Source organism: Tropicibacter sp. Alg240-R139, from assembly GCF_900537075.1.
Taxonomy (GTDB): domain Bacteria; phylum Pseudomonadota; class Alphaproteobacteria; order Rhodobacterales; family Rhodobacteraceae; genus Falsiruegeria.
Genome location: NZ_UNRA01000001.1, coordinates 285,069 through 398,396 on the forward strand (window position 1 = coordinate 285,069; position 113,328 = coordinate 398,396).

Below are 113,328 nucleotides of genomic sequence, written 5' to 3' on the forward strand. Positions count from 1 at the left end.
CAATGACGGCAATGGCAAAGGCCACCGTCCGTTCGGGCGGTGAGCGCAGCTTTTCGAATACCTGCGTCAGGCTTTCGCCTTGGGCAAGCGCACTCAGCGCGTCGGTGATGCGGGACCAAAGAGACATGATGTCACCCTATCGCGGTAAAAACCCTATGTCAGGTGCGTCTTAGTTGCACTTGGATCAAGGCCCTACGTCAAAAATTTTTGCATCAAAATCAAGTCTAAGAAACCGCCTGACTTCCAGCCAACCCGCGGCAACCTTCCAACTTGCTGGAACCCAAGAGCTGCGTGAAAGGCAACACCGGTCGGGTTGCTGCTGCTGACACCCGCGACGAGCACATGAACGCCATCGTCCCGGGCCACCGTTTCCAGCGCATCCATCAAGGCGCGCCCCACACCTGACCCTCGCGCTTGCGGAGCGAGCTGGATCGAATGCTCTTTGGTTCGGCAATAACCCGGACCGCCCCGAAATGCATCATAAGTTGCAAATCCCGCAACGATCCCGCGCATGTCGACCACCAGAAAACGCGGACCACGTTTGACGATGGTTTCCGTTATCTCGACAGGCGTCTTCTCGATCGTGGTAAAGGTGATCGTGGTGTCGCGGATGATGGTGTTGGTAATCTCTGCGATGGCTTCGCCATCCTCAGGCCGTGCTTGCCGGATTATCATGTCAGCACCCGAAGGCCCGAAGGGGTCATGATCTCGATCCTCATTGCGGGTTCGCCAGCTTCGACAATGATGCGCTCATCACCCGTCAGTTTCGCGACAAGCCTACCGAATTCTTTGTTTTCGGGATGCGTAAGAAGCAAGCGTTCCACTTGGCACCCCGAGGGCGTCATACCGCCGACCGGTGGTGTGCACTGCCACTGCAAAACCGCAGGAAATAAGTTGTCAAACGGCAGAACACCGTCTGAAGGGACTGTCATAAGCCACCGCAAGTCGCCTCGCTGCATTTCGACAATGCGCTGTGCATGATCTGGCAAAAGCGCCCTCTCCTGCGTTAGGTCCCCGGCGCGCAAGATCCAGTTTCTCAGGCGTGCCGACCCCTGAAACTGGTCCAGAGCAAACCACCTTGGTTGTTCCTGCGGTGCTGCGGCCGGATCAACTGCGATGGCCTCCAGATACACCCCCCCCTCAAGCCCGATCAAGCGGTTGTGCGTGGCGTACCGTGGGTGTCGCCCACCAGACCCCATCGACACGCCAAGCGCCTCCTCGACATGGGCCACAGCCTCTTCCAGAGTGGCGCCTGCAACAGCGAAATGGTCCAGCTTCATGCCTGTTCCTCCTGCCTAGACCATATTCACGAAAAAAGCAGCGCGCCAAGGCCCGCTGCTTCTTCTTGTTTTAAATTCGAATAGGGGTGAATGCCCTTAGTCACGCCCTCCGCCGATCAGCTTCAGGATATCCTGGGCCGCCTCGGGGATGTTGGTCCCCGGCCCAAAGATCGCCTTGACCCCGTTGTCATAGAGGAACTGATAGTCTTGTTGCGGAATCACCCCACCACAGATCACGATGATGTCTTCGGCGCCCGCCTTTTTCAGCTCTTCGACCAGCTGTGGCGCAAGCGTCTTGTGACCCGCGGCCTGGCTGGAAATGCCGACGACGTGCACGTCGTTGTCGACCGCGTCCTGCGCGGCCTCGGCTGGGGTCTGGAACAGAGGGCCGACGTCGACATCAAAACCAATGTCCGCAAACGCAGTCGCGATCACCTTGGCACCGCGGTCGTGGCCGTCCTGGCCCATTTTGACCACCAACAGACGCGGGCGGCGTCCTTCGGCCTTGGCGAACTCATCAATGCTTTTCTGGATTGCGGCAAAGCCTTCGTCGCCCTCATAGGCGGCACCATAGACACCGGCCAGCGTTTTCACTTCGGCGCGGTGACGACCGAATTGTTTTTCCATCGCCATGCTGATTTCTCCTACAGTTGCCCGGGCACGCGCAGCTTCGACCGCCAGTGCCATCAGATTGCCTTCGCCAGAAAGCGCGCCCTGCTCAAGCGCCGCAAGGGCGCCCTCGCAGGCCGCGGCATCACGCGTTCCGCGGATGCTCTCCAGCCGTGCCACTTGCGACTCTCGCACCGCGTGGTTGTCCACATCCAGGATGTCGATCGCCTCTTCCTGCTCTTTGCGGTACTTATTGACGCCGACAACCACCTCTTCACCCCGGTCGATCATCGCCTGACGGCGCGCTGCGCTTTCTTCGATGCGCAGCTTGGGCATGCCGGATTCAACCGCCTTCGTCATGCCGCCCATCTCTTCGACCTCTTCCATCAACGCCCAGGCCTTTTCGACCAGCTCATTGGTGAGGCTTTCGATGTAGTAAGACCCCGCCAGCGGGTCGACTACATTGGTCACACCGGTCTCTTCTTGCAGCACCAGTTGGGTGTTGCGCGCAATTCGGGCAGAAAAGTCCGTTGGCAACGCAATCGCCTCGTCTAAGGCGTTGGTATGCAGCGACTGCGTTCCGCCCAAAACCGCCGACATCGCCTCATACGCGGTGCGGACCACGTTATTGTACGGGTCCTGTTCCTGCAGCGACACGCCCGAAGTCTGGCAGTGCGTACGCAGCATCTTGGAGCGTTCGTTTTTGGCTCCGAACTCGGTCATCACGCGATGCCACAGCGTTCGGGCCGCGCGCAGCTTCGCAATCTCCATGAAAAAGTTCATGCCGATCGCAAAGAAGAACGACAGTCTGCCCGCGAATTTGTCCACATCCATGCCCGCATCAATTGCTGCCCGCACGTATTCGCGACCATCGGCCAGCGTATAGGCCAGTTCCTGCACCAGGTTCGCCCCGGCCTCTTGCATGTGGTAGCCCGAGATCGAAATCGAGTTGAACTTGGGCATCTCGTTGCTAGTGTATTCGATGATGTCCGAGATAATTTTCATCGAAGGTTTGGGCGGGTAGATATAGGTGTTGCGCACCATGAACTCTTTCAGAATGTCATTCTGAATGGTGCCCGCCAGCAGGCCCTTGTCATGGCCCTGCTCTTCGCCCGCTACAATAAAGCTCGCCAAGATCGGGATCACCGCACCGTTCATGGTCATCGAGACTGATACTTTGTCGAGCGGAATACCGTCAAAGAGGATCTTCATGTCCTCGACACTGTCGATGGCCACGCCGGCCTTGCCCACGTCACCCTCAACACGGGGGTGGTCGCTGTCATAGCCACGGTGCGTCGCCAGATCGAAAGCCACCGATACGCCTTGTTGACCGGCGGCCAAATTGCGGCGGTAGAAGGCATTCGATTCCTCAGCCGTTGAAAAACCGGCATATTGGCGGATGGTCCAGGGTCGGCCTGCGTACATGGTCGCCTTGACGCCCCGGGTGAACGGGCCCACGCCGGGCACTGTGCCCATATGCGGCAGGTCTGCGGTGTCTTCTTCGGTATAGAGCGGCTTGACGTCGATGCCTTCCAGCGTCGTCCAGGTCAATTCGTCAACCGGGCGGCCACGCAGCTCTTTTTCAGCCAGCGCCCGCCATTCGTCGGTCTTGGTCATTGCGTCTTCCTCTTGTTCTGTTCTGTGTTGGCGGGGTTTGTCCCACCGGTTTTTTGTCTGGGTCATAGACCAACCAGGCCGTTCCATCGGCGCCAGAGGTCAACCACATCAAATCGTCTGCATATGCTTCGCGCAGGGCTGCGGTTTGGCGTTCGGTGAACGGCTGCCAACGACCACTGCCCTTGGGCAGTTTGCGCGAGATGCTGCGCGGCAGGCTACGCCGCAAGACCGGCAAGCGCGGCGTTGCGTTCAACCGAACGTCGCCCCGCGCGGGCGGCACCGCACAGCCCAGAACCGAGCGCAGCTGCGCATCCGGTCTGCCTTGAAAGGATTCAAACGGCAGCACCCACAGGCGTGCGTTCGGTACAGCGCAACTGACGTCTGTGACAACGTCGCGCCAGGTGCGCAGCCCATAGGCCATCCGATCCAACGCCTCGGCATCCGGCACCCCGCGCCCACGGGTCAGCCCATAGCCAAGCGCTGATGCCCAATACAGATCGAGCCCACGAATGTTTAGCATGACATCCGTGATCCGCCCATCAAAGGCCTCGCCGTAACGCGCCATCCGTTCGCCTGTGCCCAGGTACAGTGCCTTGTCGCGAAGGTTCTGGCGGACCGAGCCCAGCATGTTCTCCTCGCTGACAACAAGACGTTTGGCACCGCGGGCGGCACAACTGTCCATATTGATCTGTACCCGACCGGCTCCGCGCCGTTGGCGGTTCTTGCGCAGGTTCGGCAGCGTGTCCGGCACGATTCCGTTAAACAGACCATTGCGCGTCCGATAGGGCCCCCAAAAGACTGTCCCGGCCTGTCGAAGCTTTTCGGCGTTCCCGCGCATGTAGTCCTGAAAAGTAGTGGTCGCGCAACGATGTGCGCCGATGTGCAGAATAACGTCCATTAGCTCGCCTTTGTCCAAAGCCGCGCGCGGCGACCGGTTCCGGGGGTATTCAATGACAGTCATGCCCAACCCCTGACGAAGCGATTAACGTTAAACTTTTTGGTGATGGCGTGCAGATCAGTGGTCGCAATCGGCGACCGAGGGTCTATATTCAACCCAACAGGAGATCCAATGACCCGCACATTAGCCCTTGTTTTATCGGTGTTATTTCCGATCACCTCGCTGGCCGCAGACGCCACGCAATCAAGCGAGGCTGCCTTTGTGCAGCCCGCTGGTGACAGCGATTTAAGTGAATTTTTATGGACAAAGCGGCCCGTCGTCGTCTTTGCTGACACCGATGCCGACCCACGGTTCCAGCAACAGATCGACATCCTGATGCAGGGCGAGGCCGAGATGCTGGAGCGTGACGTGGTCGTCCTGACTGACACCGACCCAAGCGCGCTTTCGGCGCTGCGCACCAAGCTGCGGCCGCGTGGCTTCCAATTGGTGCTGATCGGTAAGGACGGCGGCGTCAAGCTGCGCAAACCGTTCCCATGGAGTGTTCGAGAACTCAGCCGGTCCATCGACAAATTCCCGCTACGAGAGCGTGAAATCCGCGAGCGGCGCGGGCTGAACTGAACCCGTCCTACCAATTGCACACGGGTATGTGTTGCCCCGGCAAGGCCCGCCGGGACACCTGATGTGTATACGCAAATATCACGTAACCGCTGCAACATAAGGCTTATTCGAATTCCATGATCACGTCATCAACCGCGAGGCTATCGCCCGCGCTTGCGTTGATCTTGGAGACGACGCCCTTCTTCTCGGCGCGCAGGATGTTTTCCATCTTCATCGCCTCGACAGTGCAAAGCGCCTGACCCTCTTGAACTTCGTCGCCCACCTCGACGTCGACCTTTACGATCAGGCCTGGCATTGGGCAAAGCAGCAATTTGGATGTGTCCGGCGCGACTTTTTCCGGCATCAGCGCGGCCAGTTCCGCCTGACGTGGGGTACGCACATGCACGGTCAGGTCGGCTCCGCGCGAACGCAGACGGAAACCACCCGAGACCTTGCCAACCTTGAGCACCAGCGGGTCGCCATCGACGTCCAGCTTTGCCAGTTGATCACCAGGTGTCCAGTCCGAGGCAACGCGGTGCGCTTTTCCATCTGCGAAGGTTACGGTTGATCCCTGCTGATCAGCGGCAATGCTTACTTCAAAGCTTTGACCTTGCAGCGACACCACCCACTCGGTGCCCACTTTGCGTTCGTGATTGTCCATCCGGCCCGACACACGGGTGCGGCGGATTTCGGCAACACGGTGCATGGCTGCAGCCGAGGCCGCGATGCGGCGCAGGTCGGCCTCAGGCAGTTCAACGCCCTGGAACCCTTCGGGGTACTGTTCTTCGATAAACGCAGTGGTCATGGCCCCGTCGATAAAGATCGGGTGGTCCATCACAGCCGAAACAAACGGCAGGTTGTGACCGATGCCCTCGACCTCAAAGCTGTCGAGCGCCACGCGCATCGCTTCGATTGCCGATGCCCGGTCTGGCCCCCAAGTGCAGAGCTTGGCGATCATCGGGTCGTAATACATGCTGATCTCGCCGCCGTCATAGACACCGGTGTCGTTGCGCACTGCGGTCTTGCCTTCAGGCGCATCACCGTGCCAGGTGCCGTTGGCCAACATCGGACCGGCTGCGACCTCTGCCGGGGGACGATAGCGGGTCAAACGGCCTATCGACGGCAAAAAGCCGCGATAAGGGTCTTCGGCATAAAGACGGTTTTCGATGGCCCAGCCGGTCAGGGTAACGTCGTCCTGAGTAATGCTCAGCGGCTCACCACTCGCAATTCGGATCATCTGTTCGACCAGATCGACGCCAGTGATCAGCTCGGTCACAGGGTGTTCCACCTGCAGACGGGTGTTCATTTCCAGGAAATAGAAGTTCTTGTTGCCATCGACGATGAATTCCACCGTGCCGGCGCTGGCATAGCCCACGGCCTTGGCCAGAGCGACCGACTGTTCGCCCATCGCCTTGCGGGTCGCCTCGTCCAGGAAGGGCGATGGTGCTTCTTCAACCACCTTCTGGTTCCGGCGCTGGATCGAGCACTCTCGTTCGCCCAAGTAGATGCCGTTTCCGTGGCTGTCACAAAGCACCTGAATTTCGATGTGGCGCGGTTGGGTCACGAATTTTTCGATAAAGATCCGGTCATCCCCGAACGAATTCGCCGCCTCGTTCTTGGACGACTGGAAACCCTCGCGCGCCTCGTCGTCGTTCCAGGCGATCCGCATGCCTTTGCCGCCGCCGCCAGCAGAAGCCTTGATCATCACCGGATAGCCGACCTCATTCGAGATCTTGACCGCGTCTTCGGCATCTTCGATCAGACCCATGTAACCGGGCACAGTCGAAACGCCCGCCTCCTGGGCGATCTTTTTCGAGGTGATCTTGTCACCCATCTTTTCGATCGCGCCTTTGGGGGGGCCAACAAAGGCAACACCGGCATCAGCCAACGCCTCGGCAAAGCTCGCGTTTTCCGACAAGAATCCATAGCCCGGGTGCACCGCTTGCGCGCCGCTTTGCTTGATCGCGTCCATCACCTTGTCGATGACGATATAAGACTGGTTCGCGGGCGGCGGGCCGATGTGGATGGCCTCGTCCGCCATTTCCACGTGCAGAGCCTGCTTGTCCGCGTCCGAATAAATAGCGACGGTGGAAATGCCCATCTTGCGCGCGGTCTTGATGACGCGGCAGGCAATCTCGCCCCGGTTGGCGATCAGGATCTTGTTGAACATGCGATGTCCTTTGTCTTGGGTGTTTGAGAACGCAAAACGCCGCCCCGGGCCCGACGGACCAAGGCGGCGTTGTGCGCGTGTTTGATCAGACCGCGAACGGCCTGGATGTTGCGTGCAACTGAGGCGTCAGTTGCAGGTGTTTTGTGTCTTGCAATAGATGACGTTGGCCGCAGCACCGGCTGCCGCACCCAGCACCGGGTTGCCGTCAACCGCGAGCGAGCCCAGGAACCCTGCTCCACCGCCATAAAGCGCTTGTTCTGTTGGGTTGTCGCCACAGGCCGCCAAACCGGCGCAAAGTGCCAAAGCCACCCAGATCCCTTTTGCTCGCATCTTGCCCATCCTTCTTTTTGTTCTGGTGTTTGCGCGCTCAGATGAGGGGCATTGCTCCCCGCCTGCAAGACCACAAACCGGTCAGCAAGGACATGCGCAAAACCCTGCCGAACAGCGGGTTCAGAATAGGCAGAAAAAGGGGCGGGCAGATGTGAAAGATCACAGCTGGCCCGCCCTTGAGAAGGGGTACGGAATAGATGGTGTGCAGATGACGCAGGCATTGTCGTGCCATCCACAAAGGCCACGCTGCCCCAACGACAGGCGCACGCCAAGCCCGATGCCTGACGCATGGCCCGATGGGCCGCTTTCTGCCGAATTTGGGGGAACGCTTGCAGATTCATGCCGATCAGCCTCCGAACACGTCCGGAAAGGACACGCGTGCGACATCCAAGTTGATCACCAAAAGCGCATCATAGCTTTCGGGATCAAACGGGTCTTCGGCTGCGATCACTTCGCGCCCGAATAACCAGCTTAAACGGCCCGCATCCAGGTTGCCGCGCTCGAACGGCTGATCGCCAAATGCTTCCCACAACGCCTTCATGAACCCTGTATCAGCACGGCGGTCCGGCGGCCTGCGGTCGCGAAAACGCTCGCGCACAGTGATCGCTGTGACGCCCTTGGGATTGGGGCGGCGGATGGTGAATTGAAAATCGGTGCCCGGAAGGCGGCCAGGAAAACCGCGATGTTTCAGCATGACACGGCCCCCCGATTCAGGGCGGTCAGCTGGAGTGGGATCGGCCCAAAGGCCGACCCCATGACCAGTTTATTTGAGTTTACCGGTGTAGACCGGCTCGGTCGAGATGGGCTCGACCACGACGAACTCTTCTTCTTGCGAGTTGTCGCATGCCGCAACGGCGCCGACAAAGGCGACCATTGCAAGGAATTTGATGCTCTTGGACATCCGTCTCTCCTGGTTAGGTTATCGAAACCTGTAGAGGGTGTTACCTCCACCTGCCTCAGTTCCGAGGTTTCGGCCCCCTTGTGGGAACCGGGCCTGACCATACTGGAAATCATGTCGGAAATATATCCGAAGCGCGTCAAGTCTGTGTGCTGTGACTCCAAAGCCTCAAATCCTTTGTTTGGTGAAGTTCGACCCGCAACATATTGTGGTGTCATTAAAACTCCTCCCAGATACAGTCGGCATTTTCCAGTCGATAAGCTTCGAAAAATTGGGTTACATCCGGTGCGTTCTCACCAAATGCCACCGCCTTGTCGGACAGGGAAATCACGACGCGCGCGGGAACCAGCTCGCGTTGAGCGACATAAGGCACCGCCAATGTCGCGCACAGATGATCCATATCGACGGCCGAAACATCGTAACCTACACGCCCGACCGTCTGGCCGATGTTGGGCGCAACAAAGCGGAACCGCAACCACAGCTCGCCGGGATTTTCATCCAGCAGAACATTGTCCAGATAGACCGGCTGGCCCGATGGTACGGGCAACGAGGCTTCGGCAGCGACATGGGATGTGGACACCAAGGACAGAACCGCAAATGCGCAGCCCCAGCCTCGCCAATAGCGAGCTCCTCCTGCTGGGGCTGCGTGCGCGACGCATTCCGCGTGCGCGGTTCTATCTTTACGTGCGCGGATCATGGATCAGATTCGTCCTTGGTGTCAAACTGAGATGGCGACGTGATCTCGATTAATTCCATGTCATCGGAATGGCGAACCTCACGATGCTTGATGCCGGGGGGCTGCAAGACACAGGATCCTTCGCGCAGGACATGTTCGCCCTGCCCTTCGTATTCAAAGGCAACCCAACCCTTGGTGACATAGACCATCTGAAAGTCCAGCTCGTGGCTGTGCCACGCGCCGGGGCTTTCCATTCCCGGCACGGCGCGGATCACATGCGCGCCAAACTTTCCCTTGGTCGCCGAGTCGATGCCCAGATCACGATATTCGAAAAACGCACGCAGCCCCTGCCCCACAAACTTGCCCTCATCGGCGTGGGAGATGGTGAATGCCTGATTTTTCCAAAGCGGGGTCATGAAACGGTCCTATGCGGCGGTGTGCACTCGCTCGGGTGGGTGCGAATGCACCCGCCTTGGGGCGGGCGGGTGCATGCCGTCGCTTACGCGACGGTGATTCAATCACAACGGGATGTTGTCGTGCTTCTTCCACGGGTTCTTCAGCTGCTTGTTGCGAAGGCTGGCGAACGCGCGGGATACGCGGCGGCGCGTCGAATGAGGCATGATCACCTCGTCGATGAAACCACGTTCAGCCGCCACAAACGGGTTGGCAAACCGCGCTTCATAATCCGCTGCATGCGCCGCGATCTTGTCCGCATCGCCCAGATCGGCGCGGTGGATGATCTCGGTCGCGCCCTTGGCACCCATCACAGCAATCTCGGCTGTGGGCCAAGCATAGTTGAAGTCGCCGCGCAGGTGCTTGGACGCCATAACGTCATACGCGCCGCCATAGGCCTTGCGGGTGATCACGGTCACTTTTGGCACGGTCGCTTCGCCGTAAGCAAACAGCAGTTTGGCACCGTGTTTGATGACGCCGCCGTATTCCTGTGATGTGCCCGGCAAGAAGCCCGGAACGTCAACCAGCGTCATGATCGGGATTTCGAAACAGTCGCAAAAGCGCACAAACCGCGCGGCCTTGCGCGAGCTGTCGATGTCCAGACACCCGGCCAGAACCATCGGCTGGTTGGCAACAACACCAACGGTCTGCCCCTCAAGGCGGATGAACCCGGTGATGATGTTCTTGGCGTAGTCTTTCTGAATCTCGTAGAAATCGCCCTCATCCGCCACTTTGGCGATAAGCTCTTTCATGTCATAGGGCGTGTTCGGATTTTCCGGCACGATGGTGTCCAGCGAATTCTCGATCCGGCCCGGTTCGTCAAAGAACGGGCGTACGGGTGGTTTTTCGCGGTTGTTGAGCGGCAGAAAGTCCACCAGACGGCGCACTTCGGCCAAAGCCTCGACATCGTTTTCGAACGCGCCGTCGGCCACGGACGATTTCTTGGTGTGAGTTGACGCCCCGCCCAGTTCCTCGGCGGTCACGACCTCGTTGGTGACGGTCTTCACAACGTCAGGGCCAGTCACGAACATGTAAGAGGTGTCTTTGACCATGAAGATGAAGTCGGTCATCGCAGGCGAATAGACTGCGCCACCAGCACACGGCCCCATGATCACGCTGATCTGCGGCACCACGCCGCTGGCCATGATGTTGCGCTGAAACACTTCGGCGTAGCCTGCGAGCGAATCCACACCTTCCTGAATGCGCGCCCCACCCGAGTCGTTCAGGCCAATGATCGGCGCGCCATTCTGGATCGCCATATCTTGAATCTTGCAGATTTTCTGCGCGTGGGTTTCCGACAGCGAGCCGCCGAACACGGTAAAGTCCTGAGAGAAGACGTAGACCATGCGGCCGTTGATGGTACCCCATCCGGTGATGACACCGTCGCCTGCATGCTTTTGATTTTCCATACCAAAATCGACACAACGGTGCGCGACAAACATGTCGAACTCTTCAAAGCTGTCTTCGTCCAGCAGCAGTTCGATCCGCTCGCGCGCAGTCAGCTTGCCGCGCGCGTGTTGCGCATCAATGCGTCGTTGCCCGCCACCCAGACGCGCGTCGTTGCGGCGATCTTCAAGCTCGGTCAGGATATCTTTCATGGCGATGGTCCTCTGTGAAATTTTGCTGGACCATATAGGCTGCCCGACCGGAACCAAAGGAATATTCAGCAAATTTGCAAACTCAACAAGAGTGCATCCGTGCTAAATGCAAACTTGTTAATTGTCATGTCAACGCAACGTATCCCGTGGACCTTTGGGCACGACAAGAATAAATGCGATGTATGCAATCCAAGTCTCAAACCAAGACACCGTCGAGTTCGGGGCGCACGCCGCCCACCATCGCAACACTGATCCTGTTGTCAGGGCTATCGGCTTTGGGCATGAACATTTTTCTGCCCAGCCTGCCGAACATGACCGAGCACTATCAGACGGATTATCGCCTGATGCAGCTTTCCGTGGCTCTGTATCTGGCTGTGAACGCAGCGCTGCAGGTTGTGATCGGCCCCATCGCGGACAAGGCCGGGCGGCGTCCCGTTATCCTGTGGGGGCTCGCCCTGTTCTTGTTGGCGACACTTGGGACAATCTTTGCCCCGACAGTCGAGATCTTTCTGTTTTTCCGCATGTGTCAGGCTGTGGTCGCTGTGGGCATCGTCCTCAGTCGCGCAGCTGTGCGCGACATGTACGAGCAGGATCAAGCGGCTTCGATGCTGGGTTATGTCACCATGGGCATGGCCGTCGTTCCGATGATCGGCCCAGCCATTGGTGGTGTACTGGACGAGACATTTGGATGGCAGGCGAACTTCTGGCTGCTGTTCTTGCTGGGCATTTTGACGTTAGCGTTGGTGTATGTGGACTTTGGCGAAACGGCCCTGAAGAGCGGAAAAACCTTGGCCGCACAGTTCCGCGAGTACCCTGAGCTTCTGACCTCACCACGTTTCTGGGGCTATTCCCTTGCGTCTGGCTTCTGCTCGGGCTCCTTCTTTGCCTACTTAGGAGGCGCGCCTTTTGTCGGAACCGAAGTGTTCGGAATGAACCCTGCTGAAATGGGGCTCTACTTCGGAGCTCCAGCCATCGGATACTTTTTTGGAAATTTCATCAGCGGCCGCTATTCCATGCGGTACGGCGTGAACAACATGGTAATGTGGGGGTGCTGGCTAAACGCATTTGGCATTGCACTGTCCCTTGTCGTGATGATGATGGGGCTAGGGTCAGCGCTTACCTTCTTTGGCTTCATGACCGTTGTGGGGCTGGGCAACGGCATGGCCATCCCCAATGCGACTGCAGGCGCGCTATCGGTGCGTGTTCATCTTGCGGGCACAGCATCCGGCCTGAACGGAGCCATCATGCTGGGCGGTGGTGCTGCGCTAAGTGCGCTCGCTGGCTTCCTGCTGACTCCTGAAACCGGCGCGCTGCCGCTTTTGTGGTTGATGCTGATCACCAGCGTGTTGGGTATTTTGGCGATCCAGGTCGTGATCTGGCGTGAGCGCCAGCTGGGGTTATGAGCTGAGACCAGCAAAAATCCGAGAAATCCACGCAACCACCACTTGGACACGTTCAAGGTCTCGCAGCTCTTTGCGGACCATCAGCCACACTTCGCGTTTTGGCAAGACGCCGTGGGCAAAAGGCACCTCGGCCAACCGCGCGTCATCGTCCCCGATGAATCGGGGCAACAGCGTCCTGCCCTGACCTGCGCAGACCAACCGAAACAGCGTTTCTGCGTCATTGACCGTCACCGGGCAGGCCCCGTCAACCTTAGCTGCCTTTTCGATCGCCGCAGCATGTGACAGATACTGCATTCGCGGCTCATATCCGACCCATCGGCTGTCTGCAGACGCCCCCTGTGCTGTGTACGCGGCATATTCCAGCTCTCCCAACCTGCGGGTCAACACGCTTTGCCCCCCTTCGGTCGGTCGCGCCAGACGCAGCGCTATGTCCGCTTCTCCACGCAGCAAACTCAGATCGCGCGCTTCCGATATTAACTCTAACCGCAGCCCTTGTGAGGTTGCGTGCAAATCTGGCAACGCGGGCAGCAGCATGCGATTGATGACCAAGGGTACTGCCGTCAGCCGAACGGTTCCCAACTGCGCGTCGGTTCCGACCTCAGCCAACGTGTTCACCGATTGCATTTCGTCCCGCATGACCTCGGCGTGACGATGCATCGAGCGCCCAAATTCGGTCAGACATAATTCTGCACCGCTGACTTCGACCACCGCACGCCCAAGGCTACGCTCCATCGCGCGCAGGCGTCGCGAGACGGTGGTTTTGTCCACCCCTAACTGTCGGGCCGCACCTTTCAGGCTGCCCGCCTGTGCCACGGACAGAAGATATCGCATGTCATCCCAGCTCATGACTGCAAACTTGCATCATCAGGCGGCAATTTTCCACCCTTTGCAGCGTGTTTGCCGCCAGACATTCTAGACCCACCCAATCAGAAAGGGCACGAACATGCTGTACTGCGTTATCTTTGCGGACAATCCAGGCCAAGAACACCTGCGACAGAGGCACATGGCCGATCACCTTGCTTTCCTCGCAAAGCTTGGGCCTCAAATGATCGGCGCCGGGCCGCTTTTTGACGGCACTGAAGGACACGGCGGCATTTGGCTGGTCGAGGCCGGCAACCCCGCTGACGTCCAAGCTCTGGTCGAGCAGGATCCGTTTTGGCCCACTGGCCTGCGCAAAAATGTTCAGATTTTGGAATGGCGGCAGGTGTTTCGCAATGGTCAACGGGTCTAGGGTTGCCCCTGGAACTTTGCAAATGTAGCCTACCCACAAAGTAAAACTGCAAATCCCCAGGCACCCAACCATGGCCACCCAAAAACTCTACGCTGGCGCCAAGCTGCGCGAGATTCGCACGCGTCTGACGCTGACGCAAAAGGATTTTGCTGCCAAGCTGGGCGTGTCGCTGCCCTATCTCAACCAGATGGAAAACAACAACCGACCGGTTTCGACCACGGTAGTTCTGGCGCTGGCGCAAGAATTCGGGCTGGATGTGACCGAGCTGAGCACCGGCGACAGCGAGCGGCTGGTCAGCGACATGCGCGAAGCACTGGCCGATCCGATCTTTGCCGACACGATGCCGCCCCTGGCCGACCTGCGCCTAACCGCTTCAAACGCTCCGGCCCTGGCGCGCGCCTTTATCGAACTGCACAAAAGTTATCGCCAGACCCACGAACGGCTGGCCTCACTGGACGAGGCATTGGGACGCGAAGATGCCCGTATTCAGGCCAGCCCCTGGGAAGAAGTGCGCGACTTCTTTCACTATTGCGACAACTACATCGACGCAGTTGACCACGCGGCTGAACGGTTCTCGGCGCAGGCCAATGACGCCAGCGACGTGCGCACCGCCGCACTTGGCAGCCTATCGGCGCGCGGCATTCAGGTTAAGCTGACAGATATTGAGGCTTTGCGTAGCTTCGACACCAAAGCCCGAGTGCTATATCTGTCTTCACGCTCCTCGCCGCAAACGCAGGTCTTTCAGACGCTCCTGCAAGTGGCACTGATCAGTCAGGACAAGCTGCTCGAAGCGACGTTGGACTTCGCCCGTTTTCACAGCGACGAAGCACGCGCCATCGCCAAGATCGGGCTGGCCAACTATTTCGCCGGGGCCGCGCTGATGCCCTATGGCACCTTTCTGGCAGCGGCTCGGGACAGCCGCCACGACCTGGAACTGCTGAGCGCCCGGTTTGGCGCGTCCATCGAACAGGTCGCGCACAGGCTGTCGACGATGCAGCGCCCCGGCGCCAAGGGCATTCCTTTCTTCTTTGTCCGCGTTGATCGGGCGGGCACCATTACCAAACGCCATTCGGCCACGCGGTTGCAATTTGCCCGGTTCGGCGGCGCCTGCCCGCTTTGGAATGTGCACCGGGCCTTTGAAACCCCCGGCCACTTCCTGAGACAATTGGCTGAAACCCCGGATGGCGTACGCTATATCTCTCTGGCGCGTGACGTGTCGAAACCCGGTGGCTCATTTGGCGCGCCGGTCCGCCGTTACGCCATCGCCCTGGGTTGCGAGGTGCGCCACGCAGATGCGCTCGTTTATGCCGATAACATGGATGTCACCAATGCAAGCGCCTATGAGCCGATCGGCATTTCGTGCCGCATCTGCGAGCGCCAGCATTGTCACCAACGCTCGGTCCCGCCTCTGGAACGCCGCCTGACGATCAACGCCAATGAACGCGGCACACTGCCCTATGAAGTGAACTAGCACCTCACACTACAACTGCAAATCGCGCGCTATTTGCCGCGTAACGCGATCATTTGCGCTCTTCACCTCAAGTTACCTTTGCGAAACCGCCACAATTCTATAAGAGCGAGCAAACGACTCAGAAAAGCAGGCGAATGTTCGACACATCCTCTTCGCGGCCGCAGCCCGAAATCCGAGCCGCAAGAGACTGGATCAAGGTCCTCTCGCAGTATCGTACACCCAACGCAGGCCGCAGCTGGTTAGAGCTGGCGGTGACCGCGGGACCTTTTGTATTGCTGTGGGCCTTGGCCTGGTGGGCGCTGTCTGTCAGCTATACCTTGGCCGTGGTCATCTCGGTGGTCAACGCGGGCTTTCTATTGCGGCTGTTCACCATCCAGCACGACTGCGGCCATGGCGCGTTTTTTGAAAATCGCCCTCTCAACGATTGGCTGGGGCGGATCTTGGGTGTTCTGACCCTGACCCCCTATGATGTCTGGAAGCGCTCGCACTCGATCCACCACAGCGGCGCAGGCAACCTGGCGCGGCGGGGAATCGGTGACATCCACACCGCCACGTTGGCCGAATACCGCGAGATGAGCCCCACAAGCCAGCTGATGTACCGCCTTTATCGCAACCCTATTGTGCTCTTTGGCTTTGGCCCCGGCTATCTGTTCTTTCTGCAAAACCGCCTTCCCTTGGGGTTCACGCATCAAGCCAGATATTGGGTCAGTGCCATGAGCACCAATGTGGCCATTATCGCGGCCTTGGCTGTGATCTGGTATTTTGGCGGCTGGATGCCGATCCTGCTGATCTTTGTGCCCAGCACCCTGCTGGCCGCCACCGCGGGGATGTGGCTGTTCTATGTCCAGCACCAGTTTGAAACCGCCCACTGGGACACAGACGACGACTGGCAGCTGCACGATGCGGCCTTGCACGGCAGCTCGCACTATATCCTGCCCCCCGTGTTGCAATGGCTCAGCGCCAACATCGGCATCCACCATGTGCACCACCTCTACAGTCGTATCCCGTTCTACCGTTTACCCGAGGTTCTGCGTGATCACAGTGTACTGGCTGAAAGCAATCGCATGACAATCCGCGAAAGCCTGAAGAGCGCGCGCTTGCACCTGTGGGACGAAAACTCCCGCCGCCTGCTTTCATTTGCGCAGGCCCACGCACTGACTGACTGACCGGCGTAATAATACGGGGCTCATCCAAACGCCGCGGAACTGTACGAGATTGCCCCCGACAAGATCGCGATCATCATTGATGATACATTCCACAATGCCTGGCCGAATTCTAGGTCCCGTTGACAAATGGCGGAACCATCGGCGGATTGACGTGATGTCGACGAAACCGAGATGATCGAACGTCTGGCCGGGCGTGGTTTCAGGTCGCACCGGCAGACCGGCGGCATTCACCCGGAGATGGATCTTGGTCGTGAAGCCCCCCTTTGGCGCCCGCGGCCTCCCTCTTGGAACATTGCTGACGCAATGCCCTGCCGTGCAGCGGATGATGCGCGCGAACCACGGTGCTGTCGACCATTTGCAAGGCGTCAGGAACGATCCTGCTCTCGGTCAGCGCCTCCAGGATCTGTTCCCAGAAGCCGACGAGTGTCCAACGCCGGACCTGCCGATAGGCACTCGACCATTTCCGGAACTCTTCAGGAAGGTCCCGCCACGGCGCGCCGGTACGTGCTATCCAGAAAACGCCATCAAGAACAAGGCGGTGGTTGGTGGGTTTGCGTCCATTTGGGGCGCGAACGGAAAGAACGAACTGTTCAAAGATCGCCCACTCCTCATCCGACATCAAGAGTCGTGCCAAGCTGGTCTCCATCGCAGATACCAGCTTGAATTATACTCAAAGCCTGATGTGAACCCTTTTTGGCAACACGGCCTAGGCAGTTCGGTCAATTCTGCGCATGTCGGCGATACAGAGTTCCAAAATTGGCAACGTCGGCACGTACGGTACTTGTCGGGTCAACACATTCATGGGCTGTACACTTAATAAGTGACTGAAAAAGGTCAGTTGGGTCCGGCCGGGATTCCGGTGGGTTCAACTTTACAAAATCTTCTGTCTGTACCTTGCAGCGATTCATGCCTTTAGCAGCATCTACAGGACGGGCTCTGAATGGGTATTCGCCGCACAAAACTTCAACGCCTCTTCCGTGGCATCGGTTGATTCGAACAAGGCCGGAAAAGAGGCCGATCCTTCGGCCTCTTTCAACATTTATCTATGGGACCCTGGTTTAAGCGCCCCTTTTGATTTTCTCAGTCAGCTCTTACGCCTTGGACAGGATACCCCAGATCTCGTCTTTCAGAGCAGCGCGTTTTTTGCGCATGTCCACCTCGGCCAGTTCCTCCACCGGCTCCACATTAGTCTCGGCACGGTGCACGGCGCGGTTGATCTCGTGATACTCATCCGCCAGCCGGGCGAAATGTGCGTCCGACTGTTTCAGCGCGCTCATCGCGTCGACCTTATCGGGAAATTCTTCGGCCAGTTCGTGCGGGGTGTGAGACATCTGTTCGCTCCTTTTTTTCGGTTCGAGCAGAGCCTACATCAACGCGGTCCAAACCCACATTGACCCGGATCAAATGCGCGGGGAAAACCCATCTTTTGGCGACTAATTTTTGGCCGCACGCCAGCCTTCCCTGCGCGCCTCATCCGCCGAGCAGAACCACCGTTCGCCCTTTGCCATGCTTATCCGCGTCCGCGCATAGTACGACTGGCCGGGGCGGTGAAAAATCCGCTCACCTTTGGCTGAAATGTTGCCTTTTATTGCACAGTTCGCTGGTTTGTCTGACGTTTGCTTTGCCGCGCGGTGATCCCACGGGAGGGCGATGCGCGCTGCATGCAACCCGACTGCCGCCGATTTGGCGCGAATTTCTGCTCCAACATAGTCTGTTGAATATTTACGGAAAGCAAAGGCCAGCCCGTACGACACTATTGCCTGGCCCACATCATTACCCTGAACCGAGCAACGCGCGACGGTGCGCCCGTACCGGTCCTGAGTTACCGAAGTACACTGAGCTGCTTGCCCGCCATAGAGGTTACGCACTTGCTGCGTCGCCCAAGCACCACATTCCCACCCTTGCCCCGAAACCCGAGTACAAGTCTGATCCAGTTCGGGTGCGTCGATACCGTGCAAACGCACGCGGGTGCCGCCAACATCCCAGGTGTCGGCATCAATGACACGAGCAGGGCCGGACAGGTCAGCAAAGCCAACCACCGGCACAAAGGCCAGAACAAAAGCAAAACAAATTCTTAACATGTCTCTGATATGCGCCCCCGAAAGGGCGCATTCAACACGTGCTGTTAAGAAAGGTTAACGCCCGCTGTCACCTTTGTGCGGTTTCCCAGTTCGGGTTGATCCACGGTGCATCATTGGCCCGCGCCAGCGCCTCGCGCCCCAACAGGTGATCCGACATTTTCTCGCCCACCAAGATCGATGGCGCGTTGAGGTTGCCGTTGGTAATGCGCGGAAAGATCGAGCTGTCCGCGACGCGCAGACCATCCACACCAATCACCCGCCCCTCGGGGTCGACCACGGCGTTTGCATCATCTGCACGTCCCATCCGGCAGGTGCCGCAGGGGTGATAGGCGCTCTCAACGTGTTCCTTGATGAACCCGTTCAACTCCTCATCGCTTTGCAGCGCATCGCCCGGCTGGATCTCGTGCCCTGCGAAGGGTTCGAATGCCTCTTGTCCGAATATCTCACGGGTCAGGCGGATACAGGTGCGGAACTCTGCCCAGTCTTGTTCATGACTCATATAGTTGAACAGGATCTTGGGCGCATCCTCGGCCCGATTTGATCTCAGCGTGACCGCGCCGCGCGATTTGGACCGCATCGGGCCAACGTGGGCCTGGAAGCCGTGTCCCTCAGCCGCAGCCTGCCCGTCATAGCGCACCGCCATCGGCAGGAAATGGTACTGGATATCGGGGTATTGTACACCTGCTTGCGACCGGATGAAGGCCGCGCTTTCAAACTGGTTCGAAGCCCCCAAGCCGGTCTTGGTGAACAGCCATTGCGCCCCGATGGCCCCTTTCGAGATCAGGTTCCAATGCTTGTAGAGCGTGATCGGTTGGGTCGCGGCCTGCTGGATGTAAAGCTCCAGATGGTCCTGCAGGTTCGCGCCCACACCGGGGCGATCCGCAACCACGTCAATGCCATGCTCGGCCAGATGCGCGCCCGCTCCGATGCCCGACAGCATCAGCAGCTTGGGCGAGTTGATGGACGAGGCCGCCAATACCACTTCGCGCCGCGCGCGGATGATTTCTGACTTACCGCCCCGGACGACTTCAACGCCGGTTGCACGCCCCTCTTCCATCACCACACGGGCGGCCAGCCCCTTGACCAGATCACAATTCGGGCGTTTCAAAGCAGGCCGCAGATAGGCGTTGGCAGCGGACCAACGGCGGCCCTTGTAAACCGTCTGCTCCATCGGACCAAAGCCCTCTTGCTTCTCACCGTTATAGTCGCTGGTGACTTCGTATCCGGCCTGCTGACCAGCATCGACAAAGGCCTTGAACAGCGGATTTGCGCGCGGGCCGCGTGTCACATGCAGCGGGCCATCGGTGCCGCGCCACGTGGGATCGCCGCCATGGCCGCCATCGTGCCAGGTTTCCATCCGTTTGTAGTAGGGCAGCACGTCGGCATAAGACCAGCCATCGGCGCCCATCTCGGACCAATGGTCGAAATCCATCGCGTGGCCGCGCACATAAACCATGCCGTTGATCGAGGACGACCCACCGATCACCTTGCCGCGCGGACAAGCCAGTTGGCGGCCATCCAGATGCGGTTCGGGCTCGGACTGATAGCCCCAGTCGTAGCGTGCCATGTTCATCGGATAGCTCAGCGCTGCGGGCATTTGGATGAACGGTCCCACATCGGTGCCGCCATGTTCAATCACCAGCACCGAAGCCCCGGCTTCGCTTAGGCGATAGGCCATGGCGCAGCCGGCGGATCCGGCCCCTACGATGACAAAATCTGCTTCCATATCTCAGGCTCCTGCCAAACCCGCCGGGGTCGCCCGCAATACGGACGTCAAATATTCCATGCCTCCGGCGGGAGTATTTTCAAAAAGGTGAAGGGGCTATTCGCCACGCGGGAAGCGTTGGCTGTCCTCCAGATTGTCCAGATTCATATGATTGCGCATGTAGCGCTCGGATGCTTTTTGCAGCGGCTGGTAATCCCACGGATAATAGCCACCCTGCCGCAGCGCCTCGTACACCACCCAACGGCGGGCCTGACTGGCGCGCACATCCGCGTCGAAACTGTCCAGATCCCAACGGGCCTCGGACTTGGCCTTGATCGTGGCCAGCGTGCCCGCATGGGCCGGATCGTCTGCCAGGTTGGTCAGCTCATGCGGATCGGTGTCGAGGTTGAACAGCTGATCAGGATCCAGCGCGCAACGGTTGTATTTCCACGGGCCATAGCGCAGTGACACCAGCGGCGCATAAGACGCCTCGGCCGCGTATTCGATCGCCACAGGTTCAGTCCGCTCGGTCCCCTGCGCCAGTGGCACAAGGTTAATGCCATCGGTCCACGGCGCGATCTCGGCCATGTCCACGCCCGCAAGCGCGCCCAAGGTCGGCGTCACGTCGATGGTCGACACCGGCGTGTCGATCTTACCCGCAGGCATGTCGGGTGACGAGATCATCAGCGGCACGCGCGCCGAGCCTTCGTAAAAGCTCATCTTGAACCACAACCCGCGCTCGCCCAGCATGTCGCCGTGGTCCGAGACGAACATGATAATCGCCTCTTGCCGGGTGGTTTCCAGAACCTCGAGGATCTCGCCGATCTTGTCATCCAAATACGAGATGTTGGCGAAATACGCCTGACGCGAACGTTTGATGTTCTCTTCCGTGATATCAAAGCTGCGCCAGTCGTTCGCGTCAAAAATCCGTTTCGCGTGGGCGTCGTGATCGTTGTGGTCCATCGCCGGAATTTCGGGCAGCAGATGCTCGCAATCCTCGTAGAGGTCCCAGTATTTCTTGCGTGCCACGTAGGGGTCATGCGGGTGGGTAAAACTGACAGTCACGCACCACGGGCGCTCATCGTTAGCGCGCGCCAGATCATAAAGCTTGGCGGTGGCGTTGTAGGCAACCTCGTCGTCGTATTCCATCTGGTTAGAAATCTCGGCGACCCCTGCCCCGGTGACAGAGCCCATATTGTGGTACCACCAGTCGATCCGCTCGCCGGGTTTGCGATAATCGGGCGTCCAGCCGAAATCAGCCGGGTAGATGTCGGTGGTCAGTCGGTCTTCGAACCCATGCATCTGATCTGGCCCGACAAAATGCATCTTGCCCGAAAGGCAGGTGTAGTACCCCGCACGGCGCAGGTGGTGGGCATAAGTTGGGATGTCCGAACGGAACTCGGCCGCGTTGTCATAGACGCCAGTGCGCGAGGGCAGTTGGCCAGACATAAACGACGCACGGCCCGGCGCACATAACGGCGATGCGGTGTACGCGTTGGTAAAACGGGTCGAGCGTTCGGCCAGCTTTTTCAGGTTCGGCGCATGCAGCCACTCAGCGGGACCGTCAGGAAAGAGGGTTCCGTTAAGCTGATCCACCATCAGGATCAGGATGTTGGGGTTTGTCATTTTCCGCTCTCGATCAAGGTATTCAGAACGCGCAGGGCGTGGGTGACGGCCAGTTCCGGCTTTTCCGGGGCGCTGAGCGCAGCGCGGATGTAAAGACCGTCAATCAGGGCGATCATGTTCTCCGCACCCTCAATCGGGTCAGTCAGCAAAGGGCGCAAGGCATCGACCAGGTTCGAACGAATGCGCGCCTGATAGATCTGCCACAGGCGCAGCGCATCATCGTTGGTTTGGGCCAGCACATAGAATGTCATCCAGGCCGCAATCACATCCGGCGTAAAGCAGGATGGGGCAAAACAGGCACGGATGATGGCCTGTGCCCTATCGTGGCGCGGCGCTGCTTTCAGCTCGCTCCGTGCTTCGGCGCCGAAATCCGTCAGGATGCGTCGCATGGCGGCCAGAAAGATCTGATCCTTGCCGCCAAAATAGTGATGTGCAAGCGCGCTGGACATGCCCGCACGCTTGGCGATCTGGCTGACGGTGACGTCCAGCGATTTGGTGGCACCAAGCTCGGCAATCGTGGCGCGCACGATGGCATCCCGGCGAATAGGCTCCATTCCAACTTTGGGCATTCATGCGTCTCCGACAAAGGCTGAAGGAAACGCTAGGCTCTTTTTATTGACTCGTCAATCAAGAACCCACGGATCAGTCTACACGCAGATATCGCAGCTCATTTCCGCGCGGCAGATGGATCATGTTCAGGAATGGCCCGTCGATCTTTACGTCGCCGTAACAAGTGGCCTCTGGTTCGCCCCCAAACCGCACGGTCAGATAAGGCCCACCTTCGGAGAAATCATTGCATGTGGCGCTAACACGGATCGAGGCGCTGTCTACCACCTGAGTATCGTAAGTCAGATCAAGCAGCGAACCGGTCAGCGTCAAGCCAGCAGCGGCATCATCGCGTGATTGCCATTGGCCTTGCATGTCTTGCAACAGATCATCCGCGTCCTCCCATCCACGTGCAAAAAGCTTGTAGGGCACCAGATCGGCGGTGCTGTCATGGATCGCCTCTAGATCCCCATGCACAATAACCGGGCTACCTGGGCGAAATCGCTCGACAAAGGCAAAGGCTTCTTCTCCCTCGCGGCCATCCTGTCGAAAGAAGATCTGAACGCCATCAGCAAAAATGCTGCAAACCTGCTGCCCCCTATCGGTCTTGCAGGACTGGAAATTTCCTGCCGCGCTGTAGGGCTCACCATGTTTACCGGGGGGAACATAGGCCGGTTCGCGGGGGGCTGTCGGGCGAGAGACAGTGGCCAGGTAGGTGACGTGGTCTTTTTCGGTCTTGCCGGTATCAAGTTCCAGGAACTGACCTTGCCCGTACCCTCGTCCGCTGCAATCCTGATCGCCCGCAATGTCAAATACATCCGCCAGAATGCAGAAACCGATCCCCTCGTGATCAAACGACCACTCGTCAGCCTTGGCCATCAGGTAGTAGTATCGGTTGACCAGATCCCCGGCCAAAACCGTGACACATTGGTCGGGTTCAATGTTCCACCACCCCTGCGACAGCCATCCTTCACCAGATTTATACCCAATGGCGACAGAGTGCAGTTCCGTAGTGTCATTGCAAACTGCCAATCCTGCAACAGCAGGGCCCGCTGCCATCAATCCAAGGCTCAAGGTGAATGCGCGCAAACTCATGCCGTCACCCTAGGAGCATGCCCCCTGTGCTGACAACCATCAGAGCTTGGGTGAGTTGGGGTTCGGTGTGATTTCACGGCGCTTCAACACCGCCTCGCGCCAGGTGATGAAGCTGATGGCGGCCAGGATCAATGTGCCGCCGAAAACAACCCACATGTCTACGCCTTCATCAAAAATCAAAACGCCCAGCAGCGTGGCCCAGATCAATTGCAGAAATGTCACTGGCTGCGTCACGGCCACCGGCGCCGCCTGCATTGCCAGCGTCATGAAATAGTGGCCACCCGTCGCAAAAGAGGCGACCGCAAAGAGAATGGCGAGTTGCGGCAATGTGGGTGTCACCCAGACTGTAATGGCAAAGGGCGCAATGCCGATTGTGACGAAAATCGACATCATCGCGACGACAACCACGGGGCTGATCTCTTCGACCAGCATTTTGACCATCAGATAAGACACGCCCATGCCCAGCGTCGTGCCTAACATGGCCAGGTGGCCCGGACTGATTTCGCGAAAGCCCGGACGTAGAATAATCATCGCTCCGATCAGGGCCACGATGATCGCGGTGATCCGACGCGCCGCCATCGTCTCGCCCAGAAACAGCGCCGCCCCGATGGTGACATAGACCGGCGTAAGGTAGTTCATCGCCGTGACCTCGGCCAAGGGGATTTGCGTCATGGCAAAGAACCACAGCATGACTGCAACGCTATGGATTGCGCCCCGCAGGCTGAACAGGCCCCACTGGCGCGCCGTCAATCGCGTACGGATCAACGTGCCAAGCGCGGGCACAAAGAACACCAGCCCCAGCAGATAACGCAGAAAGGCCGATTGCGTGGGGTGCATTGTTGCCCCCATCGACTTCACCAGTGCCGTCATGACCACAAAAGACAACCCTGCCGCCAACATCCAAAGTATGCCAGCGGTCGTGTTTGTCGTGGTGGCTGCGCTGCTTTCGCTCATGTGCCCCTTGAACACCCAATCAGGCATCGGGGCAACCCATCACATTGCAACAAGTTTTAGGGCAATTCCCCACATTACGACCCCAATTCCAGCATCCAGAACCCGCCACGCCCGCGGTCGGGCAAAAAGCGGTCCCACAGCGCGCGCGCCATAGCCCAGTGAAAAGAAGAACACAAAGCTCGCCAGCATAGCCCCCAAGGCAAAGCTCACCCGATCATCATATTGGGCGGAAATCGACCCCACCAGCACAACCGTATCAAGATAGACATGCGGGTTAAGCCAGGTGAAGGCCAGCACTGTGGCGAGCGTCGCGGTCAGTCCGTTCACGCGCTCGCCCTGCGTTTTCATGCTGGAGCCACCGCGCCAAGCCGAGCGAAAACTCATGGCGCCGTAGCACAGTAAGAACAGCGCCCCACCATAACGCATCGCCGGTTCGAACCAGGGCACAGCGTTGGCCAGAGATCCCATGCCATAGACGCCCGCCGCAATCAGCAGGGCATCGGACACGGCACAGGTCAAACAAACGGCAAAGACATGCTCTCGCCGCACGCCTTGACGCAGAACAAAGGCATTCTGCGCGCCGATCGCCAATATCAGGCTGAAACCAAGGGCAAATCCGGGGACAAAAGATGTCAGCATGAAAGATCCTGTTGCAAGGTACCCGGTTTGACTAGAACCTGTTACTTGCGTAGTCTAGTTAAAGATAATTAGCCCAGATAAGCACAACTAATGCAATTCGATCCGCAGCACCTTGCCGCCCTGTCCGCCATCCTTAGCCGAGGGAGCTTCGAGGCCGCCGCCGCCGATCTGGCGGTCACGCCATCCGCCATTTCGCAACGAATTAAAGCGTTGGAAGACCGCATCGGCGCATCGCTTATCAACCGTGGCACGCCCTGCACCGGCACCAGCGCCGGGATCAGATTGGCCAAACACGCCGAGGATGTGGGCCTGCTAGAGGCACAAGTCAGCCGCGAACTGTCGCTTGAGGCCGCACCGGGCCCGGCCCGCCTGCGTATTGCCGTTAACGCCGACAGCCTGGCCACCTGGTTTGTCAACGCCATGGCGGCTGTCCCGGATGTACTGTTCGATCTGGTGATCGACGATCAGGATCATTCCGACGACTGGTTGCGGCGGGGCGAGGTCAGCGCCGCGATCACCGCATTCACCAAGCCGGTGACGGGCTGCGACATGACCTCGCTTGGGGCACTGCGCTATATCGCGACAGCCAGTCCGACCTTTGTCGAGCGTTGGTTCCCCGATGGCGTTACCCCCAAGGCATTGTCTGTTGCGCCTTGCCTGACATTCAACGCAAAAGACAGATTGCAACGGGCGTGGCTGCAGGAAAATTTTGACGCCCGCATCTCTCCACCCACGCATTTTCTGCCATCCACGCAAGCCTTTGTGGACGCGGCTCGCCACGGGATGGGCTGGGGCATGAATCCTGCGCAGTTGGTACGCGGACCTATCCGCAACGGGCGGCTGACGCCGCTGATCCCCAAAACACCGCTGGATGTGCCGCTGGCATGGCAGGTCAGCCGCATCATGGGGCCCGCGCTCGAACCGGTTACAAAAGCTGTCAAACAGGCCTCAACCAAAGGGTTGATCCCCGATTGAGCCCGGCCAATAAAGGCGCAACACATGAAGGATTCCAAATGTTTGCCCGCGAAGACCTGACCTATACAACCCTGCCTTTGCCCGACCGCGTCAACCTAAGCGACGACGAAATGCGCCAGGCGGCGCAAGCGTTTTACGAGGTCATGCGCAAACGCCACACCGTGCGTGATTATTCGGATCGCCCTGTTTCGCAAGCCGTGATTGAAGATTGCATTCGCTCCGCAGGCACCGCGCCATCAGGGGCCAATCACCAGCCCTGGCACTTTGTCGCGATCAAGAATCCGGCCCTGAAGCAGCGAATCCGGGAAGAAGCCGAAGAAGAAGAGCGCCGGTTCTATGCAGGCGGTGCCGGCGACGAGTGGATCAAGGCGCTGGAGCCGATTGGGACAGACGCCATCAAGGAGCATCTAACCGTGGCTCCGTGGCTGATTGTGGTCTTTGCCCAACGCTGGGGCCAGTTCGACGATGGGACGCGGTTCAAGAATTACTACGTCCCCGAAAGCGTCAACATCGCCACCGGTTTTCTGCTGGCGGCTCTGCATCATGCAGGCCTGAGCACGCTCACCCACACGCCCAACCCCATGCGGTTCTTGAACGAAGCGCTGGACCGGCCCGCATCCGAAAAGCCCACAATGATCATTGCCGTGGGCCACCCGTCCGAAAATGCGACAGTGCCGGAAGTGGCCAAAATGAAAAAGCCCTTGGACGAGATCCTGACCATCTGCGATTGATCCACCCGTCGGTTTGCGCGCATGGTTGTGATCATGCGAACCAATCCGACCTCTGCTTCTTTGCCTCATGTCTTCTGGCTCTGGGTCGCCTTGCCGCGAATGGCCATCCTTGGGGCGCTGGCCCTGATCGGGGCGTCCGTGACGTTGCCCGCGCTGATCCTCTACCCCCTCTTGACGGTGGATATCGTGATCTTCGGCTGGCAGGTCGTCTGCTTCCAACGCAGCGCCGATGCCCATGTGGCCGGTCACGGGGGAATGGCGGCGGTCTGGGGCGGCTACCTGGCGCTTCTGGTTGCCGCGGGGCTGGGCGTTGCGACATGGTGGGGGCTGACTCTTGACGCACATGCGCCGCCAGAACAGGAGCTTTTCACCGATCGGATGGACCGCGAACATGCGGCCACCTACCGGTTGGAGCTGTCCCAGGACGGAACCACGCTGATGTTCGAAGGGGCGATCACCTTTGGCCTCACCCGCCGCGCGACGGCGCTGGCCGACTCTGCGCCGCACTTGCAACGCGTCACCCTCGACAGCCCCGGTGGCCACATCTATGAAGCGCGCGGTTTTGCCAAACTGATCCGTCAGCGCCGTTTTGACACCCAAGCCGCCGGAGATTGCTCGTCGGCCTGCACTTTACCATTTGTCGCGGGTCACAGGCGAAGCTTGGCCCCTGGCGCGCGCCTGGGCTTTCACCAATACGCGCTGAACTTTGACAACGCCCTGCCACAGATCGACCTGAAGAAGGAGCAAGACAAGGATCGCGCCCTGTTTCGGGATCAGGGCGTGAGCCAAACCTTTCTGGACACTATGTTCAACGCGCCCAGCACGGGTCTTTGGTATTTGGCCAACTCCGAGGCACGCGATGCAGGCTTGGTTACGCCATGAAGTCACCGCCAGGAACTCCAATGCGTTCTGCGGTGGCGCGCCGCGCCGCAGGCGAGGCGCGCGGCCCAACTGAGCAAGGGCCCGTCAGGGCGCGCTGCTAGGGCGGGAGCCACCCTTCAACCGTGTTTCACAGCCAAATGCGGAAAGCTGTCGACAAAGCGAGCGAATTTGTGACGCCCGCAGGTCACCGGTTCATAGCGCGCGGGATTGTCAGCTGAGACACAGACCGGCAAGGGTGCAAACTCTGCGTCGTAATCCGCGTCGATGAAGAACGGGATCGAATAGCGTTCACGCCCGCTGGTGTTCACCACTCGATGCAGGTTGGCCAGGTACATATCGTTGGTCAAACGCTGCACCAGATCGCCAATGTTGATCACAAAAGTGCCCGGAATAGGTGGCCCCTGCACCCAAGCACCGTCGCGGTTCATCACTTGCAATCCACCCACGTCATCCTGTGCCAGAATGGTCAGGTTGCCATAGTCCGTATGCGCCCCGATCCCCATGACGCTTTCGTCGATCTTACCGGTTTGGGGCGGATAATGCAGCAATCGCTGGATGCTGATCGGGCCCCGCATCTTGGCTTCAAAGAAGGTCGGCGTCAGATCAAGGCTCTGCGCAATCCCGCGCAACAGGATAGCAGACAGCCGCTTCATCTCCTCGTGATAGCCATGGATCGCAGCGCGAAAGTCAGGCAGGGCCTCGGGCCACTGATTTGCGCCAAAGAACGGCACATCGACGCCGGGCGTTTCCGGGCCGATGTCAAAACACTCTTTCAGGTCCCTGGTCTTGGTCGGGTCGGTATTCTCGCCAAAGATCTCGATGTATCCACGCATCGCAGCGCCCGAATTGCCGATGTGCAGCTTCATCTTCTCATCCAGCGGCAAGTCAAAGAACGCGCGGGTCTGGACAAAAGCCACCTCCACGGCCCGGGCCGCAACCCCATGGTTCTTGACGTACATGAACCCCACATTGGACAGCACCCACCGGATTTCTTTGGCGACGCGCGCCGGATCGCTGCCATCCACCAAGGGGGCAAGGTCGACCACTGGAATGCGATCAAAAGATTGGCGCGTGGCGCGCAGACTGTCGTCGAGTTGGGCCAGGGCGGTCTGGGACATGGGGTTCCTCCATTCTTGTGCTGTCAGAAACACGAGAACTGCCCCTTCTGACAATTGCGAAAAAACTCACCATGCATTAATTCAAGTAAGCCATGACCCCAAACGATGTTGAAGCCCTGCACCTTGAGAAAGCACAGCCATGCCAAAGCGCCCATATGACCTTCTTCCGCTCAGCGCCTTGTCCAGCTTCGAGGCCGCCGCCCGCCACGAGAGTTTCAAATCCGCCGCGCAAGAGCTGAACGTGACCCCGGCCGCCATCAGCCATCAGGTCAAAGCGATTGAGGTTGAACTGGGCCAGCAACTGTTTCACCGCCATCAGCGCGGGGTCGAGCTGTCCGAGACCGGTAAGATGCTGCAACTGGCCATTCAACGCGGATTTGAACAGATTTCAAACATAGTAACGCAACTTCGGCAAGACAGCCAAACGCGAGCTGTGACCATCGGAGCCACAACCGCAGTCTCATCATTGTGGCTGACACCCCGGTTGGCGCGGTTCTGGAAACGGCACGGCAACATCGCGGTCACACAGAACGTGTCCGACACCGATCACATGCAGGCGGGTTGCAACCTTAGCATCCACTATGGCGACATGACCCGCGACAGCGGCGACTGCCGCCCGCTGTTTCGCGACCGGATCGCCGCACTCGCCAGCCCTGCCTTTGCCGCCGAACACCCCGCTGCGACATTAGCAGATCTAGCCCATTTTCCCCTGATCCATCTGAATGCACCGGACGAGCGTTGGACGGATTGGCGCACCTGGTGCACAGCGCTAGACTACGATGGCCCCATTGGCGAAGGGCTGCGGGTCAACAACTATACCATCGCCCTGCAAGCCGCTCAGGATGACATGGGCGTTGTACTGGGCTGGAACGCCCTGACCGCGCCCCTGGTGCAATCAGGCGCGCTGGTGCCGCTACTGACACACGACATCGGCGCACCGTTGGATTTCTACATCAAGACGCATGCTTCGGCCAACGACCGTGCAATCCTGCTGCGCGATTGGCTGTTGAACGAACAACCTTAGCTTCGCTGTGCATGTACCTGTTCAGCCAGTCCCCGTAAGTTCCCGTCGATGATCTTGCCCATCATCATCTTCATCAACGTCTGCCCCAACAGCCAGCCCAACAGGCCGTATTTGACGTGACAATCAAAGCTCCAGATCACAAGTGTCTGACCGCCAACAGATGTGATGTGAATGTCTGCCGAAGCTTCATGGAGCGGCATCGCAGCCATCTCCGACAGCTTGACGGTATAGCCGTGCTGCGGCACCCAATCCGTGACCTCCTCGACCAAAGAGGTGCCGTTCTTGAATTGGTTCCGGCGCTTTGACCCAACCCCGATGTCTCCGGTCATCAGCGCATCCACCGAGACGATTTCGGGCGCAAAGCTGTCGATCTGCATAAAGCGACCCAAAACTGTCCAGACCTCGTCCTGGGTGGCATCAACGCTCAGGTTGCGTTCGAAATGGATCATAGTGTGGCTCCGTACGGTAGGGACGAATTGCGTGATTGCCTGTGTCTGCGCCTGTCCTAGAATTGTCCTGCTCTCACCGTTGTGACAGTAGAGTGAGAGGAGGATGCAAAAAATGCGCAGCACGGAACGCCTTTTCCAGATTATCCAGATCCTACGGTCCACAAAGGCACCGATCACAGGACGCGAGCTTGCTGATGAGTTGGAAATTTCCCTCAGCACCCTGTATCGCGACATGGCCGAGCTGCACGCCCAGCGCATTCCAATCACGGGCGAAGCAGGCGTTGGCTATGTCCTGGACGACGGTTACGATATGCCGCCCCTGATGCTAACAGCGGACGAGTTGGAGGCCGCAGCTCTTGGCGCAGCTTGGGTCGCATCTGAGGCCGATCCTTCCCTATCCCGCGCCGCCCGCGATCTGGTGGTAAAACTGTCTGAAGCCATCCCCAAGGAACTGCGCCCTGTCGTGCTCGACGGCAGCTCAAAACCGATCCAGACCCACGCAAAAGTGCAGGAACGTTTTGACGGCGCCCTGCTCCGCCATGCCATTCGCAAGCGGTACAGGCTGCAACTGGTCTATGCGGATCGCGAAGGTCAAGTGACCGACCGCATCGTCTGGCCGCTGTTCATCGCGTTTCTGGACCGTGCACGGTATTTGGTCGGCTGGTGCGAGACCAAGCAGGACTACCGGCATTTCAAAACTGAACGCGTACAGGAGTTGAAAGTTTTAGGGGACAAGTATCCCGGTCGACGGGCCGCTCTTTTGAAGGGGTGGGAGGCAACTACGGCGCGCCGTTAAGTCAGCCGGTCACTCAAAAAAGAAAAGCGCCCATCACGAGCGGGTCGTGATAGGCGCAAACCAACATCAGCAGATAAACTTACAGCTGCTCCATGACCTCATCCGAGGCTTCAAAGTTGGCTGTGACCCGCTGGATGTCATCGTCGTCTTCCAAGGCGTCGATCAGCCTCATCAGCTTTTGCATGCCTTCCAGATCCAGCTCGGTGGTGGTGGTGGGTTTCCACACCAATTTGGTCGAGTCCGATTCGCCCAAAGCCGTTTCCAGCGCGCTCGACACGTCGTTCAGGTCGGAGTCGGCACAATAGATGATGTGCCCATCGTCCGAGCTTTCGCAGTCTTCGGCGCCTGCTTCGATGGCGGCCTCGAACACGGTGTCCGCATCGCCTGCTTCGGCGTTGTAGATAACCTCTCCCTTGCGGTCGAACATAAAGCCAACCGAGCCGGTTTCGCCCAGATTGCCGCCGTTCTTGGAAAACGTCGAACGCACGGTCGATGCGGTTCGGTTGCGGTTGTCGGTCATCGCCTCGACAATCACGGCTACGCCACTGGGGCCATAGCCCTCGTAGCGGATTTCTTCGTATTCATCCCCCTCGCCCGCCTGCGATTTCTTGATCGCGCGGTCGATCACGTCCTTGGGCACCGACTGCGATTTGGCCTCTTTCACGGCCAGACGCAGACGCGGGTTTTTTTCAGGATCGGGATCGCCCATTTTGGCGGCCACGGTGATCTCTTTGGACAACTTGGAAAACAACTTGGACCGCAAGGCATCCTGGCGGCCCTTACGATGCTGGATGTTTGCCCATTTTGAGTGGCCGGCCATGTGGTGCTCCTGCAAGAATTTGGTTTCGCAGGCCTCTATAAATCAAGCAGGGGGCCAGGTTCAAGCTTCCGGCACCCTGATTAGGGCGCAGATCAGCTGTCCGGGCTCACATGTTTGGCAATTGCCTGCTGGGCTGACACCATTTGCAACTCGGTTTCGGGCTTTTCGTTGTAATTGGGATAGGCCGCGTTCATGGCCATCACCACGCCCCCGTTAGATCAGACGGTCAAACAACAACAGCACCAGGTCGATCTTGTTGCCTGCAAAGTACCGCTACAACGAGCGCGGCAGCCCCGCCTCTTCGCCCACTTTGGCCAGTGTCAACTTTGCCAACCTATCGCGCAGAACAATCCGTCCCAACGCATCCAGGATCTGCGCCTTGCGTTCGGTTTCCATCTTGGGGCGTGCCATTTGTGTCGACCTCGTCGTTTCTTGTCAGTTAGACAATCTTGGTTTTATACGACCTCGCGTCATGAAATCCTGACCCGGTAAGGCGCGAATTCCCCGTCGCACCTTTGGGTTGAACCGGCTAGTGTGCGCCCATGACGACAGATCAGATCATTTTGTTTTCGCTATTCGGCTTGGTGTTTGCGTTCCTGTTGTGGGGGCGGTTCAGGTACGATCTGGTGGCGTTCACAGCGCTGATGCTTGGAGTTGTGCTGGGGGTTGTTCCCGTCGCGGACGCTTTTGCCGGCTTTGGTCATCCCGCCACCATCGTTGTGGCGCTGGTGCTGGTTGTTTCGGCTGGCCTGGTCCGATCCGGCGCAGTCTTTCTGATCACCCGCACGCTGGTTGATGCCTCGCGCGGGCTGGGATCACACATCGCGCTGATTGGCGGAATCGGCGCGGTTCTGTCCGCCTTTATGAACAACGTCGCCGCGCTCGCCTTGCTGATGCCCGTCGACATCCAAACCGCGCGCAAAGCGGGCCGCGCGCCGGGCCTCAGCCTGATGCCGCTGAGCTTTGCGACCATCCTGGGCGGCATGGCCACGCTGATCGGCACGCCTCCCAACATCATCATCGCCTCGATCCGGCAAGAGGCCGTGGGCGAGCCGTTCGCCATGTTCGACTTTGCCCCGGTGGGCGGGATTGCCGCCATCGCGGGGCTGATCTTTGTCGCCCTGATTGGCTGGCGGCTGATCCCGACCCATGGTGACGACCAAGAACCGACCGAGGCCCTGGCGCAATACATCGCGGAGCTGACGGTCCCCGAGGACAGCCCCCACATCGGCAAACGCCTGGCCGAACTGGACGAAACGGCCGAGAAGACGGACATCGCTATTCTGGGCCTGATCCGCGACGGCAAGCGACGCTATGGCCGCGCCGCCAACGCCATTCTGCGGGCCGGTGATGCGCTTGTCCTGGAAGCCGCACCCGAGGCACTGGACGAATTCCGCACCGCGCTGAACCTCGATTTTTCGGACAGCCGTCGCCAAGAGGTGTTAAAGGCAGCCGGAGATGGCCTTGAAGTGATCGAAGTGGTCGCAACCGAGCACAGCCGGATCACCGACAAGACGTCGCAATCCATCGGTCTGGCCTGGCGGCAGAGCACTGTGCTGATGGGCATTTCGCGCCAAGGCAAGCGGATTACCAAACAGGTCCGCAAGACCGAAGTTGAGGCGGGAGACATCCTGCTGTTGATGGTGCCCCGCGAACGGGGGCCGGATGTTACGGAATGGCTGAGCTGCCTGCCACTGGCCGAACGCGGCCTGAGCGTGACAGCCAACGAAAAGGTCTGGCTTGCAATGGGCCTATTTGCGGCAGCTGTCATGGCGGCTTCGATTGGGCTGCTCTATCTGCCAATCGCTTTGGGGCTGGTTGTTGTCGGCTATGTCCTGACCAAGATCCTGCCGATTTCTGAAATCTACGATCACATCGAATGGCCGGTCGTGGTGTTGCTGGGGTCAATGATCCCGCTTGGGGCGGCGTTGGACAGTTCGGGCGGGACGGAACTGATCGCGGGTAGCCTGATTTCACTGACAAATGGCTTGCCCGCTTGGGCGATCCTGACGGTTCTGATGGTCGTGACCATGACCCTGTCGGACGTGCTGAACAACACGGCAACAACGATCGTAGCCGCGCCGGTGGGCATCCAGATGGCCAACACACTTGGCGTCTCAGCAGACCCTTTCCTGATGGCCGTCGCCGTGGCGGCCTCGGCAGCTTTTCTCACCCCTATCGGGCACAAGAACAACACGCTGATATTGGGGCCGGGCGGCTATCGCTTTGGCGACTATTGGCGCATAGGGCTGCCGCTCGAGGTGCTGATCGTCGCCGTGTCCATCCCCGCAATCCTGGTGTTCTGGCCGATGTGACGGGACAAGAATTTTACGAAAAATTCTTGGCAAAAGCCTTTGATAAAGGCTTTTATTCAGGGATTTTCAAAATCCCTGCCCCCCTTTTCGTTTCAAATCTTTCGCTCCCCGGATATGTCGGCCAAATGAAACCGTTCCTGATCTTGCAGCTTCGCCCCGAAACCGACGCCTCGGATGCCGAGTTCGCCTCGATCCTCAAGCAGACCGGCCTGTCGGCTGAGCGCACAGTCCGCGTGCGACTGGATTGTGAAAACTTGCCTGGGGACTTGAATGTCACCGACTACGCCGGTGTCATCGTCGGTGGTGGCCCCGGCTGTGTCAGCGACGACCCGGCCACCAAATCGGACCTGGACGCAAGGGTCGAGGCGGCGGCGTTGTCGCTGATGCCTCAGATCACTGCGCTGGATCACCCCTTTATAGGGTGCTGTTATGGCCTGGGTATTCTCGCCACGCATCTGAACGGCGATGTGTCCAAGGCGCAGTATGGCGAGCCGGTTGGCCCGTCGCTGTGCACCCTGACACCTGATGGTGAAAAGGACCCGCTGACCGCAGGTCTCAAGCCCGTATTCGACGCCTATGTTGGCCACAAGGAAGCAGTGCAAAGCTTACCCGAGGGCTGCGTGCATCTGGTCTCCTCAGTCTCCTGCCCGATCCAAATGGTGCGGTGGGGACAGAACGTCTATGCCACGCAATTCCACCCCGAAGCCGACGCAGATGATTTTGAACAACGCATCAATATCTACCGCAACCACGGCTATTTCCCGCCCGAAGATGCCGAAACCCTGATCGCCGCTTGCCACAGCGCCGACGTGACCGAGCCCGGCAAGATGCTGAAACTTTTCGTGCAACGATACGGATAACCTTGCGGCATCCCCCATTGCCCAGAGTGTGGTCGCCCGCTTAGGCTGGCCAAGTCGACTTTGGGAGTGGTGAATTTGGATTTTCTGATCAACGTGGGTCTGCCGCTGTCACTGGCGATCATTATGCTTTCGCTGGGGATCGGACTTGAGGTTGCGGATTTCAGGCGGGTGCTGACGCGCAGGCTTCCCTTTGCAATCGGGGCCATCAGTCAGGTGATCGTGTTGCCGATGGCAACATTTGCTCTGGTCACGGCCTTTTCTTTTCCCGCCGAAATCGCCGTGGGTTTCATGCTTCTCAGCTTCTGTCCGGGCGGCGTGACCAGCAATATCCTGGCCAAACTGGCAAAGGGTGACGTGGCCCTGTCGGTAACGCTGACAGCGGTAATCAGCCTGCTTTCGATCCTGACCGTGCCAGTGCTGGCTACTTGGTCGGTGACCCATTTCATGGGCGAAGCCGCGCCCGAGGTCTCGATCAGTGGCCTGGCGATTGCCATGTTCCTGATCACTACCCTACCCGTCGCCATTGGTGTAACCGTCCGGCACTATTTCAAGGGCCCGGCAATAGCCATCGACGGGCCACTATCCAAACTCGCCGCCGTACTTTTTGTGTTGATCGTGATCACGGCACTGGCCGGAAACTGGCAGCTGTTCATCGACAATCTCGGCGTCATGGGGGCCGGCCTGATCTCGCTCAACGTGATCCTGCTGCTGATCGGATTGGGGCTATCGCGCATCGCCGGGCTTGGCTGGACCGAGACCAAGACCATCGCGATCGAAACCGGCATCCAGAACTCGGCCCTTGGCATCACACTTGCCGCGTTGATCACAGCGACCACCAACGGCCTAAGCCCGCTGGCGCTGCCCGCCGCCGTCTATGGGATCACGATGTATTTCGTCTCTCTCCCGTTCATCCTCTGGTTTCGCAGCCGCTGAAGGAGCCTGATCCATGACCACCAACACCGCAGATGCAATCGTTGTGGGCGGGGGGCTGGCCGGGTTGGCCGCCGCTGCTGAACTGGGTGACCGAGGCAAAAAGGTCATCCTGCTGGATCAAGAACCCGAGAGGTTTTTGGGCGGCCAGGCGTTCTGGTCCCTCGGTGGTCTCTTCATGGTCGACACGCCTGAACAGCGCCGCATGGGCATCCGCGACACCGCCGATCTAGCATTGCGCGACTGGATGGGCAGCGCCCAATTCGACCGGGCTGAGGACGCATGGCCCCGCAAATGGGCCGAGGCCTATGTGGAATTCGCCGCCGGAGAGATGCGCCCCTGGCTGCACGAGATGGGGCTGCGCTGGTTCCCGGTCGTGGGTTGGGCCGAGCGCGGCGGGTCTTATGCCAACGGTCACGGCAACTCTGTCCCGCGGTTCCACATCACCTGGGGCACCGGGCCGGGCGTCATCGAGCATTTCGTGCGCCGTGTGCGCGAACACGCGAACGCCGGGCTGATCGACCTGCGGTTCCGCCATCAGGCCAGCCACATCATCATGCAAAACGGTGCGGCAACTGGTGTTTCGGGCGAGGTGCTGTCCAACGACGGGGCCGAGCGCGGCAAAAAGACCAACCGTGACGAAGTGGGGGAGTTTGAGGTTTATGCCCCCTCAGTCATCGTCACCTCGGGTGGCATCGGCGGGAATTTCGATCTGGTGCGCCAATCCTGGCCGCGTGAACGGCTAGGTGAACCACCAAAAGAGATGGTCGCAGGCGTGCCGTTTCATGTCGACGGCCGCATGATCGCGATCAGCGAAAAGGCCGGCGGCCATGTGATCAACGGCGACCGCATGTGGCATTACACCGAAGGAGTCAAGAACTGGGATCCGATCTGGCCCAGTCATGGCATCCGCATCCTGCCGGGGCCAAGCTCGATGTGGTTCGACGCCACGGGAAACCGGCTGAAACCGCCTTGCTTGCCTGGATTTGACACTCTGACCACGCTCAAAGAGATCCTGAAGACCGGCTATGAATACAGTTGGTTCGTGCTGACCCAGAAGGTGATCAAGAAAGAATTCGCGCTGTCCGGCTCGGAACAGAACCCCGATTTCACCTCGGCGAAATGGTCCGAGGTCATCCGCCAACGAATCCTGTCGGGCAAGAAGGCCACTGGCCCCGTCGAGGCATTCAAGGAAAAAGGCGAGGATTTTGTCGTCGCCAACACCCTTGGCGATCTGGTGCGTGGCATGAACCAGATGGGCGGTGACCTGATCAACGAGGATCACCTGCGCGCCCAGATCGAAGCACGCGATGCGCAGATGGACAACCCGTTCAGCAAGGACGCGCAGATCATGGCCATTCATGCGGCGCGCAACTATCGCGGCGACCGGCTGATCCGAACGGCCAAACCGCACAAGTTCCTTGATCCAAACAACGGCCCCCTGATCGCGGTCAAGCTGCACATCCTGACCCGCAAGACGCTTGGTGGTTTGCAGACCAATCTGGACAGTCAGATGATCGGTGCCGACGGCCAGGTCGTTCCCGGCCTCTTTGCAGCCGGAGAGGTCGCAGGATTCGGCGGTGGCGGCTACCACGGCTACAACGCTTTGGAAGGCACCTTTTTGGGTGGCTGCATCTTCTCAGGCCGCAACGCAGGCCGCTCCCGCGCCATCGCATAAGCTCAGGAGCGCGTGAAGCCTAACCGCATGATCGCAGTCTCGGCCTTGTCAAATAAGATAAGGTCGAAACCTTCTTGCTGATAGTGCCGGACATCCTGCAGGTCATTCAAAAACGCGCGTTCCAAGGTCGCCAGATCCGCCTGACAGGCCAGCAGCGTTCCGGCGGTTTCAACCGGGAACAGCACGTCGTTAGGGCGCAGTAGATTCTGCTTCGTCTGGGCAACCCCGGAGAGTGTGTTGCACCCTGCCGTCACCTCGAACGTCCCTGCTCCAGTGAAAGCGATATGTGGTCTCCAAGACATGTTCAGCGGCGTTCCGCGAAGCTCCGTCACTTGCCAGCTGCCACTGAGCGGGTTGTTGATCAAAAGGAACACTGTGATTTCGACGGGCCCCTCTGCCACATCAATATCAACCGGGATGGCGGAAAAATTGTAAACAACAGTTCGCCATCCGACGCGATTTCAACTTCGACTGTTGCATGATCGGTTTTGTCGATCTTGTCGTCGTCAAAGACCAGATCAAATGCTGCTGGAAGCGTCTCGACAATATATTGCGTGCTGGCAACAACGCGGGCGCTGTCACCGTTGCCCGCATTGACCACCAATTTCACCGTCATCTCTGACGGTTTACGCAGATCGATTGGTTTTAAGTTAGACACGGTCCCCGAAAGGGTACCAGAAACCGCCGCGACCAAAGCGCCGAACCAAAAGACCAGCGACACCACCAAAACTCGGAAACACATGACGAACCCTTAGATTGCGATGTGCTTAGCCTAATCTCCCTGAGATTGCTATTGCAAGACAGTTCCCGGCCCATGCGCCGCGCCTACCAGCTGCCCCCGGCCCCACCGCCCGACGAGGACCCACCGCCAAAGCTGGACCGGCTTGAGCCGCCCGAGCTGGAGCTATCTGACAGCTTCGGGATGGTGCGCACCTCGCTGTCGTGGTGGCCACAATGCTTGCAGTCGTAATCGACCCGCTTGCGGCCCGTGCTGGATTTGGTCGCGGCGCTCAGCACCGTGCTGGTGGTCGAAAGGGTGCGATAGTTGCATTGCGGACAGGCGCCATAACCCGAAAACCAGCTGCGGTAGCGGTTGATGTCCATGTGCCCACAGGATCGGCAGTGCCAGACATCGTAGTCGACGGATTTGAGGTATTCCTCAAGCTGCTGACCGCCATCCAGATGGGCATCTTCGGCCTCTTCGCCCGCACGCTCCATCAAGGTCTTGCACTGCTCACAGGGTCGCGGACGGTTGCGCATGTACTTGCGTAGCCACCAAACGAAACCACCAAACGGAACCAATACCAGCGCCAAAAGCCCATGGCCGATCGCTTGGATCTTGCGCCACAGCCAGGTGATCCCCTGCTGGAATGATCCCGCATCCCACTGTCCCGGATAGACGCCGGACACCTCGCGCACGGTCTCATCCGTGCCTTTTTCCAACCCCGCCTCATACTGATCCGCCCGGAACCACGGCAGGTATCCGGTGTTGACCACACGCTGCATCCGCGCGTCCCAAGTGCTGTCATAACCGTCGCCAAGCGCGATCCACATCTCGCGGTCATAGCGCGAGATCAGGATCAGAACGCCATTGTTGCGCGTCGCGTCCCCCACACCCCACTCGTTGAATGTTGCCGTGGCAAAAGAGCGGATGTCACCCAAGTGCCCATAAAAACCCATGTCCTGAACGGTCAGCAGGGTCATTTCAACCCCAGTACGATCATAGAGCTCAATGAACTTGGTCCTGATCCGCTGCTCGGCCTCATCCGACAGCAGGTCCACATAGTCGTTCACGTAAACGTCGCTGTAGCCGGGCAGCTGAGCGCCTGTCGCTGTGGTGATCTTGGTCGGGCGCTTGCGGTGCTCAGCCTTCAGCGCCTGCGTCGGCGGTGCGGCCTCCACAACCGTGGCCGGTTTGGTCATTACGCCGATGCCATATCCAATCGCCCAGCCGACAAAAACGACGGCTGCTACGATCATCATCGCGATGCGAAAGTCCCGACCGGTCATGCAATCCCCCCTTGTTCCGGGTCGAGACTAGACGTGTTTTTCGTGCAGGGCAAAGCCCTTAGGGCACCAACATCAAGCGCATGACCGAAATACCCGCATCATTGGTCAACGCAAGAACGTCGCCGTTTCGCACATAGCCCGTAACCTCGCCCATCGCTGTCAGGAAATCCTTCTCCAGCTTGTCCAAGGGTGGCGGGCAGGCCATCAGGGTCCCGGCCATATTATCAGCAAACGCGATCTTTCCGTCCGACAGCTCGGCCTCTCCGCGATAGCTGTTGCAGCCCCCTTTTGCGCCAAATGCACCACCTTCGGCGAATTGAATTTCGGGAACCTTTTCGCTGATGACTGCCTTGCCGGACAACTGCGTCACCTTCCAATGCGTGTTCTCCAACCCAAGGCCGATATCCACTGCGGCCTTTTTTAGAACCATCAGCGCCATCGTATCGTTTTCATCCTGCAACACCGGATGCACCGTGTCGTTGATAAAGAGCAGCTTGTCGCCCACCAGAATCTTGGCCTGCACGGCATAACGCATGCGCTCGTCGATCAACGCATCATCATACTCCAACGAAAAGCTCGTTGGCACACCCTTCATCGCATAACGTTTGCTTGACAGAACCGTCGCCGCTACATCCTGACGCGAGATGTCGACCAATTGCACGTCCAGCACCGCGCCCGGCGGCAAGGCAATGCGTTCGCGATAGGTGGCCGAGCCGGTGATAGTCCCCGCCATGGCGCTTGTCCCGATCGCAGCAAATAGCACCACGCCTGCAAAAATCTTACCTACCGTCATCACATTCCATCCGAATACATTCAACAATACTCAGATCGGAGCGCGAAAGGGCGATTCAAGTCAAGCCTTGGCTGATGCGCGGAAACACACCGTTTTGCACACCCCTTATAGCGGCCAGATCAGCGGAATGAGGACCGAGGCCAAAAGCCCCACAGTCAGGTTCAGCGGGATACCCACCTTCATGAAGTCGGTAAAGCGATAGCCACCCGGACCATAGACCAACATGTTGGTTTGATAACCGATAGGCGTTGCAAAAGATGCCGAGGCCGCCACCATGACGGCGATCACCAAGGGACGCGGGTCAATCCCCATCGTTTGCGCCAGGCCGATGGCGATAGGTGTCACCACCACCGCGACGGCATTGTTCGACACCAGTTCGGTCAGAACCGAGGTCAGCAAGTAAATCGCCCAGATCACCATGAACGGCGGCACCTGGCCCAGGTACGGCGCAATCGCCTCGACAATCAGGGTAACCGCGCCCGAGCTTTGCAGGGCAGCACCGATGGCCAGCATCGAAAAGATCAACGCCAACAAGCGCCCGTCTACGAAAGAAAACGCCTCGTCTGCGTCAATGCAGCGTGTAACCAGAACCAGAGCAACCGCCATGATCGACAGCATCAGGATTGGTGCAACACCAAGCGCCGCAAGCGTCACGATCCCGATCAACGAGGCCACCGCAATCGGCGCGTGGCTGCGGCGATAGGCCCGGTCCGAGGGCTGCGAGACATCAACCATGTCCATGTCCACTGCCAGACGCTGAATATCCGCGGGCGCGCCCTCCAACAGCAGCGTATCTCCCACCCGCACAACCAGCTCGTCCAGCTGGCGCCCGATGTTCTGGTTGCGGCGATGCACCGCCAGCACATAGACGCCGTAGCGCCGCCGCAAACGCAGGTTGCCCAGCGAGCGGCCCACCATCTTGCAGCCCGGTGTGATCAACACCTCAACGGTCGAGGTTTCAACGGCAGAAACCTGATCAACCCGTTTGAGTTCCTTGTTGCGCTGCAATCCCAAAAGCTCGGTCATTCTGGTGCGCAGAACGACCCTGTCCCCCACTTGCAGCTCGACCCCTTTGAGGTTGCGTCGCAGCGACGTATCACCACGAACCACGTCGATCAGGCGCACGCCGGGGCGTTTGAACAGTTGCACACCCGTGACTTCGCGCCCGATCAGGTTGCTATCGGGGGGGATCACAGCCTCGGTAAAGAACTTCATCTTGGATTTGTCAGACAACAGCGTCGCCATGCTGTCACGTTCGGGCAGCAGGCGCGGCGCGACGAAACGCAGATAGACCATACCGTAGGCCACGATCGCCAGCCCAAGCGGGGTCACTTCAAAGATCGAAAACGCCTCCATCCCCTGTGCGCGGGCAACACCGTCCACCAAAAGGTTGGTCGAAGTCCCGATCAAGGTTAGCGTGCCACCCATGATCGCAGCATAACTCAGCGGAATCAGCAGTTTCGAGGCCGGCATATCCAGCGACCGCGCAATCTGCACAAAAACCGGGATCATCACGACGACGACGGGGGTGTTCGACACAAACGCCGAAGCAACCACAACAAAGGCCATCAACATCCCGATGGCAAACTTTGGGTTCACCTCTGTCTGCTTGCGCGCAATCGACGTGAACGCATCCAGCGCCCCGGTCCTGACCAAAGCACCCATGATGATGAACATCGCCGCGATCGTCCAAGGTGCAGGATTGGCCAAGACCGGCAGGGCCACATCATAGGGCAGCACGCCGGTGACCAGCATCAAAGACACGCCCGCAATGGCCACAACTTCGGTCGGGAACACCTCGCGCAGGAACAGCACGAACATGACGCCCACGATGATCAGCGACAAAATGGCGGATCCGGTTTCAGAAAGCTGGATTAGCTGCATATGTCCCTTTGTGCCCTCGAGAGAAAAGACCGAAGGCCACTGTTCCCGATTGCCCAAGCGCGGGCAAGCCTGCGTTTGCGCGCACCTGTGATTTGCCCACGGATTCAGAACGTGTGTACCAAAAACGGGCAAAAGGAGAAAAACTTAGTGTGGTCAGAGACCCGGGCCCGCCTGTTGCAGACGTCCGCCCACGCGCACCATGCTGATCGACTTGGATTCGCCGGTCCGATCATCTGTTTCGACAAAGACGCCTGACAGCGTGGCTTCTTCGGTCGCCGGGGTGAAGCGCGCTTTGGGCATACCCGTGATAAAGCGGCGCAGCGGCTCCATCTTTTCCATGCCGATGACCGAGTTATAGTCGCCGCACATGCCCGCGTCGCTCAGGTAGCCTGTTCCACCTGGCATCACCATCGCGTCCGCAGTCGGCACATGGGTGTGAGTGCCTACAACAAGGCTCGCCCGGCCGTCGCAGAAATGCCCCATGGCCATCTTCTCGGACGTCGCTTCGCAATGCACATCCACGATGATCGCATTGGCAAGCCCGCCGCGCGGGTGCGACTTCAACACCATTTCAACGGCCGAAAACGGATCGTCAAAGGGCCGCTTCATGAACACCTGCCCCAGCACCTGCAGCACCAGAACCTTGCGTCCACCGGGTGCGTTGAAAAGGCGATACCCCTTGCCCGGTGCGCTCTTGGCAAAATTCAGCGGGCGGATGATACGCGGTTCCTTTTCGATGAACTGCAACATGTCCTTTTGATCAAAGGCATGATCCCCCAACGTGATGCAATCGGCCCCGGCATCCAGCAACAGCTTGGCATGATCGCCTGTCAGCCCCATCCCATTCGAGGCGTTCTCGCCATTGACCACGACAAAATCCAACCGCCATTCGTCGCGCAGACGTGGCAGGTTGTCCCGAACCGCCGCGCGCCCGGCGCGGCCCATTACATCACCAAGAAACAAGCATCTCATGAACGTGTCCTATTGCGCCCTGCTCTTTCGAACAAGATGAAACACGGTTCGGTGCGGTAATATAGCAATTTTTCCCCGCATACGCTGAGGTTGAAATCGAACTCCACCAGTGCAACCTGTTCAAGGAAAATAGCGATAATAGGTGATCACATGAAATCTGCGTTGACGACTTTGATTGTTCTAGCCGCGGCATCCACGGCACTGGCCAGCGAGACCAAGACCACCCTCGCCAACCCGGCCGCGACCTTTTGCATCGAAAACGGCGGCACGTATCAATTGGGTAAAGACGAAAACGGAAACTCGGTCGGCTATTGCATCCTTTCGGATGGTCAAAAGGTCGACGCCTGGGATTACATCCGGGCGCATTTCAAGGATTGAGCGGGCACTCGGGGCTTTGCCCCCGCCGCAGCAAGCTGCATCTCCCCCGAATATCCCGGAGCGCGAGGCAGAGTCTCGCTGTAGTCAAAACGTCAGAACACGGCTTTCAGTGACCAGCATGTTGAGCGGCTGATCGGTTGGCTCCAGAGGCAGGTTCTCGGCCTCTTGTGCGTCAAAGGCAAACCCAATGGCCAGGGTCGGACGCTTGGCACGTAGCCTTTCCAGCGTGCGGTCGTAGAAACCGCCGCCATAGCCAAGACGCCCGCCGTTTGCGTCAAACGCCACCAGAGGCACGATCAGGATTTCAGGGTCAAAGTAGTCGTCCACTTCGGGCACCTGCGCGCCAAATGGGCCATCGCGCAATGCGCCCTCGAGCGTCCAGCGCGAGAATTTCAGCGCCTGCCCTTCGCCCTGGATCACTGGCACGCCCACCGCTCCATAAGCCGCAGCCTCGGCCATAGCAGGCAGCGGGTCAATTTCGGTGCGAATTGGCATGTAGCCTGACAGCGATACGCCACGGTGGCCGGCCAAGATTTCGGACAAGCGGCCAGCGGCGCCCGGCAAGCGCGCGTCAAATGCTGCTTTGCGCCGGGCAAAGCCTGCTTTTCGGGCCTCTGCCTTGATTGCTGTAAGATCATTCATAACAACACCACCGTCGCGAGTCCCAGAAAGATGAAGAACCCCATGACATCCGTCGTGGTCGTCACGAAGGTTCCAGACGCCAGCGCCGGGTCCACGCCCAGCTTGTCCAGCACGATGGGTACTACCGTACCTGCAAAGCCCGCGATGATCATGTTCACGACCAAAGCAGACCCGATCACGACCCCCAGCATCGGAGACCCGAACCACATCAGCCCGATGGTCCCCAACACCAGCGCAAAACATAAGCCGTTCAACACCCCCACCATCACTTCGCGCCGGATCACCCGCCACATGTTGGACGAGGTTAAATCACGTGTCGCAAGCGCCCGCACGGCAACGGTCAGCGACTGCGTGCCCGCGTTGCCGCCCATCGAGGCGACGATGGGCATCAGGATCGCCAGCGACACCAGCTGCGAAATCGATTCTTCGAATTGCGAGATCACCAGCGACGCACAGATCGCTGTGAACATGTTCACCCCCAACCAGGGCAACCGCCGTTTGCTGGTGTCGGCCACGCTGTCGGATAACGAGCTTTCCTCGGCCACACCGGCCAGTCGCAGGATGTCCTCTTCGTGTTCCTCGTCCAACACCGCCATGGCATCATCGATGGTAATCACACCAACCAACCGCCCGTCGTCATCAATGACCGGAGCCGAGATCAGGTGGTACTGGTTGAAGGCATAGGCCACATCCTCTTCGTCCTGATCGACGGGGATGGTCTGAAATTCGTCTTCGGCAATCGCAGTCAGCGGGACTTCTCGCTTAGTACCCATGAGCTTGCCCAAAGTCACATAGCCGACAGGGTGCAGGCGCGGATCAACAAGGATCAGGTGATAGAACTGTTCGGGCAGATCATCGCTATCACGCATGTAATCAATGGCCTGGCCGACAGTCCAATGTTCGGGCGCCATGACGACCTCACGCTGCATCAAGCGACCAGCAGAGTTCTCGGGATAGGCCAACGCCTGCTCAACCGCGATCCGGTCGGCGTCTTCAAGCGCGTCAAGGATCGCCTCTTGTTGTGGCTCTTCCAGGTCCTCGACCAGATCGACCACATCGTCGCTTTCCAGCTCGCGCACAGCTTCAGCAAGCACGTCAGGATTCAGGACCGAGATGACTTCCTCGCGCACCGATTCGTCGAGTTCTGAAAGTATTTCACCGTCAAACTCGCGGTCATAAAGGCGGATCAGCCGCGCGCGATCAAAGGGATTGATCTGTTCCAACAAGTCGGCGATGTCGGCCGCATGCAGCGGTTCCATCAGTTCGGTCAGTTTTTCGCGGTCTTCGACGTCAACGGAGTAAAGGATCGCAGCGACCTGCTTGCGGTCCAGCTCATAGGCGTCGTCGTCCGATGCGGTATCAAGATCGACGGGAGTGTTGCCTGTGGTCATGTTCCGCCCCCTACTGAATTGGCCGCAAAATAGAAGAAGCTGCTACCGAAAAACAATGACAATAGCGCAATTTACCGAAATCAATGCTGCCTCTATCCTGTTTGCCTGAAATTGACGACGTATTGACGACGCAAGGAGCAAAACAAAATGGCCAGCCAGACCATCCTGCGAGGGCGTGTATTGTCCTTTACCGGCACCCCGTTTCTGGGCGAGCCCGGCGATGCAGTGCAGCTGCACGAGGCGGTCGTTGTGTCTGGGCAGCATGTCGCGGCTTTGGGCGATCTGGACCAGTTGCAGGCCGATTATCCTGAGGCCAACGTTGTTCATCACGGCGATAAGGTGATCATGGCAGGCTTTGTCGACGCCCATGTGCATTACCCGCAAACCGCGATGATCGCGAGCTGGGGCAAGCGGCTGATCGATTGGCTGAACACCTATACCTTCCCCGAAGAAATGCGCTTTGCTGACCGCGCCTATGCCGATGAAATCGCGGGTCGCTACTTGGACCTGACGGCAGATCACGGCACCACAACTATGTGCAGCTTTGCCACCATCCACCCCGAAAGCGTCGATGCCTTTTTCTCGGCAGCGCAGACACGCGGGCAGCGGGTGGTGACGGGCAAGACCTGCATGGACCGCAACGCGCCCGAGGGTCTGCGCGACACAGCTCAAACCGCCTATGACCAGTCAAAGACGCTGTTGGAACGCTGGCACGGGGTGGACCGGCTGGAATATGCGATCACGCCGCGGTTTTCACCCACGTCGACGCCTGAACAGTTGGAGGCCATGGGCGCGCTGTGGGCAGAGAACCCCGACTGCCTGATGCAAACGCATCTGAGTGAGCAGACCGACGAAATCGAATGGGTGCGGGGTCTCTTCCCTGACGCGCGCGATTATCTGGACACCTATGAGAGTTTTGGCCTGCTCGGAGGGCGCGGCCTTTATGGACACGCGATCCACCTGGATCCCCGCGAACGCGATCAACTGCGCGAACACGGCGCGGCGCTGGTGCATTGCCCGACCTCGAACACCTTCATCGGCTCGGGCCTCTTTGACATGGCGGGGCTGATGGCCGAAGGGCAGCGGATCGGTCTGGCCACTGACACGGGCGGCGGGTCCAGCTTTTCCATGCTCCGCACGATGGCGGCGGCTTATGAGATCGGCCAGTTGCGTGGTGTGCCTCTGCATGCGGCACAGCTCTTGTGGTTGGCCACAGTGGGGTCGGCCCGCAGCCTGCGGATGGATGACAAGATCGGCAATCTGGCACCGGGGATGGAGGCGGACCTAATCGTGCTCGATCTCACCTCAACCCCTGCAATTTCGCAACGCTCTGCTGTGGCCGATGATCTGTGGGAGGCCCTGTTTCCCACCATCATGATGGGTGACGACCGCGCCATTTCCGAGGTTTGGATCAACGGCCAGAGTCGTTGATCGCATCCCTTACGGGATGCGAATCTTTGGCAACCGTATTGTTCAACAAGAAGAAGCAGGGGTTACGGCTGAAGCATCCGCGCCAACTGATTCTGACGTTCGATCACGCGTGGCAGGTCAATGGTCGTGACATGACCATCACGCACGACCTGTCGCCCCTCGACAAACAGGTGTTTCACCTGTGTCGGCCCAGCCAACAACAGCGCCGCCGGATCCCAGCTGCCCGCGCTTTCGACACCTGAAACATCCCAGATTGCAATATCGGCGCGCTTGCCGGGGGCAAGCCGCCCACAGTCCGGCCGGTTCAGCACGTCAGCACCACCGCGCGTCGCGATTTCCAACGCCTCGCGCGCCGACATCGCATCCGCACCGTTGGCGACCCGCTGCAACAGCATCGATTGGCGCGCCTCGGCCATCAGGTTGCCACTGTCGTTGCTGGCCGAGCCATCGACGCCCAAGCCCACATTCACACCAGCGTCGCGCATTGCGCGGACTGGGGCGATACCACTGCCAAGACGGCAATTGGAACAGGGGCAATGGGCCACCCCGGTTTTCGACCGCGCAAACAGGTCAATCTCTTGCCCGTCAAGCTTCACGCAATGGGCATGCCAAACATCATCGCCGGTCCAGCCTAGATCCTCGGCATATTGTCCCGGACGGCAGCCAAAGTTGGCGAGGCTATAGGCGATGTCTTCGTCGTTTTCGGCCAGATGGGTGTGCAGCATCACACCCTTGTCGCGCGCCAGAATGGCGGCATCCCGCATCAGGTCACGGCTGACCGAAAATGGCGAACAAGGCGCCAGCCCGACACGGCACATAGACCCTTCGCTTGCGTCATGAAACGCGTCGATCACGCGGATCGAATCCTCCAGAATGGCGGTTTCTTTTTCCACCAGACTGTCAGGCGGCAACCCTCCATCGCTTTCGCCAATGCTCATGGCGCCACGGGTTGGGTGAAACCGCATACCAATCTCGGCGGCGGCGGCGATGGTGTCGTCCAGCCGTGACCCATTGGGGTACAGATAAAGGTGATCGGAACTGAGCGTGCAGCCCGACAGCGCCAGCTCGGCCAAACCCACTTGGGCCGAGGTAAACATCTCCTCCGGGCCAAAGCGCGACCAGATCGGATAAAGCGTCTGCAGCCAGCCAAACAGCAGCGCGTCCTGGCCGCCCGGTACGGCACGCGTCAGGCTTTGGTACAAATGATGGTGTGTGTTGACCAGGCCGGGCGTCACCACACACCCCTTGGCCAACACCGTTTCACCCGAGGTTTGCAGACCCTGCCCGATTTGGACGATCATCCCATCCCTTATGAGGATATCGGCCCCGGACAGCTCTTGACGTTGGTCATCCATCGTCAGGATGACATCAGCATTTTTGATCAGAAATTCTTGCATATCGCACACTCCGTCCAACTGCCCACCTCAGTCGAAGTGTGTAATGCACCGATGGAAAGTGGGCCGAAGAACCGGTGCAGGGGTAAGCCTAGCGCCAAAGCCACAAGCGCTCAAGGGAAGACTATACAGACTTGAGGATTGCCAGCGCAGCCGCGTGAATGTCAGCGTTTGCCGCTGCCAGAACCCGTCCACCATCATGAGCAGGTTCACCCTGCCAGTTGGTGACAAGGCCCCCCGCGGCCTGAATGACGCCAATAGGGCCTTGGATATCATAGGCATTCAAACCGGCCTCGATCACAAGATCGACCTGTCCAGCAGCCAGCAAAGCATAGGCATAACAATCCATCCCATAGCGCGTCAGCCGAACATGGTTTGCAACCGCCTCGAAGCCTGCGCGTTCGTCGACCGTCCCGACCTCGGGAAAAGTGGTGAACAGAACCGCATCCGCGAGCGATTGCGTATCACGGGTTTTCAGCTCTTCAACGCCATGCGGGCCAGTCATCGCTGCGCCCTCAGTCGACCCCACAAAGCGTTCACCGATATAAGGTTGATCGACGATACCCAGGATCGGCCCTGTCTCGATCGACAACGCGATGAGAACCCCCCAGGTTGGCGTGCCACTGATAAAGCCACGCGTCCCGTCAATAGGGTCCAGGACCCACTGGCGACCGGAATGCCCCGCGCTTTGGCCGAACTCTTCGCCCCAGATTCCATCATCGGGTCGATGCCGCCCCAGAACTTCACGCATCGCCTCTTCGGCAGCGCGATCTGCGGCAGTGACCGGGTCGAACCCATCGGTCAGTTTGTTTTCAGCAGTCAGGTCAGCACGACGAAAAAATGGCAGAATCGCTGCGCGTGCAGCGTCTGCCATTTCATGTGCCACTTGCAGGTCTGTAAGCGCGTCAGAAGTCATCCATCACGAGTGACATTCACGCCCTTAAAATGCAAGCCTCAGTTGTCAGTTGGCTTTCACGCCACGTCACTCAGAACACGGGCCAGTTCGAACAGGCGGCGGCGCTGATTCTCGGGGATGGCATAATAGGACCGCACAAGATCCAGAGCTTCCTTGTCACCCATCAGGTCCGCAGGCACATTGGGCTTTTCCGGGCTGCTCTTGTGTGCGTCATCCAGACCCTCAAAAAAGAAACTGACAGGAACATCAAGCGCATCTGAGATGTCCCATAGACGCGACGCACTGATGCGGTTGGCGCCAGTCTCATACTTCTGGATCTGTTGGAATTTGATGCCGACTTGTTCTGCCAGTTGCTGCTGCGTCATGCCGATCAACCAGCGACGGTGCCGTACGCGTTTGCCCACATGGACATCAACGGGATGGGTCATAGGGTATCTCCTCTGTTTCACTGACAACCGTCCGGGTTTCGACAACAGGGCGCGGCGCTCATCCCAAAGTGAGGCGTGCCGTTTAACATATCCCTAATTTCACCAATGCGACCCGAACCGCACCACATCTAAAAATATGGCGAAGTTTTGGGTTGAATTCAACCCGGTTGATTCCCCTCATGCGAACACAAGTATAAGTATGATGCTCAAGATTGGGTGATCGCGGCAAGCGCAAACCGTCGCACTGGCAACACCATAGGGTTGCAGTCGCGCCGATTTCCCCGCAAAACCTGGCAGCAAACACAGGGTTTCAGCCCCCATCAAGGGCCAAGAAAACAAGGGGAACGGGATGCTTGCCTATCAAATTCAGTCCAAGGGCGAGCAAGCCGCGTTTGCCGATCTTCCCCTGCCTGCACCCGGCCCCGGGCAGATCAGATTGCGCATCCGGGCATGCGGGCTGAATTTCGCCGACCTGTTGATGCAGAAGGGAACCTATCAGGATATTCCACCTGCCCCGTTCACCCTGGGCCTAGAGGTCGCAGGCGAAGTCGATTCTGTTGGATCAGACGTTTCTAACTTGAAAACAGGGGACCGCGTCGCTGTTTACTCGGGCCATGGCGGATTGGCCGAATATGGCGTGTTCGACGCCACTCGGGCGGTCAAACTGCCCGACACCATGAGCTTTGAGGATGCCGCCGCAATTCAAATCGCCTATGGCACAAGTCACATGGCCTTGGACCACCGTGCGCGCTTGCAGCCTGGCGAAACGCTGTTGGTGACCGGAGCAGCCGGCGGTGTTGGCCTGACCGCGGTGGAAATCGGCAAACTGTTGGGCGCGCGCGTGATTGCCCACGCCCGCGGGGCCGACAAGCTTGAGGTGGCACGCCGGGCCGGCGCTGACATCCTGATCGACGATGCCGAAGACCTTCGCGCTCGCGTCAAAGAGCTGGGTGGTGCGGATGTCGTTTACGACGCCATCGGTGGCGACGTGTTCAAGGCCGCCTTTCGCGCCACCAATCCCGAAGGTCGCCTGTTGCCCATCGGTTTTGCCGGCGGCGATGTCCCCCAGATCCCGGCAAACCATCTGCTGGTTAAAAACCTGACCGTCATTGGTTTCTACATCGGCGGTTATCTCAAATTCCGCCCACAGGTGGTTCACGACAGCTTTGCCACCCTATTTGACTGGCACACACAGGGGCGTATCAAGCCCCATGTCAGTCACGTCCTGCCCCTTGATCGGGTCGCCGAGGGCATGACGCTGCTGAAAGAACGGAAATCGACCGGCAAGGTGGTGATCACTCCCTAAGCAGCTGAACTTTACAGTTGATGCAACCAGGATTCGTAATTTTCCACCGTGTCACGTCGGGTCAAGTCAATGCGGCGCAAGGATTTGGCGTGCTCGCGATAGTCACGTGGGGATTGATCGTACTGCGTGCGAAAAGCACGGGCAAAGGCGGCCGCGTTTTCGAACCCGCACGACCGCGCCACGTCATAAATCGGGCAATGGGCCAAAGCCGGATCCGCCAATTGGCGCGCTACAGCTCGCAATCGGCGGGTTCTAACGTATCTGGCCACGCCGCCATAGGCCTCGAATATCTGGTACAGCTTGCTGCGCGACACCCCGGCCTGACGCGCAATCGTGTTCGGTGACAGCTCTGGATCGCTCAACCCGATTTCGACAATCTTCTTGACCAAAGTGATGGTCGCCAAGGGAATATCCGCCCCTATCGCAGGGGACCCATTGACGGTGCCGTTCAAACAGGCCGAGACCAGCCCCGCCACATGGGGCACCACTTCGATGGCCTGTGCCGTCGTCATATCTGGCGCTATGCTGCGCAAGGTTGCGATCTGGTTGTGCAGCAGTCGCACCAAAGGCTCGTCGGGCGATAGGTACCGAAGGTGCTGATCATCCGGCGATTGGAGAAACGGCGCCACCATGTCACGAGGCAGGATCAGCGAGACGTTGGTGAAATCACTGGTTGCCGACTTAGCCTCGCGTGCCAGATCATAGACCACCAGCCCGCCCTTTGGCGCCACTCCGCCCGATACCCCCTGCTCGGTTGCCAAGTTGCCACGAGAGAACAGTTGAACCATGTAATGATCCATGCCGTCCGCAGCGATCCGCTGTGGCGACCGATACCAGGTTTGCTGACGTGAACTGGTTTCTGCCAACATGACCCCGTCCAGCAGATGCCCGTCGACGCTGGCGTTGAAATTGTCGTGCCTGACGTCCAAACTCGCCTCGACCTCAAAGACACAGGAAATGCTTTCGCGCCACTCTTCGAACCGCTGTCGCCGTGGCACATCGCTTACAGAGAAGTGACTGTGAGCCAGAGGCGCGAAAGATGCTTCATCGGATGCCCCTTCTGCGTCGCTCATGTGTCACCTCCCGTTTGTGCAGGACAAAACGCCGTTAAGGCACCTAAACTGTCGAAATACATAGCTTATACAGCTTCGTTCACTGGGCAAGGTGCTGCCAGCAAAAACAAGGGAACTTTGCGATCTGTCCGAAAGTTCGTGCACCACGTCCAGAGTCACTGAAAAGCGGTGTCGCCCAAATGCGGCTTCGGTTACCCAAAGCTTAGCTGTGTCAGGTTGGTCAAGACTCCGTATTCACAAGTGCACTGTGAGTGGTTGTACTTGTGAACGGACCTCGTACTAAGCCAACTGGGCTAAAGCTGTTTTTGGGAACCCAGAACCACGGCGTAGCATCGACGTGCAGTGACCAGTATATTTTATGGCCTAACCATTTTTTCGTGACGCTACATGCCTGTCGTCGGTTTTGGGTTCCTTCCCTCTTCGCTGTGGAATTTACCCCACCGCTTTGAGCGGCGTACCGCCAAGGTTGAGAAAACTCTGTCGCACCAATGACAGCAATTCGTCCACTACAGGCCCCTTGTTGCCAGATGCGCCATACAGGTTGATCTTGTGAACCGGCAGCTCGGGCAACGCCCCGCCGCTTTCGATCTGCACCAGATGGCGCGGCTCTGTCCCGTCCAGCATGGCGTGGACCGCCAGATCCGCGCTGACTGTCGCCTCGATCGTGCGGTCGTTGTCGGTTTCCACGGCAAGATCCCATGTCACGCCCGCCTTATCCAGCGCCGCCAATACCTTGGGCCGGAACAGGCACCGCCGCCCCATGGCCACACGCAGCGGGCGTTGACGCCAGGCTGATCCATCCGGGGCACCCACCCACCGCAACGGCAGTTCCGCGATGGTTTCGCAATCCGGGCCAGCGTTTACCTCGGTGGTCAGGATTACGTCACATTCACCGCGTGAGAACTTTTCTTTCAGCAGCATCGAATGTGAGGATAAAAGCTGTACCTTCATGCGCGGGAAAATGACGTTGAACTGTTTCAGGACACGCGGGATCGCGGGATAGACAATGTCATGGGGCACCCCCAGCACCACCTCGCCCTCGAACGCCTGATCGGTCAGACGGCCAATCACCTCGTCATTCAGGGCAACCATGCGGCGCGCATAGGCCAAGAGCTGCTCTCCGGACGCCGTCAGAGCAATGCCCCGGCCTGACCGGTCCAGCAGGTCCAGCCCCAAAAGCTCTTCCAACCGTTTCAACTGCATCGACACGGCAGATTGCGTCAGGTTCAAAAAACCGGCGGCCTTGGTCACGCCGCCGCTGTCTGCAACGGCCACAAAAGACCTGAGCGTGGTGATGTCGAGATTTCGCATGATCACAATCCTTGATGCATTCTATCAAAAACATTCGTTTTCATAATCAAACACAATGCGCCATATACATCAAGGAAATTGATCGAAAGACGACAAACCATCAATACCTACGAAAGGAAAAGGCCATGACCCTGATCAACACTTCGATTGCCCACCGCCGCCCCCGCGCCTCGATCCTGAGCTCAATCGCGCATCTGGTTGCCGTGCACCGTCAGCGCAAGGCACTGGCCCGCATGGATGATGCTGCACTGGAGGATATCGGCGTATCGCGCGCGCAAGCAAACCGCGAAGCAAGCCGCCCGATCTGGGACGCTCCGGAAACATGGCGTTGCTAACCCATGAACAATGCACAGTAGATCGGTGGCGATCTTATCAAACGCCACCGATTTGACCTGATTTCCGTGCAAAAGCAGTACCGGAAATACTTGAATTTTCAGCCAACCTCTCCGATATTCACATAGAAAGCCGACGGTTTCTGCCGAACGGCCACAAGATTATGGAATGGAGACCCTTTATGGCACAATTCGACACAATCCGGACGGCCGCAGGCGCGCGCACGGCCGAGATTGACGCGGGCCTGCGCGCCCACATGAACAAAGTCTACGGCACCATGTCCGTGGGCATGCTCATCACATTTGCCGCTGCCTGGGCCATCTCCGGCCTGGCCGTGACCACCGACCCGTCGCTGGCTGCTGCTCAGCTGAGCGCGGATAAGTACCTGACCTCATTTGGTTACACGATCTACGGCTCGGCTCTGAAATACGTCATCATGTTCGCCCCCCTGCTGTTCATCTTTGGCTTCAGCGCCGGGATCAACCGCCTGTCGGCCTCTGCTGCACAGCTGGTGTTCTATGTCTTCGCAGCAGTTATGGGTCTGTCGATCAGCTCGATCTTCCTGGTCTTCACCGGCCAGTCGATCATCCAGGTCTTTCTGATCACCTCGATCGCCTTTGCCGGTCTTTCGCTGGTGGGTTACACCACCAAAAAAGACCTGTCGGCCATGGGCACCTTCCTGATCATGGGTGTGATCGGCCTGATTGTGGCGTCGATCGTGAACATCTTCCTTGGCTCGTCGATCGTGACGCTGGCTATCTCGGCACTTGGTGTTTTGATCTTTGCCGGTCTGACCGCTTACGACACCCAGCAGATCAAGAATACCTACCTGCAGATGGCCCATTCGGGCGACCAAGAATGGCTGGGCAAAGCCGCCATCATGGGCGCGCTGAGCCTCTATCTGGACTTCATCAACATGTTCATGTTCCTGCTCCAGCTGTTTGGAAACCGCGAATAAGCGCACCCCATCACACCAAATTCCGAATGGGCGGGTTCACATCGAACCCGCCCTTTTTCTTTGCCCACTCTTTTTCCAGAAATGGATACCCGATGATCGTTCGCTCTCTTGGCTTGAACGCGACCGACCGCTGACAGACAAGGTCAAGACGCTGGTGTGACGCTCTGGCGCGCTGCACGGTACGACCATGCATTGTTACCGAGACGGTACTGGTTCGATACTGGGTCGATGCCGATGGCGCGCATCGAATGAAGCAATGACAGAGCGCTAGAAAGAAACTAGAACAGCAATCCACACCATCAAATTTGCAAGCTTCAACGACGCCTCGGCAAAGCTGATGGCCAACGCAGGGTTAACACCTCAATCGGTCTATGCGGAGTGGCGAGCTGAACCTAGCTGCAGTTGAGCGGCACGGCATAAGCCGTCGTGCGCCGTCCGGCCCGGCCCCTTTGGTAGGCGGGGCCGTTTGCCAGACACCCGGTCAGGCGGGGCACGGATGCCAGGAACGTATCTCCTGCGCCGCGCTCCATTCGGATGTTGTCCCCTTCAGGAGTGCGCAGAACGGCGAACAACACCCCGTTCACTTCAACCGTGCTCAAATAGAGGGTGCGATCCTGTTCGCCGACCTCAGCCGCATTTGCGGGCGTGCGCCCTCCGGCCTCCAGCGCAGCCCCTGCCAAGGCCCCAATGTCCGAACTCTCGGCGCGCAAGCGCACGGGCGGCAAAGACGCCAGCTGTGTCGGCACCGAGGCGCGCCGGGCAACATAATCTGCCGACCCTTTGGCCTCGCTAAATGTCTTGGGTTCCCCGTCGATCCCGGTGAACCCGACCCCCTCGCGCACGAACAGTCCGCTACAGGCAGACAACGACAGAACGGCAAGACAGGCGGGCAGCAGAATTTTTTTCATGGGTGTCAGAACTTTGCAGCAGAGTTTTGTGGCAGACGCCCACAGGCTAGCGTTTGCCAACCCCTCATAGCAAGCGCTGTTTCATTCGGATTGCAGGGAAGGTGATTCCGGGTTGCAAAGGCACATCAATCGGCCCAACCGTCTCAAAGCCCATGGCGTGGTAAAATGGCTCGGCGGTGAAGGTCGACCAGCACTCCATCTGTACGATACCCTGCGCGCGTGCCTCGCTCAGCGCATACCCCAGCAACAGCCGCCCCACCCCGCGCCGTGTGACCGTCGCATCGGTCACGACATGTCGAATATGGCCCAGGTCTCTCACCTGCTGGTCCCTGCTCCAGCCGCCTGCGCCCAAAAGTCGGCGCGCGCCTGTTTCAACCAGATAATAGGTGCCGCTGCGCAGCAAGTTCGGCTGCGCCCGCGAGATCAATGGCAGCGCTGTCACCAGAACCGAGGGCGGATAATCATCCTTGAGCAGCTTGGGATAGGACCGGGCCAACAACGCATCAACGGCGGCCAGATCCTCGCGGGTTGTTGCCCTGACATGCATGAGCGCCCTCCAAGGCCTGAACAAAAGAAAAAGGGTCACGCGCTAACGTGACCCTTTTTCAGGATTGGTCCAGATCAGTAGGTCTTACTTGATCTTGCCTTCCTTGTACTCGACGTGCTTGCGCGCGACCGGGTCGTACTTACGCACAACCATTTTTTCGGTCATGGTGCGGGCGTTTTTCTTGGTCACGTAGAAGTGGCCGGTGCCTGCGGTCGAGTTCAGACGGATCTTGATGGTCGTCGGCTTCGCCATGAGTTCTCTCCTGAGCCCAAAAGGCGCGGGCCTTTCGGTTGAATTCCTATGAGCGTGCGCTTTTACCTGTCCGGGCCTGCGAGTCAACACCAGAATCGTACTCTTGGTGCAGCAAATCGCATTTCCTGCTCTTGATCCATTCGCCCTGATCCCACCCGGATTAGGCAAGATCACGGATATGTGATACACCTCCCTCACGACCCAATACATCAAGCCGACCCTAACAACGGCACGAGGCCGCGCTTCAGGCAATGAAAGTGCGAGCAGTAGCGGTGATTTTACCGCGCTTTCTATTGGGGGAATTGTTATGACGAATTGGACGATTACCGGCGAAGAAATGGCCAACTGCAACTGCAATTTTGGTTGCCCATGCCAGTTTAGTGTACTGCCGACGGACGGAACCTGCGAAGCAGCTGTCGTCTATGACATCGAGAGCGGCCATCACGGTGATGTCGAGCTTGGCGGCTTGAAGGCAGCAACAGTCTACAAGTGGCCCGGCCCCATTCACGAGGGCAATGGCGAGATGCAATTGATCATCGATTCCAATGCCACCGCGTCGCAAAAAGCGGCGCTTGAGACGATCATGTCGGGCGGCGACACCCAGGAGATGGCGACGATGTGGTTTGTGTTCGGCGCGATGTGCCCAACTAAACACGAGACACTCTCTGCACATATCGCGATCGACATCGACCGGGAAAGCCGGATTGGGAAAGCCACCGTTGACGGCATACTTGAGGTCGAAGGACAGCCCCTGGCCAACGTTGTTTCCGGTGAACCGCATCGGGTTCGCATTGATCTTCCGCATGGGTTCGAATTTGCGCAGGCTGAGGCCGCGCAAGGGCGGACCAAGACCTCTGGCGGCAGCATTGCGTTGCTGAAGAACAACGGCACGCATGCTCATTTTGCCAGGTTGCACCTCAGTGGGGACGGGGTTGTAAGAGCCTGACAGGTTTCCTGTCATGACACGAAAAACGGGCGTTGTCGCGTCTGAGCGCATTGAACAATTGGTCAGGCGGGACAAGGCAATCGTTCTGATCAGCCTCTCTCTGGTTATCTGTCTCTCTGCCGCCTACACCGTGGTCGGGGTCGGCATGAACATGTCGGCCGCCGAGATGACACGCATGGCGCGCCCGATCGGCGAGCCAATGACCATGGGCCCCAACGCGCCCTGGACCGTGCTTCATGCCCTGGTCATCTTCCTGATGTGGTGGGTGATGATGATCGCCATGATGACCCCAAGCGCCGCACCGACTGTGTTGCTGTTTGCTGCGATCAAGAAAATGGGCCCGGACGGGCCACGGGCGGGCGCATTCACAGGGCTGTTCTTGGCCGGATACCTCGTAACCTGGGGCATCTTCAGCCTTGGGGCAACAGGGGCGCAGTGGGGGCTTGAAGCCGCCGGGTTATCCGATGGCCCAATGATGACGCTCAAGTCCAAGGGCGCGGCAGGTGCCTTGTTGTTAGCTGCCGGTCTCTATCAATTCACGGCGTTCAAGGACGCCTGCCTGCGTCATTGTCGTTCACCGGCCCATTTCCTGGCCGAGCATCGCCGCCCTGGTCTGTCAGGGGCCTTTGTGACCGGCGCAGATCACGGGCTGTATTGCCTGGGTTGTTGCTGGGCGCTGATGGCCCTGCTCTTTGTCGGCGGGGTAATGAATCTCTACTGGATCGCGGGGATTGCGATCTATGTCGGCCTTGAAAAGATCACACCGCACGGCCGTTGGCTGTCCTATGCCACCGGGGCCGCGCTTGTTTGCTGCGGCCTCTATCTGATTGGGACCGCCACATTTTCGACGCTGTGACGGGCACCGTAGCACCTAAAGAACAAGCCAAGTCCACCAAACCCAAAAAGGAGGGTACCATGCCACTTTTTATCACCTACGCCTCATACTCGACATCCGGCCTGCAAGGCCTGCTTGCCAAACCCGAAGATCGCGGACCGGCCATTCAGGCGCTCATGGACAAAGTGGGAGCCAAGGTCGTGGCGCTCTACTTCACGACCGGTTCAAATGATGTCGTCATGGTCAGCGAAGCTGTCGACGGTACCGACACCGTTGCTTTGGGCATGGCCGTCGCTGTATCGGGGAGTGTCCAAAATGTCGAAACCGTGCGCGCATGGAGCAGCGCGGACTTCGCGGAAATTGCCAGCAAGGCCGCATCTCTGACCGACGGGTACACTCCGCCCGGCAGTTAATGGATATCCTGTCTTCTCGGGTTACAGAAAAATGCGCGGAGGGCCTGTAAGCCGGATTCTGTTCTGGGGTTGCCCCCGTCGATGACCATTCATCTAGGCCACACATTGCTGCGTGGCTCGAGCTGCCAACCCGACCCCTCTCGGCTGAAGCGCGCCTAGCGGCGGTATCGACCAGGGCCGACACAGGCCCGCGCGGGGGTCCTATTTGGCATTGCTCCAGGTGGGGCTTGCCGTGCCACCCCTGTTGCCAAGGGCGCGGTGGGCTCTTACCCCACCGTTTCATCCTTACCCTAGTTTTGCCAAAGGCGAACCTTTGACAGACCGGGCGGTTTCATTTCTGTGGCGCTTTCCGTCAGGTTTCCCTGCCCGGGCGTTACCCGGCACCGTTGCTTCATGGAGTCCGGACTTTCCTCGGGAGGGACACGCCCCACCCGCGGCCATCCGGCCCTCCGCGCAAGCGGCTGGGTATGCGGTGATAGGGCGGGCGTCAAGAGGTGATGGAGGGTCACAAATTGACGGGGACGCTCCCGCACCCGAGCGACCCTGGCTGCGCCAGCGCCGCTAGCGGCTTTGGGCCGGGCGCCTCGCCTTCGGCTCGGCGCGGTCCCGCCTGTGGTTTCGGTTGCGTCCCTTATCGAACCGGGTACGGCACAGCGCCCGCCGCCGCGCGAAGCGCGGCGGCTCGGCCCAACGGGAGGAGGGCATCTTTGATGCACGAACGACGGGCGGGAGCGCTTCCGCGATCAAACCTCGTGTTTCGCAGGACAGGCGTGTTCGAAAGTAATAGAAGGGATTAGGTTGAAAGCGTTGCGCGGGATATAGCAGCGACGTCTTCGCGACAAAGTGGACCACGACCCCAGGGCCGATACCTGAGGCGCACGGCGTCCAGGAGTCTCTCGTCATCCACGTCAGAGGTGAACCCTTCATCACGGGCCAGCCTGCGAAATTCGCCTACAGAGGCCTCTACCAGCATCTCGCCTTGGGCCCGCCCCCCTGCCAGGTTCTGGCGCTCCAGGCGCTCCCAATCGAACCGTGGGCCGGGATCAAATTTGCGCCCCGGAGCCATGTCGGAATGGCCAATCACCCCCCCCGACGCGATCCCCCACCGAGACAGGATCTGCGGCAGCAAGCGCTCCAGCGCCGCCATCTGCGGCTCGGCGAAGGGATGATCGCCGCGATTGTCGAGCTCGATCCCGACCGAGCGCGAGTTGATGTCACACTGGCCATGCCACTCCCCTGCCCCGGCATGCCAGGCGCGATCTGCTTCGCGCACCATCTGCCACAGGGTGCCATCCGGTCCGATCAAGTAATGCGCCGAAACCTCGGCAGCAGCGTCGCACAAGCGGTCCAATGCCGCCTCTGCGTTGTTCATCGCGGTGTAGTGGATAACCACCAGGGTTGGTGTCAGACCATCCCGGCGCGAGCCAAAGTTCGGCGAAGGGCGCCAAATCGCGCCCTTGGCATCAACCGCCGCCTCAGTTTTGGACGGCACGGCGGAACGGCGCAGGATCCCAGCTGCAGGCATAACCATCGCCGTCTGGATCCAGACTCTTGCGGTCACGCTCCGGGCCACCCATGGACAGAAACTCGATCTGGGCCTGATCGGACGAAGCATAGGCAGCGCAGTTGCGCTGCGACTTGGCCTTCAGGTTGAACCCCGAGCGGCTGTGGATCTGAACCCCACGCGGGTTGCTGGTGCGCAAAGCGTAGCTGACAATGTTGGGTTGCGCATCCCCATCTCGTTGCGGGATCGCTGTCGGAGTGACCAGCTGATACTGCTCCTTGTTGCGCGCAATCCGCTGAGCATCGCTTTCGATCGACTGGCGGCTGGAAACCGCCGCAAAATCCTGCTCGTCCGAAATCGACGTGCTGCCAGCAGTTTGCGGGGCTGGGTTCGACGGGCTGGCCTGTAACGGAGCTTCGCCCGAATTCTGGGCAGCAGCCGTCAGGGCGGCCTGAGTCTCGTTGGCAATGTCCTGTGCGGTCAGCGTCGAACTGCTGGCAACTGCCGTCGAAGACGGCGTTGTCGGCGCCACAGTCGACGCCACGGCTGTTGAGGTCGTCGCATTGGTAAACAGACCCTGTTCCTGCGCGGGAATGCCCACTTGCGAGCTCCCGGCGGGCAGGGTTTCCGACGATACGGCCGAGGCCGGGATCAGGGGATCCCCATTCACCGTTTCCCCCGACAGCGCCGCTTCACGGGCGGCCTGTTCGGGCGATGGACCAAACCCGACACCTGCTGCGGAATCGGGTATCTGCGGGCTACAAGCTGCAAGAACCCCCATAACGGGGATCAAAAGATATGGGCGCATGGCTGCTATCCTGCCGTTTTTTGCTCTTACTTGGGCAGCAGCCTTACCACCATTTCGACGGTTTGGCTACAAAGCCCGCCGAAGCTTCGAGGGCATAGGCGGTATTGAGCAGATCACCCTCTTCCCACGGTCGTCCGATCAGCTGCAGCCCCAGGGGCAGACCCTGCTTATCCACACCAGCAGGCACAGCGATACCGGGCAAACCAGCCAGGTTCACGGTGACCGTAAAGACGTCGTTCAGGTACATCTGCACCGGATCGGCATCCGTCATTTCGCCCAGTCCAAAGGCCGCCGACGGCGTCGCAGGCGTCAGGATTGCGTCGATGCCCGCAGCAAACACATCCTCAAAGTCTTTCTTGATCAGGGTGCGAACCCGGCGCGCGCGGTTGTAATAGGCGTCATAAAAGCCCGCCGACAGCACATAAGTGCCAATCATGACACGGCGCTGCACCTCAGGGCCGAACCCTTCGGCGCGGGTCTTTTCATACATCTCGGTGATACCGTCGCCCGCCTCCAGCGTCGCGCGGTGGCCATAGCGTACACCATCATAGCGCGCCAGGTTCGACGACGCCTCGGCCGGAGCAATCACATAGTATGCAGGCAACGCGTATTTCGTGTGCGGCAGCGAGATATCGACGATCTCGGCCCCTGCTGCTTTCAGCATTTCTGCGCCTTCAGACCACAGCTTTTCGATCTCACCCGGCATCCCGTCCATGCGGTATTCTTTTGGGATACCGATTTTCTTGCCCTTGATGTCGCCGGTCAGCATCGCCTCGAAGTTCGGCACCGCCAGATCGGCGCTGGTGCTGTCCTTGAGGTCATGGCTGCACATCGCCTCAAGCATGATGGCAGCATCACGCACGTTTTTGGTCATCGGACCGGCCTGATCCAACGAACTGGCAAAGGCCACCACACCCCACCGCGAGCAGCGGCCATAGGTGGGCTTGATGCCGGTGATGCCGGTGAATGCCGCAGGCTGACGAATTGAACCGCCGGTGTCGGTGCCGGTTGCCGCCAGACACAGGTCAGCTGCCACAGCCGAGGCCGAGCCACCGGACGACCCGCCCGGTGTCAGCGCCGCCTCGTCATCGCCACGACGCCAGGGATTGACGACATCGCCATAAACGCTGGTTTCGTTTGACGAACCCATCGCGAATTCGTCCATGTTCAGTTTGCCCAACATGACAGCGCCTGCGTCGACCAGATTCTGGCTGACAGTGGATTCGTATTCGGGTTTGAACCCTTTCAGGATGCGACTAGCAGCCTGGCTGTCGACACCCTTGGTGCAGAACAGATCCTTGATACCGATCGGCAGACCGCACATCGCGGGCGCGTCACCTTCAGCAATACGGGCATCCGCCGCCTTGGCACGCTCCAAAGCGATCTCTGGTGTCTTGTGCACAAAGGCGTTCAGCGCGTCAGCGGCATCAATGGCGCTCAAGCAGCTTTCGGTCAGCTCGACGCTGGTGGTTTCACCCTTGCGCAGCAGGTCGCGGGCCTCGGCCAGGCCCAGTTTGTTCAGGTCACTCATGTCTTACTCCACCACTTTCGGCACGGCGAAAAAACCCTCGCGGGCGTCCGGCGCATTGGCCAGCACCTTCTCCTGCTGGCTGCCATCATTCACCACGTCTTCACGGCGCTTCAGGCGTTGCGGCGTGACCGAGGTCATCGGTTCGACCCCCTCGACATCCACTTCGTTCAGCTGCTCGATGAATCCAAGGATCGTGTTGAATTCCGAGGCCAGCGCCGGCAGCGCGTCATCCTCGACCTTGATCCGGGCCAGTTTGGCCACCTTGGCGGCGGTGCTTTGGTCAATCGACATGGGAACCCTCAATATCGCGTCAGACAGGCATTTACCGCCCTCGCCCAAAGGCCGCAAGGTCACATGTACACAAGAGACGGCGGTTACCGCTCTCTTAGGGGCTTGAGATCAGCGACCCAACCAAGCAACACACGTCGTCAACCAGCCGTATCAGGGTTCTGGGCTTTGACAAGCGCGGCCCGGATGGCCGAGCGAACCTGCGCCCGCGTGGGTTCATCAAGGGATGCCAAATCCACTGTCAGCGTGCTGCCTTCCTCCCCCTGTCGGAGAGCGGCCTGCGCGACGTCAGAAACCTGAATTTCCTTTACGTGGTATGGGGTGATTTCGCGTGCGATTCCTTTGAAATGAACGGCTTCGGACGGCTCTGCCTCGATGATGTCACGCACATGTGCGTAAGTCTCGTAACTCATCACGATCCCGCCGGGTTCCGCAATACTTTCAAGCCGCGCCGCCAAATTCGCTTCGGCACCGATGATCGTATAGTCCATGCGCTCGTCGGACCCAAAGTTCCCCACGTTGCAATACCCTGTGTTCATCCCCATTCGGGCTTTGAACGGATGCTCCAGCCCCTTTTGACTCCAAACTTCGGCCAACTCGGCCAACCGCCGCTGCATATCCAAAGCCATGCGCACGCAGGCGCGTGCATCTTCGGCCGTGCCTTTCGTTTCCGGGTCACCAAAAAAAGCAACTATTGCGTCACCGATGAATTTGTCGATTGTCGCACCGTGGGCTTCGGCGATGCGGGACATTTCCGTAAAATACTCGTTCAACAGTGCTGTCAACTCTTCGGGCTGCATGCGTTCGGTTGTCGCGGTGAAGTCTTTGATGTCAGAAAAGAAGACGGTCAGCTTCTTCCGTTCGGTAGAGATCAGAACGTCCTTTTCGCCGGAAAATATCGACCTGTAGACCTGCGGAGACAGGTATTTGGAAATCTTCAACGATATGCCCGCCAAAAACTCATTGTTTGCGGTCAGTTCATCATTCATCCGGCTGAAACTGCCCGCGAGCTTGTATTGCAGAATAGCAAAGAAAAAGCCCGCAGTTCCGGCCGCCGCGAAATAAAGAAGCAGCCACTTGAACGACCACAGATTCAAAGCAACAGGCTGGCGGACGGTAACGGTCTGCAAGGCGCGAATATCGCCAACCTTCCAATCCTTTTTGGGGCTTTCCGCATGAGAGTTGTGGCAGCTGACACAGCCTCCGGCCATAACCACAGGCGTCGCCAGGGTTATCTCTCGATTCCAAATACTTCCCGTCGAATTGACAGCGAAATCCTGCCCCTGTGGATCAGTGCGAAATCTGGTCAACGCATCGCGTTCAAATGCATCAAGCTTGTGTGGTGGCCGATTGGCGAACGCATAATCAGAGACAAAGCGATACTCAACGTCGCCTTCTGCTGTTCCGATCTTCTCCCCCAGTTCAAGCGACAGCGTCGCCGGGATCGGAATCGCGCCACTGACATCAAGATAATTGTGCAGCGCCTGCGTCTCAGCATCCGAGTTCACCACGCGCGACACAACGTTTGTGGCATAATACGTTCGCACCGACGAGATGATACCGTTCAGGCTGCTCGCTTGCCGACGGAGCGTTTCATCGGTGAGGTTGCGCAGGTCCAGCCAAATCGCTGTAGGCAGACCAACGAGGGCAATCAAAACAACGATGATCAGCCAATAGGGCCGCGCCAAAAGAAATCGCCCGAAATGGTCCATCAAATGCCCCCGCAATACATCCCTGTTGGGGACAGTAATACGGCATCTTCGTGCGTTCCGCACTCATCAAACAATCAAGGCAACACTGACAGCGTTTCCTATTGCCAGTGCTAGGCGAACCCAGACCATTTCCAAGCGTTGTGAAAGACAGAAATCCTCATGGCAACGAAAGGCCAGAACAAACCGCTCCCCGTCGGAGCGTTTCAGTATTCCATTGGGCACGCGCCGCCAAGGCGCGGCCTTTAAACGAGATTACAACACCATCGCAGCAGCCGCGCCAACCACCATGGTACAGCCCAGCGCCAGACCGGCCTGCGCCATACGGCGGCGCACCTTGTATGTGCGGGCTTGCCGGGCCAGGTCCTGATGAAGGGCCGCAATCTCGACCTCATCCATGGGCTCAGCGGACTGGTAGTAGTCCAGGAATGCAACCACATCAAAGCCCCCCCAATCACGCCCTTTCAGGTTTTCGACCTTGCCCATGTTATCGGCCAACCGGCTGACACAGGCGTTGCGGGCGTTTTCATCGCGGGCCGGAAACCGGCCTGCGGGTGCACCACTGTGATAGACGTTGAGGCCAAAGCCCGAATCCAGAAACATCTGCTTGATGTCTTCGTCCGCGCCGGCCAGAGCCTCGGCCAGAGCGGGATCACGGAACAGGGCCACCTGTTCGCTGAACATATGCCCACAGCCAATATCGTTCAAAGCGCCTTGAAATTCCTGCCGCACATCATCGGGCATGATGGAAAACATATCGAAATCATAGGAATAGGACACGGGAACACGCCTCTGTCAGGTTTGAATGCAACCATGGATAGAGAGGTTTTGTGTTTGAAATTGGGCAATATTTCTTGATTTTCGTGAAATTGACAGGGGTCGATCAGCCCGCCATCAGCTCCTCGACCGTAAGGTTAAACCTGTTCAACGCCCCCTCAAACCGCCCAAACAAATGGCTCGGGTTTCCGCCAGAGGCAAAGCCGGACTGAATCTCTTCGCCCAGGTCGAAATCTTCGATCAGAGTCGCCATCGTGATCTTCTGATTGCGCACCCAATGGGCCTGCATCTCGTCGCCGTCAAGCCTGCTCGCCGGGGCCAATGTGGCAATGCGCAGCGTGGTGTGATCCTGCGCGCGGGGCTGGGCGTTGATCCAGACAACATGATCCTGCTGCACCAAAAACTGCGTCGTAGGAATCACGGTATAGACGACATTGGAGTCTCTGCGGATCTGCCATTCGGCCTCAGGCGTGTTCGCAAGATCCGGCATGGTTGTGCGTGGCAGGACCGTACGGATGTGTGGACCAAAGCAGCAATAGGTCGACAGGTTGTCGGGGAAAAAGGGCGCGATGGTTTTCGCGTGCGCCACCCGGAAATGATAGGCCTCGATCCCACCTTCGACCAGAACCTTCCAGTTCGCCTTGACTTCAATCGTGGTCTCGACCGCGATCTTGTGGTTCGCCAAGTCCAGCCAGCCAAGATCATCAGAAACCGGCCCCAACCAATCGTCTATATTCAGCGGCCCGCTTATTTCGGGATTGGCGATGATCCAGATGAACCCATGCGCCTCTGCCACAGGCAGACGTCGCAGCCCACGTTCCGCACGCGGCAAATCCGGGAACCCCTGCTGCTCTTGGGGCACAGCGCGCAGATCTCCCTGATTGGTCCAGCTCCAACCGTGGTAGGGGCAGGTAAACACCCGTTTGCACCCCGTCGCGTCCCGTTCCAACTTGGCCCCGCGATGCCGACAGACGTTTAGAAACGCACGCACCTTTCCCGCGCCATCACGTACCAAAAGCACCGGCAATCCCATAACCAAACGCGTCACAAAGCTCTCGGGCCCGGCCAACTCGCCCGAATGCGCCGCCACAACCGGTTGGCGCCGGAACAGCGCCGCCTCTTCGCGCGCAAATCGATCCGGGCTGGAATACCGCGAGATGGGCGAATGGCTGATCGTTTCATCCAGATAGGCCGACTTTTGCTCGGCCAGACCGATGATTTCGCGAATTAACCTGATCTCTTCGCTGCGATCCATGGTGGCTCCCTCCCCCGCTGCACAGATACCTTACCAATCGGTAAGTAACTTACCAACTGGTAAGGCGTCAAGAAGTTGGTGTATGTTGAACGGCAAAGGAGCCCCGATGATCACCAAGCCCGACCCCGCCGACAGATACCTGAACCTTGCCACCAAACGCTTTTCCGAGCTTGGGTTTCATGGGGTATCGCTGGCATTGGTGGCAAAAGACGCAGGTGTCACCAAACAGGCCGTTCTGCATTATTTTCGCTCCAAAGAACGGCTCTACGGCGAGGTGCTCAACCGGTTGGCGGGCCGGTTGCTCGCAGAGATCGACGCGATCAAGGCCCCCACCCCATCGGCCCGCCTGATCGCCTACTTTGAAGCCTACGCCGCCACTGCGATCTCGACCCCCCAAGACGCACGCCTTGTCGTCCGCGCCCTGCTGGACAGCGACGCACAAGCACGCAGCTGGCCAATCAGACCCTATCTCGACCGCCTCATGGATCTGGCCATGCAAACCCCGCGCTGGCAGAATGCCAGCCGCGTCGAAGCGCTGGCTGGGCTCTACCAATTGATCGGAGCAATCCAGTATTTTGCGATCTCGGCCCCGACCCTGTCGGGCATGTACGGCAATGCCATCTTTGACGATTTGGAGAGTGCCCTATCCGCCGATCTCAGACAGATCATTCAGGACTTTGCGCAGGCGCATTAAAGCCTAGCACATGCCGCCGCAAAACCTCGATCATCCAGCCCAGCATGATCCCATTGAGGATATGCCACATGAAATGCGTCCCCATCGGCCAGGCCCCACAAATCGGCTCGTCCAGCGCACGAAACATGATCGACGCAACAAGGATCGTGGCCCCGATGGCCAACCCACGCGCTGTTTCAGGCATACCCCGACGCAGGGCAAGGGCGTAGATGTAGATCAGCAGCGGCACCGGCGCATAAGCCGCTGACCCACCCAGCCCCGGCACCATCTGGAACAAGGGCACGGTCGCGGCCGCATAGGGAAAGAACAGCACCGTCACCCCAACCGCAGGCCACACCCGCAGGCCCCAGACATGGCGGTTCACCGCATAGATGTAGACCAGAATATACAGCAAAATCGGTGCCACATCCGCCATTGCCGCCCAGACCTGCGCGTGGGTGTGGAACAGATAACTCCCCACCCCAATGACCGCCAAAATGGCAACCAACAGCCGCGCAATCGCGATCCCTTGCGTTCGCCTCCACATGATCAAAGCGGCCACAACAAAGGCCGCATTGGTCACCGCATTCACCGGCTCTGCCCAGTACTCTGGCCCCAGCCGCTCGCAGTACCCATCGATTTTCTGCAACCAATCCATAGATTTCTATGTAACCGGTGTTAGGCTCACGCCAAGAGAAATCGGGCCAACTGCAATCGGAGATTCAACTATGGAAATTATCTGGCTGGGACACGGCAGCTTTCGCATTGAAACCGCAGGACAGGTTCTGTTGATCGACCCCTGGCTGACCGGCAACCCCGCCCTGCCCGAGGATCAACACAACGCCGCCATCGCAGGCGCGACCCACATCCTGCTGACCCATGTGCATTTCGACCATGTGGTTGACGTCCTGCCGCTGGCCAAGAAACTGGGCGTGCCGGTTGTGGGTCAATACGACCTGATGGGCCATTGGGGAGAAACCGAAGGCATTGAAACCGTCGGCTTCAACAAGGGCGGCACCGTGGACCTGAACGGGATCAAGGTGTCGATGGTCCCCGCCTCGCATTCCTCGACCTTCAACACGCCCGACGGCATTCGCACCGGCGGGACCGAGGTTGGATTCATGATCGCGTCCGAAGGCAAGATGCTCTACCTCTCGGGCGACACCGACATCATGGCTGACATGGACTGGATGGGGGATTATTACAAACCCGACATCGGTATCCTGTCGGCGGGCGGCCATTTCACCATGGACATGAAGGGCGCCGCCTATGCCGCCAAGCGATACTTCAACTTCAAGACTGTGATCCCCTGCCACTATGGCACCTTCCCGATCCTGGAACAGAACGCCGACGACTTGCGCGCCGGGCTACCGGGGGTCGACGTGATCGAACCGAAGGTCATGCAGGCCATCACGCTATGAGGTCATGAGCGACATCACCCCCTCGCCCGAATTAGGAGCCATCGTTCGCCGCTGGCTCCGTTCCTATGCGGCAGGTGATAAAGAGGCGGTGCTCAACCTCTTCTCGCAAGACAGCGCCTTGGGCTACATCGGCTCGTCCCATGACGAAATCTGGCGCGACGAAACCCTGCGCCGTGGCATGGGCGGGTATATGGAGGACATCCCGAGTTTCTCTTGGGACAAGGACGATTTCCGAGGGTATGAATGCGGCAAACTGGGCTGGGTCGAATGGTTCGGCGGTCGGGTCTCGCTGGACAGCGGCAAGGAAATCACCTTTCGCTCGACCTTTGTGCTGCATCTGGAAAAGGGCGTCTGGCGGATCGTCCATGTCCACAACTCCAACCCGGTCTCGAACATGGACGCCCTGGGGTATCAATCCCGCGGGTTCGAGGAACTGTTAGAGGCCGCTTTGTCCGCCCCGGTCAACCTGGCACAGACCGGCATGGCGACGATCATGTTCACCGACATCGCCGGCAGTTCGGCGCTGGCCGAGACCCTTGGTGACGCCCGTTGGTCAGCCGCCGTTCAAGCGCACATGAAGCAGGTCGGCGACATCCTGTCTGACCACGGCGGAACATTGGTTAAAACCCTGGGCGACGGCACCATGTCCGCCTTCCCCTCTGCCACCGGCGCCCTGACAGCGGCTGCTGAACTCCAGCGGATGATCACAAACAGCACCGCCGAGCCGCGCCTGCAAATCCGCATCGGGTTGCACACCGGCGATCTGGTGGAACAGGACGGCGACATGTTCGGCACCGTTGTGAACAAGGCCGCCCGCGTCGCCTCGATCGCGGCGCCTGGCGACATCTGTCTTTCGGACGCCACCCACATCATGGTCGGCGGCGCGACACAATTTGACTTCTCGGAACCGGCACAGGTCCGGCTCAAGGGGCTAGAGGGCCAGCACACCACTTATCGGCTGGAGTGGCAGGAATGAGCGACGTTCGCCCCTCTCCTGAAATCCTGGCCATCGCACGGCGCTGGATCGAAGCGGTCCCGAACCGGAAACCAAATGACCTGCGCAATCTGATGACCAAAGAAGACCATCTGCTGTTTTTGGGAACAGCAGAAGACGAACTCTGGTCAGGCACACCTGTCCGCGATGGTGTTGGTGAATTTTTCGGCGCACTCTCGGACTTCACCAAATGTGAAGAGCAGTTCGGCGTAGCCTATGAAAACGGCGGAACCGGGTGGGCCTGCTTCACCCATATAGTCGCATTCGCCTCCCTCCCTGACAGATCATTTCTAGTGCGCAATACACTTGTCCTCACACTCGAAGACGGGGCTTGGAAAATCGTCCACCGCCATGGATCCCTGCCTACCCCGAACGAAGATCACACCGGCGTCGAGCAACCCGCCATCGCCGATCTGGTCACAGCCGCAAAAGATGGGATCACGTTGAACCAGACCGAAGGCCTCGCCTCGATCATGTTCACCGACATCGTCGGATCATCGGCCCTGGCCTCGGCCCTTGGCGACCGCGCCTGGTCTCCCATCATCTCGGCCCATTTCAAAACGATCCGGGACATTGTCGAAAAGAATGACGGCCAATTCGTCAAATCTCTGGGCGATGGCACAATGTCGTCGTTTCCGTCCGCCCGCGCCTGCCTAAGCGCCGCAACACAGATACAATCCGCGCTGCAATCCGACACCAACGAACCGCACCTAACCGTGCGCGTCGGCATCCACACCGGCGAAGTGATGCAGGCCCACGACGACTTTTTCGGCACCGTCGTGAACAAGGCCGCCCGCATCACCGCCACGGCGCAGGCGCAACAAATCCGGGTGTCGGATACAACGCGCCTGATCGCCGGAAACACCGGAGGCTTCACCTTTTTCGGTTCAAAGGATTTTAACCTCAAAGGACTGCAAGGTCGCCACACAACTTACCTGCTAGAGTGGCAGGCATGACCGATCCGTTCACCCCGTCGCCGGAACTAAAAGCCGTCGCCCGGCGGTTCTTTCGGGCGGTTCGCGAACGGGACGGCAAAGCGATGCGAAACCTCTTGTCGCGCTCGGCCAAGTTGCGGTTTATCGGTACCGCGCCAAACGAACGCTGGAGCGGGCAGTCCCTGCGCGACGGGCTTGCGGCGCATTTCAACGAAGCCCCCCCCTTTCTGGTGGACGAGGAAACCTACGGCGAAGCCTTTGAAGCAGGTGACACCGGCTGGGCCATCTTTGAACGCAGCATCGAATTGCAGGGCACCCCGGTGCCGGTCGATTTTCGGTTCACCCTAATTTTCACGATGGAAGACGGCACATGGAAAATCCTGCACCGCCATGCTTCGATTGGCAAACCAAACGCCGACACGCATGGCGTTGAACACCGCGCGCTGGATGAACTGGCCGCGCTGGCCTCGGCCTCGGACCTGCCGGAAACACACACTGATATCGTGACGGTCCTGTTCACCGATATTACCGATTCAACAACCCTTGCCGCAACTCTTGGAGACAGGCTTTGGACAGAGATCGTTCAACGTCATTTGATCATGATCGAGGACTGCGTAAGCAAACACGGCGGTCAGTTGGTCAAGTCCCTGGGCGACGGCACAATGTCCGTCTTCCCCTCCGCCGCCCAAGCCTTGCGGGCTGCGCGCTCCGTTCAGCAAACCCTGGCGCAGGTCCAGCAAGAACCCCGCCTGAGCGTCCGCATCGGGGCTCATACCGGGGGTGTGGTGCACTCTGGCCAGGATTTCTTTGGCACCGTTGTCAACAAAACAGCCAGGCTGACAGCCATCACCGGCCCCGAAGAAATCCGTGTGTCCCACGCCACCCGTACAATGGTCGGCAACGCCGAGTTCACCTTTGCCAGCCCCCTCACCGTTCCACTCAAGGGACTGGATGGCGAACACCTAATCCACAAGTTTGAATGGCAGACATGATCCGCCCCTCACAAGAAATCGCCGCCGTCGTCCGGCGCTGGAACGATGCCATGCGTCGCAAGGACGGGGCCACGCTGACCAACATGCTCTCGCGGTCCGAGCATCTGCGCTATCAAGGGTCAGCCGAGGGCGAAAGCTGGGCCGGGCAAGTATTCCGGCAAGGTTTTGTCGATCATGTGCGGGAAATCCCCGATTATGACTGGGAGGAACATGCAACCGAAGCCTTTGAATGCGGCTCGGTGGGCTGGGCGCATTGTCTGGCAACCCTGCGGTTTTCCACCACTGGCAGCGAATCCCTGCATCGCTTCACATTTGTTTTGCACCTGGAAGAAGGCAGCTGGCGCATGGTGCAGCTGCATGTGTCCAATCCAACGAACAACTTCGAAAAGATGGGCGCAGATCACCGCGCCTTGGACGATCTGATCGAGGCCGCACGCGCCGACAATCCCATGCACGGCCAAAGCGGCGTCGCAACGGTGATGTTTACCGACATCGTCGGATCTTCAATCATTGCGCAAACCGTGGGTGACGTGGTGTGGAGCCGGACAGTGAATGACCACATCACCGCCGTCAGCGCCAACGTCGAGGTCAACGGCGGCCGCATGATCAAATCCCTGGGCGACGGCACCATGTGCACCTTCTCCTCGGCCCGCGCCGCAATGGTCTGTGCGCAGGACTTGCAACGTGGATTGCAAAACATACCTGCCGAACCCCGCATCCAGATCCGCATTGGCCTGCACACCGGCGAAGTCATCGACACCGGCGAAGACTTCTTTGGCACCGTCGTGAACAAAGCCGCGCGTGTCGCGGGGCTGGCCGGAGCAGAAGAGATCCGGGTATCGGACGCGACCCGATTAATGATCGGAACCGACCCGCAGTTTTCGTTTTCAGACCAGACAGCAGGCGTTCTGCGGGGATTAGCTGGAAACCATACGACACATCTTTTGGCCTGGCGCGACGCGACCCCGGACTAAAAAGAAAGGAAAAACGTGCCAGCAACAGATTTCTCGCAAATCGAATATGATCAACGCCTGACCAAGACCCGCACCGCCATGGCGCACCAAGGCATCGACACGCTGATCGTCGCCGACCCCTCGAACATGGCCTGGCTGACAGGCTATGACGGGTGGAGCTTTTATGTCCCGCAAGTGGTCATCGTGCCCAGCACAGGCACGCCGCTCTGGTGGGGGCGCACGCAGGACAAGGCAGGCGCGGCACAGACCACCTGGATCGGCGCGGACAACCTGTTCGACTGGCCCGAAGAGCACGTCCAGCACCCAGACCACCACCCCTACGAGGCGCTTGTGACACTGCTGCAAGAGCGTGACTGGACCACCGGGCTCGGCGTCGAGATGGACAACTATTATTACTCCGCCGCCGCGCACCGTATCTTGGAAACTGCCTTTGGCCGCGACGCGATTGCGGACGCAACCGGACTGGTAAACTGGCAGCGCGCAGTCAAAAGCAAAGCGGAACTGGCGATGATGCGCAAGGCAGGCCAGCTGACCGCCCACATGCACGCCACCTTGCGCGACGGCTTTTGCGAAGGGCGCCCCAAAAACGAACTGGTGGCCGAGGTGCAGGCCGCAGGCGTCGCCGGGCTGCCGGGACTGGCGGGCGACTACCCGGCGATTGCGCCCATCGCGCCATCCGGCCTCGAAGCCTCCGCCTCGCATATCACCTGGAACGACCGGCCTTTGACTCGCGGAGAGGCCACCTATTTCGAGGTTTCGGGCTGCTATCACCGTTACCACTGCCCCGCCAGTCGGACGCTGTTTCTGGGCGATGTTCCCTCCGACATCCGCCGCGCCGAAGAGGCGGTATTACAAGCCATCGAAGACACCTTTGCCGCCGCCCGCCCCGGTACCGCTTGCGAGGATGTCGCCGCCTGTGTCTATGACAGCTTTGCGCGGGCCGGATACGTGAAAGCCAACCGAACCGGATACCCCATCGGCCTCAGCTACCCGCCCGACTGGGGCGAACGCACCATGAGCCTGCGCCCCGGCGACACGACGCCCTTGCAGGAAAACATGACCTTCCACCTGATGCCCGGCCTCTGGACGCCAGACTGGGGCGTGGCAATCACCGAAAGCTTTGTCGTCACCCCGAGCGGCGGCCAACCCCTCGCCGACATCCCCCGCGCCCTGGTGGTGAAAGGATAACGGGGGCACTCCCGTCCGTCGGTCGAGCATCAAAGATGCCCGCCTCCCGTTGGGCCGGGCCTCGCTCCGCTCGGCGGGTGGCGTTCTATTGCACGGTGGAGTTGGGGTTCAAACCGTTAGCCACACAGGTCATTGTGACGAGGTCGGTTATCCGCTCTTGCCAGTCCAGCACGTCCAGATTGGGCGTTCTTTACAGACCCTCAGGTCGTTCTACTGCTGATGCCGTCTGGTCACTCTCGCGAGACCGCTTTGCGCAGAAACTCGACTTTGCAAAGTCGAGCAAATGGGCCTACGTTGACCTTCGGTTGCTCCCATCGCAATGTCTGCTTTGTTCTGACCATCCAAGACGTACAGGCCGTGATCAGCTCGCAGAATACTCTCGTTGCTTTTGATGGGAATTCGGACGTGAGCAAGGTGAACAAAAGGCCAAGTGCTGATCTGGATAAAGCCCGAGCAAACGGTCAATTGCCGGACGGATACACGCCAAATCACGGCAGGAATCTACCTGACTGGCTTCCACAACGCATACGGAGCTAACCGAAACTTACGGTCACCTCTGCTTCGCCCGAGCCTGCGAAGGAGCTTTACCCGTCCACCGTCGGTAAGCCCGTGTAAAATTCGATGCTTGAGTAAAGCCGGTGCGAAAGGCAATTTCTGTCACCGTCATCTCACCTTCGCCAATTGCTGTAGTAGCGTATTGCTGCCGCTGCTCATCCAAAATAGCCTTGAAAGATGTGCCTTCGCTGGACAGCTTTCGGCTCAACGCCTTGGGATGAAGACGGCAGGCACGGGCGGTTTTGGTGATGTCGAGCTTGGGGTCACTCATATGATCACTACAAAAACTGCGAACCGACCCCACTAAGGTTTCAAACTCCTTAGCCGTCTCTCCTAGTGACATGTCACCGGTCTCAAACGCCTGGTTCATAACCATCCATCGGGAGGGAAACCGCAATGTCAGACCCATCTTTGAGCCGGTGATCAAAGAAGAACGGGGGAGCAACCAATCGGGCACGACGGTTTCGTCTACGACCACTGCAAGCACATCCTTTGGATCCCAGGCCTGACCCACACGTGGTCGAATTTGCTCGATAAGAAGGGCTAGGGTAAGCGCATCCGGGTGGGTCGGATTGGCGTCGGGTTCGACTTTTCGAGTCATTTTCAACGTCGCGTATTGTCCGTCATTCTCCAGCCTGTAGTTGGTAGAATTCCCATAGGATCCGACAGAAATCAGAAAACGGTCCAGCAGATTACCCACCGTTTGTTCGCCTGCCAAATGCTGCGTCACCGGTCCCATCGCATTTCGTGCCATATCGCGCCCGACTGTGGCCCCCAAAAACGGGTCACCAAGCCGAGTGGCGATCTCATCAATGGTCTCGTAGATGGCTTTAACGGGAATGAGCCGATCAAAATCCGTTCTGATGGCTTTGGAAATCTGCATATCGTCCAACAACAGATCCACATCTCCTCCGCGATCTTCGAAGTGAAGTATGAGCGGCATCAGAAGAGCGGCGCGAACCAATGGGGGGGAGCTATCAGGCATCCGACTAATCTAGACCAATCAGCTTGGCGTTGTCATTCATTCAAGGACGGCAATATGATACTACTGTACTCAAGGGATAAGACAGCCACGTTTTTCCAGACTAACTTCGAACATAGATATGTTGCCTTCACCGTATTTTCTCCAACCCGCGCAAAGGTTTCGCAGATGGAAGGTTTTATCGCCAGCCGCAGCTACGGATTGCCCACGTAATCCGGGCGCCGCCATTTAAGAGGACAAATCATGTCAAACAAGAACACGTTTTCCCGCCGTGAACTGATGGCCCTGGCAGCGCAATCCGCGGCGGCCCTCCCCCTTCTTGGCGCCCCGGCCCTGGCCCGTGAACTGGATGAATATGGCGGGTTCAGTGGCAACAAGAATTTCAAATATATCAGCGCCCCGGCAACCGTCTATGATTTTGGCCTGACACCGGAACAGGAAGAGCACGCCAAGGAATTGCACGCATCCCTGATCATCTTTGACGGCCTGTCGGAATGCACGTTCTACCCCGAGTTCATCACCAACATGAAACGCGGGGGCGGCACATCAGGCAACTTCTCGATTGGGATTTCTGACATGCTGCGCTGGACCCCGGACACCGTTTTCAAGCCACAGGAATGGTGGAGCTGGGAGGCGTTGAACAGAGATCTGGATGCGCTTTATCGCATGATGCACTTATTCCGAGATGACGCGATGATGACCCTGAACCACGCGGATATTCTGGAGGCAAAGAAAACCGGCAAGGTCGGCTTCATGCCGGGCACGCAGAACACCAAGTTTCTGGACGACGCCGTAAATCGCCTGGACGAAATGCACCGCAAAGGGCTCCGGATCGTTCAGATCACCTACAATGCGACGAACGCTGTTGGTGCTGGCAGTGCTGAGGCGCCGGAAAATCGGTTTGGACTCAGCCGCTTGGGACACATGGTGGTGGAGCGGATGAACGAAGTCGGAATGCTCGTCGATACAGGCCACAGCTCTCCCGAAACAATGATACGCGCAGCAGAAGTATCAACCAAACCCATCGTCATTTCGCATGCCGGGATGTTGTCAAAGGTCAACCAGACACGGGCGACAACGGACGAAGCCATCAGGGCGGTTGCCGACAAAGGCGGCGTAATGGGCGTGATCAGTACACCTACCGCCATTGCCGGAAGCGATAAATGCACCGTCGAGGACATGCTCGATAACGTCGATCACGCGGTTAACATCGCCGGTGTCGACGGCGTCGGGTTTGGCTCTGATTTCATTATCCCCGCGACATTCGAACAAATCCTGTCTGCCCCGGAATGGGACGAGGAAGTCGTCGCAACTATCGGTGAGTTTGAGGTATGGCCCTGGTCGGACGGGCATGTGGGCTGGGAGAACAACTCGGCTTATCCGAACATGACCCGTGGCTTGATCAAGCGAGGGTATTCGGACGAAGACATCGCCAAGATCATGGGTGGAAACTTCCTGCGGGTGATCAAAGACACCATTGGGTAAACCAGCGAAAAAGGAGGCCGGAGGCATCATACGTCTCTGGCTGGCTCAACATCATGCATTGGTTGCTCCTGCTCTTGCTCTCAATCTTTGTTCTGCCGGACACGGCAGGCGCAATGGATGCGATTGGCAAGGTGCGCCGGGAACGCCCAGAGGTTCTTGATACGTCCGCTACAGTGGCCACGCGGTACGGAACGTTGCAAGCGTCCTATGAGACCGATTTCCTCGAAGTGCCGCTGAATGGTGTGCATTCCTGGCGATTGTCGTTGCAGGACAAACAGGGCCAACCTGTCACCGGCGCGGACATCGTCCTGACAGCCGACATGCCAGAACATTTGCATGGCATGACCACCACGCCCCAGGTTCAAGATACCCAAACACCTGGTTTGTACCTTGTCCGTGGAATGAACTTCCACATGCCGGGGTATTGGGAGGTCACTCTGGACATCTCAGAAGCAGGCAGCCGTCATCTTTTACGTTTCAACCTGATTGTCGGTGAAAACCAGCGTGGCCCCGACAGGAAGGGTGCTGATGAAAGCTGAACCCCTCAGCCTGCTAATAACAATTCTCCCTTTGTTGGCAACTTTGTCTATTTGCGTGGTTCTTTCCAACCCGAGCAAAGCCGCAGAAAATAATCCCGTTGATTGGACTGAACGAGAGTTCGCCCTGATCCAATCCCTGTCCTTGTCGCAACTGCCGCCTCAGCCACCTTCACCTTCCAACCGTTACGCCGACAATCCAAGCGCTGCGTCGCTGGGGCGTGCGATCTTCAATGACGCCCGGTTCAGCGCCAACGGTGAAGTCAGCTGTGCAACCTGCCACCGGCAGGACTATGGCTTTACCGATGATCTGCCCCGGGGTCTCGGAATTGGCGTTGCCAACCGTCGCACCATGCCGATTGTCGGAATGGCCTATCAGAAATGGTTCTTTTGGGATGGTCGTGCGGACTCTCTCTGGTCGCAAACACTTGGCCCGCTGGAAAACCCGGTGGAGCATGGAATTGACCGGCATCAGGTTCAGCAGCTTGTCTCGGCGCATTACGCGCAGCCCTATCAACAGGTGTTTGCCGGCGACGCCACAAACCAGCCGGTTGACCAAGTCTTTGCAAACACTGGAAAGGCGCTGGCGGCACATGTCCGCACAGTGCTGCCGGAAACAACCCTGTTTGATTTGTATGCCGACGCATTGCGCAGCGACAGCAACGAAACCAGCATCCTGACGACAGCGGAAACACGTGGTCTAAGGCTGTTTGTCGGCAAAGCCAAATGCGTCAATTGCCACAATGGCCCCATGTTCACCAACGGAGAGTTCCACCATTCGGGAACCCCGGACAACGGAGAAACGGATCTGGGACGGGGCGCTGCTTTTAGCGATCTTGAGACCACGGAGTTCGGGTTCTTTGGTAAATGGAGCGACGCAGATCCGCAGGCAGACGGTGATCATATCCGGTTCTTAGACCGGAATACGCACAAGTACGCTGGCACGTTCAAGACACCTACCTTGCGTGGCGTGTCTGATCGCCCTCCGTACATGCACAACGGCGCTTTCAACTCTCTGGCACAGGTTCTGAACAACTACCGTGCCGTGTCCGGGTCGACGCTCGCGGACGAGGTATTCCACGGTGATCTGACGGATCGGGATCTGGTCGATCTTGAGGCGTTCTTGGGAACCTTGTCATCAAACTCCAACGATTTTCACAACTAGCTCAGGGGAAATTCAATGAAAACAAAGGCTCTGGTGACTGCGCTCTCAGTCCTTGCGACCACGGCATATGCCGAAGGAACGACCCGCTATATGCTGGAAGGTATCGCAGACCCATCGACCTGGGGTGCAATTCTTGCAAATCCTCAGGATCGTGGCCCCAACGCCGAGGCGCTCATGAACGCCGCAGGATGCGAGCTGATCGACTACTACTTTGGGATGTACAACTACAAAAGCTACGTCGTCATTGAATGTCCGAAATCCGTCGATATCGGGCCGATTCAGATTACCATGTTTGGAGCTGGAACAGTCGATACTGGCACCGCGACTCCCATTGTGACCACAGCGGAAATGGTTGACGTGGCAAAGGCTGCTCAGAAGATATCCGGCTCCTATGGCGGGCCAAGTGAGTAATCAACGCACCAGGCAAGCAAGCGGTAAGAAACTGAACATGCTTTTTGCCTGGATATTATGCGAAGGGAAAAAGCTTTTGAGTACAACATCTTGGAGAATTGATGTGATGATGAAGGCACTAACGGTTATTGCGTTTTCCCTCGCAGCGACGATGGCCTCGGCCCAGGATGAGCCAGAACAGACATTGTTTACGAACGTCAATGTGTTCGATGGTGTCAATGACGGGTTGCTTGAAAACGCAAACGTGTTGGTTGAGGGAAACCTGATCAAGACAGTCTCGACCGCTGCGATTAACGCAGGCGGGGCGACTGTTATCAACGGCGACGGGCGCACCCTGATGCCCGGCCTGATGGATATGCATACGCATCTGTCTATTGTGCGGGAATTATCAACGGCGCGTCACGAGCTTAGCCCTCTTGCACATGGCGCAATTGCGATGAAGCGGGCTGAAGGCATGCTCATGAATGGGTTTACCACTGTCATGGATGTCGGCGGGCCGGCGATTTATCTAAAGGACCTGATCGACGGAGACGCTGGCTTTTTTGGGCCGCGCATCTATTCCGCCGAGGCCTTCATTACGCAAACTAACGGGCATGGGGATTTTCGCACGCGGATGGAATACAATCCCAACAATTCCGGGGGTATTAGAAGTTGGTATGAATACTACACGGCTTGCATTGCCGACGGCGTAACCGAAATCCGGCGCTGTGGCAGAGAGAACTTTCGGAAAGGTGCAACTCATCTAAAGATGATGGTCGGTGGCGGTGTTTCCAGCAGGTTTGATCCGCTGCATGGTTTGCAAGGCTCACCCGAGGAAATTGCGGCAGCTGTGGAAGTGGCGCGAAACATGAAGACCTTTGTGACCGTGCACGCATACACCGATGAATCCGTTCGTATGGCTGTTGAGGCCGGTGTTCCCCATATCCTGCACGCGCCACTGATCACCGAAGAAACTGCCAAGTTGATGGGGGAAAATGGTGTCTATATGCAACCAAATCTGGAAGCGGTTCTCGGGCTTACCGAAGAGAACGCAGCAGCATTCTTATCGCCAGCATCCTTTGCAAAGTGGAAATCGATCTACGATGAATACCCTGTCGCCATGGAGGCGGCGATCAAGCATGGGGTGAAGATCGTGTTTGGCACCGACCTTCTGTCTCAATGGAACCAAACTCTCGCGTTCGACAAGACTGCGGCCCTCGAATTGCTGCAATTGGAGAAATATCTTGGCTCGGCTGGGGCACTTCGGGCGGCAACGTCAACAGCGGCAGAAGTCATCGACCTTATGGGGCCAAATGATCCCTATCAGGACGGTGCAAAAGGTGTCGTCGCCGAAGGCGCATATGCTGATCTACTTTTGGTCGACGGCAACGTTTTGGAAGACCTCGCGCTTTTGACCGATCCGGGCAAGAACCTTGTCGTGATCATGAAAGACGGCATCATCTACAAGAATTCGCTGAACTGATGCCATAAAAGCGAGTGGCTCACGCCGCCTGTTGGCAAAATTTGAAGTAAGGGAGTTCTCATGACCGCACTTGATTACATCGCTATCGGCATGATCCTTTTCATGGCGTGCCTCGGGATCGGGGTCTTCGTCTTTCTAGGTGGATGGCCCGGTCGGGTGGCTGCAAAGCGCAGACATCCCTATCGATCAGCGGTTTCCGTCGGCGGCTGGGTGACCTTGATTGCCGGGGGTGTCCTGTTCCCCCTCGTGTTGATTTGGGCCTATGCCGGATCCACGGATGCTGAGGTAGCTGCGACGGATGTCGCGGAAGGCGGTGCCGCATGATCATGCTTCTGGTAGGTGGCTATACGGGCCTGCTTTGGGTGCTGGTAAAGGTTGGCGTCTTCCCGAAATGGTATGGCTGGATGAAGATCTCACCCATTGTTGTGGGTGTCGTGGCTTTCATGGTGATCTTCCTGCCGCTCAACTGGAATGCGCCCATGGGCGGAACCGTGGTCACAGTCGGTTCCGTCGGGATCAAGCCAGCAGTTGCCGGACCTGTGACCGAAGTTGTCGCCGTCTCGCACACGCCGATTGCCAAAGGCGAGGTTCTGTTTGAGATCGACAAGACACCTTACGCGGCGGCTGTGCTGCAAGCTAAGGCTCAGCTGTCTCTTGCCCAAGACCAATTGACACGCAAAGCGAAACTGCTGGCAAGTAACACGGTCGCTGAAGCCGAGGTCGAAGCCCTGCGCGCCAATGTGTCGGTGGCCGAGGCGGCCGTCACCCTTGCTGAAGTTGATCTTGCAAACGCAACCGTTCGGGCGCCTTTTGACGGTATCATTCCTGCCATGACCCTGCTGTCAGGCAACCGGGTGACGCCCAATGTGCCGGTGCTGGCGTTCCTCGACATCGACAAGCCTGTCATCAACCTTGTGCTGAGCCAAAACCAGATCCGCAATGTCAAACCGGGGCAGCCCGCCGAGGCGGTGTTCAAAGCCTTTCCCGGACAGACGTTTCAGGGAACGGTATCGGGCCTCTACCTGACATCTCCGGATGCAGAATACGATCTGGATGGCGCCACGCCCGAAGTGCCGATAATCACCGATACGACCTATGTTGTGGTGCTGGACCTCGAAACACACGGGCAAACCCTGCCGCCCGGCTCTTCTGGTCAGGGGCTGGTGCTGACGGATCAGGGGACAAAGTTCCAATTCATCAATCAACTGACCCTGCGGATGACAACTTGGATGAACTTCTTCTGATGTGGCCTCGCTTTGCATTAACCGCCTTAATAGCAAGTCTTGCCTCAGCCGCATCTTCTCAAGAGTCCAGCCCACGTGATCGGCTTGAAGCCGCTGCGGCAACCTCAATTGGTGGCCCTGCGAGCGCCGAAGCACAGCAGGAACAAGATCGGTTGCGCAGGCTGCAAACCTCACGATGGCCCGGATTTGACCGCACCATCGATCCTGCCGAGTCCTGGAAAGAGCGGCTGCACAAAGACACCGGCCTTGCCCTGTCGTTTGACTATCAGGCGCTTTACCAGACCTCCAACAGCACCGTTTCCGGTGTTGACCAAGGCGCGGCGGGACAAGCCAGAATTCTGGGCACATGGACACTTGCGGATCGTGACGGCAGTAACCCCGGCAGCTTTGTCTTTATCCTCGAGAACCGGCATAAGCTGGGGCTGGACCAGACACCTGCCGGTCTCGCTGGCGAGATTGGCTATGCCGGACTCACTGGCCTGACCTTTGGCGATAATGGCTCCGTCCTGTCTGTTGCCTATTGGTCTCAGGCGATCATGGAGGGGCGCGGCGGCCTCGTTGCGGGCCGAATTGATCCGGGCGATTACACCGATATTCTGGGCTACGTGAACCCCCGCACCGGGTTTCAGAATTTTGCGATCAATTACAATCCCGTCCTGACAATCCCCGATCCCGGCTTTGGGATCGGTGGCGGCGTCCACCTGACGGATCAGGTCTATGTGCTTGGGATTGTTTCGGATGCAAATGGGTCGCTGACGGACGTAGAATGGTTTCCGGGCGGCGCCGAGTTCTACAAATACGCCCAGATCGGCTGGACGCCCGCCCGCAATCAACGCTACCTGACCAACGTCCACCTGGGCGCATATCACATCGACGCCCGCGCGGACAAAGGCCTGCCATCCAGCTCGGGTGTCGTTCTGTCCGGCAACTACACGTTTGAAAACGATCTGATGATATTCGGGCGGCTTGGATGGTCCGACGGCAATGACCCGATTGCCAAAAGGGGGGCTACAGGCGGGCTGATCTGGCGACCGGGGTTCTATGATGACCTGATTGGCATCGCTGCAACCTGGGCAGAACCCGTAACCGCCGGGTTGAAAAATCAAACTACATTCGAAGCCTTCTATCGCCTGGACATCTCTGACAACTTGGCACTAACGGCTGACGTGCAATACATCAACAACCCGGGGTTTAACGCAGATGATCCGCTGGTGCTCGGCCTGAGGCTGAGGTTCAACCTGTAAAATGCAGACCTAGTCGGCAAGCACAGAGACGATCAGAAAGCCGTTCGAAGCGCTGTGCAGAAACGTCTGAAAGGGGCTGTAAGCGGTCAAAACTTCTGCCCTTCTCCGATGCCGCGAAAGTATCCGATCGCGACGCCATCCAGACATGTCTTAACCAATTCCAATACCCTTACTACCAAATTTTAAACACACGTGCCGCACTGCGGCGACATACAGCGGTGCACGCTTGGTGCACGCCCTGTGCACGCATATCACAGCCCGAAACCTAGCCCTTGTCGCCCCCCGTTGCGCCGCGTCGCAGCGCGAAGAAATCCTTTAACACCTGCTCGCACTCCTGCGCCGCGATGCCGTCATAGACTTCCGGATTATGATGCGCCTGGGGGTGGGAAAACACCCGCGCGCCGTGGGCCACGCCGCCCGATTTCGGGTCCGACGCGCCATAGTAAATCCGCGCCACACGCGCCGCCGCCAAAGCCGCCGCGCACATCGCACATGGCTCCAGCGTGACATAGAGGTCATGGCCCACCAGACGTTCTGACCCCACCGCAGCGCAGGCCGCGCGCAAGGCTACAATCTCGGCATGGGCGGTTGGATCATTCCACTCTCGCGTGCGGTTGCCGGCAGCGGCCACGACCCAACCCTCGGGCGAGACGATGACGGCACCAACGGGGACTTCGCCGCGTTCGGCGGCGGCGCGTGCCTGTTCAAGTGCCTGATTCATATGGGATTTGAAGGTCATGCCCTACCCTGCCCAAGAATGGGTGCTTTCGCAAGCGACCGGAATGGGCTAAAGCCCGAAACCATGAGCAAAACCCCATCTCCCTCGACGCCCCCCGAGACACGGAAAGGCGACCGTATCGCCAAGGTTCTGGCCCGTGCAGGCGTCGCCTCGCGCCGGGACGCTGAACGCCTGATCCAGGCCGGGCTGGTCACCGTGAACGGCAAGACCATCACCTCGCCCGCGCTGAACGTCACCGACACCGACCGGATCACGGTTGAGGGTAAGCCACTCGATCCCCCTGAACCGGCACGCCTGTGGCTCTATCACAAGCCCACTGGCCTGGTGACCACGGATCGCGACGAAAAGGGGCGCACCACGATCTATGACGAGCTGCCCGAGGACATGCCCCGTGTGATGAGCGTCGGCCGGCTCGACCTGAACTCTGAAGGTCTGCTGCTGCTCACCAACGATGGCGGCGTCAAACGCAAGCTCGAACTGCCCTCGACCGGGTGGGTGCGCAAGTACCGCGTGCGTGTAAATGGACGCCCGACCGAGGATCAGTTTGCCCCTTTGCGCAAGGGGCTGACCGTTGATGGGGAACGTTTCCAGCCGATGACCGTTTCGCTCGACCGTCAACAAGGGGCCAACGCCTGGCTGACCGTTGCGATCCGCGAAGGCAAGAACCGCGAAATCCGCCGCGCGATGGAAGAGATCGGCCTGTCGGTGAACCGCCTGCTGCGTGTCTCTTATGGCCCGTTCCAATTGGGCCAGCTCAAAGCGGGTGAAGTTGAAGAGATCCGCCGCCGTGTGCTGCGCGATCAGCTGGGCCTTGATGCCGAAGGCACCCCGCAAAACGAAGGCGCCAAACCACCCGCACGCCCACAGCGCAGCCGCGGCCCTGGTGCTAAATCCGGGCGCAAACCCGGCCCGAAACCCACAGGCACAGACGACCCAGGCAAAAGCCTGCGCCGCCCTGGGAAACCGGCCGCAAAACCGGGTGGTCGCCCGACCGGTCCCTCGGCTTCCTTTAGGGGTAAACCCGGCCCCGCTCGTGGCAAGCCCCCGGCGAAAAAGCGCCGGGACTGAGCGATTTAGCGCAGACTTCCCCCTAGCAAGGTGGCGCGCCATCGCCTAGTTTCATGGGCAACGGCTCATCGAGGGGGGCGGCATGTCTCAGACCGGAGTTCAGAAACTGGCCTATGTGGCCCTTATCGTCCTGCTGTTTGGTGTCTGCACCGGATGGCTGGGGGGACTCTGAACCTATGGCGCAGCGATATGGCGGAAAATTCAGCCCCGATGGTGGCTCTGATAATCAATCCAGCGATACCCCAAAGCCCCGCGGAACATTTGACGGCGCACGGGTAGAACCGGCGGGCGCGCGCGCAAATGTGATGTTTATCCCTGCAATCCCGCTGATTTTCATGTCCATTAACGACGGTGCCATCGGCATGTCCCTTGGCCTGATTGCGGCTGGCGTACTGACCGGAGCAGCGTTACTGCTGCGTGAAGGCCTGCGCGCCGAAGCCGCATTTAACGCCCGCAAAGTAGCGCGCAAACCCGCGTTTCCTCGCAAGATAGCCGCCGGTCTGCTCACCGGCATCGGTGTCGGCATCGCAGCCTTTCGCAATGATTATCTGGACCCCGAGACGGTTGGGCAGGTCAGCTTGATCGCGCCCCTTCTTTTTGGCGCTGCGGGCACAGCCCTGCATGCACTGGCTTTTGGCATTGACCCGATGTCCAACAAGGGGATGGAGGGTGTCGACACGTTCCAGCAAGACCGTGTCGCCCGTGTGGTGGACGAGGCCGAAGCCTATTTGGACGCCATGACTGATGCCGTCAAACGCGCCAGACACCGTCAGGTCGAGGCCCGCGTTGAACGCTTTCAAACCACGGCCCGTGATCTTTTCCGCACTGTCGAAGAAGACCCCCGCGACCTGACGGGTGCGCGTAAGTATCTGACCGTCTATCTGCAGGGCGCGCGCGATGCGACAATCAAGTTTGCCGATTTCTACAGTCGCAGCCGAGACGAAGACGCCCTGACCGACTATGTTGCCCTACTGGACGATCTGGAACAGAATTTCGCCGCCCGAACCCAAAAGATGCTGCTGGATGATCGCAGCGACCTGACCGTGGAAATCGACGTACTGCGCGACCGTTTGCAGCGCGAAGGCGTCCGGTTGGATTGACCGCCCATCATGTGGCCAAAACGTAACGAGGAACCCCAAGAATGTCCGACACAGTTCGTCAAAAGGCCGCTGAGGCCACAACCGCCGTCGAAGAAGTCACCGCCGTTGTCCTGCCTGAACCGCAGGCCGAGGTGGTGTCGATGCAAGACGCCGACGCGCCGGTGAGCGCCGAGATCCGCAAGCGCATGGACGAGATCGACATGGGTAACACCAACTCGATCGTGGCCTTTGGGTCAGGCGCGCAGGCAGAGCTGCAAGAGATTAGCCAGGCGATGCTGGCGGACGTGCGCAACAAGGATGTTGGCCCCGCAGGTGACTCCTTGCGCAACATCGTCACCACTATTCGCGGCTTTTCGGTCAACGAGCTGGACGTGCGCCGCGAACGCAGCTGGTGGGAGAAACTGCTGGGAAAGGCCGCACCTTTTGCCAAGTTTACCGCGCAGTATGAAGAAGTTCAGGGCCAGATCGACCGGATCACGGACAATCTGTTAGGACACGAACATACGCTGCTCAAGGATATCAAGTCGCTCGATCTGCTCTATGACAAGACGCTGAATTTCTATGACGAACTGGCCCTGTACATTGCGGCGGGCGAGGAAAAACTGGCGGAACTCGACAGCGTCGAGATCCCCGCAAAAGAGGCCGAAGTTCAGGCCGCCCCCGAGGAGCATCAAGTGATGAAGGCGCAAGAACTGCGCGACTTGCGTGCTGCCCGCGACGATCTGGAACGCCGGGTGCATGACCTGAAACTGACGCGCCAGGTGACCATGCAATCCCTGCCCTCGATCCGCCTTGTGCAGGAAAACGACAAATCGCTGGTGACCAAGATCAATTCGACGCTCGTCAACACAGTGCCGCTGTGGGAAACCCAGCTGGCTCAGGCCGTCACCATTCAGCGCTCGGCCGAGGCTGCCGCGGCTGTGCGCGATGCCAACGATCTGACCAACGAACTGCTGACCTCGAACGCGGCGAACCTGCGGGATAGCAACAAGATGATCCGTCAAGAAATGGAACGCGGTGTCTTTGACATCGAAGCGGTGAAACAGGCCAACGCCGATCTGATCGGCACGATTCAGGAAAGTCTGCAGATCGCCGACGAAGGCAAAGCCAAACGCGCCGCCGCCGAGGAAGATTTGAAGAAGATGGAAACCGAATTGCGCGACACACTGGCTGCAGCCAAGGCACGCAAAGACGGCATTGGCGATAACTCCGGCACCGCCGTGCCAAACTGATCCGTGAAGGCCAAGGGGTACATAGGCTTGCGCATAGTGGCGGCATTGGCCGCTCTTGTGGCGTTGTCAGCTTGTGACCCGACGCCCCGCACGACCCCCTTTCCCCAAACCCGACCCGCGGGGCTGGCCCCAATCGGGGACGAAGTGACGCCCCAATCTGCTGTCAGTCAGGATCTGGCGCGATATTACGAGAAGGTTCAAAACGATCTTCTGACGCGCGGCCTGTTGCGCACCGATGGCGGCGGGCCGGACACGCCCTATGACGCAGGTGACCTGGCAAGAAACTTCGAGACCATTGCATTTTTCGACGAGTACCGGCCCGGCGGGCTGACGTCGTCGGGGCGCGGATCAAGTGGACAGCTTAGCCGTTGGAACGGCCCCGTTCGCGTCAATACCGAGTTCGGTGCTTCTGTTCCGCTGGAACAGCGCGCGACCGACAAGGCCAACGTTGATGCCTATGTTGCACGCCTAGCACGGATCACCGGGCACCCGATCAACACCGCCTCGCGCAATGCAAACTTTCATGTCTTTGTCGCAGGCGAAGACGACAGCGATTTCCTGCAGGCCCGACTAAAGCAGTTGATCCCCTCGATCAGCCGCGAAGAGCTGGCAATCTTCCGCGATTTGCCCCAGTCGTTCTATTGTCTGGTCGTGGCCGTGTCCGGCAATGGCACGCCCTATAACTACACCCGCGCCGTGGCGCTGATCCGGGCCGAGCACCCCGACCTTGTACGCCTGTCCTGCGTGCACGAAGAGATCGCCCAAGGTCTGGGCCTGCCCAACGACAGTCCGCGCGCGCGCCCCTCGATCTTCAACGATGACGATGAATTTGCCCTGTTGACCAGCCATGACGAGAAGCTGTTGATGATGCTCTACGATCCCCGGCTGAAACCGGGCCTCACAGCAGAAGAGGCCCGTCCCGTGGTCAACATTCTGGCGCGCGAAGCGATGGGACAATCGCTCTAGATCATGCGCCTAAGGATTGCGGTCCTCTCCCGTGACCGGTTCCGAAAAAGACCAAACTGGCGTTCTGCGGTGCCGCGCCTGGCCGAAGGTCAGGCGCACGGCCCAACCGAGCAATGGCCCGCCAGGGCTTGTAGCGAGGGCGGGAGCCACCTGAGCCGATTTACGCTGACAACAAACATCGTGCATCTCTGTTTACGGGGATGATTTCAGATGCTTTCTCACTTTCAGCCGAGGTCAGTCTTGCGTAGATTTGCCTTGCGAAACGGGTATAGTTTCGCACAAGCGACATGGGAGCCGCAGATCATGGGTATTTTCGATTTTCTCTCGGGGCAATTCATCGACGTCATTCATTGGGTCGATGATACGCGGGACACAATGGTCTGGCGGTTCGAGCGTGAAGGGCACGAAATCAAATACGGCGCCAAGCTGACCGTGCGCGAAGGTCAGGCAGCCGTGTTTGTGCATGAGGGGCAATTGGCGGATGTGTTCACGCCCGGTCTTTATATGCTCGAGACCAACAACATGCCGATCATGACGACACTGCAGCACTGGGACCATGGGTTCAAATCGCCCTTCAAGTCCGAGATCTATTTCGTCAACACAACGCGGTTCAACGACCTCAAATGGGGCACCAAGAACCCGATCATGCTGCGCGATCCGGAATTTGGGCCGACCCGCATCCGAGCGTTTGGCACCTATACTGTGCGCGTCAAGGACCCTGCCCGTTTCCTGATAGAGATCGTGGGGACCGACGGCGAGTTCACCATGGACGAGATCTCGTTCCAGGTGCGCAATATCATTGTACAGGAATTTTCCCGCGTCATTTCCGGCTCGGGCATCCCGGTTCTGGATATGGCCGCCAACACCGCCGATCTGGGCAAGCTGATCGCGGCCGAAGTCTCGCCCGTGCTGGAAGGCTATGGGTTGGGGATGCCCGAATTCTACATCGAAAACATCTCGCTTCCACCTGCGGTCGAGGCGGCGTTGGACAAGCGCACGTCAATGGGCTTGGCAGGCGATCTGGGCAAGTTCACGCAATATTCCGCAGCCGAAGCGATGACCGCTGCAGCCAGCACGCCAAACAGTGGCATGGGCGCAGGTCTTGGCATGGGAATGGGCATGGCCCTAGCTCAACAAATGGGAGCACAACAGATGGGCAACATGGCAGCGGGTCAACCGACAGGTCCATGGGGCACCCGTCCCGCCCCCGCTGCGCCGCAAGCAGCAGCGCCTGTTGCACCGCCGCCCCCACCGCCGGTCGAGCATGTCTGGCATATCGCGGTGGATGGGGTCACATCCGGCCCGTTCTCGAAAGCCAAACTGGGGCGCATGGCAACCACCGACGATATCACGCGCGAAACCTTTGTCTGGACTGCTGGTCAGGATGGTTGGAAACGCGCCGAGGATGTGCAGGAGCTGGCACAGCTGTTCACTATCCTGCCGCCCCCACCCCCCGGTGCATGATCCATGAACCGACGCTCTGTGTTGAAATGGATGCATTGGCTGTCGGCTGGTTTGATCGGGTATTTCTTTCTGGTTGAACCAGACGAACTGCCCGCCGACCCCGGCGCGGGCCTCAGCACGCACGCTGGCATGGGGCTGCTGCTGGCGATTGTTGTCGGCATTTGGACGTTGATCTATCTACGCAAGGGATTGGCCGGGCGTCCCGGACCCAAATTGCCTCGCCCGCTCAAGCCGCTGCACCCCCTGTCCCACAAGGCTTTGCAATTGGGCATGCCGATCGTCGTGGCAACAGGCGCCATGGCAGGGCTTGTCGCCCCATTTGCCATTCACGCTTTTGGCTGGTTGCAGATCAACCCTGGCATTGGCAGCAAGACTATCCACGACTTGGCGCAAGAAATCCATGAAATCGCGTTTGATGCCCTTGTTCTGGTGGTGATCGCCCACATCGTCTTTCACCTGTGGCGACACCTCTGGCTAAAGGACAACGCTCTGCGTATCATGGTACCACGCATTCTGCACAAATACCTTTGACGGAGCCTGTGGATGACCCCTCCCGTGGATGAGCACCGATTTCCCTGCGACCAATGCGGTTCGGATTACCGGTTCAATCCTGGGGATGGTACTCTGACCTGCGACCACTGCGGACACTCCGAAACAATCAGCGCCGGTCCCTGGAAAGGGGCCAGCCTGCGAGAGTTGGACTTCGACGCCGCCTTAGCCCAGGATCTGCCCGAGTCCGAGATCGAAGAAACCCGGGTCCTGAGTTGCCCCAACTGCGCCGCTCAGGTCGAGTTCGATCCCGATACCCATGCCGCCGAATGCCCGTTCTGTGCAACGCCCGTTGTGACCGGCACTGGCGTCAGCCGTCACATCAAACCACGCGGCGTACTGCCCTTTGCCCTGGACGAACGTTCGGCCCATGGGGCGATGAGCGATTGGTTGGGCGCCTTGTGGTTTGCGCCCAACGGGCTCAGGGAATACGCCCGAAAGGGACGCAAAATGCAGGGCATTTATGTGCCTTATTGGACCTTTGATGCTGACACCAAGTCGAGCTACCGGGGGGAACGCGGCATAGTCTACTATGAGACCCGCACTGTCATGCGCGACGGCAAACAGGTCACGGAACAGGTGCCCAAGGTCCGCTGGTCGCCCAGATCGGGCCGGGTTGCCCGGTTCTTTGACGATGTGCTGGTGTTGGCCTCGACCAGCCTGCCGAAGTCCTACACCGATGCGCTGGAACCCTGGGATCTGCCCGCGTTAGAGCCCTATCAGCCGCAGTATCTGGCCGGGTTCCGGGCCGAGGCCTATACCGTCGAGCTGAAAGACGGCTATACCGAAGCACGTGGCCATATGGCACGCGTGATCGAACGCGATGTGCGGTTCGATATCGGCGGCGATCAGCAGCGCATTCATGACATCGACACCACGATCTCGGACGTGACGTTCAAGCACATCCTGCTGCCGGTCTGGCTGGCGGCATACAAGTATCGCGGCAAGACCTATCGCTTTGTCGTCAACGGACGCACGGGGCGGGTGCAAGGCGAGCGTCCCTGGTCGGCGATCAAGATCACCATCGCCGTGACACTGGGCCTGCTGGCGGCTGCGGGACTGGGCTATCTGGTGGCGACAAACCAGTAACAATTACCCTATTCGGGACAAACAAACCCGGCCATACCTGTCGACCCAAGTTCAGCAAGCGCAGCTCGTGTCGCCTAAATGTACGCATATGTCGGCGAGAGTGAATTACCCGGTCGCATCACCAGTTACTTTGCGGTCAGGTCGATTTCGTGGGCTTTGAGTGAATTACTCCTATCGGCCGATCATGGAGCAGTGCAATCATGACCAGTCTTCTCGCCCCATTCAAACTTAAGCATCTGACGTTGCGCAATCGTATCGTCAGCACATCGCACGCGCCCAATTTTGTCGAAAACGGTCACCCGCGTGACAGATACCGTTTGTATCATGAAGAAAAAGCCAAAGGTGGCGTCGCACTGACGATGGTTGGCGGCTCTACAAACATCGCGCCCGACAGCCCTTCGGTTTTTGGCCAACTCTATGCTGGCGATGACAGTATCATCCCGTGGTTCCAAAAACTTACTGGCGGGGTGCGCAAACACGGTGCAGCCGTCATGTGCCAGATCACCCATATGGGGCGGCGGACTGCTTGGGACGATGGGCACTGGTTGCCGGTTCTTGCCCCATCCGGGGTGCGCGAGCGCGCGCATCGGGCGTTTCCCAAGGTGATGGAGCACCAGGACATAGATCGTATCGTCGAGGACTTTGTCGCAGCTGCGCGTCGCTGCCAGCAAGGCGGGTTCGACGGAATTGAACTGTTGTCCCACTCTCACCTTTTAGGGCAATTTCTGTCACCAACAACCAATCAACGAGAGGATGATTACGGCGGCTCCCTTGAAAACCGGATGCGCCTGACCACGCGAATTCTGGATGGGGTGCGTGCTGAGATTGGCCCCGATTTCATCTTATCGATGCGCATAACTGGCGACGAACTGACCGAAGGTGGATTGGACGTAAACGAATGCATAGCCGCAGCAAAATTGTTGGAAAAGACCGGTCAGGTAGATCTGCTCAACATCCTTGCAGGCGCGCCTTATGATGATCTGGGCCTTGCAGAATGGGTTCGCCCCATGGGCCTTCCAGCCGCGCCGCATATAACTGTGGCCGGGCGTATCCGCGAGGCTGTCAAACTGCCGATCCTTCACGCAGGTGGTATTGCCGATATTGCCACGGCACACCATGCGATAACGGGCGGGCATGTTGATCTTGTCGGAATGACGCGTGCCCAGATGGCCGATCCATATCTGGTCGAGAAACTGGCACGAGGTGAAGAAGCGCGCATTCGCCCCTGTGTCGGTTTGGGGTACTGCGTGGACAGGGTCAATCAGGGCAAGCCCGCCGTCTGTGGTCACAATGCCGCCACCGGGCGCGAACAGAGCCTTCCCCATAAAGTCCCCGCCAGTGAAACCCATAAGAAAGTGGTCGTGGTGGGTGGTGGCCCCGGAGGCCTCGAAGCCGCACGTGTTAGCGCCTTGCGAGGACATGAGGTTGTCTTGTTCGAAGCGTCTGACCGGTTGGGCGGGCAGCTGAATTTAGCTGCCAAAGGCCAGACGCGTAGGCATATTTGGGGCGTTGCAGATTGGCTGATCTCTGAGGTGAGTGCCCTTGGCGTCGACATCCGCCTGAACACATTCGCCGAGGTCAAGGATGTCCAGGTCGAAGCACCGGATCTGGTCGTGGTTGCAACGGGTGGCTGGCCGCCGCCAAAGGGTATACCAGGCGGCAACCTGACCGTATCCAGCTGGGACGTTTTGTCGGGTCAGGTCCGGATGTCCGGTAATGTCCTGTTGATCGACGAGATCGGCGATCACCCCGCGGCGGTCACTGCCGATTTTCTGTCGCGCCAAGGCCACAGGGTCGAGTTCGCGACGCCAGACCGCGCATTGCTTCATGATCTGGGTCCGACCACAAGTGCTGTCGCCCTGCGCGACCTAAGCGCGAACAACGTCAGTTTCACATGCCTGAATGAACTCATAGCTCTGCTCAGGAACGGGAACAAGATCACTGCACAATTGCGCCATGTCCTGACAGGAAGCATCACCGAACGGTGTGTCGACCATGTTGTTCTGGAACAAGGTCTGTGCCCTATGGACGACTTGTACTTTGCGCTGCAACCGTACTCAAAAAATTTCGGTCAGCTTGACCATGCTGCCCTGATAGCCGGGACTTATCCGTTCCCGCACACTGATCAGAACGGTCAGTTTCTTCTTGCCCGAATTGGCGACGCGGTGACCGGGCGCAACATGCACGCCGCGATTTTGGATGCCATGCGCGTCTGCATTGCCTTTTGAATCCTGCGCTTTCAACAACCCGGATCTGCGATACATCTACGTTCCCAGCGTCAGGGCTTGCGCCGCTCCTATACGCCCGTCAAGGTGCGGCGCAAAAGGAGACTGCCCATGTCATATGACGCCCTGAACGAACTGCTAAGCACCCGACATTCCTGTCGCGCCTTTCGGTCGGAACCAGTGCCGCGTGACGTAATCAAACAGATCCTGACAGCAGCACAGCGCGTGCCCAGCTGGTGTAACGCGCAACCCTGGCAGGTCGTCGTCACCAGCGGCGCCGAGACCGACAACTTTCGCACGGCGTTGCAGAACGAAGTTACAAGCGGCGCACCCAAACCCGATTTGCCTTTTCCATCCACTTACGCAGGTGTCTATCAGGACCGCCGCCGTACCTGTGGGTGGGCCCTTTATGAGGCGGTTGGAGTCGAAAAAGGGGATCGCGCCGGTTCAGCCCAGCAGATGATGCAGAATTTTGCCCTGTTTGGTGCGCCACACTGCGCGATTTTACACAGCCCTGCCGATTTGGGGCCATATGGCGCGATGGACACTGGCGGCTACGTGACCGCATTTACTCTGGCTGCACAGGCCCTTGGCGTTGCAACCATCCCGCAGGCAGCAGTAGCCTCGTACGGGCCATTCCTGCACCGGTATTTTGCCATCCCCGAAGATCGCCTGATCCTATGCGCAGTCTCGTTTGGATATTCTGAAACAGATCACCCGGCCAACGGGTTTCGAACCGATCGGGCCGATCTGGATGACGCCGTGACATGGCGGGGGTAAGCCCCCCTTGCATCTTGTGCTGCGGCGAAGCGGTGATGGATCTTGTCCCACTCGCGGACGGTTCAGATGCGCTGCTCCCCGTCGTGGGCGGCGCAGCCGTCAATTGCGCGGTTGCGCTTTCACGCCTTGGTGTCTCTGTCGGCTTTGTTGGCGCCCTGTCCACCGACGCCATCGGTGAACGCATATTCGAGCACTTGCTGCGGCAAGGGGTCGATACGTCGTTGACACATCAAAGTGCAAAACCCTCGACTTTGGCAGTGGCACAGCTCTTGCCGGATGGCATTCGCTTTACTCTATTCGATGAGAACAGCGCGGGTCGGTCTATTACGACAGATCAGCTACCCACCATTCCCAAAAACACCCAGGCCTTGGTTTTTGGCGGCATCAGCCTTGCACACGCCCCTGCCGCGGCTGCATTCGAGCTGATGATAACCCGCGCGGGACGCAGGGTAACGTGGTTGGATCTGAACATTCGCCCTTCCGTGATTGGGGACGCGGAAGACTATCGTGCTCGCCTGATCCGCATGATCCGCCTTGCATCCGTCGTCAAAGTCTCGGACGAGGATTTGGACTGGTTTGGCCCGCTGCCCGATCTGCGCGACGATCAGCTTTTGCTGCACACATGTGGGGCCGCAGGTGCCGAGGCTCGGATGGGAAGCTGGGGATGCCACGTCCCTGCCCCCAAGGTCGAGGTTCGCGACACAGTTGGCGCAGGCGACACATTCAATGCCGGAGTTCTCGCATCCTTGGTTCATTCAGATGTGCTAGGGCCCATGGCAAAGATCGACAAACCCTCACTGGTCGCCGCCATCGCTTTTGGCGTCCGCGCGGCCTCGTTCAGCGTCAACCACGCCGGGGCACATGCCCCAACTCAGAAGGAAATCGAATGAGAGCTTTGGTACAACGGGTCTCGCGCGCCTCCGTCACTGTTGAGGGAGAAGTTATCGGCGAGATTGGCCAGGGATTGCTGATTTTGGTCTGCGCAATGCAGGGCGACACCGCGGTGCAGTCAGAGCAGTTGGCTAACAAGATATCGAAGCTGCGAATCTTCATGGATGAGGCGGGCAAAATGAACCGTTCGCTTAAAGATATCGGTGGGGCGGCTTTGATCGTCAGCCAGTTTACACTGGCCGCCGACACCGCGCGCGGCAATCGCCCCGGATTTTCCACTGCAGCCCGGCCCGACGATGGCGAGCGGCTGTATCTAGATTTTTCCGAGCGCGTAGCGAACTTGGGCATCCCAGTAGCGACAGGCAAGTTCGGCGCGGACATGGCGGTTGACTTGATCAACGATGGTCCGGTCACGATCTGGATGGACACCGAATGACACCGCAGGAGCAAGCCCACGCGATCTGGCAGGCAGGCGTGGATGCTGTTGGCGGCTATGTCGCAACCGAAAAAGCATTGCAGACCACCTCGCGCCCCGACTGCATTCTGGCCGTCGGCAAGGCGGCCGCCGCGATGGCACAAGCAGCCATTGCTTGCTTTCCCGAAACGCCTTGTCTGGTCGTAACCAAAGACGGTCACGACCTTGGCCTGCCCAAAAGCGTCGAACTGATCGAAGCCGCCCACCCGGTTCCCGACGCCCGCAGCCTGACCGCAGGGCGCGCCCTGCGCCAATCAGTCGAAGCGATGCCTGCTGGCAGCGCCCTGTTGCTGCTGGTGTCTGGTGGGGCCTCCTCTCTGGCCGAGGATCTGGTGGAAGGTCGTGATCTGGACGACCTGACCACGCTGAACAAGCGATTGTTGGCCGAGGGACTGGACATCACCGCCATGAACGCGGAACGGCGCAAGATCTCACGCGTGAAGGGCGGCAATCTGCTTGCCGGCTTCAGGGGGCACCGGGTTGATGTTCTGGCGATCTCGGATGTGCCCGGCGACGATCTGATGGTCATCGGATCAGGTGTCGGCGCTTTGCCAGATCACCATGATTTTGAGGCACACGCGCGGATCATTGCAAGCAACGCTCATGCCCGTGAAGCGGCGGCGCAGAAAGCTGCAACACTGGGGCTTGAGGTTGTGGCCAATTCAGAGTCTCTTCATCAGGACCTGCCCACATTAGCTGCGCATATGGGAGAGCAGCTTCGCAATATGACGCCCGGTGTGGCCGTCTTGGGCGGGGAACCAACGGTTGTTCTGCCCGAAAATCCAGGCCACGGCGGACGCAACCAGGCGCTCGCACTGGCCTTGGCCAAAGAGATCAAGGGCGAAGAAAATCTAACCATTTTGGTGGGCGGAACCGATGGCTCCGACGGCCCGACAAACGCCGCTGGCGGCATTGTCGATGGGACAACTTGGTCCGACTCGGCAGAGGCGTTTTTGATAGCTGCCGACAGCGGGTCCTATCTGGCCCAGAAGGACGCGCTTTTGATGACAGGGCCCACAGGCACCAACGTCATGGACCTGTTGATCGCCATCCGCACTTAGACCTCATGACAACACCTGTCGTGAATCGCCTTTCGCCAGTCGCTTCCCGTGCTTGACGTGCCGCTTGTCGACCGGAACAGTCAGGGGCATGACGAACCCCAATACCTTGCTCGACATCGAAGAGTTTCCCGACGTCGGAATAATCCTGTCAGATGGTTGCCGCCTGTCGGCCCGAGTTTGGCTGCCAAAGGACGCTGGCACTGCGCCGGTTCCCGCCATTCTGGAGTACCTGCCCTATCGTAAACGCGACGGCACTTGTGCGCGCGATGCGCTGACCCATCCTTACATGGCCAAACGCGGCTATGCCTGCATCCGGGTCGACATCCGGGGCAACGGCGACAGCCAAGGGTTGATGGGGGATGAGTATTCTCAGCAAGAACTTGATGACGCGGTCGAGGTGATCAACTGGCTGGCGGCGCAGGACTGGTGCAGCGGAAGCGTCGGTATGATGGGGATCAGCTGGGGTGGTTTCAACGCGCTGCAGGTGGCAGCAATGCAACCCGAGCCGCTCAAGGCGGTTGTTTCCCTGTGCTCGACTGCGGACCGTTATGCCGACGATATCCACTACAAAGGCGGGTGCCTGCTAAACGAAAACCTCGGCTGGGGCGCGACCATGTGGTCGTTTTCGTCCCGCGCACCGGACCCCGCCCTAGTTGGGGACAGATGGCGCGAAATGTGGATGGAGCGGCTGGAGAACGAGCCTTTCCTGCCCACGGTATGGCTACGCCATCAAACGCGCGATGAATATTGGCTGCATGGCTCAATCTGCGAGGATTTCTCGGCCATCCGTACCCCGGTATTGACCTTCAGCGGCTGGGGTGACAGCTACATGAACACCGTGCCACTACTGGTCGAAAACCTGTCGGTGCCAACCAAGGGCATCAACGGGCCCTGGATCCACAAGTACCCCCATTTCGCCATCCCCGGTCCGCGCATCGGGTTCCTGCAAGAGGCCCTGCGTTGGTGGGACCGTTGGCTCAAAGGTGTCGAAAATGGGGCCGAGGATGACCCGGATTACCGCGCCTATGTGATGGACGGGATAGCGCCAGAACGCCGGTCCGAACACCGAAACGGGCGTTGGATTGCCGAGGCCGAGGGGGCAACCGCCCACCTCCCCACGCAGACCTGGCATCTGAGCGACCATGGTCTGGGGCCGCAGGGGCCACTGGATCAATCCATCAAGAGCCCTCTGCACTGCGGCATGGAATGTGGTGAATACGGGAGCTTCTGGGCTGGCCCAGAATTACCGGGAGATCAACGGGTGGATGACGCCTTGGCCTGTTGTTTTGACAGTGGCCCACTGGATCAGGATCTGGACATAGTTGGCGCACCGCGCATCAAGCTGGCGCTTAGCTCGGACAAATCGCAGGCACAGATTGCAGTACGGTTAAACCATGTGCTGCCCGATGGTACCTCTTCTCGTATCACTTATGGTATTCTGAATTTGTCTCATCGTGACAGCCACAGTGATCCTGCGCCGCTGGAGCCAGGAAAAAGCTACGACGTCACACTAGACTTGGATCATATCGCCTATCGCGTGCCGAGGGGGCACCGCTTGAGGCTGGCCGTTTCGACCAGCTACTGGCCCATGATCTGGCCTTCGCCGGACAGGCCGACTTTGTCTCTCAGCCAGGGACAAATCGACCTGCCTGTGCGATCTGCCAGGGCGAAGGACGAATGGACCTTTCCACCGGCTGATGCAGATGAACCGTGGAAGACCACCGTTCTGAAAGAAGGTTCCAACACACGCCGCACCGAGATCGATCAGTCCACAGGCAAAGTGCGGCTGATCATTGTGGACGACAATGGCAAATCTGTTGATGACGACCACGGACTGATGACCGCAAGCGTGGCCCGGGAAACATGGGTGATTCACCCCGATGACCCTCATTCTGCGCGCGGAACCTGTCATTGGACGGATGAAATGGGGCGTGATGACTGGAATATTCGCACGGAAACACATTGTGAAATGTGGGCAGATGACGCAGATTTCCACCTCAAAGCCAGCTTGTTTGCTTATGAAAACGACACCCTTGTATACAAACGCGACCTGAGCGATAAAATTCCAAGAACCGAAATGTAACTTCGGTCAGGGCAAAGCTCATCATTCAGGCTTGCCCGATGGGGGGAAATACGCAAACCTTGACTCACCAATCAACAAAAACAGCGCAACACGCGCGACCACTCAACGGGAGTAATCCATGAAAGACCAACTTAATTATATGGCCCAAAATGTGACGGACGGGAAAATGACCCGCCGCGAGTTTATGGGCAAAGCTGCAGCACTCGGCGTTTCCGCCGCGGTCGCCAGCTCAATGTTTGCCGACGCTGCCAAGGCAGCCAGCCCAGTCAAGGGCGGTGTTTTGAAGATGGGTGTTCAGGGCGGCGAATCTACCAATTCCCAAGACCCGGCCCTGTGGGCATCGGATGTTCCGATTGCTGGCGGACGCAACTGGGGTGAAACCCTGGTCGAGGTTGGCCCCGATGGCAGCCTCGAAGGTTTAGTCGCGGAAAGCTGGGAAGGCTCGTCAGACGCCAAGACCTGGCGTTTCAAGATACGTCAAGGTATCGAGTTCTCGAACGGTAAGTCGGTTACCGCCGAAGACGTGATGCGCACCATGGAGCGTCACACCAACGAAGATTCGCAATCCGGTGCTCTGGGCATCGTCAAAGGCATCGAGTCGATGCGCGCGGACGGTGACGTTTTCGAACTGACCTTGGGCGTCGGTAACGCAGACATGCCCTATCTGATCGGCGACTATCACCTGGTGATTCAGCCAGATGGCGGCTTTGGTAACCCGACCGAGGCAGTTAGTACCGGTGCTTACACACTGGAGACTGACGAGCCTGGTGTTCGCATGACTTTCAAACGCAACCCGAACTATTGGGGCGGCGACGCTGTTGCCCACTATGACGGTGTTGAAGTGATCACCCTGAACGACGCAACCGCCCGTACCGCGGCGTTGCAATCCGGTCAGGTCGACATCATCAACCGCGTTGAGCCCAAGATCGCTCAACTGCTGGATCGCGCGCCGAACCTGGCGGTTCGCAACGTTTCGGGTCGTGGACACTATGTATTCATCATGCATGTGGACACCGCGCCGTTCGATGTGAACGAACTGCGTCTGGCGCTGAAATACGCCGTGAACCGCGAAGAGATGGTCGAGAAGATCCTGCGCGGCTATGGCGGTGTTGGCAACGACATGCCTATCAACGCGGCCTATCCGCTGTTTGACGAGTCCATCCCGCAACGTGCGCACGACATGGCTAAAGCCAAGGAGCACTATGAGAAGTCGGGCCACGACGGCTCGCCGATCATCCTCCGCACTGCAGACGGCGCCTTTCCGGGTGCTGTGGACGCAGCTGCTCTGTTCCAGCAGTCGGCTCAAGCGGCCGGCATCCCGCTGGAAATCAAGCGTGAACCCAACGATGGTTACTGGTCGGAAGTCTGGAACAAGCAGCCGTTCTGCTGCTCGTACTGGGGTGGCCGTCCGGTGCAGGACCAGATGTATTCGACAGCCTATCTGTCGACCGCAGACTGGAACGACACCCGTTGGAAGGTTGCCGCCTTTGACGAGATGCTCCTATCGGCACGCGCCGAGCTGGATGAGGCCAAGCGCAAGGCAACCTATTCGCAAATGGGTACCATGATCCGCGACGAAGGCGGGTTGATCCTGCCGATGTTCAACGACTTCATCGACGCCGTTTCAAACTCGGTTCAGGGTTACGAGCCCGATCCGAACGGTCCGGTCATGAACTGGTACGCGTCCAAGAAGACCTGGAAAGCCTAAGGTCTCGGACGGATGCATCCGATTGTGAAACTGGTCGCTCAACGCTTAGCGTTGGGCGCCCTCCTTCTCCTCGCCGCTTCGGCCCTGATTTTCGGGTTGACCGAAGCCCTTCCCGGAGATGCAGCGCAAGCCATCCTGGGACAAGCCGCAACCACAGAATCCCTTGCCAACCTGCGCGAGGAAATGGGTCTGGATCGACCCGCACTGACCCGCTATTTCGAATGGCTGGGTGGAATTATGACAGGCGACATGGGGCTCGCCCTGACCAACAAACTGGACATCGCGACAAGCATTCAGTCCCGCATGGCAAATACGCTGTTCCTGGCGTTCTGGGCTGCTTTGATTTCGGTGCCGCTGGCCATTCTTTTGGGGCTGATCGCCGTGCGTTATCAGAACCGCTGGCCGGACAAGATGATCTCGGGTGTCACTCTGGCCTCGATCTCGCTGCCCGAATTCATGATCGCCTATATCCTGATCTTCTTCTTCGCCGTGAAACTGTTCTGGGCGCCGTCATTTGCGAATATCTCGCCTTCGATGGACCTGTTGGACAAGCTGCACGCGATTGCGCTGCCCGTTGCCGTTCTGGTGATGGTGGTTCTGGCGCATATGATGCGTATGACCCGCGCTGCAATCCTGAACGTGATGCAGTCCGCCTATATTGAAACTGCCGAACTTAAGGGTTTGTCCGGTTTTCAGGTCATTGCGCGTCACGCTTTCCCGAACGCAATCGCGCCGATCGTCAACGTTGTGATGATCAACATGGCCTATCTGGTTGTGGGCGTCGTCGTAGTCGAGGTGGTGTTCGCCTATCCCGGCATGGGGCAGTATCTGGTGGACGCAGTGGTGAAACGTGATGTGCCGGTTGTGCTGGCTTGCGGTGTGATCTTTGCCGCAGTCTACATCCTGCTCAACATCTTTGCCGACGTCGTCTCAATTCTAACCAACCCAAGGCTGAGGCATCCCAAATGATGAAAAACATCCCTCTCTCAGCCATGATCGGATTGGTGATCACGGCAACCTACTTCATCGCAGCCGCCCTCGCCCCCATCATTACGCCCTATGGCATGGCCGAAGTTGTTGGCGACGTCTGGGAGCCATCTTCCGCGCAGCATCTGCTGGGCACTGACCAAATCGGTCGCGATCTGCTCAGCCGGATGATATACGGCGGGCGCACCACGATCTGGATCGCCACGCTGGCAACGATTCTCAGCTTTGTGACCGGTGCTTCGCTAGGCTTCTTTGCTGCCGTCACCGGCGGCTGGATTGATATGGCGCTATCGCGTCTGGTTGACCTGTTCATGTCGATCCCTTCGCTGATCCTGGCACTGGTTATCCTGTCGTCGATCGAGGCCACTGTCGTGACGCTGATCGTCCTCATGGGCTTGCTCGATTCAACCCGCGTCTATCGTCTGGCCCGAGCGGTCGCGGTGGACATCTCGGTCATGGATTATGTCGAGGCGGCGCGTCTGCGTGGTGAAAAGCTCAAATGGATCATCTTCCGTGAAATCCTGCCCAATGCTCTGTCGCCACTGGTCGCGGAACTGGGCCTGCGTTTCATCTTCATGGTTCTGTTCATTTCGACCCTGTCGTTCTTGGGTGTTGGCGTTCAGCCGCCGCTCGCGGATTGGGGTGGCATCGTGAAAGAGAACAAGGAAGGCATCAACTTTGGTATCGGTGCGGCACTCTACCCTGCCGTGGCCATCGCCACACTGGCGATCTCGGTCAACTTGGTCGCCGACTGGGTTCTGAACCGGACCACTTCGCTGAAAGGAGGCCGCGGATGAGCGACACTCTGCTGAAAGTACGCGGCCTTAAAATCGGCGCGACTGTCTACCCGCCCGGCGAAAAACCTCATGACATCGACATCGTGCACGGGGTCGATTTCGACCTCGAGCGCGGCAAGGTGTTGGGACTGATCGGGGAATCCGGGGCTGGTAAGTCAACCATCGGCCTGGCCTCAATGGCCTATGGCCGGGGCGGTGTCAAAATCACCGGTGGTGAGGTTTGGGTCAATGGCCGCGACGTCATGAAGTCGGGTCTCAAGGACATCCGCAAACTCCGCGGCGCCGAAGTGACATACGTGTCGCAATCGGCAGCGGCCTCGTTCAACCCGGCCAAAAAGATCATGGATCAGGTTGTAGAGGCGGCGGTGGAACAGAAGAAGTTCTCCCGTAAAGATGCCGAACAGCGGGCGCGGACCTTGTTTGCCAAGCTGGGTCTGCCCGATCCTGACAACATCGGTGAACGCTATCCGCACCAGGTGTCGGGTGGTCAGCTGCAACGCTGCATGACGGCCCTGGCCTTGTGTCCTGAACCGGATCTGGTGGTTTTTGACGAACCGACTACGGCTTTGGATGTGACAACCCAAATCGACGTTCTCATGGCCATCAAAGAGGCTATCGCAGACACAGGTGTTGGCGCGCTCTACATCACCCACGACTTGGCGGTTGTGGCACAAGTGAGCGACGACATCATGGTTTTGCGGATGGGCAACACCGTCGAATACGGCAACACCGATCAGATCATCAACAACCCGCAAGAAGAATACACGCAGGCGTTGGTGTCGGTGCGATCTATCGAGCACGAAGAAAAACCACCCACCCCGGAACCGGTGTTGACCGTGCGCAACATCACCGCGCGCTACAAGGGCACCAATTTCGACGTGCTTCATAACGTTAACGTCGAATTGCACCCTGGCCAAACCTTGGCTGTGGTGGGTGAATCCGGCTCGGGCAAGTCGACACTTGCACGGGTAATCACCGGCCTATTGCCACCGCGCGACGGGCAGATCGACTTCGCTGGTCGCACGCTCAGCGGCGATCTGGCGGGGCGCTCGCTTGAAGATCTGCGCGAGTTGCAGATGATCTATCAGATGGCTGACACGGCGATGAACCCGCGTCAGACGGTTGGTACGATCATCGGGCGCCCGCTGGAGTTCTATTTCGGCCTGCGGGGTGATGAAAAGCGCAAGCGGCTCATCGAGTTGCTGGATGAGATCGAACTGGGCGAAAAGTTCATGGACCGCTATCCGGCGGAACTGTCCGGCGGCCAGAAACAGCGCGTGTGTATCGCCCGCTCGCTCGCGGCCAAGCCCAAGATGATTATCTGTGACGAGGTGACATCGGCACTTGATCCGTTGGTGGCGGACGGCATTCTCAAGCTTCTGCTGGACCTGCAGAAGATCGAGAACGTGGCCTATCTGTTCATCACCCACGATCTGGCAACGGTCCGCGCGATCAGCGACAGTATCGCGGTGATGTATCAGGGTCGCGTTGCGCGCTATGGGTCGAAATCCGAAGTGCTCAGCCCGCCGTTCGACGATTACACTGACCTATTGCTCAGCTCGGTTCCCGAGATGAGGTTGGGTTGGCTGGAAGAGGTGGTCGCCAACCGCAAGATGGAGAGCGCCGGAAACTAAGACGTTTCATGACACCTCTATGAAGATTTGAAATCCCGGCGTTTTGCATCTTGGCAGGCGTCGGGATTTTACTATTGGGGGCGTGAATTGACCTGCATGGCCCACAGCGAGCCCTATGGTCGACTAAACCCGCGACGCGAAAAGGAGATCGCGATGGACCGGAAAGTTCTTTTGATCATTCTCGACGGTGTGCCCTGGCGCAACTTCCGTCGACTGTTTGGCAACCTCGAGGGGTGGGTCGACAGCGGCGATGCCCGCGTGTGGAAACTGCGCGCCGTGTTGCCGTCGATTTCGGCCAGCTGCTATGCTTCGATCCACACTGGCGTGGCCCCCGCCGAACACGGTTGCACCGGCAACGGCAATGTGTTTCGACTAAGCCACAAGGACGTGTTCAGCCAGGTGCGCGAAGGTGGCGGTGTGACTGGGGCGGTGACCCACAGCTTCTGGTCGCAGTTCTTCAACCGCCACCCGTTCGACTTTGTCCGCGACGTCGAATATGACGAACCTGACAGCAAGACGATCAACCACGGCCGCTTTCATTCGATGACAGGTTACGGCCACGACAACCAGATGACCCCGTCGGATGTGGACCTGTTCGGCACACTCACCAACCTCTCCCTGCGGTTTGGGTTGGACTATGGCATCTTACACACCTGCACGCTCGACAGTATGGGGCATCGGTTCTTTCACGACTGCCAACAGATGGACCACGCCTGTTTCGTGATGGACGAAATGCTGGCCCCCTTCATCCCCCGCTGGCGTCAGTTGGGTTATGACGTCATCGTCACCGCTGACCATGGGCAGGACGAGCGCGGCCACCACGGCGGGCGCGGGCCGCTGCAACAGGAAACGGCGCTGTACTACTTTGGCGATGCCGAAGGCCCAGCCGAGGACTACGTGATCGACCAGTTGCAACTCGCCCCGACCATCCTGTCGATGATGGGTGCGCCGGTGGCCGACACGATGAAGGCAGAGCCCTTCTTGAAGTAACTCCAGAACGGGGGAGCCTAAGGGCTCTCCCTCATTTCCAAATCAGACCAAAGCCCGCGTCTGCGACGGGACCTCGCCAAAGTGGCCGCGATAGTGCTGAGTAAACTGGCTCCAATTCCAGAACCCAAACCGCGCCGCGATGTCGCCGATACTGTCCGCCTGCGCCGCTTCGTCCAGCAGCGCTCGCCGCACCAGATGAAGTCGGATAATCCGGTGATAGGTCAACGGCCCGGCTGCGACGTGGGACGTGAACGCCTGTTGCAATGAACGGCGCTTGATACCGGTTTGATCGGTCAGCGCATCTAAATCGTGCACCTGTTCCCAATCTCTTAGAATGGCATCCCGACAGGCCATGAATCGGTCATAGGACTGCCGGACCCGCCCGTGATCGCCCCCGGGGATGGCGCAAAGGTCGATGGCCAGTTTGGCGAACAATCCCGTCAACAAGGCATGGCCAATGCGCGTCGCTTCTTGCGGAGAACACTCTGAGCGGTTGCACCCCTCAACGGCTTGCACCACATCCTCGCGAATGCGACGGGCCAGCTGCGGGTTGCGCAGGATCTGCACTTCGGGCGTCTGATGCAGATAGGACTGCAACGGGTCAGACAGCTCTGAAAACCCGCAAAGGGCGCTGTCCTGCACTGTGATAGCCAGGACCGAGCCGTTCACTGGGCTGAGCAGGTGCAGATCAGCGTCGGGTGGGATAAACAGGATGTCGTCAACCGACAGCCTCTCACCATTGGCCAAAAAGCTTTGTCCGCCTTGAATGGCAACCCCAATCGACAGCGCTGTCGAGTGACCCGTCACCTGCTGCTCTAACGCCTGATTGCAATGTTCAATGTGAATGGCCACATCTGGCCCCAATGTGCAGGACAGAAATCGCCCTTCGAATGCTCCGGGCGTCAGTTGGACATAGCTTTGATCATGCCCCACCAACCGCTGTGCTTGGGCGTCGAAGTCGTTGTAATGCGCATCCCAGATCAGACCGGGATTCGCGCTTAGCACGTAGCCCGGCATGCAGCTATTTGATAATGCGGCAATATTTGTCACGTGATTCCTCCGCCCTTTCTGCGCAGCACCGATAACGCGCGGGCGCTTTTCCAGACTATCATTTGGGACTGTAGCATCGAACCCGGTGCCAAAACCAACACCAGAGCGTTTCGGGAGGAAACACCATGCTCAAAGCACTCGCTATTGCGGCAGTGACAGCCGTTGTCAGCACAGCCCAATTCGCCACCGCCGAGGAGGTGTGGAAATCCATCCCGACCCCCCCCGCAATGCCGGACGCCGCCGAAAGCGGCACCGCATCCGTGAATGGGATAAACATGTATTATGCCAGCTATGGAGACGGCGACGGCACACCGATCCTGATGATCCATGGGGGTTTGGCCCATGCTGACATCTGGGCGTCTCAAGTAGCCGACCTGGCACAGGACCACCGGGTGATTGTCGCCGACACTCGCGGCCATGGACGCACCACCAACAACGGCAGTGCCTATTCCATCAGTTTGCTGGCGCAGGATTATCTGGCCCTGCTGGACACGCTGGACGTGGACAGGGTGCATCTGGTGGGTTGGTCCGATGGTGCCAACATCGGCTATGAAATTTCTAAGACCGCCCCAAGCCGCCTGGCCAGCCATTTCGCGCATGCGGGCAACGTCACATTGGCGGGTGTCGATCCGTCGGTTGAAACCAACGAGGTGTTCGGCGGCTATGTCGGCATGATGGCCGGAGATTACGCCAAAATGTCCCCCACTCCGGACGGGTTCGAAGGATTCGTGGCTGATGTGTCTGAGATGTGGTTTGCCGACAAGGCGGACGGGCTGCAAGCAATCGAGGCGATCACCGTCCCCACGTTGGTCGTGCATAGCGAACATGACGAGGCGATCCTGCACGACCATTCTGCCGCCGTCGCCGACAACATCCCCGGCGCAAAGCTGTTGGTTCTTGATGGTACAAGTCACTTTTCAATGTTTCAGAAACCCGACATGTACTCGGCTGCCATTCGGACGTGGTTGGCCTCTCTCTAGGCTGTCAGCGCAAGGAAAAGCCGCCCATTTCGCGGCGGCTCTTCATTGAACATTCAATCGAGTGAAAGTCGAGGAAATAGGTCACCCGGTACCAAAGTGATCATTCCAGATGGCGTGTCTTTTGCGATCACGGGCTTCGTACACATCAATCGCATCGGTCAATTCATCGGCCCGCAGCGGCTCAGCCCCGTCGGCAATTTTTGTGATCTGCATCGTGTACCAGGCTGTGACCCCGCCTTCGGGCGGGGCGTTGAACCTTGGAAACGGCGGGTGCTTCTCTTGACCTGACTGCCACTTGTTTGGGATGTCAGGAGCAACAACCAACGCTCGGGCAAGGCCGACAATATCTGCCTTTCCCTGTGAAACTGCGCTTTCGGCCTGCTCAAAGGTTTTGAACCCACCTGTCACCATCAACGGTATTTTCGTATTCGCCCGCGCACGTTCGGCGAAGTCCAGAAAATATGGTCCCGAACCCGCACGATCTGATGAAGAGGGCGCACCGGGAAAATACGTTCCTCCGCTGATATCGATCAGATCTATCGCTTTGGCATCAAGGGCCGCAATCACGGTAAGGGCCTCGTCTTGTTGAAACCCACCTTCCAACTGATCTGTCGCGTTGAGCTTAATTCCCACCGGGAAACGTGGGCCAACGGCCTCTCGAACGGCGTCGACCACCTCAAGCAACAACCGCATTCGGTTTTTCAGAGCCCCGCCATAGGCATCTGTGCGCTTGTTGAACAAAGGCGACAAAAACTGATTGAGCAGGAACCCGTGTGCTGCGTGGATCTCCACGCCGCCGAACCCAACCTGCTGCGCAAGAGCAGAAGTGCGCGCAAATTCAGCCGGGATCGCCTGTATCTCATCCAGTGTTAGTTCCGCGCAATTCAACCCAGGTACATCCAGCGCGCTTGGCCCTTTGGCCAAGCTGATTGGTACATCTGCCATCGCCCCGGCGTGGCCCAATTGTATCCAAAGGTTGGCGTTGTTTGTTCTGCCCCCATCAGCAAGGGTTCGAAAGCTCTCAAGATCGGCGGATGGATTCAAAACCAAGTTACCGGGTTTCTCGGCAAAATGCGGGGAGCCCTGAACCTCGCCAATGATCGACAAGGCCAGTCCCCCCTGTGCCCAACGTTTGTATAGGTTGATCTGAGCGCCGGTCGGGTTTCCGCGGCCATCGCCCAACGAGTCCGACATCGCCGGTTTTGCGATCCTGTTTTTTAGGACAACGCCGCAAGGCAACGTAAATGGCTGAAACAGGGCGGATGAATATTGTTCTGTCATAATGTCGACGATAGTCGGTCAAAGCCTGCTTGTCTGCAACGTCGCGACAGGCAACGACCGCGATGCACCAACTTGAAATCAATCGTAGGCCCAGATCCCCTGCCCCAAAGCCTCGATCGCGATTGACATACGCTCAAAGCTGTCGCGGGCGCGGCCAACCGTTGTGCGGGCGCGCAGATAACCGTGAACCAGGCCGTCTTCATTGATCCAATGAGCCTTGCCCCCGGCCTCTTGCAGGCGATCGCGGTAGTCGCGCCCATCGTCGCGCAGCGGGTCGCAATCGGCAGAAAACACAACGGTCGGCGGCAATCCCGAAAAATCTGTGTCATGCAGCGGAGCATAGGTCGGATCGCCAACCGGCTCCTCTTCGTGGAACCGCACTGTCTGGTAGAATTTGATTTCATCCAGCGTAAGCAACGGTGCTTTGGCGTGCTCAAGGTACGAACCCTTGGTCATGTCACCACCCAGACCAGGATACATCAGCACTTGGCCCAACACGTTGTCCATCCGCCCACGGGAAAAATGCGCGACGCAGGCGGCAAGGTTTCCGCCTGCGCTGTCGCCTGCCAGAATCAGCGGATCACCGAATTCAGTGGCCGCCCATTGGGTCGCGGTCCAGCTGTCCTCGAATTGAACAGGGTGTCGGAATTCGGGGCACAGGCGATAGTCGACCGCCACAACGCGATAGCCGGTCTGTGCGCAAATCTCGGCACACACGTCGTCGTGGCTTTCCAGCCCCCCGACGACAAACCCACCTCCATGGTAATAGACCACAGTGCGGGTTGGTTGGCCTGCGGAATAGACGCGGACCGGGACGCCATTTGCCTGAACATCCACCGCTTCGACCCCATCAGGGTAGCCTTGGTGAAAGACGCGGCACATGGTGTCATAAACCTGCCGCTGCCCTTCGATGGACAACTCAACCGCGTCCTCGGGATAACTTTCGATAGTCCGGGCGATAAACGCCCAGGTTTCTTCGTCGATCAGACTGTTGTAGTCCATTTGCCCTCCGCTCAGGCTGCCCACTCCCAAGGTCGGGTGTGACCACCCAAGACCTTAGCGACATCGTCGTCCGAGCTACCGTTGGCGTCAAGCTGCGCAACAAGGCCCCGTTTCTTGTCATCGATGACCGAGACGACACGCGCGGCTACGCCCGCCTCCTCCAGCTCACCGTTATAAACGCGGGTGATGGCGTTTTTGCGCAGGTCCGGCTTGAACACCTTGCCCACAGCGGTTTTGGGCAATTCGTCCAGGATGGTCATGTGCTTGGGCTGTGCAGCGCGCTCGTGTACGTGCACTTTGCAGTATTCCAAGAGTTCCTCAGGCGTGACCGAAGCTCCTTCAACCAGTTCGACAAAGGCGCAAGGCACCTCGCCCGAATGTGCGTCCGGTTGACCGATAGCCCCTGAAAAAGCCACGGCTTCATGCCCAAGCAGGGCCTCTTCGATTTCGGCGGGGTCGATGTTGTGTCCGCCGCGAATGATCAGGTCCTTGGCCCGCCCCGTGATCCACAGATACCCATCGCCGTCCACGCGCCCCAGATCTCCGGTGCGCAGGTATTTGTCGAAATGGTAGAGGTCGGCGTTCTTTTCCGCCTCGGTATAGGTATTGCCTGCGTAGATACCGGGGTTCGAGATGCAGATCTCGCCAATCTCATCCACTCCTGCCTCGACCGGGCCATCAGGTGTATTGTTGAGGATTTTGACGTCCGTATAGGGGAAGGTGATCCCGATCGAGCCGATCTTTTTCTCACCATCTATGGGGTTGCAGGACACAAGGCACGTCGCCTCTGTCAAACCATACCCTTCAATGATCTTGATATCAGTGGCCTCTTCGAACCGGCGGTACAGCTCTACCGGAAGCGGGGCCGACCCCGAAAAGGCCGTTTTTACAGTCGAGATGTCGGCATCAACAGGACGCTGCATCTTGGCCGAGATCGCGGTGGGAACGGTGATGATAAACGTCACCTTCCAACGCTCGATCAGCTTCCAGAAGTTGTCGAAAACACCATCGCCGCGATAGCCCTGCGGTGTTGGAAAGACGACATGCGCGCCCGAGGCCACGGCCGCCATAACGATCACGTGGCAGGCAAAAACGTGGAACAGGGGCAACGGACACATGATCACGTCTTCTTCGGTATAGAGCAGCTCGGACGTCAGCCACGAGTTGTAAATCAGGCCGGAATACTTGTGCTGTGCGACCTTGGGCATGCCCGTGGTGCCGCCGGTGTGGAAATAACAGGCAACCCGATCTTCGGTGCTGTCGGCAAAGGCCAGCGTCTTGGGTTGTTTGTTCAGCTCTTTGTTGAAGCTTTTGTAGTCCGCGTGCGCGATCTGTTCCTTGTTTTCTAATTTGGGACGGATCAGCGGCACAATCCAGGATTTGGGCGGCGTCAAATAGCGGTTTAAGTCAACCTCTAGCACGGTATTCACACCCGGCGCGTGGCGAACGGCCTCGGCCACCTTTTGGGCGACGTCGGTTTTGGGGAAGGGCTTGAGCGTGACAACAACTTTAGCCCCGGTTTCGCGCAGGATCGAGGCGATCTGTTCCGGTTCCAAGAGCGGGTTGATCGGGTTCACAATGCCCGCGACAGCGCCGCCAAGGAAGGTCAGGAGCGTCTCGTTACAGTTGGGCAGGATATATGCAACTACATCGTTTTCTCCCACATCAAGCGAGCGGAACAGGTTCGCAGCCTGGTTGGTCTTTTCGAGCAGCTGCTGCCAGCTGAGCGTCTCGGCCTTGTCGGTGGGCCCAGAGAGCAGCTGATAGCTCATCGCCGGGCGGGATGGAAACTTTCCAGCCGTGCGCGATAGCAGTTGATGCAGGGTAACGGCGACGTCCCGCTCTTCCCAGCTCATTTCGTTTTCCATGCGCGTGCGATCTGCGACGGTTGCAAAAGTCATCCGTATTCCTCCCAACGTCTGCCCGTTCACCTGACAAAGTTCATCCTTAAGCACAAGATGCGGCCTCTCCCACTCTTGTGCAAGCAAGCGCTTAACTTGTGACGCGAAAATCAGCACAGGTGACGTAACGCCACCCGTGGTTTGACGCCACGACTAAACGAAAAAGCCGCCTTACGTGGCGGCTTTTCTGTAGTTTCGGCAGACATCAGGACTGTGGTATGCGTAGCATCTGCCCAGGATAAATCTTGTCCGGGTGGCTCAGCATCGGTTTGTTGGCCTCAAAAATCTCTTGGTACTTAGAGCCATTGCCCATTGATTTGTCGGCGATCGCCCACAGGGTGTCACCTTTTTCGACACGGTGGAACACCGGTACACCTCCTTGGGCCGCGACCTCTTCCTCGACAGCAGCGACGCCTTCGACGTTACCAACCGCCAGTATCAGCTTTTCCTTAAGCTCGTCGCTGGCCGCTGCACCAGTGAGTTTGACAGTGTCGCCCTCAACCACGATATCCACGCCCGGAGCATCCAGACCCAGATCGGCAATCTCTTGCTCCAGCGCCTCTTTGGTGGGTTCGGCGTCATCCCCGCCAAAGATTGATTTGCCACTATCCTTGATGAAATTCCACAGACCCATGCCACTACTCCTTATGCCGCGTGTCATTCTCGCAGTAGGGGTAGCAGCCTCTCAATAAGCTGGCAGGGGAAATTATTCGGCGGCCAAACCATCAGTAAATTGCAGGCGCGCCAGACGAGAGTAAAGCCCGCCACCTGCCACAAGCTGATCGTGGGTGCCCTGATCGACGATCTGGCCGTTTTCCATCACCACAATGCGATCGGCCTTTTTGACTGTCGCCAAACGGTGCGCCACGATCAGCGTGGTGCGATTGGCGCTCAACTCATCGACGGCTTGTTGAACCGCGCGCTCACTCTCTGCGTCCAGCGCCGAAGTCGCCTCGTCCAGCAGCAGCACCGGCGCATCGCGCAGGATGGCGCGGGCAATGGCAATACGTTGCTTCTGCCCGCCTGACAGCATTACGCCACGTTCGCCCACAAAGCTGTCATAACCGTCAGGCAGAGCAGAGATGAAATCGTGCGCGGCAGCAGCACGCGCCGCCTGCTCGACCTCGGCGTCACTTGCACCAGGGCGGCCAAAACGGATGTTTTCGCGGGCCGATTCGGCAAAGATCACTGGGTCTTGTGGCACCATGGAAATGGCGCGGCGGAAACTGTCGCGTCGCATGTCGCTGAGCGCGATGCCGTCCAGCGTTATCTGCCCTTGATCCGGGTCATAGAACCGCTGGATCATTTGGATCACAGTGGTCTTGCCCGCGCCAGATGGGCCGACAAAGGCCACGGTTTCACCCGGCTTCACGGTGAGTGACAGGCTGTCCAAAGCCAGAGTTTCGGGCCGTGCAGGATAGCGGAAGGTGACATCGTTAAACTCGATCTCACCGCGGACCGGGTCAGGCAGCGCCACAGGGCCAACAGGGTCCAATACCGAATCTTCGGAATTCAACAGTTCGACCAGTCGTTCGGTGGCACCCGCCGCACGCTGCAGTTCGCTCCAGATCTCGGACAGGGCCGCGACAGACCCCGCCATGATGATGGAATAGATCACGAACTGGATCAGCGTGCCTTCTGTCATTTCGCCCTGGCGCACATCGTTGGCACCCATCCACAGGACACCAACGATCCCGGTAAAGACCAGAAAGATCACGATCACTGTAAGGATCGCGCGTGTCTGGATGCGTTTCTTCGAGACGACGTAAGATGTCTCGGTCATATCGGCAAAACGTTCGCGGCTGGCGTTTTCGTTGGTGAACGACTGCACTGTCTGCACCGCACCAAGCGCCTCGCCCGCGTTGCCGGATGAGGCCGCGATCCAATCCTGGTTCTCGCGGCTGATCACCCGCAAACGGCGGCCCAGCACCAGAATCGGCACGACGACGGCCGGCACAATCAACAGCACCATGCCCGTCAGCTTGGCCGAGGTCAGCAGCATCAAAACCATGCCCCCCGCAAAGAGCAACATGTTGCGCAACGCAATGGAAACAGAGGAGCCTAGAACCGATTGGATCAAGGTTGTGTCCGTCGTGATCCGGCTGAGCACCTCACCGGTCATGATCTTTTCATAAAACTCGGGGCTCATCCCGATCACGCGGTCAAAGACGGCGATCCGAATATCGGCCACCACCCGCTCGCCCAGTCGGGTCACAAGCGCGTACCGAACACCTGTGCCCACGGCCAGAACCGCGGCAATGCCCATGGCAGCCATGAAATAGAGGTTCAGAACTTCGGTATCGCCGATCCGGAAATTGTCGACGACCCGACGCACAGCCAGCGGCAAGGTCAGCGACATCGCAGCGGTCAGGACCAGAGCGATTGTTGCCCCAACCATCAG

113 protein-coding genes, 1 other RNA gene and 1 pseudogene (2 of these 115 running past the window's edge) are annotated in these 113,328 nt (G+C 58.7%); 56 read left to right on the top strand and 59 right to left on the bottom strand.

All coding sequences use genetic code 11. The features are described from left to right. From G6R15_RS01410 to G6R15_RS01430, 5 genes are all read right to left on the bottom strand, one after another. Positions 1–127, bottom strand: partial view of a molecular chaperone DjiA gene (locus G6R15_RS01410; protein WP_164658003.1) — the beginning only. 554 nt of this gene lie to the left of the window's left edge; only the first 127 of its 681 coding nucleotides appear in the window; it begins with the start codon at positions 125–127; its stop codon lies beyond the left edge, outside the window. A 65-nt stretch (positions 128–192) separates the two neighbouring features. Beyond that, the gene (locus G6R15_RS01415; protein ID WP_164658004.1) at positions 193–675 is read right to left on the bottom strand and encodes a GNAT family N-acetyltransferase; all 483 of its coding nucleotides are present in this window, start codon (positions 673–675) and stop codon (positions 193–195) included. After that, positions 672–1,280, bottom strand: a complete 609-nt coding sequence (locus G6R15_RS01420) for a VOC family protein (protein ID WP_164658005.1) — start codon at positions 1,278–1,280, stop codon at positions 672–674. The genes G6R15_RS01415 and G6R15_RS01420 overlap by 4 nt, the downstream gene beginning before the upstream one ends. Positions 1,281–1,376: 96 nt before the next feature. Further along, positions 1,377–3,506, bottom strand: coding sequence for a methylmalonyl-CoA mutase (gene scpA, locus G6R15_RS01425; protein WP_164658006.1), 2,130 nt, complete (start codon positions 3,504–3,506; stop codon positions 1,377–1,379). Beyond that, the gene (locus G6R15_RS01430; protein WP_164658007.1) at positions 3,472–4,467 is read right to left on the bottom strand and encodes a hypothetical protein; all 996 of its coding nucleotides are present in this window, start codon (positions 4,465–4,467) and stop codon (positions 3,472–3,474) included. Before G6R15_RS01430 ends, scpA begins: the two co-directional genes overlap by 35 nt. A 108-nt stretch (positions 4,468–4,575) precedes the next feature. On the opposite strand from G6R15_RS01430, the gene G6R15_RS01435 reads away from it, so the two are divergent. After that, a complete protein-coding gene (locus tag G6R15_RS01435; RefSeq protein ID WP_164658008.1) occupies positions 4,576–5,022 on the top strand; it encodes a DUF4174 domain-containing protein in 447 nt (148 codons plus the stop codon). A gap of 103 nt (positions 5,023–5,125) precedes the next feature. On the opposite strand, the gene G6R15_RS01440 is transcribed toward G6R15_RS01435, so the two are convergent. The 7 genes from G6R15_RS01440 to G6R15_RS01465 form a co-directional block, all read right to left on the bottom strand. Continuing rightward, on the bottom strand, positions 5,126–7,171 hold the full coding sequence (locus G6R15_RS01440) for an acetyl/propionyl/methylcrotonyl-CoA carboxylase subunit alpha (protein WP_164658009.1): 2,046 nt from the start codon (positions 7,169–7,171) through the stop codon (positions 5,126–5,128). 126 nt (positions 7,172–7,297) lie between these two features. Beyond that, on the bottom strand, positions 7,298–7,501 hold the full coding sequence (locus G6R15_RS01445; protein WP_164658010.1) for a hypothetical protein: 204 nt from the start codon (positions 7,499–7,501) through the stop codon (positions 7,298–7,300). 346 nt (positions 7,502–7,847) lie between these two features. After that, the gene (locus G6R15_RS01450) at positions 7,848–8,195 is read right to left on the bottom strand and encodes a hypothetical protein (RefSeq protein ID WP_164658011.1); all 348 of its coding nucleotides are present in this window, start codon (positions 8,193–8,195) and stop codon (positions 7,848–7,850) included. Positions 8,196–8,264: 69 nt separating this feature from the next. Beyond that, positions 8,265–8,402, bottom strand: a complete 138-nt coding sequence (locus G6R15_RS22655; RefSeq protein ID WP_165759769.1) for a hypothetical protein — start codon at positions 8,400–8,402, stop codon at positions 8,265–8,267. Between the two features lie 214 nt (positions 8,403–8,616). Then, positions 8,617–8,979 (bottom strand): DUF6497 family protein, encoded by a 363-nt coding sequence (locus tag G6R15_RS01455; protein WP_306432333.1) that lies wholly within the window; start codon positions 8,977–8,979, stop codon positions 8,617–8,619. A 113-nt stretch (positions 8,980–9,092) separates the two neighbouring features. Beyond that, positions 9,093–9,491, bottom strand: a complete 399-nt coding sequence (locus tag G6R15_RS01460) for a cupin domain-containing protein (RefSeq protein ID WP_164658013.1) — start codon at positions 9,489–9,491, stop codon at positions 9,093–9,095. Positions 9,492–9,593: 102 nt separating this feature from the next. Beyond that, positions 9,594–11,126, bottom strand: a complete 1,533-nt coding sequence (locus G6R15_RS01465; protein WP_164658014.1) for an acyl-CoA carboxylase subunit beta — start codon at positions 11,124–11,126, stop codon at positions 9,594–9,596. Between the two features lie 182 nt (positions 11,127–11,308). On the opposite strand from G6R15_RS01465, the gene G6R15_RS01470 reads away from it, so the two are divergent. Next, the gene (locus G6R15_RS01470) at positions 11,309–12,529 is read left to right on the top strand and encodes a multidrug effflux MFS transporter (RefSeq protein WP_164658015.1); all 1,221 of its coding nucleotides are present in this window, start codon (positions 11,309–11,311) and stop codon (positions 12,527–12,529) included. Here the strand turns inward: G6R15_RS01470 and G6R15_RS01475 are convergent. Beyond that, on the bottom strand, positions 12,524–13,375 hold the full coding sequence (locus G6R15_RS01475) for a LysR family transcriptional regulator (RefSeq protein WP_205520450.1): 852 nt from the start codon (positions 13,373–13,375) through the stop codon (positions 12,524–12,526). The genes G6R15_RS01470 and G6R15_RS01475 overlap by 6 nt on opposite strands. A gap of 157 nt (positions 13,376–13,532) precedes the next feature. Here G6R15_RS01475 and G6R15_RS23080 point away from each other — a divergent pair, with 157 nt between their 5' ends. The 3 genes from G6R15_RS23080 to G6R15_RS01490 all read left to right on the top strand — a co-directional run bounded on the left by G6R15_RS23080 (position 13,533) and on the right by G6R15_RS01490 (position 16,397). Further along, positions 13,533–13,760 carry a YciI family protein gene (locus G6R15_RS23080; protein ID WP_373455999.1) on the top strand — a complete coding sequence of 76 codons (228 nt, stop codon included), beginning with the start codon at positions 13,533–13,535 and terminating at the stop codon, positions 13,758–13,760. Positions 13,761–13,830: 70 nt separating this feature from the next. Next, positions 13,831–15,231: a short-chain fatty acyl-CoA regulator family protein gene (locus tag G6R15_RS01485; RefSeq protein WP_164658018.1), complete on the top strand. Its 1,401-nt coding sequence runs from the start codon at positions 13,831–13,833 to the stop codon at positions 15,229–15,231. Positions 15,232–15,365: 134 nt separating this feature from the next. Then, positions 15,366–16,397, top strand: coding sequence for a fatty acid desaturase (locus G6R15_RS01490; protein ID WP_164658019.1), 1,032 nt, complete (start codon positions 15,366–15,368; stop codon positions 16,395–16,397). A 162-nt stretch (positions 16,398–16,559) separates the two neighbouring features. Here the strand turns inward: G6R15_RS01490 and G6R15_RS01495 are convergent. From G6R15_RS01495 to G6R15_RS01535, 9 genes and pseudogenes are all read right to left on the bottom strand, one after another. Continuing rightward, a pseudogene (locus G6R15_RS01495) lies at positions 16,560–17,043 on the bottom strand (IS5 family transposase); the annotation flags it as partial. A 445-nt stretch (positions 17,044–17,488) separates the two neighbouring features. Beyond that, positions 17,489–17,728 carry a YdcH family protein gene (locus G6R15_RS01500; RefSeq protein ID WP_164658020.1) on the bottom strand — a complete coding sequence of 80 codons (240 nt, stop codon included), beginning with the start codon at positions 17,726–17,728 and terminating at the stop codon, positions 17,489–17,491. Between the two features lie 102 nt (positions 17,729–17,830). Beyond that, positions 17,831–18,478, bottom strand: coding sequence for a thermonuclease family protein (locus G6R15_RS01505; protein ID WP_164658021.1), 648 nt, complete (start codon positions 18,476–18,478; stop codon positions 17,831–17,833). A gap of 67 nt (positions 18,479–18,545) precedes the next feature. After that, a complete protein-coding gene (betA, locus tag G6R15_RS01510; RefSeq protein WP_164658022.1) occupies positions 18,546–20,204 on the bottom strand; it encodes a choline dehydrogenase in 1,659 nt (552 codons plus the stop codon). 96 nt (positions 20,205–20,300) lie between these two features. Then, positions 20,301–21,809, bottom strand: coding sequence for a choline-sulfatase (gene betC, locus G6R15_RS01515; protein ID WP_164658023.1), 1,509 nt, complete (start codon positions 21,807–21,809; stop codon positions 20,301–20,303). Next, entirely contained in the window at positions 21,806–22,378 is a 573-nt protein-coding gene (gene betI, locus G6R15_RS01520; protein ID WP_164658024.1) for a transcriptional regulator BetI, read from the bottom strand. Before betI ends, betC begins: the two co-directional genes overlap by 4 nt. A 73-nt stretch (positions 22,379–22,451) precedes the next feature. Continuing rightward, on the bottom strand, positions 22,452–23,450 hold the full coding sequence (locus G6R15_RS01525; RefSeq protein WP_164658025.1) for a DUF1036 domain-containing protein: 999 nt from the start codon (positions 23,448–23,450) through the stop codon (positions 22,452–22,454). Positions 23,451–23,489: 39 nt separating this feature from the next. Next, positions 23,490–24,404: a DMT family transporter gene (locus G6R15_RS01530; RefSeq protein WP_240336640.1), complete on the bottom strand. Its 915-nt coding sequence runs from the start codon at positions 24,402–24,404 to the stop codon at positions 23,490–23,492. A 39-nt stretch (positions 24,405–24,443) separates the two neighbouring features. Then, the gene (locus tag G6R15_RS01535; protein WP_164658026.1) at positions 24,444–25,043 is read right to left on the bottom strand and encodes a LysE/ArgO family amino acid transporter; all 600 of its coding nucleotides are present in this window, start codon (positions 25,041–25,043) and stop codon (positions 24,444–24,446) included. 90 nt (positions 25,044–25,133) lie between these two features. On the opposite strand from G6R15_RS01535, the gene G6R15_RS01540 reads away from it, so the two are divergent. From G6R15_RS01540 to G6R15_RS01550, 3 genes are read left to right on the top strand one after another with little or no spacing between them, the layout of a single operon-like run. Beyond that, on the top strand, positions 25,134–26,018 hold the full coding sequence (locus tag G6R15_RS01540; RefSeq protein WP_164658027.1) for a LysR family transcriptional regulator ArgP: 885 nt from the start codon (positions 25,134–25,136) through the stop codon (positions 26,016–26,018). A gap of 38 nt (positions 26,019–26,056) precedes the next feature. After that, positions 26,057–26,749: a nitroreductase family protein gene (locus G6R15_RS01545; RefSeq protein ID WP_164658028.1), complete on the top strand. Its 693-nt coding sequence runs from the start codon at positions 26,057–26,059 to the stop codon at positions 26,747–26,749. Positions 26,750–26,782: 33 nt separating this feature from the next. Beyond that, on the top strand, positions 26,783–27,631 hold the full coding sequence (locus G6R15_RS01550; RefSeq protein ID WP_164658029.1) for a hypothetical protein: 849 nt from the start codon (positions 26,783–26,785) through the stop codon (positions 27,629–27,631). A gap of 116 nt (positions 27,632–27,747) precedes the next feature. Here the strand turns inward: G6R15_RS01550 and G6R15_RS01555 are convergent, their stop codons facing one another. Continuing rightward, entirely contained in the window at positions 27,748–28,749 is a 1,002-nt protein-coding gene (locus tag G6R15_RS01555; RefSeq protein ID WP_164658030.1) for an isopenicillin N synthase family oxygenase, read from the bottom strand. 139 nt (positions 28,750–28,888) lie between these two features. On the opposite strand from G6R15_RS01555, the gene G6R15_RS01560 reads away from it, so the two are divergent. Beyond that, the gene (locus G6R15_RS01560; protein WP_164658031.1) at positions 28,889–29,773 is read left to right on the top strand and encodes a LysR substrate-binding domain-containing protein; all 885 of its coding nucleotides are present in this window, start codon (positions 28,889–28,891) and stop codon (positions 29,771–29,773) included. Here the strand turns inward: G6R15_RS01560 and G6R15_RS01565 are convergent. Beyond that, the gene (locus G6R15_RS01565) at positions 29,770–30,222 is read right to left on the bottom strand and encodes an SRPBCC family protein (protein WP_164658032.1); all 453 of its coding nucleotides are present in this window, start codon (positions 30,220–30,222) and stop codon (positions 29,770–29,772) included. The two genes, G6R15_RS01560 and G6R15_RS01565, sit on opposite strands and share 4 nt — an antisense overlap. Before the next feature lie 112 nt (positions 30,223–30,334). Here G6R15_RS01565 and G6R15_RS01570 point away from each other — a divergent pair, with 112 nt between their 5' ends. Then, entirely contained in the window at positions 30,335–31,018 is a 684-nt protein-coding gene (locus G6R15_RS01570; RefSeq protein WP_164658033.1) for a YafY family protein, read from the top strand. A gap of 79 nt (positions 31,019–31,097) precedes the next feature. Here G6R15_RS01570 and G6R15_RS01575 read toward each other — a convergent pair whose 3' ends face one another. Together G6R15_RS01575 and G6R15_RS01580 are read right to left on the bottom strand one after the other, a co-directional pair. Then, complete coding sequence (locus G6R15_RS01575; protein WP_164658034.1) at positions 31,098–31,838, bottom strand: YebC/PmpR family DNA-binding transcriptional regulator; 741 nt, start codon at positions 31,836–31,838, stop codon at positions 31,098–31,100. A gap of 273 nt (positions 31,839–32,111) precedes the next feature. After that, a complete protein-coding gene (locus G6R15_RS01580; RefSeq protein WP_164658035.1) occupies positions 32,112–32,249 on the bottom strand; it encodes a hypothetical protein in 138 nt (45 codons plus the stop codon). 131 nt (positions 32,250–32,380) lie between these two features. Here G6R15_RS01580 and G6R15_RS01585 point away from each other — a divergent pair, with 131 nt between their 5' ends. The 4 genes from G6R15_RS01585 (at position 32,381) to G6R15_RS01600 (ending at position 37,621) form a co-directional block, all read left to right on the top strand. Then, complete coding sequence (locus G6R15_RS01585) at positions 32,381–34,153, top strand: SLC13 family permease (protein WP_164658036.1); 1,773 nt, start codon at positions 32,381–32,383, stop codon at positions 34,151–34,153. A gap of 125 nt (positions 34,154–34,278) precedes the next feature. Continuing rightward, the gene (locus tag G6R15_RS01590; protein WP_164658037.1) at positions 34,279–35,013 is read left to right on the top strand and encodes a glutamine amidotransferase; all 735 of its coding nucleotides are present in this window, start codon (positions 34,279–34,281) and stop codon (positions 35,011–35,013) included. A 69-nt stretch (positions 35,014–35,082) separates the two neighbouring features. Beyond that, positions 35,083–35,946, top strand: coding sequence for a bile acid:sodium symporter family protein (locus G6R15_RS01595; protein ID WP_240336641.1), 864 nt, complete (start codon positions 35,083–35,085; stop codon positions 35,944–35,946). Positions 35,947–35,959: 13 nt separating this feature from the next. After that, positions 35,960–37,621, top strand: a complete 1,662-nt coding sequence (locus tag G6R15_RS01600; RefSeq protein ID WP_164658039.1) for an FAD-binding dehydrogenase — start codon at positions 35,960–35,962, stop codon at positions 37,619–37,621. Positions 37,622–37,623: 2 nt separating this feature from the next. Here G6R15_RS01600 and G6R15_RS01605 read toward each other — a convergent pair whose 3' ends face one another. From G6R15_RS01605 to G6R15_RS01630, 6 genes are all read right to left on the bottom strand, one after another. Next, complete coding sequence (locus G6R15_RS01605; RefSeq protein WP_205520451.1) at positions 37,624–37,986, bottom strand: META domain-containing protein; 363 nt, start codon at positions 37,984–37,986, stop codon at positions 37,624–37,626. Further along, positions 37,983–38,345, bottom strand: a complete 363-nt coding sequence (locus G6R15_RS01610; RefSeq protein WP_205520452.1) for a YbaY family lipoprotein — start codon at positions 38,343–38,345, stop codon at positions 37,983–37,985. Before G6R15_RS01610 ends, G6R15_RS01605 begins: the two co-directional genes overlap by 4 nt. A gap of 101 nt (positions 38,346–38,446) precedes the next feature. Beyond that, a complete protein-coding gene (locus tag G6R15_RS01615; RefSeq protein ID WP_164658042.1) occupies positions 38,447–39,631 on the bottom strand; it encodes a YgcG family protein in 1,185 nt (394 codons plus the stop codon). A 58-nt stretch (positions 39,632–39,689) separates the two neighbouring features. Continuing rightward, on the bottom strand, positions 39,690–40,424 hold the full coding sequence (locus G6R15_RS01620) for a YbaY family lipoprotein (RefSeq protein WP_164658043.1): 735 nt from the start codon (positions 40,422–40,424) through the stop codon (positions 39,690–39,692). 105 nt (positions 40,425–40,529) lie between these two features. Continuing rightward, positions 40,530–42,308 carry an SLC13 family permease gene (locus G6R15_RS01625; protein WP_164658044.1) on the bottom strand — a complete coding sequence of 593 codons (1,779 nt, stop codon included), beginning with the start codon at positions 42,306–42,308 and terminating at the stop codon, positions 40,530–40,532. Between the two features lie 153 nt (positions 42,309–42,461). Next, positions 42,462–43,280 carry a TIGR00282 family metallophosphoesterase gene (locus G6R15_RS01630; RefSeq protein WP_164658045.1) on the bottom strand — a complete coding sequence of 273 codons (819 nt, stop codon included), beginning with the start codon at positions 43,278–43,280 and terminating at the stop codon, positions 42,462–42,464. A gap of 150 nt (positions 43,281–43,430) precedes the next feature. Between G6R15_RS01630 and G6R15_RS01635 the strand changes: the two genes are divergently transcribed. Next, positions 43,431–43,658 carry a DUF333 domain-containing protein gene (locus tag G6R15_RS01635; protein WP_164658046.1) on the top strand — a complete coding sequence of 76 codons (228 nt, stop codon included), beginning with the start codon at positions 43,431–43,433 and terminating at the stop codon, positions 43,656–43,658. A gap of 84 nt (positions 43,659–43,742) precedes the next feature. On the opposite strand, the gene G6R15_RS01640 is transcribed toward G6R15_RS01635, so the two are convergent. Both G6R15_RS01640 and mgtE read right to left on the bottom strand, forming a co-directional pair. Next, positions 43,743–44,300, bottom strand: coding sequence for a 5-formyltetrahydrofolate cyclo-ligase (locus tag G6R15_RS01640; protein WP_164658047.1), 558 nt, complete (start codon positions 44,298–44,300; stop codon positions 43,743–43,745). Continuing rightward, on the bottom strand, positions 44,297–45,691 hold the full coding sequence (gene mgtE, locus G6R15_RS01645) for a magnesium transporter (RefSeq protein WP_164658048.1): 1,395 nt from the start codon (positions 45,689–45,691) through the stop codon (positions 44,297–44,299). Before mgtE ends, G6R15_RS01640 begins: the two co-directional genes overlap by 4 nt. A gap of 147 nt (positions 45,692–45,838) precedes the next feature. On the opposite strand from mgtE, the gene guaD reads away from it, so the two are divergent. Then, the gene (gene guaD / locus G6R15_RS01650; RefSeq protein ID WP_164658049.1) at positions 45,839–47,122 is read left to right on the top strand and encodes a guanine deaminase; all 1,284 of its coding nucleotides are present in this window, start codon (positions 45,839–45,841) and stop codon (positions 47,120–47,122) included. A 62-nt stretch (positions 47,123–47,184) separates the two neighbouring features. Here the strand turns inward: guaD and G6R15_RS01655 are convergent, their stop codons facing one another. The 3 genes from G6R15_RS01655 to G6R15_RS01665 all read right to left on the bottom strand — a co-directional run bounded on the left by G6R15_RS01655 (position 47,185) and on the right by G6R15_RS01665 (position 49,860). After that, positions 47,185–48,519, bottom strand: coding sequence for an 8-oxoguanine deaminase (locus G6R15_RS01655; RefSeq protein WP_164658050.1), 1,335 nt, complete (start codon positions 48,517–48,519; stop codon positions 47,185–47,187). A gap of 121 nt (positions 48,520–48,640) precedes the next feature. Next, on the bottom strand, positions 48,641–49,432 hold the full coding sequence (hisN, locus tag G6R15_RS01660; protein ID WP_164658051.1) for a histidinol-phosphatase: 792 nt from the start codon (positions 49,430–49,432) through the stop codon (positions 48,641–48,643). Between the two features lie 56 nt (positions 49,433–49,488). Continuing rightward, the gene (locus tag G6R15_RS01665) at positions 49,489–49,860 is read right to left on the bottom strand and encodes a helix-turn-helix domain-containing protein (protein ID WP_164658052.1); all 372 of its coding nucleotides are present in this window, start codon (positions 49,858–49,860) and stop codon (positions 49,489–49,491) included. A gap of 349 nt (positions 49,861–50,209) precedes the next feature. On the opposite strand from G6R15_RS01665, the gene G6R15_RS01670 reads away from it, so the two are divergent. After that, a complete protein-coding gene (locus G6R15_RS01670) occupies positions 50,210–51,166 on the top strand; it encodes an NADPH:quinone oxidoreductase family protein (RefSeq protein WP_164658053.1) in 957 nt (318 codons plus the stop codon). An 11-nt stretch (positions 51,167–51,177) separates the two neighbouring features. Here G6R15_RS01670 and G6R15_RS01675 read toward each other — a convergent pair whose 3' ends face one another. Both G6R15_RS01675 and G6R15_RS01680 read right to left on the bottom strand, forming a co-directional pair. Then, positions 51,178–52,239 (bottom strand): helix-turn-helix domain-containing protein, encoded by a 1,062-nt coding sequence (locus G6R15_RS01675; protein WP_164658054.1) that lies wholly within the window; start codon positions 52,237–52,239, stop codon positions 51,178–51,180. Positions 52,240–52,671: 432 nt separating this feature from the next. Continuing rightward, complete coding sequence (locus G6R15_RS01680; protein ID WP_164658055.1) at positions 52,672–53,550, bottom strand: LysR family transcriptional regulator; 879 nt, start codon at positions 53,548–53,550, stop codon at positions 52,672–52,674. 125 nt (positions 53,551–53,675) lie between these two features. On the opposite strand from G6R15_RS01680, the gene G6R15_RS01685 reads away from it, so the two are divergent. After that, positions 53,676–53,885: a DUF1127 domain-containing protein gene (locus G6R15_RS01685; protein ID WP_164658056.1), complete on the top strand. Its 210-nt coding sequence runs from the start codon at positions 53,676–53,678 to the stop codon at positions 53,883–53,885. 179 nt (positions 53,886–54,064) lie between these two features. After that, positions 54,065–54,841 (top strand): Bax inhibitor-1/YccA family protein, encoded by a 777-nt coding sequence (locus G6R15_RS01690; RefSeq protein ID WP_164658057.1) that lies wholly within the window; start codon positions 54,065–54,067, stop codon positions 54,839–54,841. A 392-nt stretch (positions 54,842–55,233) separates the two neighbouring features. Here G6R15_RS01690 and G6R15_RS01695 read toward each other — a convergent pair whose 3' ends face one another. From G6R15_RS01695 to rpmG, 3 genes are all read right to left on the bottom strand, one after another. Next, on the bottom strand, positions 55,234–55,749 hold the full coding sequence (locus G6R15_RS01695) for a hypothetical protein (RefSeq protein ID WP_164658058.1): 516 nt from the start codon (positions 55,747–55,749) through the stop codon (positions 55,234–55,236). A 64-nt stretch (positions 55,750–55,813) separates the two neighbouring features. After that, positions 55,814–56,296, bottom strand: coding sequence for a GNAT family N-acetyltransferase (locus G6R15_RS01700; RefSeq protein WP_164658059.1), 483 nt, complete (start codon positions 56,294–56,296; stop codon positions 55,814–55,816). 84 nt (positions 56,297–56,380) lie between these two features. After that, positions 56,381–56,548, bottom strand: a complete 168-nt coding sequence (rpmG, locus tag G6R15_RS01705; RefSeq protein ID WP_039682682.1) for a 50S ribosomal protein L33 — start codon at positions 56,546–56,548, stop codon at positions 56,381–56,383. A gap of 307 nt (positions 56,549–56,855) precedes the next feature. Between rpmG and G6R15_RS01710 the strand changes: the two genes are divergently transcribed. The 3 genes from G6R15_RS01710 to G6R15_RS01720 are packed head-to-tail and all read left to right on the top strand — an operon-like array spanning position 56,856 to position 58,742. Next, complete coding sequence (locus G6R15_RS01710; protein ID WP_164658060.1) at positions 56,856–57,494, top strand: DUF1326 domain-containing protein; 639 nt, start codon at positions 56,856–56,858, stop codon at positions 57,492–57,494. A gap of 13 nt (positions 57,495–57,507) precedes the next feature. Further along, positions 57,508–58,350 carry a DUF2182 domain-containing protein gene (locus tag G6R15_RS01715; RefSeq protein WP_164658061.1) on the top strand — a complete coding sequence of 281 codons (843 nt, stop codon included), beginning with the start codon at positions 57,508–57,510 and terminating at the stop codon, positions 58,348–58,350. A gap of 59 nt (positions 58,351–58,409) precedes the next feature. Next, positions 58,410–58,742 (top strand): GYD domain-containing protein, encoded by a 333-nt coding sequence (locus G6R15_RS01720; protein WP_164658062.1) that lies wholly within the window; start codon positions 58,410–58,412, stop codon positions 58,740–58,742. Positions 58,743–58,773: 31 nt separating this feature from the next. Here the strand turns inward: G6R15_RS01720 and rnpB are convergent. From rnpB to G6R15_RS01760, 8 genes are all read right to left on the bottom strand, one after another. Then, positions 58,774–59,195: RNase P RNA component class A (rnpB, locus tag G6R15_RS01725), an RNA gene on the bottom strand. Between the two features lie 340 nt (positions 59,196–59,535). Beyond that, positions 59,536–60,234 carry an N-acetylmuramoyl-L-alanine amidase gene (locus G6R15_RS01730; RefSeq protein WP_240336642.1) on the bottom strand — a complete coding sequence of 233 codons (699 nt, stop codon included), beginning with the start codon at positions 60,232–60,234 and terminating at the stop codon, positions 59,536–59,538. Next, positions 60,218–61,054 (bottom strand): hypothetical protein, encoded by an 837-nt coding sequence (locus G6R15_RS01735; RefSeq protein ID WP_164658064.1) that lies wholly within the window; start codon positions 61,052–61,054, stop codon positions 60,218–60,220. The genes G6R15_RS01730 and G6R15_RS01735 overlap by 17 nt, the downstream gene beginning before the upstream one ends. Before the next feature lie 43 nt (positions 61,055–61,097). Next, complete coding sequence (gene gatA, locus G6R15_RS01740) at positions 61,098–62,585, bottom strand: Asp-tRNA(Asn)/Glu-tRNA(Gln) amidotransferase subunit GatA (RefSeq protein ID WP_164658065.1); 1,488 nt, start codon at positions 62,583–62,585, stop codon at positions 61,098–61,100. A 3-nt stretch (positions 62,586–62,588) separates the two neighbouring features. Continuing rightward, on the bottom strand, positions 62,589–62,876 hold the full coding sequence (gatC, locus tag G6R15_RS01745) for an Asp-tRNA(Asn)/Glu-tRNA(Gln) amidotransferase subunit GatC (RefSeq protein WP_164658066.1): 288 nt from the start codon (positions 62,874–62,876) through the stop codon (positions 62,589–62,591). Positions 62,877–63,013: 137 nt separating this feature from the next. Further along, positions 63,014–64,585 (bottom strand): adenylate/guanylate cyclase domain-containing protein, encoded by a 1,572-nt coding sequence (locus G6R15_RS01750; RefSeq protein ID WP_164658067.1) that lies wholly within the window; start codon positions 64,583–64,585, stop codon positions 63,014–63,016. Positions 64,586–64,837: 252 nt separating this feature from the next. Beyond that, positions 64,838–65,362 carry a hypothetical protein gene (locus tag G6R15_RS01755; protein ID WP_164658068.1) on the bottom strand — a complete coding sequence of 175 codons (525 nt, stop codon included), beginning with the start codon at positions 65,360–65,362 and terminating at the stop codon, positions 64,838–64,840. 103 nt (positions 65,363–65,465) lie between these two features. Next, on the bottom strand, positions 65,466–66,614 hold the full coding sequence (locus tag G6R15_RS01760; protein WP_164658069.1) for an aromatic ring-hydroxylating dioxygenase subunit alpha: 1,149 nt from the start codon (positions 66,612–66,614) through the stop codon (positions 65,466–65,468). 106 nt (positions 66,615–66,720) lie between these two features. Between G6R15_RS01760 and G6R15_RS01765 the strand changes: the two genes are divergently transcribed. Then, positions 66,721–67,308: a TetR/AcrR family transcriptional regulator gene (locus G6R15_RS01765; protein ID WP_164658070.1), complete on the top strand. Its 588-nt coding sequence runs from the start codon at positions 66,721–66,723 to the stop codon at positions 67,306–67,308. Here G6R15_RS01765 and G6R15_RS01770 read toward each other — a convergent pair. Next, complete coding sequence (locus tag G6R15_RS01770; protein WP_164658071.1) at positions 67,280–67,945, bottom strand: ceramidase domain-containing protein; 666 nt, start codon at positions 67,943–67,945, stop codon at positions 67,280–67,282. The genes G6R15_RS01765 and G6R15_RS01770 overlap by 29 nt on opposite strands. 70 nt (positions 67,946–68,015) lie before the next feature. On the opposite strand from G6R15_RS01770, the gene G6R15_RS01775 reads away from it, so the two are divergent. From G6R15_RS01775 to G6R15_RS01800, 6 genes are read left to right on the top strand one after another with little or no spacing between them, the layout of a single operon-like run. Further along, a complete protein-coding gene (locus G6R15_RS01775) occupies positions 68,016–68,708 on the top strand; it encodes a metal-dependent hydrolase (RefSeq protein ID WP_164658072.1) in 693 nt (230 codons plus the stop codon). Between the two features lie 4 nt (positions 68,709–68,712). Next, positions 68,713–69,684, top strand: a complete 972-nt coding sequence (locus G6R15_RS01780; protein WP_164658073.1) for an adenylate/guanylate cyclase domain-containing protein — start codon at positions 68,713–68,715, stop codon at positions 69,682–69,684. Further along, positions 69,681–70,658, top strand: a complete 978-nt coding sequence (locus G6R15_RS01785) for an adenylate/guanylate cyclase domain-containing protein (protein ID WP_164658074.1) — start codon at positions 69,681–69,683, stop codon at positions 70,656–70,658. Before G6R15_RS01780 ends, G6R15_RS01785 begins: the two co-directional genes overlap by 4 nt. After that, positions 70,655–71,629 carry a nuclear transport factor 2 family protein gene (locus tag G6R15_RS01790; RefSeq protein WP_164658075.1) on the top strand — a complete coding sequence of 325 codons (975 nt, stop codon included), beginning with the start codon at positions 70,655–70,657 and terminating at the stop codon, positions 71,627–71,629. Before G6R15_RS01785 ends, G6R15_RS01790 begins: the two co-directional genes overlap by 4 nt. Then, positions 71,617–72,603, top strand: a complete 987-nt coding sequence (locus tag G6R15_RS01795; RefSeq protein WP_164658076.1) for an adenylate/guanylate cyclase domain-containing protein — start codon at positions 71,617–71,619, stop codon at positions 72,601–72,603. Before G6R15_RS01790 ends, G6R15_RS01795 begins: the two co-directional genes overlap by 13 nt. 15 nt (positions 72,604–72,618) lie before the next feature. Continuing rightward, positions 72,619–73,791, top strand: a complete 1,173-nt coding sequence (locus tag G6R15_RS01800; RefSeq protein WP_164658077.1) for a M24 family metallopeptidase — start codon at positions 72,619–72,621, stop codon at positions 73,789–73,791. 550 nt (positions 73,792–74,341) lie between these two features. Here the strand turns inward: G6R15_RS01800 and G6R15_RS01805 are convergent. Continuing rightward, the gene (locus tag G6R15_RS01805; protein WP_164658078.1) at positions 74,342–75,331 is read right to left on the bottom strand and encodes an AraC family transcriptional regulator; all 990 of its coding nucleotides are present in this window, start codon (positions 75,329–75,331) and stop codon (positions 74,342–74,344) included. Positions 75,332–75,571: 240 nt separating this feature from the next. On the opposite strand from G6R15_RS01805, the gene G6R15_RS01810 reads away from it, so the two are divergent. The 8 genes from G6R15_RS01810 (at position 75,572) to G6R15_RS01845 (ending at position 82,875) form a co-directional block, all read left to right on the top strand. Next, entirely contained in the window at positions 75,572–76,813 is a 1,242-nt protein-coding gene (locus G6R15_RS01810; protein ID WP_164658079.1) for a dipeptidase, read from the top strand. A gap of 53 nt (positions 76,814–76,866) precedes the next feature. Next, entirely contained in the window at positions 76,867–77,352 is a 486-nt protein-coding gene (locus G6R15_RS01815; protein ID WP_164658080.1) for a FixH family protein, read from the top strand. 55 nt (positions 77,353–77,407) lie between these two features. Beyond that, a complete protein-coding gene (locus G6R15_RS01820; protein WP_164658081.1) occupies positions 77,408–78,514 on the top strand; it encodes a cytochrome-c peroxidase in 1,107 nt (368 codons plus the stop codon). Between the two features lie 15 nt (positions 78,515–78,529). Beyond that, positions 78,530–78,925 (top strand): hypothetical protein, encoded by a 396-nt coding sequence (locus G6R15_RS01825; protein ID WP_164658082.1) that lies wholly within the window; start codon positions 78,530–78,532, stop codon positions 78,923–78,925. 109 nt (positions 78,926–79,034) lie between these two features. Next, positions 79,035–80,387: an amidohydrolase family protein gene (locus G6R15_RS01830; protein WP_205520453.1), complete on the top strand. Its 1,353-nt coding sequence runs from the start codon at positions 79,035–79,037 to the stop codon at positions 80,385–80,387. Between the two features lie 60 nt (positions 80,388–80,447). Beyond that, positions 80,448–80,711 (top strand): DUF3302 domain-containing protein, encoded by a 264-nt coding sequence (locus G6R15_RS01835; protein ID WP_164658084.1) that lies wholly within the window; start codon positions 80,448–80,450, stop codon positions 80,709–80,711. Further along, the gene (locus G6R15_RS01840; protein ID WP_164658085.1) at positions 80,708–81,631 is read left to right on the top strand and encodes an efflux RND transporter periplasmic adaptor subunit; all 924 of its coding nucleotides are present in this window, start codon (positions 80,708–80,710) and stop codon (positions 81,629–81,631) included. Before G6R15_RS01835 ends, G6R15_RS01840 begins: the two co-directional genes overlap by 4 nt. Beyond that, positions 81,613–82,875 carry a carbohydrate porin gene (locus G6R15_RS01845; RefSeq protein WP_164658086.1) on the top strand — a complete coding sequence of 421 codons (1,263 nt, stop codon included), beginning with the start codon at positions 81,613–81,615 and terminating at the stop codon, positions 82,873–82,875. The genes G6R15_RS01840 and G6R15_RS01845 overlap by 19 nt, the downstream gene beginning before the upstream one ends. 265 nt (positions 82,876–83,140) lie before the next feature. Here G6R15_RS01845 and G6R15_RS01850 read toward each other — a convergent pair whose 3' ends face one another. Next, complete coding sequence (locus tag G6R15_RS01850; RefSeq protein ID WP_164658087.1) at positions 83,141–83,614, bottom strand: nucleoside deaminase; 474 nt, start codon at positions 83,612–83,614, stop codon at positions 83,141–83,143. Positions 83,615–83,677: 63 nt separating this feature from the next. On the opposite strand from G6R15_RS01850, the gene G6R15_RS01855 reads away from it, so the two are divergent. The 18 genes from G6R15_RS01855 (at position 83,678) to G6R15_RS01940 (ending at position 104,713) form a co-directional block, all read left to right on the top strand. Then, a complete protein-coding gene (locus G6R15_RS01855) occupies positions 83,678–84,682 on the top strand; it encodes a pseudouridine synthase (protein WP_164658088.1) in 1,005 nt (334 codons plus the stop codon). Positions 84,683–84,858: 176 nt separating this feature from the next. After that, complete coding sequence (locus G6R15_RS01860; protein WP_164658089.1) at positions 84,859–85,782, top strand: 5-bromo-4-chloroindolyl phosphate hydrolysis family protein; 924 nt, start codon at positions 84,859–84,861, stop codon at positions 85,780–85,782. A 41-nt stretch (positions 85,783–85,823) separates the two neighbouring features. Continuing rightward, entirely contained in the window at positions 85,824–87,014 is a 1,191-nt protein-coding gene (locus G6R15_RS01865) for a toxic anion resistance protein (protein WP_164658090.1), read from the top strand. A 3-nt stretch (positions 87,015–87,017) separates the two neighbouring features. Beyond that, on the top strand, positions 87,018–87,980 hold the full coding sequence (locus tag G6R15_RS01870) for a DUF2927 domain-containing protein (protein ID WP_240336643.1): 963 nt from the start codon (positions 87,018–87,020) through the stop codon (positions 87,978–87,980). Between the two features lie 303 nt (positions 87,981–88,283). Beyond that, positions 88,284–89,444 carry an SPFH domain-containing protein gene (locus tag G6R15_RS01875; RefSeq protein ID WP_164658091.1) on the top strand — a complete coding sequence of 387 codons (1,161 nt, stop codon included), beginning with the start codon at positions 88,284–88,286 and terminating at the stop codon, positions 89,442–89,444. 3 nt (positions 89,445–89,447) lie between these two features. Continuing rightward, positions 89,448–89,975: a cytochrome b gene (locus G6R15_RS01880; RefSeq protein WP_164658092.1), complete on the top strand. Its 528-nt coding sequence runs from the start codon at positions 89,448–89,450 to the stop codon at positions 89,973–89,975. A gap of 12 nt (positions 89,976–89,987) precedes the next feature. Next, on the top strand, positions 89,988–91,082 hold the full coding sequence (locus G6R15_RS01885; protein ID WP_164658093.1) for a TFIIB-type zinc finger domain-containing protein: 1,095 nt from the start codon (positions 89,988–89,990) through the stop codon (positions 91,080–91,082). 200 nt (positions 91,083–91,282) lie between these two features. Beyond that, positions 91,283–93,310 carry an NADH:flavin oxidoreductase gene (locus G6R15_RS01890; protein WP_164658094.1) on the top strand — a complete coding sequence of 676 codons (2,028 nt, stop codon included), beginning with the start codon at positions 91,283–91,285 and terminating at the stop codon, positions 93,308–93,310. A gap of 108 nt (positions 93,311–93,418) precedes the next feature. After that, the gene (locus G6R15_RS01895; protein ID WP_164658095.1) at positions 93,419–94,087 is read left to right on the top strand and encodes a nitroreductase; all 669 of its coding nucleotides are present in this window, start codon (positions 93,419–93,421) and stop codon (positions 94,085–94,087) included. Then, complete coding sequence (locus G6R15_RS01900) at positions 94,075–94,977, top strand: carbohydrate kinase (RefSeq protein WP_255456099.1); 903 nt, start codon at positions 94,075–94,077, stop codon at positions 94,975–94,977. Before G6R15_RS01895 ends, G6R15_RS01900 begins: the two co-directional genes overlap by 13 nt. Further along, on the top strand, positions 94,974–95,414 hold the full coding sequence (gene dtd / locus G6R15_RS01905; RefSeq protein WP_164658097.1) for a D-aminoacyl-tRNA deacylase: 441 nt from the start codon (positions 94,974–94,976) through the stop codon (positions 95,412–95,414). The genes G6R15_RS01900 and dtd overlap by 4 nt, the downstream gene beginning before the upstream one ends. Next, entirely contained in the window at positions 95,411–96,514 is a 1,104-nt protein-coding gene (locus tag G6R15_RS01910) for a DUF4147 domain-containing protein (RefSeq protein WP_164658098.1), read from the top strand. The genes dtd and G6R15_RS01910 overlap by 4 nt, the downstream gene beginning before the upstream one ends. 88 nt (positions 96,515–96,602) lie before the next feature. Next, a complete protein-coding gene (locus G6R15_RS01915) occupies positions 96,603–98,597 on the top strand; it encodes a CocE/NonD family hydrolase (protein ID WP_164658099.1) in 1,995 nt (664 codons plus the stop codon). A gap of 118 nt (positions 98,598–98,715) precedes the next feature. Next, a complete protein-coding gene (locus G6R15_RS01920; protein WP_164658100.1) occupies positions 98,716–100,305 on the top strand; it encodes an ABC transporter substrate-binding protein in 1,590 nt (529 codons plus the stop codon). A gap of 12 nt (positions 100,306–100,317) precedes the next feature. Then, positions 100,318–101,274: an ABC transporter permease gene (locus G6R15_RS01925; RefSeq protein ID WP_164658101.1), complete on the top strand. Its 957-nt coding sequence runs from the start codon at positions 100,318–100,320 to the stop codon at positions 101,272–101,274. Further along, positions 101,274–102,089 (top strand): ABC transporter permease, encoded by an 816-nt coding sequence (locus G6R15_RS01930; protein WP_164659239.1) that lies wholly within the window; start codon positions 101,274–101,276, stop codon positions 102,087–102,089. The genes G6R15_RS01925 and G6R15_RS01930 overlap by 1 nt, the downstream gene beginning before the upstream one ends. Beyond that, on the top strand, positions 102,086–103,723 hold the full coding sequence (locus G6R15_RS01935) for an ABC transporter ATP-binding protein (protein ID WP_164658102.1): 1,638 nt from the start codon (positions 102,086–102,088) through the stop codon (positions 103,721–103,723). Before G6R15_RS01930 ends, G6R15_RS01935 begins: the two co-directional genes overlap by 4 nt. Positions 103,724–103,876: 153 nt before the next feature. Further along, positions 103,877–104,713 carry an alkaline phosphatase family protein gene (locus G6R15_RS01940; protein WP_164658103.1) on the top strand — a complete coding sequence of 279 codons (837 nt, stop codon included), beginning with the start codon at positions 103,877–103,879 and terminating at the stop codon, positions 104,711–104,713. A 42-nt stretch (positions 104,714–104,755) separates the two neighbouring features. Here the strand turns inward: G6R15_RS01940 and G6R15_RS01945 are convergent, their stop codons facing one another. After that, complete coding sequence (locus G6R15_RS01945) at positions 104,756–105,763, bottom strand: helix-turn-helix domain-containing protein (RefSeq protein ID WP_164658104.1); 1,008 nt, start codon at positions 105,761–105,763, stop codon at positions 104,756–104,758. A gap of 125 nt (positions 105,764–105,888) precedes the next feature. On the opposite strand from G6R15_RS01945, the gene G6R15_RS01950 reads away from it, so the two are divergent. Next, entirely contained in the window at positions 105,889–106,743 is an 855-nt protein-coding gene (locus G6R15_RS01950; protein ID WP_164658105.1) for an alpha/beta fold hydrolase, read from the top strand. 81 nt (positions 106,744–106,824) lie between these two features. Here G6R15_RS01950 and G6R15_RS01955 read toward each other — a convergent pair whose 3' ends face one another. From G6R15_RS01955 to G6R15_RS01975, 5 genes are all read right to left on the bottom strand, one after another. Then, on the bottom strand, positions 106,825–108,024 hold the full coding sequence (locus G6R15_RS01955) for an NADH:flavin oxidoreductase/NADH oxidase family protein (protein WP_164658106.1): 1,200 nt from the start codon (positions 108,022–108,024) through the stop codon (positions 106,825–106,827). A 78-nt stretch (positions 108,025–108,102) separates the two neighbouring features. Then, positions 108,103–109,026, bottom strand: a complete 924-nt coding sequence (locus G6R15_RS01960) for an alpha/beta hydrolase (RefSeq protein ID WP_164658107.1) — start codon at positions 109,024–109,026, stop codon at positions 108,103–108,105. 11 nt (positions 109,027–109,037) lie between these two features. Next, positions 109,038–110,927, bottom strand: a complete 1,890-nt coding sequence (locus G6R15_RS01965) for an acyl-CoA synthetase (RefSeq protein ID WP_164658108.1) — start codon at positions 110,925–110,927, stop codon at positions 109,038–109,040. Positions 110,928–111,132: 205 nt separating this feature from the next. Continuing rightward, positions 111,133–111,561, bottom strand: coding sequence for a peptidoglycan-binding protein LysM (gene lysM, locus G6R15_RS01970; RefSeq protein ID WP_164658109.1), 429 nt, complete (start codon positions 111,559–111,561; stop codon positions 111,133–111,135). A 72-nt stretch (positions 111,562–111,633) separates the two neighbouring features. Then, positions 111,634–113,328, bottom strand: the 3' portion of a protein-coding gene (locus G6R15_RS01975; protein WP_164658110.1) for an ABC transporter transmembrane domain-containing protein. It continues 123 nt past the right edge of the window; the window shows 1,695 of its 1,818 coding nt (coding positions 124–1,818); its start codon lies beyond the right edge, outside the window — the gene reads right to left on this strand; its stop codon occupies positions 111,634–111,636.

Excerpts from the sequence above, each read along its gene's own strand:
- G6R15_RS01910 (WP_164658098.1), top strand. The coding sequence starts at position 95,411 with ATGACACCGCAGGAGCAAGCCCACGCGATCTGGCAGGCAGGCGTGGAT.
- G6R15_RS01860 (WP_164658089.1), top strand. The coding sequence starts at position 84,859 with ATGGCGCAGCGATATGGCGGAAAATTCAGCCCCGATGGTGGCTCTGAT.
- rpmG (WP_039682682.1), bottom strand. The coding sequence starts at position 56,548 with ATGGCGAAGCCGACGACCATCAAGATCCGTCTGAACTCGACCGCAGGC.
- gatC (WP_164658066.1), bottom strand. The coding sequence starts at position 62,876 with ATGTCGATTGACCAAAGCACCGCCGCCAAGGTGGCCAAACTGGCCCGG.
- G6R15_RS01465 (WP_164658014.1), bottom strand. The coding sequence starts at position 11,126 with ATGAAAGATATCCTGACCGAGCTTGAAGATCGCCGCAACGACGCGCGT.
- G6R15_RS01435 (WP_164658008.1), top strand. The coding sequence starts at position 4,576 with ATGACCCGCACATTAGCCCTTGTTTTATCGGTGTTATTTCCGATCACC.
- G6R15_RS01805 (WP_164658078.1), bottom strand. The coding sequence starts at position 75,331 with ATGCCTGATAGCTCCCCCCCATTGGTTCGCGCCGCTCTTCTGATGCCG.
- G6R15_RS01635 (WP_164658046.1), top strand. The coding sequence starts at position 43,431 with ATGAAATCTGCGTTGACGACTTTGATTGTTCTAGCCGCGGCATCCACG.
- G6R15_RS01540 (WP_164658027.1), top strand. The coding sequence starts at position 25,134 with ATGCAATTCGATCCGCAGCACCTTGCCGCCCTGTCCGCCATCCTTAGC.
- G6R15_RS01490 (WP_164658019.1), top strand. The coding sequence starts at position 15,366 with ATGTTCGACACATCCTCTTCGCGGCCGCAGCCCGAAATCCGAGCCGCA.
- gatA (WP_164658065.1), bottom strand. The coding sequence starts at position 62,585 with ATGAGTGACCTGAACAAACTGGGCCTGGCCGAGGCCCGCGACCTGCTG.
- G6R15_RS01530 (WP_240336640.1), bottom strand. The coding sequence starts at position 24,404 with ATGAGCGAAAGCAGCGCAGCCACCACGACAAACACGACCGCTGGCATA.
- G6R15_RS01890 (WP_164658094.1), top strand. The coding sequence starts at position 91,283 with ATGACCAGTCTTCTCGCCCCATTCAAACTTAAGCATCTGACGTTGCGC.
- G6R15_RS01965 (WP_164658108.1), bottom strand. The coding sequence starts at position 110,927 with ATGACTTTTGCAACCGTCGCAGATCGCACGCGCATGGAAAACGAAATG.
- G6R15_RS01880 (WP_164658092.1), top strand. The coding sequence starts at position 89,448 with ATGAACCGACGCTCTGTGTTGAAATGGATGCATTGGCTGTCGGCTGGT.
- G6R15_RS01550 (WP_164658029.1), top strand. The coding sequence starts at position 26,783 with ATGCGAACCAATCCGACCTCTGCTTCTTTGCCTCATGTCTTCTGGCTC.
- G6R15_RS01895 (WP_164658095.1), top strand. The coding sequence starts at position 93,419 with ATGTCATATGACGCCCTGAACGAACTGCTAAGCACCCGACATTCCTGT.
- dtd (WP_164658097.1), top strand. The coding sequence starts at position 94,974 with ATGAGAGCTTTGGTACAACGGGTCTCGCGCGCCTCCGTCACTGTTGAG.
- G6R15_RS01625 (WP_164658044.1), bottom strand. The coding sequence starts at position 42,308 with ATGCAGCTAATCCAGCTTTCTGAAACCGGATCCGCCATTTTGTCGCTG.
- G6R15_RS01735 (WP_164658064.1), bottom strand. The coding sequence starts at position 61,054 with ATGCGCCCATATCTTTTGATCCCCGTTATGGGGGTTCTTGCAGCTTGT.
- G6R15_RS01950 (WP_164658105.1), top strand. The coding sequence starts at position 105,889 with ATGCTCAAAGCACTCGCTATTGCGGCAGTGACAGCCGTTGTCAGCACA.
- G6R15_RS01940 (WP_164658103.1), top strand. The coding sequence starts at position 103,877 with ATGGACCGGAAAGTTCTTTTGATCATTCTCGACGGTGTGCCCTGGCGC.
- G6R15_RS01475 (WP_205520450.1), bottom strand. The coding sequence starts at position 13,375 with ATGAGCTGGGATGACATGCGATATCTTCTGTCCGTGGCACAGGCGGGC.
- G6R15_RS01600 (WP_164658039.1), top strand. The coding sequence starts at position 35,960 with ATGACCACCAACACCGCAGATGCAATCGTTGTGGGCGGGGGGCTGGCC.
- G6R15_RS01685 (WP_164658056.1), top strand. The coding sequence starts at position 53,676 with ATGACCCTGATCAACACTTCGATTGCCCACCGCCGCCCCCGCGCCTCG.
- mgtE (WP_164658048.1), bottom strand. The coding sequence starts at position 45,691 with ATGACCACAGGCAACACTCCCGTCGATCTTGATACCGCATCGGACGAC.
- G6R15_RS01680 (WP_164658055.1), bottom strand. The coding sequence starts at position 53,550 with ATGCGAAATCTCGACATCACCACGCTCAGGTCTTTTGTGGCCGTTGCA.
- G6R15_RS01535 (WP_164658026.1), bottom strand. The coding sequence starts at position 25,043 with ATGCTGACATCTTTTGTCCCCGGATTTGCCCTTGGTTTCAGCCTGATA.
- G6R15_RS01865 (WP_164658090.1), top strand. The coding sequence starts at position 85,824 with ATGTCCGACACAGTTCGTCAAAAGGCCGCTGAGGCCACAACCGCCGTC.
- G6R15_RS01470 (WP_164658015.1), top strand. The coding sequence starts at position 11,309 with ATGCAATCCAAGTCTCAAACCAAGACACCGTCGAGTTCGGGGCGCACG.
- G6R15_RS01445 (WP_164658010.1), bottom strand. The coding sequence starts at position 7,501 with ATGCGAGCAAAAGGGATCTGGGTGGCTTTGGCACTTTGCGCCGGTTTG.
- G6R15_RS01935 (WP_164658102.1), top strand. The coding sequence starts at position 102,086 with ATGAGCGACACTCTGCTGAAAGTACGCGGCCTTAAAATCGGCGCGACT.
- G6R15_RS01875 (WP_164658091.1), top strand. The coding sequence starts at position 88,284 with ATGGGTATTTTCGATTTTCTCTCGGGGCAATTCATCGACGTCATTCAT.
- hisN (WP_164658051.1), bottom strand. The coding sequence starts at position 49,432 with ATGACTTCTGACGCGCTTACAGACCTGCAAGTGGCACATGAAATGGCA.
- G6R15_RS01825 (WP_164658082.1), top strand. The coding sequence starts at position 78,530 with ATGAAAACAAAGGCTCTGGTGACTGCGCTCTCAGTCCTTGCGACCACG.
- G6R15_RS01430 (WP_164658007.1), bottom strand. The coding sequence starts at position 4,467 with ATGACTGTCATTGAATACCCCCGGAACCGGTCGCCGCGCGCGGCTTTG.
- G6R15_RS01555 (WP_164658030.1), bottom strand. The coding sequence starts at position 28,749 with ATGTCCCAGACCGCCCTGGCCCAACTCGACGACAGTCTGCGCGCCACG.
- G6R15_RS01840 (WP_164658085.1), top strand. The coding sequence starts at position 80,708 with ATGATCATGCTTCTGGTAGGTGGCTATACGGGCCTGCTTTGGGTGCTG.
- G6R15_RS01720 (WP_164658062.1), top strand. The coding sequence starts at position 58,410 with ATGCCACTTTTTATCACCTACGCCTCATACTCGACATCCGGCCTGCAA.
- G6R15_RS01670 (WP_164658053.1), top strand. The coding sequence starts at position 50,210 with ATGCTTGCCTATCAAATTCAGTCCAAGGGCGAGCAAGCCGCGTTTGCC.
- G6R15_RS01930 (WP_164659239.1), top strand. The coding sequence starts at position 101,274 with ATGAAAAACATCCCTCTCTCAGCCATGATCGGATTGGTGATCACGGCA.
- G6R15_RS22655 (WP_165759769.1), bottom strand. The coding sequence starts at position 8,402 with ATGTCCAAGAGCATCAAATTCCTTGCAATGGTCGCCTTTGTCGGCGCC.
- G6R15_RS01485 (WP_164658018.1), top strand. The coding sequence starts at position 13,831 with ATGGCCACCCAAAAACTCTACGCTGGCGCCAAGCTGCGCGAGATTCGC.
- G6R15_RS01775 (WP_164658072.1), top strand. The coding sequence starts at position 68,016 with ATGGAAATTATCTGGCTGGGACACGGCAGCTTTCGCATTGAAACCGCA.
- G6R15_RS01615 (WP_164658042.1), bottom strand. The coding sequence starts at position 39,631 with ATGACCGGTCGGGACTTTCGCATCGCGATGATGATCGTAGCAGCCGTC.
- G6R15_RS01630 (WP_164658045.1), bottom strand. The coding sequence starts at position 43,280 with ATGAGATGCTTGTTTCTTGGTGATGTAATGGGCCGCGCCGGGCGCGCG.
- G6R15_RS01590 (WP_164658037.1), top strand. The coding sequence starts at position 34,279 with ATGAAACCGTTCCTGATCTTGCAGCTTCGCCCCGAAACCGACGCCTCG.
- G6R15_RS01505 (WP_164658021.1), bottom strand. The coding sequence starts at position 18,478 with ATGTTAAGAATTTGTTTTGCTTTTGTTCTGGCCTTTGTGCCGGTGGTT.
- G6R15_RS01690 (WP_164658057.1), top strand. The coding sequence starts at position 54,065 with ATGGCACAATTCGACACAATCCGGACGGCCGCAGGCGCGCGCACGGCC.
- G6R15_RS01815 (WP_164658080.1), top strand. The coding sequence starts at position 76,867 with ATGCATTGGTTGCTCCTGCTCTTGCTCTCAATCTTTGTTCTGCCGGAC.
- G6R15_RS01920 (WP_164658100.1), top strand. The coding sequence starts at position 98,716 with ATGAAAGACCAACTTAATTATATGGCCCAAAATGTGACGGACGGGAAA.
- G6R15_RS01885 (WP_164658093.1), top strand. The coding sequence starts at position 89,988 with ATGACCCCTCCCGTGGATGAGCACCGATTTCCCTGCGACCAATGCGGT.
- guaD (WP_164658049.1), top strand. The coding sequence starts at position 45,839 with ATGGCCAGCCAGACCATCCTGCGAGGGCGTGTATTGTCCTTTACCGGC.
- betA (WP_164658022.1), bottom strand. The coding sequence starts at position 20,204 with ATGGAAGCAGATTTTGTCATCGTAGGGGCCGGATCCGCCGGCTGCGCC.
- betC (WP_164658023.1), bottom strand. The coding sequence starts at position 21,809 with ATGACAAACCCCAACATCCTGATCCTGATGGTGGATCAGCTTAACGGA.
- G6R15_RS01450 (WP_164658011.1), bottom strand. The coding sequence starts at position 8,195 with ATGCTGAAACATCGCGGTTTTCCTGGCCGCCTTCCGGGCACCGATTTT.
- G6R15_RS01795 (WP_164658076.1), top strand. The coding sequence starts at position 71,617 with ATGGCAGACATGATCCGCCCCTCACAAGAAATCGCCGCCGTCGTCCGG.
- G6R15_RS01525 (WP_164658025.1), bottom strand. The coding sequence starts at position 23,450 with ATGAGTTTGCGCGCATTCACCTTGAGCCTTGGATTGATGGCAGCGGGC.
- G6R15_RS01915 (WP_164658099.1), top strand. The coding sequence starts at position 96,603 with ATGACGAACCCCAATACCTTGCTCGACATCGAAGAGTTTCCCGACGTC.
- G6R15_RS01810 (WP_164658079.1), top strand. The coding sequence starts at position 75,572 with ATGTCAAACAAGAACACGTTTTCCCGCCGTGAACTGATGGCCCTGGCA.
- G6R15_RS01655 (WP_164658050.1), bottom strand. The coding sequence starts at position 48,519 with ATGCAAGAATTTCTGATCAAAAATGCTGATGTCATCCTGACGATGGAT.
- G6R15_RS01760 (WP_164658069.1), bottom strand. The coding sequence starts at position 66,614 with ATGGATCGCAGCGAAGAGATCAGGTTAATTCGCGAAATCATCGGTCTG.
- G6R15_RS01855 (WP_164658088.1), top strand. The coding sequence starts at position 83,678 with ATGAGCAAAACCCCATCTCCCTCGACGCCCCCCGAGACACGGAAAGGC.
- G6R15_RS01790 (WP_164658075.1), top strand. The coding sequence starts at position 70,655 with ATGACCGATCCGTTCACCCCGTCGCCGGAACTAAAAGCCGTCGCCCGG.
- G6R15_RS01570 (WP_164658033.1), top strand. The coding sequence starts at position 30,335 with ATGCGCAGCACGGAACGCCTTTTCCAGATTATCCAGATCCTACGGTCC.
- G6R15_RS01585 (WP_164658036.1), top strand. The coding sequence starts at position 32,381 with ATGACGACAGATCAGATCATTTTGTTTTCGCTATTCGGCTTGGTGTTT.
- G6R15_RS01785 (WP_164658074.1), top strand. The coding sequence starts at position 69,681 with ATGAGCGACGTTCGCCCCTCTCCTGAAATCCTGGCCATCGCACGGCGC.
- G6R15_RS01780 (WP_164658073.1), top strand. The coding sequence starts at position 68,713 with ATGAGCGACATCACCCCCTCGCCCGAATTAGGAGCCATCGTTCGCCGC.
- G6R15_RS23080 (WP_373455999.1), top strand. The coding sequence starts at position 13,533 with ATGGCCGATCACCTTGCTTTCCTCGCAAAGCTTGGGCCTCAAATGATC.
- G6R15_RS01900 (WP_255456099.1), top strand. The coding sequence starts at position 94,075 with ATGGCGGGGGTAAGCCCCCCTTGCATCTTGTGCTGCGGCGAAGCGGTG.
- G6R15_RS01765 (WP_164658070.1), top strand. The coding sequence starts at position 66,721 with ATGATCACCAAGCCCGACCCCGCCGACAGATACCTGAACCTTGCCACC.
- G6R15_RS01580 (WP_164658035.1), bottom strand. The coding sequence starts at position 32,249 with ATGGCACGCCCCAAGATGGAAACCGAACGCAAGGCGCAGATCCTGGAT.
- betI (WP_164658024.1), bottom strand. The coding sequence starts at position 22,378 with ATGCCCAAAGTTGGAATGGAGCCTATTCGCCGGGATGCCATCGTGCGC.
- G6R15_RS01830 (WP_205520453.1), top strand. The coding sequence starts at position 79,035 with ATGAAGGCACTAACGGTTATTGCGTTTTCCCTCGCAGCGACGATGGCC.
- G6R15_RS01715 (WP_164658061.1), top strand. The coding sequence starts at position 57,508 with ATGACACGAAAAACGGGCGTTGTCGCGTCTGAGCGCATTGAACAATTG.
- G6R15_RS01440 (WP_164658009.1), bottom strand. The coding sequence starts at position 7,171 with ATGTTCAACAAGATCCTGATCGCCAACCGGGGCGAGATTGCCTGCCGC.
- G6R15_RS01750 (WP_164658067.1), bottom strand. The coding sequence starts at position 64,585 with ATGGACCATTTCGGGCGATTTCTTTTGGCGCGGCCCTATTGGCTGATC.
- G6R15_RS01560 (WP_164658031.1), top strand. The coding sequence starts at position 28,889 with ATGCCAAAGCGCCCATATGACCTTCTTCCGCTCAGCGCCTTGTCCAGC.
- G6R15_RS01955 (WP_164658106.1), bottom strand. The coding sequence starts at position 108,024 with ATGACAGAACAATATTCATCCGCCCTGTTTCAGCCATTTACGTTGCCT.
- G6R15_RS01710 (WP_164658060.1), top strand. The coding sequence starts at position 56,856 with ATGACGAATTGGACGATTACCGGCGAAGAAATGGCCAACTGCAACTGC.
- G6R15_RS01545 (WP_164658028.1), top strand. The coding sequence starts at position 26,057 with ATGTTTGCCCGCGAAGACCTGACCTATACAACCCTGCCTTTGCCCGAC.
- G6R15_RS01665 (WP_164658052.1), bottom strand. The coding sequence starts at position 49,860 with ATGACCCATCCCGTTGATGTCCATGTGGGCAAACGCGTACGGCACCGT.
- G6R15_RS01620 (WP_164658043.1), bottom strand. The coding sequence starts at position 40,424 with ATGACGGTAGGTAAGATTTTTGCAGGCGTGGTGCTATTTGCTGCGATC.
- G6R15_RS01415 (WP_164658004.1), bottom strand. The coding sequence starts at position 675 with ATGATAATCCGGCAAGCACGGCCTGAGGATGGCGAAGCCATCGCAGAG.
- G6R15_RS01850 (WP_164658087.1), bottom strand. The coding sequence starts at position 83,614 with ATGACCTTCAAATCCCATATGAATCAGGCACTTGAACAGGCACGCGCC.
- G6R15_RS01575 (WP_164658034.1), bottom strand. The coding sequence starts at position 31,838 with ATGGCCGGCCACTCAAAATGGGCAAACATCCAGCATCGTAAGGGCCGC.
- G6R15_RS01500 (WP_164658020.1), bottom strand. The coding sequence starts at position 17,728 with ATGTCTCACACCCCGCACGAACTGGCCGAAGAATTTCCCGATAAGGTC.
- G6R15_RS01695 (WP_164658058.1), bottom strand. The coding sequence starts at position 55,749 with ATGAAAAAAATTCTGCTGCCCGCCTGTCTTGCCGTTCTGTCGTTGTCT.
- scpA (WP_164658006.1), bottom strand. The coding sequence starts at position 3,506 with ATGACCAAGACCGACGAATGGCGGGCGCTGGCTGAAAAAGAGCTGCGT.
- lysM (WP_164658109.1), bottom strand. The coding sequence starts at position 111,561 with ATGGGTCTGTGGAATTTCATCAAGGATAGTGGCAAATCAATCTTTGGC.
- G6R15_RS01565 (WP_164658032.1), bottom strand. The coding sequence starts at position 30,222 with ATGATCCATTTCGAACGCAACCTGAGCGTTGATGCCACCCAGGACGAG.
- G6R15_RS01420 (WP_164658005.1), bottom strand. The coding sequence starts at position 1,280 with ATGAAGCTGGACCATTTCGCTGTTGCAGGCGCCACTCTGGAAGAGGCT.
- G6R15_RS01925 (WP_164658101.1), top strand. The coding sequence starts at position 100,318 with ATGCATCCGATTGTGAAACTGGTCGCTCAACGCTTAGCGTTGGGCGCC.
- G6R15_RS01460 (WP_164658013.1), bottom strand. The coding sequence starts at position 9,491 with ATGACCCCGCTTTGGAAAAATCAGGCATTCACCATCTCCCACGCCGAT.
- G6R15_RS01770 (WP_164658071.1), bottom strand. The coding sequence starts at position 67,945 with ATGGATTGGTTGCAGAAAATCGATGGGTACTGCGAGCGGCTGGGGCCA.
- G6R15_RS01675 (WP_164658054.1), bottom strand. The coding sequence starts at position 52,239 with ATGAGCGACGCAGAAGGGGCATCCGATGAAGCATCTTTCGCGCCTCTG.
- G6R15_RS01640 (WP_164658047.1), bottom strand. The coding sequence starts at position 44,300 with ATGAATGATCTTACAGCAATCAAGGCAGAGGCCCGAAAAGCAGGCTTT.
- G6R15_RS01960 (WP_164658107.1), bottom strand. The coding sequence starts at position 109,026 with ATGGACTACAACAGTCTGATCGACGAAGAAACCTGGGCGTTTATCGCC.
- G6R15_RS01835 (WP_164658084.1), top strand. The coding sequence starts at position 80,448 with ATGACCGCACTTGATTACATCGCTATCGGCATGATCCTTTTCATGGCG.
- G6R15_RS01700 (WP_164658059.1), bottom strand. The coding sequence starts at position 56,296 with ATGCATGTCAGGGCAACAACCCGCGAGGATCTGGCCGCCGTTGATGCG.